The 115,343-nt window shown below is 34.7% G+C and carries 115 protein-coding genes and 3 pseudogenes (2 of these 118 cut by a window edge); 87 read left to right on the plus strand and 31 right to left on the minus strand.

The genetic code is table 11. The features are described 5' to 3' along the window. On the plus strand, window positions 1-573 hold the 3' portion of the coding sequence (locus tag MHB74_RS09870; RefSeq protein WP_061676493.1) for an MFS transporter. The gene continues 657 nt to the left of window position 1, outside the view; the window shows 573 of its 1,230 coding nt (coding positions 658-1,230); the start codon falls outside the window, past its left edge; the stop codon is at window positions 571-573. 53 nt (window positions 574-626) lie between these two features. Here the strand turns inward: MHB74_RS09870 and MHB74_RS09875 are convergent, their stop codons facing one another. Beyond that, entirely contained in the window at window positions 627-1,241 is a 615-nt protein-coding gene (locus MHB74_RS09875) for a LysE/ArgO family amino acid transporter (protein WP_061676492.1), read from the minus strand. A 118-nt stretch (window positions 1,242-1,359) separates the two neighbouring features. Between MHB74_RS09875 and MHB74_RS09880 the strand changes: the two genes are divergently transcribed. Together MHB74_RS09880 and MHB74_RS09885 are read left to right on the plus strand one after the other, a co-directional pair. Then, window positions 1,360-2,802 (plus strand): aminotransferase-like domain-containing protein, encoded by a 1,443-nt coding sequence (locus tag MHB74_RS09880; RefSeq protein ID WP_061676497.1) that lies wholly within the window; start codon window positions 1,360-1,362, stop codon window positions 2,800-2,802. A gap of 12 nt (window positions 2,803-2,814) precedes the next feature. Beyond that, entirely contained in the window at window positions 2,815-2,982 is a 168-nt protein-coding gene (locus tag MHB74_RS09885) for a DUF3933 family protein (protein ID WP_061676491.1), read from the plus strand. Window positions 2,983-3,089: 107 nt separating this feature from the next. Here MHB74_RS09885 and MHB74_RS09890 read toward each other — a convergent pair whose 3' ends face one another. After that, window positions 3,090-4,055: a patatin-like phospholipase family protein gene (locus tag MHB74_RS09890; RefSeq protein WP_061676490.1), complete on the minus strand. Its 966-nt coding sequence runs from the start codon at window positions 4,053-4,055 to the stop codon at window positions 3,090-3,092. 87 nt (window positions 4,056-4,142) lie between these two features. After that, window positions 4,143-4,289 carry a YjcZ family sporulation protein gene (locus MHB74_RS09895; protein WP_000540425.1) on the minus strand — a complete coding sequence of 49 codons (147 nt, stop codon included), beginning with the start codon at window positions 4,287-4,289 and terminating at the stop codon, window positions 4,143-4,145. Window positions 4,290-4,513: 224 nt separating this feature from the next. Between MHB74_RS09895 and MHB74_RS09900 the strand changes: the two genes are divergently transcribed. The 4 genes from MHB74_RS09900 to MHB74_RS09915 all read left to right on the plus strand — a co-directional run bounded on the left by MHB74_RS09900 (window position 4,514) and on the right by MHB74_RS09915 (window position 7,365). Beyond that, complete coding sequence (locus tag MHB74_RS09900) at window positions 4,514-5,266, plus strand: YwqG family protein (RefSeq protein WP_061676489.1); 753 nt, start codon at window positions 4,514-4,516, stop codon at window positions 5,264-5,266. 146 nt (window positions 5,267-5,412) lie between these two features. Further along, a complete protein-coding gene (locus tag MHB74_RS09905; protein ID WP_061676488.1) occupies window positions 5,413-6,573 on the plus strand; it encodes a transglutaminase domain-containing protein in 1,161 nt (386 codons plus the stop codon). 102 nt (window positions 6,574-6,675) lie between these two features. After that, window positions 6,676-6,873, plus strand: a complete 198-nt coding sequence (locus tag MHB74_RS09910) for a DUF4083 domain-containing protein (protein ID WP_061676487.1) — start codon at window positions 6,676-6,678, stop codon at window positions 6,871-6,873. Window positions 6,874-6,903: 30 nt separating this feature from the next. Next, entirely contained in the window at window positions 6,904-7,365 is a 462-nt protein-coding gene (locus MHB74_RS09915) for an NUDIX hydrolase (protein WP_061676486.1), read from the plus strand. A 41-nt stretch (window positions 7,366-7,406) separates the two neighbouring features. Here the strand turns inward: MHB74_RS09915 and nadE are convergent, their stop codons facing one another. Beyond that, window positions 7,407-8,225 (minus strand): ammonia-dependent NAD(+) synthetase, encoded by an 819-nt coding sequence (gene nadE, locus MHB74_RS09920; protein WP_061676485.1) that lies wholly within the window; start codon window positions 8,223-8,225, stop codon window positions 7,407-7,409. A gap of 270 nt (window positions 8,226-8,495) precedes the next feature. On the opposite strand from nadE, the gene MHB74_RS09925 reads away from it, so the two are divergent. The 3 genes from MHB74_RS09925 to MHB74_RS09935 all read left to right on the plus strand — a co-directional run bounded on the left by MHB74_RS09925 (window position 8,496) and on the right by MHB74_RS09935 (window position 11,983). Then, window positions 8,496-10,376, plus strand: coding sequence for an FtsX-like permease family protein (locus MHB74_RS09925; RefSeq protein WP_061676484.1), 1,881 nt, complete (start codon window positions 8,496-8,498; stop codon window positions 10,374-10,376). 115 nt (window positions 10,377-10,491) lie between these two features. Beyond that, a complete protein-coding gene (locus tag MHB74_RS09930; protein WP_000648284.1) occupies window positions 10,492-10,779 on the plus strand; it encodes an AbrB/MazE/SpoVT family DNA-binding domain-containing protein in 288 nt (95 codons plus the stop codon). A 253-nt stretch (window positions 10,780-11,032) separates the two neighbouring features. Further along, window positions 11,033-11,983, plus strand: a complete 951-nt coding sequence (locus tag MHB74_RS09935) for a serine protease (RefSeq protein ID WP_061676483.1) — start codon at window positions 11,033-11,035, stop codon at window positions 11,981-11,983. Window positions 11,984-12,131: 148 nt separating this feature from the next. On the opposite strand, the gene MHB74_RS09940 is transcribed toward MHB74_RS09935, so the two are convergent. From MHB74_RS09940 to MHB74_RS09950, 3 genes are all read right to left on the minus strand, one after another. Next, entirely contained in the window at window positions 12,132-13,235 is a 1,104-nt protein-coding gene (locus tag MHB74_RS09940; protein ID WP_061676482.1) for an ABC transporter ATP-binding protein, read from the minus strand. Between the two features lie 264 nt (window positions 13,236-13,499). Further along, window positions 13,500-14,363 carry a PucR family transcriptional regulator gene (locus tag MHB74_RS09945; protein WP_061676481.1) on the minus strand — a complete coding sequence of 288 codons (864 nt, stop codon included), beginning with the start codon at window positions 14,361-14,363 and terminating at the stop codon, window positions 13,500-13,502. 69 nt (window positions 14,364-14,432) lie between these two features. Further along, complete coding sequence (locus tag MHB74_RS09950; RefSeq protein WP_061676480.1) at window positions 14,433-15,293, minus strand: helix-turn-helix domain-containing protein; 861 nt, start codon at window positions 15,291-15,293, stop codon at window positions 14,433-14,435. Between the two features lie 169 nt (window positions 15,294-15,462). Here MHB74_RS09950 and MHB74_RS09955 point away from each other — a divergent pair, with 169 nt between their 5' ends. From MHB74_RS09955 to MHB74_RS10005, 11 genes are all read left to right on the plus strand, one after another. After that, window positions 15,463-16,806 (plus strand): carbohydrate ABC transporter substrate-binding protein, encoded by a 1,344-nt coding sequence (locus MHB74_RS09955; RefSeq protein WP_061676479.1) that lies wholly within the window; start codon window positions 15,463-15,465, stop codon window positions 16,804-16,806. A gap of 69 nt (window positions 16,807-16,875) precedes the next feature. Beyond that, window positions 16,876-17,766 carry a carbohydrate ABC transporter permease gene (locus MHB74_RS09960; protein ID WP_061676478.1) on the plus strand — a complete coding sequence of 297 codons (891 nt, stop codon included), beginning with the start codon at window positions 16,876-16,878 and terminating at the stop codon, window positions 17,764-17,766. A gap of 14 nt (window positions 17,767-17,780) precedes the next feature. Continuing rightward, a complete protein-coding gene (locus MHB74_RS09965; RefSeq protein WP_081110106.1) occupies window positions 17,781-18,770 on the plus strand; it encodes a carbohydrate ABC transporter permease in 990 nt (329 codons plus the stop codon). 12 nt (window positions 18,771-18,782) lie between these two features. Continuing rightward, on the plus strand, window positions 18,783-20,954 hold the full coding sequence (gene gnpA / locus MHB74_RS09970; protein ID WP_061676477.1) for a 1,3-beta-galactosyl-N-acetylhexosamine phosphorylase: 2,172 nt from the start codon (window positions 18,783-18,785) through the stop codon (window positions 20,952-20,954). After that, entirely contained in the window at window positions 20,944-21,111 is a 168-nt protein-coding gene (locus tag MHB74_RS09975) for a DUF6903 family protein (protein ID WP_168216099.1), read from the plus strand. Before gnpA ends, MHB74_RS09975 begins: the two co-directional genes overlap by 11 nt. Window positions 21,112-21,219: 108 nt before the next feature. Further along, complete coding sequence (locus MHB74_RS09980) at window positions 21,220-22,119, plus strand: ROK family protein (protein WP_061676476.1); 900 nt, start codon at window positions 21,220-21,222, stop codon at window positions 22,117-22,119. A gap of 61 nt (window positions 22,120-22,180) precedes the next feature. Continuing rightward, the gene (locus MHB74_RS09985; RefSeq protein ID WP_061676475.1) at window positions 22,181-23,347 is read left to right on the plus strand and encodes an SIS domain-containing protein; all 1,167 of its coding nucleotides are present in this window, start codon (window positions 22,181-22,183) and stop codon (window positions 23,345-23,347) included. A 20-nt stretch (window positions 23,348-23,367) separates the two neighbouring features. Continuing rightward, entirely contained in the window at window positions 23,368-24,516 is a 1,149-nt protein-coding gene (gene nagA / locus MHB74_RS09990) for an N-acetylglucosamine-6-phosphate deacetylase (protein WP_061676474.1), read from the plus strand. A gap of 26 nt (window positions 24,517-24,542) precedes the next feature. Then, window positions 24,543-25,478, plus strand: a complete 936-nt coding sequence (gene lacC, locus MHB74_RS09995; protein ID WP_061676473.1) for a tagatose-6-phosphate kinase — start codon at window positions 24,543-24,545, stop codon at window positions 25,476-25,478. 15 nt (window positions 25,479-25,493) lie between these two features. After that, on the plus strand, window positions 25,494-26,501 hold the full coding sequence (gene lacD, locus MHB74_RS10000) for a tagatose-bisphosphate aldolase (protein WP_061676472.1): 1,008 nt from the start codon (window positions 25,494-25,496) through the stop codon (window positions 26,499-26,501). A 454-nt stretch (window positions 26,502-26,955) separates the two neighbouring features. Next, window positions 26,956-31,308: an endo-alpha-N-acetylgalactosaminidase family protein gene (locus MHB74_RS10005; RefSeq protein ID WP_061676471.1), complete on the plus strand. Its 4,353-nt coding sequence runs from the start codon at window positions 26,956-26,958 to the stop codon at window positions 31,306-31,308. Window positions 31,309-31,580: 272 nt separating this feature from the next. Here MHB74_RS10005 and MHB74_RS10010 read toward each other — a convergent pair whose 3' ends face one another. After that, a complete protein-coding gene (locus tag MHB74_RS10010) occupies window positions 31,581-35,081 on the minus strand; it encodes an endo-alpha-N-acetylgalactosaminidase family protein (RefSeq protein ID WP_061676470.1) in 3,501 nt (1,166 codons plus the stop codon). A gap of 829 nt (window positions 35,082-35,910) precedes the next feature. Here MHB74_RS10010 and galT point away from each other — a divergent pair. Then, on the plus strand, window positions 35,911-37,401 hold the full coding sequence (gene galT / locus MHB74_RS10015) for a UDP-glucose--hexose-1-phosphate uridylyltransferase (RefSeq protein ID WP_061676469.1): 1,491 nt from the start codon (window positions 35,911-35,913) through the stop codon (window positions 37,399-37,401). Window positions 37,402-37,713: 312 nt separating this feature from the next. Here the strand turns inward: galT and MHB74_RS10020 are convergent, their stop codons facing one another. Further along, window positions 37,714-38,022: an ArsR/SmtB family transcription factor gene (locus MHB74_RS10020; RefSeq protein ID WP_061676468.1), complete on the minus strand. Its 309-nt coding sequence runs from the start codon at window positions 38,020-38,022 to the stop codon at window positions 37,714-37,716. Between the two features lie 108 nt (window positions 38,023-38,130). Here MHB74_RS10020 and MHB74_RS10025 point away from each other — a divergent pair, with 108 nt between their 5' ends. Beyond that, complete coding sequence (locus MHB74_RS10025) at window positions 38,131-39,066, plus strand: aldo/keto reductase (protein WP_061676467.1); 936 nt, start codon at window positions 38,131-38,133, stop codon at window positions 39,064-39,066. 49 nt (window positions 39,067-39,115) lie between these two features. Then, a pseudogene (locus MHB74_RS10030) lies at window positions 39,116-40,291 on the plus strand (MFS transporter). A 294-nt stretch (window positions 40,292-40,585) separates the two neighbouring features. Here MHB74_RS10030 and MHB74_RS10035 read toward each other — a convergent pair. Together MHB74_RS10035 and MHB74_RS10040 are read right to left on the minus strand one after the other, a co-directional pair. Then, entirely contained in the window at window positions 40,586-40,810 is a 225-nt protein-coding gene (locus MHB74_RS10035; RefSeq protein ID WP_061676466.1) for a hypothetical protein, read from the minus strand. An 84-nt stretch (window positions 40,811-40,894) separates the two neighbouring features. Further along, window positions 40,895-41,242: a DUF4257 domain-containing protein gene (locus MHB74_RS10040; RefSeq protein WP_061676465.1), complete on the minus strand. Its 348-nt coding sequence runs from the start codon at window positions 41,240-41,242 to the stop codon at window positions 40,895-40,897. A gap of 196 nt (window positions 41,243-41,438) precedes the next feature. Here MHB74_RS10040 and MHB74_RS10045 point away from each other — a divergent pair, with 196 nt between their 5' ends. From MHB74_RS10045 to MHB74_RS10065, 5 genes are all read left to right on the plus strand, one after another. Continuing rightward, window positions 41,439-41,966 (plus strand): DinB family protein, encoded by a 528-nt coding sequence (locus tag MHB74_RS10045; RefSeq protein ID WP_061676464.1) that lies wholly within the window; start codon window positions 41,439-41,441, stop codon window positions 41,964-41,966. A 181-nt stretch (window positions 41,967-42,147) separates the two neighbouring features. Beyond that, the gene (rsgA, locus tag MHB74_RS10050; protein WP_061676463.1) at window positions 42,148-43,197 is read left to right on the plus strand and encodes a ribosome small subunit-dependent GTPase A; all 1,050 of its coding nucleotides are present in this window, start codon (window positions 42,148-42,150) and stop codon (window positions 43,195-43,197) included. Between the two features lie 204 nt (window positions 43,198-43,401). Beyond that, the gene (locus tag MHB74_RS10055; protein ID WP_061676462.1) at window positions 43,402-45,384 is read left to right on the plus strand and encodes a HAMP domain-containing methyl-accepting chemotaxis protein; all 1,983 of its coding nucleotides are present in this window, start codon (window positions 43,402-43,404) and stop codon (window positions 45,382-45,384) included. Window positions 45,385-45,578: 194 nt separating this feature from the next. After that, a complete protein-coding gene (locus MHB74_RS10060; protein ID WP_061676461.1) occupies window positions 45,579-45,884 on the plus strand; it encodes a hypothetical protein in 306 nt (101 codons plus the stop codon). Window positions 45,885-46,181: 297 nt separating this feature from the next. Further along, window positions 46,182-46,550, plus strand: a complete 369-nt coding sequence (locus tag MHB74_RS10065) for a DUF3979 family protein (protein ID WP_061676460.1) — start codon at window positions 46,182-46,184, stop codon at window positions 46,548-46,550. A 36-nt stretch (window positions 46,551-46,586) separates the two neighbouring features. Here the strand turns inward: MHB74_RS10065 and MHB74_RS10070 are convergent, their stop codons facing one another. After that, a complete protein-coding gene (locus tag MHB74_RS10070) occupies window positions 46,587-47,627 on the minus strand; it encodes a YkvI family membrane protein (protein WP_061676459.1) in 1,041 nt (346 codons plus the stop codon). A gap of 241 nt (window positions 47,628-47,868) precedes the next feature. Between MHB74_RS10070 and MHB74_RS10075 the strand changes: the two genes are divergently transcribed. The 3 genes from MHB74_RS10075 to MHB74_RS10085 all read left to right on the plus strand — a co-directional run bounded on the left by MHB74_RS10075 (window position 47,869) and on the right by MHB74_RS10085 (window position 50,027). After that, complete coding sequence (locus tag MHB74_RS10075; RefSeq protein WP_000105194.1) at window positions 47,869-48,312, plus strand: Dps family protein; 444 nt, start codon at window positions 47,869-47,871, stop codon at window positions 48,310-48,312. A 107-nt stretch (window positions 48,313-48,419) separates the two neighbouring features. Beyond that, window positions 48,420-48,875 carry a DUF3939 domain-containing protein gene (locus MHB74_RS10080; protein ID WP_048543159.1) on the plus strand — a complete coding sequence of 152 codons (456 nt, stop codon included), beginning with the start codon at window positions 48,420-48,422 and terminating at the stop codon, window positions 48,873-48,875. 207 nt (window positions 48,876-49,082) lie between these two features. Beyond that, the gene (locus MHB74_RS10085) at window positions 49,083-50,027 is read left to right on the plus strand and encodes an alpha/beta hydrolase (protein WP_061676458.1); all 945 of its coding nucleotides are present in this window, start codon (window positions 49,083-49,085) and stop codon (window positions 50,025-50,027) included. A gap of 45 nt (window positions 50,028-50,072) precedes the next feature. On the opposite strand, the gene MHB74_RS10090 is transcribed toward MHB74_RS10085, so the two are convergent. Further along, window positions 50,073-51,074 (minus strand): LLM class flavin-dependent oxidoreductase, encoded by a 1,002-nt coding sequence (locus MHB74_RS10090; RefSeq protein ID WP_061676457.1) that lies wholly within the window; start codon window positions 51,072-51,074, stop codon window positions 50,073-50,075. A 105-nt stretch (window positions 51,075-51,179) separates the two neighbouring features. Further along, window positions 51,180-51,371, minus strand: coding sequence for a DUF3896 family protein (locus MHB74_RS10095; protein ID WP_061676456.1), 192 nt, complete (start codon window positions 51,369-51,371; stop codon window positions 51,180-51,182). 240 nt (window positions 51,372-51,611) lie between these two features. Between MHB74_RS10095 and MHB74_RS10100 the strand changes: the two genes are divergently transcribed. Both MHB74_RS10100 and MHB74_RS10105 read left to right on the plus strand, forming a co-directional pair. Further along, window positions 51,612-53,075: a flavin monoamine oxidase family protein gene (locus MHB74_RS10100; RefSeq protein WP_061676455.1), complete on the plus strand. Its 1,464-nt coding sequence runs from the start codon at window positions 51,612-51,614 to the stop codon at window positions 53,073-53,075. Between the two features lie 84 nt (window positions 53,076-53,159). Beyond that, complete coding sequence (locus tag MHB74_RS10105; RefSeq protein WP_061676454.1) at window positions 53,160-53,744, plus strand: GNAT family N-acetyltransferase; 585 nt, start codon at window positions 53,160-53,162, stop codon at window positions 53,742-53,744. A gap of 24 nt (window positions 53,745-53,768) precedes the next feature. Here the strand turns inward: MHB74_RS10105 and MHB74_RS10110 are convergent, their stop codons facing one another. After that, window positions 53,769-54,671 carry an aldo/keto reductase gene (locus MHB74_RS10110; protein ID WP_061676453.1) on the minus strand — a complete coding sequence of 301 codons (903 nt, stop codon included), beginning with the start codon at window positions 54,669-54,671 and terminating at the stop codon, window positions 53,769-53,771. Window positions 54,672-54,836: 165 nt separating this feature from the next. Here MHB74_RS10110 and MHB74_RS10115 point away from each other — a divergent pair, with 165 nt between their 5' ends. After that, window positions 54,837-55,787: a CobW family GTP-binding protein gene (locus tag MHB74_RS10115; RefSeq protein ID WP_000613441.1), complete on the plus strand. Its 951-nt coding sequence runs from the start codon at window positions 54,837-54,839 to the stop codon at window positions 55,785-55,787. Window positions 55,788-55,884: 97 nt separating this feature from the next. Here MHB74_RS10115 and MHB74_RS10120 read toward each other — a convergent pair whose 3' ends face one another. Continuing rightward, window positions 55,885-56,355, minus strand: coding sequence for a GNAT family N-acetyltransferase (locus MHB74_RS10120; protein WP_000172418.1), 471 nt, complete (start codon window positions 56,353-56,355; stop codon window positions 55,885-55,887). A 132-nt stretch (window positions 56,356-56,487) separates the two neighbouring features. Continuing rightward, window positions 56,488-57,438 carry a metal ABC transporter substrate-binding protein gene (locus tag MHB74_RS10125; protein WP_061676452.1) on the minus strand — a complete coding sequence of 317 codons (951 nt, stop codon included), beginning with the start codon at window positions 57,436-57,438 and terminating at the stop codon, window positions 56,488-56,490. A 266-nt stretch (window positions 57,439-57,704) separates the two neighbouring features. Between MHB74_RS10125 and MHB74_RS10130 the strand changes: the two genes are divergently transcribed. The 3 genes and pseudogenes from MHB74_RS10130 (at window position 57,705) to MHB74_RS10140 (ending at window position 59,156) form a co-directional block, all read left to right on the plus strand. After that, window positions 57,705-57,854, plus strand: coding sequence for a hypothetical protein (locus tag MHB74_RS10130; RefSeq protein ID WP_168216100.1), 150 nt, complete (start codon window positions 57,705-57,707; stop codon window positions 57,852-57,854). 115 nt (window positions 57,855-57,969) lie between these two features. After that, the gene (locus tag MHB74_RS10135) at window positions 57,970-58,629 is read left to right on the plus strand and encodes an oxidoreductase (RefSeq protein ID WP_061676451.1); all 660 of its coding nucleotides are present in this window, start codon (window positions 57,970-57,972) and stop codon (window positions 58,627-58,629) included. 65 nt (window positions 58,630-58,694) lie between these two features. Then, a pseudogene (locus MHB74_RS10140) lies at window positions 58,695-59,156 on the plus strand (DinB family protein). A gap of 503 nt (window positions 59,157-59,659) precedes the next feature. Here MHB74_RS10140 and namA read toward each other — a convergent pair. Further along, on the minus strand, window positions 59,660-60,697 hold the full coding sequence (gene namA, locus MHB74_RS10145) for an NADPH dehydrogenase NamA (RefSeq protein ID WP_061676450.1): 1,038 nt from the start codon (window positions 60,695-60,697) through the stop codon (window positions 59,660-59,662). 134 nt (window positions 60,698-60,831) lie between these two features. Here namA and MHB74_RS10150 point away from each other — a divergent pair, with 134 nt between their 5' ends. The 6 genes from MHB74_RS10150 (at window position 60,832) to MHB74_RS10175 (ending at window position 65,701) form a co-directional block, all read left to right on the plus strand. Then, entirely contained in the window at window positions 60,832-61,284 is a 453-nt protein-coding gene (locus MHB74_RS10150) for a methylated-DNA--[protein]-cysteine S-methyltransferase (protein WP_061676449.1), read from the plus strand. A 7-nt stretch (window positions 61,285-61,291) separates the two neighbouring features. Further along, window positions 61,292-62,305: a DUF2628 domain-containing protein gene (locus tag MHB74_RS10155; protein ID WP_081110105.1), complete on the plus strand. Its 1,014-nt coding sequence runs from the start codon at window positions 61,292-61,294 to the stop codon at window positions 62,303-62,305. Between the two features lie 75 nt (window positions 62,306-62,380). Continuing rightward, a complete protein-coding gene (locus tag MHB74_RS10160) occupies window positions 62,381-64,042 on the plus strand; it encodes a peptide ABC transporter substrate-binding protein (RefSeq protein WP_061676447.1) in 1,662 nt (553 codons plus the stop codon). Window positions 64,043-64,100: 58 nt separating this feature from the next. Then, entirely contained in the window at window positions 64,101-64,517 is a 417-nt protein-coding gene (gene fosB / locus MHB74_RS10165; RefSeq protein ID WP_061676446.1) for a FosBx1 family fosfomycin resistance bacillithiol transferase, read from the plus strand. Window positions 64,518-64,530: 13 nt separating this feature from the next. Next, window positions 64,531-65,076, plus strand: a complete 546-nt coding sequence (locus tag MHB74_RS10170; protein ID WP_061676445.1) for a short-chain dehydrogenase — start codon at window positions 64,531-64,533, stop codon at window positions 65,074-65,076. A gap of 13 nt (window positions 65,077-65,089) precedes the next feature. After that, the gene (locus tag MHB74_RS10175) at window positions 65,090-65,701 is read left to right on the plus strand and encodes a phosphoserine phosphatase 1 (protein ID WP_061676444.1); all 612 of its coding nucleotides are present in this window, start codon (window positions 65,090-65,092) and stop codon (window positions 65,699-65,701) included. 44 nt (window positions 65,702-65,745) lie between these two features. Here MHB74_RS10175 and exsB read toward each other — a convergent pair whose 3' ends face one another. Continuing rightward, window positions 65,746-66,279 carry an exosporium protein ExsB gene (gene exsB / locus MHB74_RS10180; RefSeq protein ID WP_061676443.1) on the minus strand — a complete coding sequence of 178 codons (534 nt, stop codon included), beginning with the start codon at window positions 66,277-66,279 and terminating at the stop codon, window positions 65,746-65,748. A gap of 181 nt (window positions 66,280-66,460) precedes the next feature. On the opposite strand from exsB, the gene cotH reads away from it, so the two are divergent. From cotH to MHB74_RS10220, 8 genes are all read left to right on the plus strand, one after another. Then, window positions 66,461-67,537 carry a spore coat protein CotH gene (gene cotH / locus MHB74_RS10185; RefSeq protein ID WP_061676442.1) on the plus strand — a complete coding sequence of 359 codons (1,077 nt, stop codon included), beginning with the start codon at window positions 66,461-66,463 and terminating at the stop codon, window positions 67,535-67,537. 106 nt (window positions 67,538-67,643) lie between these two features. After that, the gene (locus tag MHB74_RS10190; RefSeq protein WP_061676441.1) at window positions 67,644-68,261 is read left to right on the plus strand and encodes an NUDIX hydrolase N-terminal domain-containing protein; all 618 of its coding nucleotides are present in this window, start codon (window positions 67,644-67,646) and stop codon (window positions 68,259-68,261) included. Window positions 68,262-68,365: 104 nt separating this feature from the next. Then, window positions 68,366-68,968 carry a DedA family protein gene (locus tag MHB74_RS10195; protein WP_000881202.1) on the plus strand — a complete coding sequence of 201 codons (603 nt, stop codon included), beginning with the start codon at window positions 68,366-68,368 and terminating at the stop codon, window positions 68,966-68,968. 96 nt (window positions 68,969-69,064) lie between these two features. Continuing rightward, complete coding sequence (locus MHB74_RS10200; RefSeq protein ID WP_061676440.1) at window positions 69,065-70,444, plus strand: putative polysaccharide biosynthesis protein; 1,380 nt, start codon at window positions 69,065-69,067, stop codon at window positions 70,442-70,444. Between the two features lie 184 nt (window positions 70,445-70,628). After that, window positions 70,629-71,570, plus strand: coding sequence for a magnesium transporter CorA family protein (locus MHB74_RS10205; protein WP_061676439.1), 942 nt, complete (start codon window positions 70,629-70,631; stop codon window positions 71,568-71,570). Window positions 71,571-71,768: 198 nt separating this feature from the next. Then, window positions 71,769-72,665, plus strand: coding sequence for a permease (locus tag MHB74_RS10210; RefSeq protein WP_061676438.1), 897 nt, complete (start codon window positions 71,769-71,771; stop codon window positions 72,663-72,665). A gap of 3 nt (window positions 72,666-72,668) precedes the next feature. Then, window positions 72,669-73,550: a TIGR03943 family putative permease subunit gene (locus MHB74_RS10215; protein WP_061676437.1), complete on the plus strand. Its 882-nt coding sequence runs from the start codon at window positions 72,669-72,671 to the stop codon at window positions 73,548-73,550. A 195-nt stretch (window positions 73,551-73,745) separates the two neighbouring features. Beyond that, complete coding sequence (locus MHB74_RS10220) at window positions 73,746-74,252, plus strand: acyl-CoA thioesterase (RefSeq protein WP_000141167.1); 507 nt, start codon at window positions 73,746-73,748, stop codon at window positions 74,250-74,252. A 126-nt stretch (window positions 74,253-74,378) separates the two neighbouring features. Here MHB74_RS10220 and MHB74_RS10225 read toward each other — a convergent pair whose 3' ends face one another. Then, window positions 74,379-74,465, minus strand: coding sequence for a YjcZ family sporulation protein (locus tag MHB74_RS10225; protein WP_071721689.1), 87 nt, complete (start codon window positions 74,463-74,465; stop codon window positions 74,379-74,381). Window positions 74,466-74,625: 160 nt separating this feature from the next. On the opposite strand from MHB74_RS10225, the gene cls reads away from it, so the two are divergent. The 4 genes from cls to MHB74_RS10245 all read left to right on the plus strand — a co-directional run bounded on the left by cls (window position 74,626) and on the right by MHB74_RS10245 (window position 77,390). Then, window positions 74,626-75,810, plus strand: coding sequence for a cardiolipin synthase (gene cls / locus MHB74_RS10230; RefSeq protein ID WP_061676435.1), 1,185 nt, complete (start codon window positions 74,626-74,628; stop codon window positions 75,808-75,810). 31 nt (window positions 75,811-75,841) lie between these two features. After that, the gene (locus tag MHB74_RS10235) at window positions 75,842-76,300 is read left to right on the plus strand and encodes a spore coat protein (RefSeq protein WP_061676434.1); all 459 of its coding nucleotides are present in this window, start codon (window positions 75,842-75,844) and stop codon (window positions 76,298-76,300) included. 186 nt (window positions 76,301-76,486) lie between these two features. Continuing rightward, on the plus strand, window positions 76,487-76,666 hold the full coding sequence (locus MHB74_RS10240) for a hypothetical protein (protein WP_001045960.1): 180 nt from the start codon (window positions 76,487-76,489) through the stop codon (window positions 76,664-76,666). A gap of 103 nt (window positions 76,667-76,769) precedes the next feature. Beyond that, window positions 76,770-77,390 (plus strand): NAD(P)-dependent oxidoreductase, encoded by a 621-nt coding sequence (locus tag MHB74_RS10245; RefSeq protein WP_061676433.1) that lies wholly within the window; start codon window positions 76,770-76,772, stop codon window positions 77,388-77,390. Window positions 77,391-77,414: 24 nt separating this feature from the next. Here the strand turns inward: MHB74_RS10245 and MHB74_RS10250 are convergent, their stop codons facing one another. The 3 genes from MHB74_RS10250 to MHB74_RS10260 form a co-directional block, all read right to left on the minus strand. Next, on the minus strand, window positions 77,415-77,897 hold the full coding sequence (locus MHB74_RS10250; RefSeq protein ID WP_000217326.1) for a DUF456 domain-containing protein: 483 nt from the start codon (window positions 77,895-77,897) through the stop codon (window positions 77,415-77,417). Window position 77,898: 1 nt separating this feature from the next. Further along, on the minus strand, window positions 77,899-79,206 hold the full coding sequence (locus tag MHB74_RS10255) for a hemolysin family protein (RefSeq protein ID WP_061676432.1): 1,308 nt from the start codon (window positions 79,204-79,206) through the stop codon (window positions 77,899-77,901). Window positions 79,207-79,414: 208 nt separating this feature from the next. After that, window positions 79,415-80,284 (minus strand): hypothetical protein, encoded by an 870-nt coding sequence (locus tag MHB74_RS10260; protein WP_061676431.1) that lies wholly within the window; start codon window positions 80,282-80,284, stop codon window positions 79,415-79,417. A 244-nt stretch (window positions 80,285-80,528) separates the two neighbouring features. Between MHB74_RS10260 and cbpA the strand changes: the two genes are divergently transcribed. The 4 genes from cbpA to MHB74_RS10280 all read left to right on the plus strand — a co-directional run bounded on the left by cbpA (window position 80,529) and on the right by MHB74_RS10280 (window position 83,890). Continuing rightward, the gene (cbpA, locus tag MHB74_RS10265; RefSeq protein WP_061676430.1) at window positions 80,529-81,176 is read left to right on the plus strand and encodes a cyclic di-AMP binding protein CbpA; all 648 of its coding nucleotides are present in this window, start codon (window positions 80,529-80,531) and stop codon (window positions 81,174-81,176) included. A 435-nt stretch (window positions 81,177-81,611) separates the two neighbouring features. Beyond that, on the plus strand, window positions 81,612-82,949 hold the full coding sequence (gene brnQ4 / locus MHB74_RS10270; RefSeq protein ID WP_412783811.1) for a branched-chain amino acid transport system II carrier protein BrnQ4: 1,338 nt from the start codon (window positions 81,612-81,614) through the stop codon (window positions 82,947-82,949). Window positions 82,950-83,015: 66 nt separating this feature from the next. Continuing rightward, window positions 83,016-83,345 carry a chaperone CsaA gene (gene csaA, locus MHB74_RS10275; RefSeq protein ID WP_061676428.1) on the plus strand — a complete coding sequence of 110 codons (330 nt, stop codon included), beginning with the start codon at window positions 83,016-83,018 and terminating at the stop codon, window positions 83,343-83,345. Window positions 83,346-83,362: 17 nt separating this feature from the next. Beyond that, window positions 83,363-83,890, plus strand: coding sequence for a DUF1572 domain-containing protein (locus MHB74_RS10280; protein ID WP_061676427.1), 528 nt, complete (start codon window positions 83,363-83,365; stop codon window positions 83,888-83,890). On the opposite strand, the gene MHB74_RS10285 is transcribed toward MHB74_RS10280, so the two are convergent. Then, window positions 83,863-84,168: a permease gene (locus MHB74_RS10285; protein WP_141658030.1), complete on the minus strand. Its 306-nt coding sequence runs from the start codon at window positions 84,166-84,168 to the stop codon at window positions 83,863-83,865. The genes MHB74_RS10280 and MHB74_RS10285 overlap by 28 nt on opposite strands. 4 nt (window positions 84,169-84,172) lie before the next feature. Next, window positions 84,173-84,469 carry a hypothetical protein gene (locus tag MHB74_RS10290; protein WP_061676426.1) on the minus strand — a complete coding sequence of 99 codons (297 nt, stop codon included), beginning with the start codon at window positions 84,467-84,469 and terminating at the stop codon, window positions 84,173-84,175. A gap of 89 nt (window positions 84,470-84,558) precedes the next feature. Between MHB74_RS10290 and spoIIP the strand changes: the two genes are divergently transcribed. The 5 genes from spoIIP to MHB74_RS10315 all read left to right on the plus strand — a co-directional run bounded on the left by spoIIP (window position 84,559) and on the right by MHB74_RS10315 (window position 89,318). Beyond that, entirely contained in the window at window positions 84,559-85,713 is a 1,155-nt protein-coding gene (spoIIP, locus tag MHB74_RS10295; RefSeq protein ID WP_061676425.1) for a stage II sporulation protein SpoIIP, read from the plus strand. 223 nt (window positions 85,714-85,936) lie between these two features. Further along, complete coding sequence (locus tag MHB74_RS10300; protein ID WP_061676424.1) at window positions 85,937-86,434, plus strand: GNAT family N-acetyltransferase; 498 nt, start codon at window positions 85,937-85,939, stop codon at window positions 86,432-86,434. 11 nt (window positions 86,435-86,445) lie between these two features. Then, complete coding sequence (locus tag MHB74_RS10305; RefSeq protein WP_061676423.1) at window positions 86,446-87,183, plus strand: M15 family metallopeptidase; 738 nt, start codon at window positions 86,446-86,448, stop codon at window positions 87,181-87,183. 26 nt (window positions 87,184-87,209) lie between these two features. Continuing rightward, window positions 87,210-87,656 carry an NUDIX hydrolase gene (locus tag MHB74_RS10310; protein ID WP_061676422.1) on the plus strand — a complete coding sequence of 149 codons (447 nt, stop codon included), beginning with the start codon at window positions 87,210-87,212 and terminating at the stop codon, window positions 87,654-87,656. A 186-nt stretch (window positions 87,657-87,842) separates the two neighbouring features. Further along, entirely contained in the window at window positions 87,843-89,318 is a 1,476-nt protein-coding gene (locus MHB74_RS10315) for an amidase family protein (RefSeq protein ID WP_061676421.1), read from the plus strand. 49 nt (window positions 89,319-89,367) lie between these two features. Here MHB74_RS10315 and MHB74_RS10320 read toward each other — a convergent pair whose 3' ends face one another. Then, the gene (locus MHB74_RS10320) at window positions 89,368-90,585 is read right to left on the minus strand and encodes an MFS transporter (protein ID WP_061676420.1); all 1,218 of its coding nucleotides are present in this window, start codon (window positions 90,583-90,585) and stop codon (window positions 89,368-89,370) included. A gap of 274 nt (window positions 90,586-90,859) precedes the next feature. On the opposite strand from MHB74_RS10320, the gene MHB74_RS10325 reads away from it, so the two are divergent. The 6 genes from MHB74_RS10325 (at window position 90,860) to MHB74_RS10350 (ending at window position 95,857) form a co-directional block, all read left to right on the plus strand. Further along, entirely contained in the window at window positions 90,860-91,288 is a 429-nt protein-coding gene (locus MHB74_RS10325; RefSeq protein WP_061676419.1) for an NfeD family protein, read from the plus strand. A 2-nt stretch (window positions 91,289-91,290) separates the two neighbouring features. Further along, window positions 91,291-92,262, plus strand: a complete 972-nt coding sequence (locus tag MHB74_RS10330; RefSeq protein ID WP_000257392.1) for an SPFH domain-containing protein — start codon at window positions 91,291-91,293, stop codon at window positions 92,260-92,262. A gap of 172 nt (window positions 92,263-92,434) precedes the next feature. Continuing rightward, window positions 92,435-93,025, plus strand: a complete 591-nt coding sequence (locus MHB74_RS10335) for a histidine phosphatase family protein (RefSeq protein ID WP_061676418.1) — start codon at window positions 92,435-92,437, stop codon at window positions 93,023-93,025. Between the two features lie 6 nt (window positions 93,026-93,031). Next, window positions 93,032-93,814, plus strand: coding sequence for a Cof-type HAD-IIB family hydrolase (locus MHB74_RS10340; protein ID WP_061676417.1), 783 nt, complete (start codon window positions 93,032-93,034; stop codon window positions 93,812-93,814). A gap of 142 nt (window positions 93,815-93,956) precedes the next feature. Next, the gene (locus tag MHB74_RS10345; RefSeq protein ID WP_061676416.1) at window positions 93,957-94,502 is read left to right on the plus strand and encodes a MarR family winged helix-turn-helix transcriptional regulator; all 546 of its coding nucleotides are present in this window, start codon (window positions 93,957-93,959) and stop codon (window positions 94,500-94,502) included. Between the two features lie 173 nt (window positions 94,503-94,675). Continuing rightward, window positions 94,676-95,857, plus strand: coding sequence for an MFS transporter (locus MHB74_RS10350; RefSeq protein WP_061676496.1), 1,182 nt, complete (start codon window positions 94,676-94,678; stop codon window positions 95,855-95,857). An 8-nt stretch (window positions 95,858-95,865) separates the two neighbouring features. On the opposite strand, the gene MHB74_RS10355 is transcribed toward MHB74_RS10350, so the two are convergent. Continuing rightward, window positions 95,866-96,327, minus strand: a complete 462-nt coding sequence (locus MHB74_RS10355; protein ID WP_061676415.1) for a DinB family protein — start codon at window positions 96,325-96,327, stop codon at window positions 95,866-95,868. A 171-nt stretch (window positions 96,328-96,498) separates the two neighbouring features. On the opposite strand from MHB74_RS10355, the gene alr reads away from it, so the two are divergent. Next, window positions 96,499-97,674, plus strand: a complete 1,176-nt coding sequence (alr, locus tag MHB74_RS10360; RefSeq protein WP_061676495.1) for an alanine racemase — start codon at window positions 96,499-96,501, stop codon at window positions 97,672-97,674. 20 nt (window positions 97,675-97,694) lie between these two features. Here alr and MHB74_RS10365 read toward each other — a convergent pair whose 3' ends face one another. From MHB74_RS10365 to MHB74_RS10375, 3 genes are read right to left on the minus strand one after another with little or no spacing between them, the layout of a single operon-like run. Then, a complete protein-coding gene (locus MHB74_RS10365; RefSeq protein ID WP_061676414.1) occupies window positions 97,695-98,408 on the minus strand; it encodes a class I SAM-dependent methyltransferase in 714 nt (237 codons plus the stop codon). After that, the gene (locus tag MHB74_RS10370; RefSeq protein ID WP_061676494.1) at window positions 98,401-99,288 is read right to left on the minus strand and encodes a GNAT family N-acetyltransferase; all 888 of its coding nucleotides are present in this window, start codon (window positions 99,286-99,288) and stop codon (window positions 98,401-98,403) included. The genes MHB74_RS10365 and MHB74_RS10370 overlap by 8 nt, the downstream gene beginning before the upstream one ends. Before the next feature lie 23 nt (window positions 99,289-99,311). Further along, a complete protein-coding gene (locus tag MHB74_RS10375; RefSeq protein WP_061676413.1) occupies window positions 99,312-100,190 on the minus strand; it encodes a hypothetical protein in 879 nt (292 codons plus the stop codon). A gap of 387 nt (window positions 100,191-100,577) precedes the next feature. On the opposite strand from MHB74_RS10375, the gene MHB74_RS10380 reads away from it, so the two are divergent. Continuing rightward, window positions 100,578-101,786, plus strand: coding sequence for a macrolide family glycosyltransferase (locus MHB74_RS10380; RefSeq protein WP_061676412.1), 1,209 nt, complete (start codon window positions 100,578-100,580; stop codon window positions 101,784-101,786). Window positions 101,787-101,955: 169 nt separating this feature from the next. Next, window positions 101,956-102,801 carry a YitT family protein gene (locus MHB74_RS10385; protein ID WP_061676411.1) on the plus strand — a complete coding sequence of 282 codons (846 nt, stop codon included), beginning with the start codon at window positions 101,956-101,958 and terminating at the stop codon, window positions 102,799-102,801. Window positions 102,802-102,847: 46 nt separating this feature from the next. Here MHB74_RS10385 and pdxR read toward each other — a convergent pair whose 3' ends face one another. After that, entirely contained in the window at window positions 102,848-104,248 is a 1,401-nt protein-coding gene (pdxR, locus tag MHB74_RS10390) for a MocR-like pyridoxine biosynthesis transcription factor PdxR (RefSeq protein ID WP_061676410.1), read from the minus strand. Between the two features lie 130 nt (window positions 104,249-104,378). On the opposite strand from pdxR, the gene MHB74_RS10395 reads away from it, so the two are divergent. The 13 genes and pseudogenes from MHB74_RS10395 to essC form a co-directional block, all read left to right on the plus strand. After that, window positions 104,379-104,801, plus strand: a complete 423-nt coding sequence (locus MHB74_RS10395) for a GNAT family N-acetyltransferase (RefSeq protein ID WP_061676409.1) — start codon at window positions 104,379-104,381, stop codon at window positions 104,799-104,801. A 147-nt stretch (window positions 104,802-104,948) separates the two neighbouring features. Then, window positions 104,949-106,076, plus strand: a complete 1,128-nt coding sequence (locus MHB74_RS10400; RefSeq protein WP_061676408.1) for a metallophosphoesterase — start codon at window positions 104,949-104,951, stop codon at window positions 106,074-106,076. A gap of 166 nt (window positions 106,077-106,242) precedes the next feature. Further along, window positions 106,243-106,809, plus strand: coding sequence for a GNAT family N-acetyltransferase (locus tag MHB74_RS10405; protein ID WP_061676407.1), 567 nt, complete (start codon window positions 106,243-106,245; stop codon window positions 106,807-106,809). Window positions 106,810-106,815: 6 nt separating this feature from the next. Then, window positions 106,816-107,376, plus strand: a complete 561-nt coding sequence (locus MHB74_RS10410) for a 2'-5' RNA ligase family protein (RefSeq protein WP_061676406.1) — start codon at window positions 106,816-106,818, stop codon at window positions 107,374-107,376. Continuing rightward, a complete protein-coding gene (locus MHB74_RS10415) occupies window positions 107,373-107,858 on the plus strand; it encodes a GNAT family N-acetyltransferase (RefSeq protein WP_061676405.1) in 486 nt (161 codons plus the stop codon). The genes MHB74_RS10410 and MHB74_RS10415 overlap by 4 nt, the downstream gene beginning before the upstream one ends. 12 nt (window positions 107,859-107,870) lie before the next feature. After that, window positions 107,871-108,242 carry a cupin domain-containing protein gene (locus MHB74_RS10420; protein ID WP_061676404.1) on the plus strand — a complete coding sequence of 124 codons (372 nt, stop codon included), beginning with the start codon at window positions 107,871-107,873 and terminating at the stop codon, window positions 108,240-108,242. After that, window positions 108,239-108,668 (plus strand): annotated as a pseudogene (locus MHB74_RS10425) (GNAT family N-acetyltransferase). Before MHB74_RS10420 ends, MHB74_RS10425 begins: the two are co-directional and overlap by 4 nt. 379 nt (window positions 108,669-109,047) lie before the next feature. Next, window positions 109,048-109,344: a WXG100 family type VII secretion target gene (locus tag MHB74_RS10430; RefSeq protein ID WP_000918598.1), complete on the plus strand. Its 297-nt coding sequence runs from the start codon at window positions 109,048-109,050 to the stop codon at window positions 109,342-109,344. Window positions 109,345-109,470: 126 nt separating this feature from the next. Continuing rightward, complete coding sequence (gene esaA / locus MHB74_RS10435; protein ID WP_340844036.1) at window positions 109,471-113,217, plus strand: type VII secretion protein EsaA; 3,747 nt, start codon at window positions 109,471-109,473, stop codon at window positions 113,215-113,217. Continuing rightward, window positions 113,189-113,692 (plus strand): type VII secretion protein EssA, encoded by a 504-nt coding sequence (essA, locus tag MHB74_RS10440; protein ID WP_061678626.1) that lies wholly within the window; start codon window positions 113,189-113,191, stop codon window positions 113,690-113,692. Before esaA ends, essA begins: the two co-directional genes overlap by 29 nt. Window positions 113,693-113,696: 4 nt before the next feature. Further along, window positions 113,697-113,948, plus strand: a complete 252-nt coding sequence (locus MHB74_RS10445; protein WP_001007572.1) for an EsaB/YukD family protein — start codon at window positions 113,697-113,699, stop codon at window positions 113,946-113,948. 73 nt (window positions 113,949-114,021) lie between these two features. Continuing rightward, window positions 114,022-115,221, plus strand: a complete 1,200-nt coding sequence (essB, locus tag MHB74_RS10450; protein ID WP_061678625.1) for a type VII secretion protein EssB — start codon at window positions 114,022-114,024, stop codon at window positions 115,219-115,221. Window positions 115,222-115,264: 43 nt separating this feature from the next. Then, a protein-coding gene (gene essC, locus MHB74_RS10455; RefSeq protein WP_061678624.1) for a type VII secretion protein EssC crosses the window boundary here: on the plus strand, window positions 115,265-115,343 show its start. Its footprint extends 4,433 nt past the window's final position; 79 of the gene's 4,512 nt are visible here — the first part of the coding sequence; the start codon lies at window positions 115,265-115,267; the stop codon falls past the right edge of the window.

Raw genomic sequence — 115,343 nt, forward strand, 5'->3', positions numbered from 1 at the left:
ATTTTTGTATTAGGTGCAATTATTATGCTTATTTTATTCGGAATTCTCTTTTATTTGTCGACTATACTGGAATCAAAGTATGACATTCATGGTATATGGAAAGGGTGTGTACTCGCTATCCCGTTACTTGTACTCTCACTTAGTTCATATATGGCCGGTAAAAAAATTGGAGATAATCAAAATGTGATGAAGAAGTGTATTTATATTGGATTTTTAATGGCTTCTGCTTCAGTCATTATTCCTTTATTTATAAAAGGAATCTATTTACTAATTCTTTGTCTCGTTGTTATGGGAATCGGAATTGGTATGGCACTCCCATGTTTAGATGCTTTAATTACACAAGGGATTGAAAAGGAGCAAAGGGGGACAGTTACGTCATTTTATAGTTCCATGCGATTTATCGGTGTAGCAGCTGGACCACCTCTATACTCTTTTTTCATGAAAGGTGCTGACCATGAAGTGTTTTATTTAACCAGTATATTCGCTGGTATTGGTGCTGTTATAGCGATCATTTGGATTAAACCAGCAAAAGATGCAAAGAACGTAAAACCGGAACCGGAACCTACTTCATAATTTGTCAGAGAATTGCACGATGTTTTATAGATCATGCAATTCTCTTTCGTTCATTAAGAATAAATCACTTGTGTTAACATATAAAGTGCGACACCCCATATGATGAGACCCGAAAACTTATTTAATAATACGATTGTCTTTCCAGTTGAGTCTATTCTTTTTAGAAATTTCCCCGCTAAAGCTAAGCATATAAACCAAACCCAAGAAACGATAATAGTTGCCAGTGTGAAAGCCCATTTCTCACTTCCTATGTATTGAATAGAATTTGTTCCAATTACACCGATTGTATCTAAAATTGCATGTGGATTTAATAATGAAACCGATGCAGCGAAAAGGATTTGCTTTTTTAATGGCATGTTGTTTTCTTGTTTTATATCGTTGGAAGGGTTACTTTTCCAAATAACAAAGCCCATATATAGGAGAAAGAAAAATCCAATTATATATAACGTGTTAGTTAGCCAAGAAAAAGTAAGGAGTACAAGGGAGACACCCTGCACTGCAATTAATATGAGTAACGTATCACATATAGAGGCAGTTAATACTACAGGAGCTGCTCTCCAAATGTTTGGTTGGCTCGCACCTTGGTTAAAGACGAAAATATTTTGGACACCTAATGGAATGATAAGACCAAATGCAAGAATGATACCATGAATAATTGCTTCACTCATCATATTACCTCCTATTTAAATTTATTATGATAGTGTATATTGTATAGAAGAAATGAAAATTTGTATCCATCCATATGGTTGGGGAGGTTACCAACCAAAAAGAATATAAGGTGATATGATGGAAAGATTCGTTTGGAAACCGAATATATCTATAGCGACACCTCTGTATAAACAAATAGAAACGTATATAAAAGAAAGAATCGTTAATGGAGAATGGACTGTTGGAACGAAATTACCTTCACAAAGAGATTTAGCACATACATTTGGTGTGAACCGGAGTACAATTGTAATGGCTTTTGATGAGCTAGTGGCAAAGGGATACATTGAAGGGAATGGCAGGAAAGGAACAATTGTTGTAAATAATAATGTGAATACCTTAGCTTACGCCCCGCCACCTAATTGGCAGTCTTACGTAGAAACAGGGCTTCATTATCCGAACCTTCCTGCTATTCAAGAGATTAATCAAGCTGAATTTTATCCGCATGTAATTCGTTTAGGAACAGGTGAGCTCGCGCCAAGTCTTTTACCTGAAAAAAAGATGAAAGATATTATGAATAAGCTTTTAAAGTCGAGCATGATACTTGGGTATGAAGAACCGAAAGGGAATTTCTATTTAAGGAAGAAAATTGCGGACTATTTAAAAGGACATGGTGTATATGTAACTCCTGATTCTATATTAATTGTTTCAGGAGCAATTCAAGCTTTGCAACTTATTTCTATGGGGCTTCTTCCAAAAGGGGCATCTATCTTATTAGAAAAACCATCTTATTTATATTCGCTTAATGTTTTTCAATCAGCAGGAATGCGCTTAATTGGTATACCGATGGATGAGAATGGTTTACATGCATCATATATTACGAAATATAAGAAGCAATTTAATGCATCTATTTTATATACAATCCCGTCTTTTCATAATCCGACGAACTTTAGTATGAATGAAAAGAAACGAATAGAAGTGATGGAAATATGTAACGAAATTGGATTGCCTATTATAGAAGACGCGGTGTATCAAGACTTATGGTTTGATGGGCCTGTTTCAAAACCTTTAAAAGCATATGATAAAAATGGGATTGTACTACATATCGGGAGTATGTCTAAAGTCATTAGTCCAGGATTAAGAATTGGATGGATTGTTGGATCAGAGCCAGTCATTCAAAGATTGGCAGACATAAAGATGCAAACAGATTATGGTTCAAGTTCTATATCCCAACAAATTGCAGCGGAATGGTTTGCAGATGGATCGTATGATGAACATTTACAGTTTGTAAGAACTAAGTTGAAAAAGCGCAGAGATTTTATGATACAAATGTTAGAGAAATATTGTCGTGATATAGCAACTTGGTATGAACCGTCAGGTGGTTTTTACATTTGGTTACATATGAATGTACCCGTTTCGAACCGTAGCTTATTTGACAAAGCATTGAAAGAAAAGATTTTATTAAATTCAGGTACTTTGTATGATAGAAGTGCAAACCAATTTTTGCGTCTATCCTATTCATACGCAACGTTAGAAGAAATTGAAATAGGTATAAAAAAACTTGCACAATTAATGAAAAAGTAAGAGGAGAAAGTAATGAAACAATATGTAATTTGCCAAATTATTAATGGAGAAAAATATTTAGCTGCTTATGCAGAAACGATGCAGGATGCAATTGAAAAAGCAGAATTGTTAGGATTGCGAACAGGAAATCGATACACTGTTATTACTGCGGAGGAAGCGGAAGGGTTAACGTATCCTTAAACAACGTATAATAATTATGTAGGAAGTAAATAAGCCTAGTAATATATGATATTACTAGGCTTATTTTTTTTGAAAGTGTTACGTGTTCTCATATGAAAATAATAGTATTATGAGTCAAGTTGACGGAAATACCGATTTGTTGCTCGGTCCTGATTTCCATTTCTATATGCATCAATATATTGTCTGAAGTTCCAAGATTGTAAAAACTTATTTGCGGCGTTATAACCAGAATTGTAAAGCCACTCTTTTTCTTCCTTTGTTAAATCGAAGTTTGTACTTGTAATGGACCCAGTTGGAATTGTAATTGTTCTTGCTTTTGATTCCTTATCTAAATGACGTAAATCATGGGCTTGCATCATTGTTTTAAATAGCCCTTTAAACATGGAGATAGGCTCGTTATAGTGGGCAGGATCAGCTTGAATCTCATCTTTTACGAAATGAAACCCAAAAGTTGGCCAGCGAGGAGAGGTAGGTGAGTCGAAAATCCAAATAGGATAATTACTTAAAATCCCTCCATCAACCATATAACAAGGTTGTTTCCATTTTGGGGTTCTCCATTTTACCGGTTCAAAGAAGAAGGGGATTGTACTACTCATTCTTACAGCTTTAGCAATAGAGAAGCGATAATTTAAAAATCCGTAGTTTGGCAAATCATCGGGGAAGACAACCATTTTACCATTACTTATATCAGAAGCGATAATTTTAAGCTTATTTAAATCAGGTAAATCAGTAAATAAGTGAACTCCTTTTTTTCGAAGTAATTCTTCAATCCATTCTTCTATAAAAACATTAGAGTAAATACCAAGAGTAGTCCATGCACTTAATCCTTTGCCGATAAACGGGATTCTGTCAATAAAGGTTTTTTTCGTAAATTTATTATAATCAATATCAGTTATAATTGTTTTTAACTCTGAACAAGAATATCCTGCTGCTAGGAGCGCTGCGATAATGGAACCAGCTGATGTTCCAGCTACACGCTCCCATTCATAGCCTTTTTCAGCTAACGCGCAAATTGCCCCTACATGCGCAATTCCGCGTACACCGCCTCCTTCAAAAACACCATCAATTTTCATTAAACATACTTCCTTTCGAATAAAAGATTTAGAAATGGCAAAAAAGCACGTATTGTACGTGCTTTTTTACAATAGTTTTTAAATTTACTAGCAGCCTACAAAGCCGCCCCAACAGCTAGCTCCGATGATGATTAGAAGGATAAATAAAACGATTAATAAAGCGAAACCTCCATAACCACATCCACCACAACTACCGCCGTAACCGTAACCGCCGCAACTATATCCGTAACCCATGTGGAATTCCTCCTTAAAATAAAAATAAAAATGAACGAGGGGAAAATGTACTGGAAGAAATAATGAACTATCGTGTTTGTAGGAACAATGTATACTATGCTTTTTTAAACTTGTTCGCGTATGATGGAAGAGCCCGTTTTTTTGAAGGCTTGTCGTTTTTACAAAGAATGGAGTATAATCTTTGTGCGATGATACAAATAAGTATGTAAATGTAAGGAGAATTTATGAAAAATAAAATTGAAGTATTAATTGATAAATATGGGCTGACACATTTGAAAGAGGAACTTATTCATACTGTATTTCCTTGTGTGAAAGTTGTGCCAAAGCAGGCGGAAACAGTAGCGATAGGTAGTTCGAAAATGGGCGGCGTTCCTGATTTACCAGATTCATTTGAATACCCAGTGCACAAAGGAAATCCATTACAATTTATCGCTCAATTTAATTTAAATGATTTACAAAATGTTGGTATGGATCATAATCTTCCTAAGACGGGGATGTTATATTTCTTTAGCATTGAAAATTACTTTGAAGAAGATGTGAACCCAACTGAAGCGGGACGTGTATTTTATTATGATGTTCCTGTAGAGCAATTACAAAGAGCAGATGGATTCCAAACGAATTATAGCCAGTGTGCAACTACTTTTGAACTGACATATAAATTGCCAGAGCTGTTCATTGAAGATGAGGCTGATTCAGATCGATTCTTACAATTGCTTGAAGAACTAATTCCAGACAACTACGATAACCATCAAATGTTTGGTGAGCCATTCTCTGTACAAGATGAGGTATTGCAAGAGACTGGACAATATATGGACATAAACCCGCAGCAAATGACGCTTTTACTCCAAATTGATTCAGATACTAAAAATTGTAATATGATGTGGGGAGATTTAGGGATGCTTTATTTCTGTATTGGAAATGAAGACTTGAAAAATCGACGTTTTGAAAATACATGTTGTGTATTACAAACTTGTTAATGAAGAAGGTTGTTCTTGTAGAAAGAACAGCCTTTTTACAATGTTAAATATGCATAATCTCATATGACCTATACGAAAAAGTATTGTATACTCTGAAACTATACGATACTTTTTTCGTATAGTTATAGAATGTAAGGAGTGACGAGATGGGAAAGACAAGTAAGTATGTGACAGCTACCCTGCTTTGTTCAACTATAGTAATGGGAGGCTTACACGCGTCAACGGTATCTTATGCAGCTACGAATCCGACTGTAGCGACAACACAATCAGATGCAAAGCTATTAAATGATTTCAGAAAAGAATTAAAAAAACAGGTTGATAATCGAGAAGAAAATATTACAATCACATATAAAACGAAAGATAGAAATGCTAGAAATGTTATGGACCAATTGTATGGCGAGTTTAATAAAATTGTAGATGTAGATGAGTATGTAAAATATAATGTAGCCTCTACTAAATATTCTATTAAAGGGTTACCAGGAAACTATACGTTTACACTGCAAGTGAAATACCGTGAATCAAAAGAGCAAACACAATATGTAAAATCACAGGCAAAAGCAATTATCGGTTCAATTGTAAAACCTGGAATGGACGAGCATGAGAAAGTAAAAGCGATTCATGATTACGTTGTAAAACATGTATCTTATGATACGTCTTATAAAGCGTATACAGCATATGAAGCATTAGCGAATCGTTCTGCCGTTTGCCAAGGATATACGTTATTAACATATGAATTGCTAAAAGAAGCGGGTATTCAAAACCATATTGTAACAGGTACAGGGAATGGACAAGCTCACGCATGGAATATAGTGAACATTGAAAACAAATGGTATCATCTTGATACAACATTCGATGATCCAGTACCGGATAAAGCTGGGCGCGTAACATATTCATATTTTAATATGTCTGATGAGCAATTAAGTAAAGATCACGAATGGGATCGCAGTAAATATCCAGCAGCAACTACAAGTTACTTTGGTGAATTAACAAACAAAATAAAAGCGGGTAGCTCAAAGACTACTGCATATGAACAAATGTTAAAAGAAACAAACTTAAAATACTTATCTGCACAATACGGGGCAGACAATTACAGTGAATTTAAGAAGAAATTACAGCAACAATTCGCTTCTAAGCCAGAGAAGGTAGAAGTACGATATAAGCAATCTATGGATGGAACAATGCAAGATATAAAGAAAGTATTAAATGAAATAAATTGGCCAAAAGGTGCAAAGCGTGTATCTTATCAAGTAGCACCTTATAGTGCGATGACAGATTATTCATTAGCGACAATTACATTTACCTATTAATCAATGAAAAGAGCATCTGTAAAAGGTGCTCTTTTTATTATGTATCACTTCAAAAAACAGAATTGTGTGATAAAATATAAAAAGGAAGGATGTGGAATCTGAATGAATTTGTTCGAAAATAATATTTTTACATTGATATATACTTGTTTAATAATCGGACTTATCGTTTTGTTTTTCCTATCATTTACTTTGTTTGTTAGAAGGTTATTGCAAAACAGCGCTGCAAAAAAACAACATGTAATTCATATGAATAAGAAGCTAGAGCGAATTATTGAATTGCTTGAAAAAGATAAGAAATAATGATAGAAGATGTATGAAAAGGGGAAGATGATGGCTAATTATATAAAAGAATTACGTGAAAAAGTAGGACACGATTGTGTTCTCATAAACTTTGCGGGTGGTTGTGTGTTGAATGAATATGGAGAAGTTTTACTGCAAAAAAGAGGTGATTTTAATGCTTGGGGATTTCCTGGCGGTGCAATGGAAATTGGAGAATCTGCCGCAGAAACTGCGATTCGAGAAATAAAAGAAGAAACAGGCTATGATGTAGAAATAAATGAACTTCTCGGGGTGTATACAAAATATTTTCAAGCGTATCCAAATGGAGACAAAGCCCAGTCCATTTTAATATTCTTTTCATGCTCAATTGCCGGAGGAGAGCAAAAGATAGACGGTGATGAAACGTTGGAATTAAAGTTTTTCCCGCTAAACAAAATGCCACCATTGTTTAATCAACAACATGAGGATTGTTTACAGGACTTACTAGAGAAAAGAATAGGGGTGTATCGTTAACATAAAAAAGAAGCTAAAAATATTAGCTTCTTTTTTATGTTTTATTTCCACCAATCATCAAACATTGATGCTGGAACTTGTCTTTTATGTTCGCTTACTGCGTAACGTTTTTCAATTTTTTCTGCTACGTCAGCTGGAACGGCTTTACCTTCTAAATAATCATCTAGTTGATCATATGTAATACCTAACTCTGTTTCATCAGCTTGACCTGGTTTTTCATCTAATAAATCAGCTGTTGGCATTTTTAAGTAAAGTCGCTCGTCTGCACCTAATTCTTGTAATAGAGCGCGTCCTTGGCGTTTTGTTAATCCTGTTAATGGTAATAGGTCTGCACCACCATCTCCGAATTTTGTAAAGAATCCTGTAACAGCTTCTGCCGCGTGATCAGTTCCAATTACAAGTAATCCTTGTTGACCACCGATTGCGTACTGCGTAACCATACGGATACGTGCTTTTACGTTACCTTTATTGAAATCTGTTAATGATTCACCAAGTAAGTTTTCATATTGATTTGAGAAAGCATCAACTGTTGAAGCAATATCAAATGCAACAGATTGATCAGCTTGAATAAATTGTAATGCTAATTGTGCATCATCTTCGTCCTTTTGCACTTTATAAGGAAGGCGCACGGCAATAAACGTTGCGTTACCACCTTCATTACGAATTTCCTCCACTGCAAGCTGAGCTAAACGTCCAGCTAATGTAGAGTCTTGTCCGCCACTAATGCCAAGTACAAATCCTTTTGCACCTGTTTTTTTTACATAATCTTTTAAGAAATCTACACGTTTACGGATTTCTGCTTTCGGATCAATTACAGGCTGAACATGTAATGCTTTCATAATCTGTTCTTGTAATGTCATTATGATTCCTCCTATTCATATTAAAGCGGTAATTAAGTTTATATGTATATTGGTACATACTTCTATCCTTTATTATTTCGCAAAACTAACGAATATACAATAGGATGCGTGTATGAATATGAATGTAGTCATTATAATGAAACTGTTTCATTTAAGCAATTTTTTTGAAACCTTTCAATAATGTAAGGTTTTTGTCATTTGAATCGATGGAAGCTATTTCCGCACTTTACTAATATAAGAACATAGTTAGCAGAAGGGCGGAGAAGTAATATGAACATTAGAGAACTCGCATACCGGAATGTAACGCGAAATAGACGAACATACTCAGCATATTTTTTAAGTAGTGCATTTGCAATTATGGCCTTTTTTGTGTACTCATTTTTTGCGTTTCATCCGGCATTAAGCGCTGGAGAATTGGGACAGTATGTATTCGTAAGTATGTCTTTTGCACAGTCCATTATTTACTTATTTACGTTTTTCTTTATTTTATATTCGATGGGAATGTTTTTAAAAACGAGAAAGCGTGAATTAGGAATTTTAATGATGTTAGGTATGACGAAATATCAATTAAAGCGTCTTATCTTCTTTGAAAATATTATGATTGGGATAGGGGCAATTATTTTTGGAATACTTGCAGGCATGCTATTTTCCGGAATATTAATATTTGTAGCTTCGATGATATTAAAATTAGATATTACTTTAGCGTATTACATACCAATGAAAGCTATTGTTGTAACGAGTATTATGTTTTTCATATTATTTATGATTATTTCATTATTTAGTGCAGGAATGGTTCGTAAAAATAAAATTATGAAATTGTTTAGAGGATCAGCAGAAGCGAAGCCTGAACCGAAAGCATCTATTATTTCTTCTATATTAGCAGTCATATTGCTTAGTGCGGGATATGCAGGAGCGCTTCTGTCACATGGTGCAATGGTATTTGTCATGATGATTCCTGTTACAACGGTAGTCATTATTGGTACGTATTTGCTGTACAAGCAGTTAAGTGTCTTTATTATTAGACTATGTAAAAAAAGTAAACGTTTCTATTGGACACAGACAAATATTATTACGTTATCAGATTTAGCTTACCGCATGAGAGACAACGCAAGAATGTTCTTTATTGTAACTATTATTTCAACTGTAGCATTTTCAGCAATCGGCACATTAGTTGGTTTCGCATCAATGATGAAAGGAATTATGGAGAGACCAATTGCATTTCAATATCATTCTAAGCAAGGAAATAGTAATGAATCACAGCATTTGAAGATTATTGACGAAGGATTAAAGAAACATAATATATCAGCTTCTAAAACAAACATTTCAACGAAAAAGCCGGAGGAGCAGTCGTTAAGAAGTGCTATTTTCATAAAAGAATCAGATTATGAGAAATATGCGAAGTTAACAGGCGAACCATTTCAAACTATAGCAAATAAAGAAGCTTTATTTTTGGCGGTCGATATACCAGGACCACCGATGAAAGAAAGAAAAGAAATTACGTTACCAAACACGAATGAAGCTTTAAAAGTAAAAAAAGTTAATACTTCTTCGTTAAGTAAAATACTACGAGGTAACGTGTATGTAATCTCTAAAAATCAGTATGATACATTACAAGACGGCTTTAAAGAGGAAAAAGATTATGTGTACAAAACAGAAGGAACGAAAGATGAAATTGAAGTTGGTAAAGAACTTACGCATCAGGTGAAGACTTATGAAGAACATGCCACGTTTAGTGCAGAAGAGTACGAACAAAACCAAAGTTTACAAATCGCAGGACCAATTTTATTTGTAGGCTTCTTCATTGGTATAGTATTTTTCGTATGTGCAGGAAGTTTCCTTTACTTCCGTTTGTTTTCTGATTTGGAGGATGATACTCGTTTGTTTGAAATGATTCGAAAAGTAGGCTTAACGAGCGGGGAATTATCGAAAGTAGTTACAATCAGATTGGCACTTTTATTCTTCGTTCCAATAGGTGTTGCAACATTACATGGGGCAGTAGCGTTAACGGCACTGGGACAGATGTTTGAGTACTCATTATTTAAAGAAAATGCGATTGTATTAAGTATTTTCGTAGGAATCCAAGTTGTATATTTCTTACTGATACGATCTCGTTATTTAAAACAATTGAAAGAGAGATTACGTATTCGTTAATTGTGTTATTTTAACTTGAGTACAAAATTTTCTAAAAAGAGACAAGTATTACCAAAAAGTGATAAAATGGAAAGAGCGAGGTGGAAAAAATAATAGAAAGTAAGGGGGGAGTAATATGAAAGCAACAGGAATTATTCGAAAAGTAGACGAATTAGGACGAATTGTTATTCCTAAAGAGTTAAGAGAAGTATTAGGAATCCAAATCAAATCACCACTTGAAATTTTCGTAGAAGAAGAAAAAATCATTTTACAAAAATATCAACCTTACAATGCTTGTCAAATAACAGGTGATGTTTCAGATCAAAACATATCATTAGCAAATGGAAACATTACTGTTAGTATAGATGGAGCGAAACATTTAATAAAAGAAATAGAAAAGTTTTTAAATAAGAGTGAAGCTTAGTCTTAATTTATTTTATTTTTAAAATTTCATATCATTCTTTAAAAACTATAAAAGGACCATTAAATGGGTCCTTTTATTTTTGTTATTGGTGCCTAAAAATTACGAGATTAATAAAAGAGTAGTATAAAATTAGTAAGCTATATTGAGAAATATTTTTAAGGAAGGAAAATGAAATGAATAAAACGAATGTTACATTTAAACCTTTTCAAAAGTGGTCTGAAATGAAAATAATATATTTTCAGGAGGGATTACGATGAATAGTAGTACAGCGAATAAACAAAAAGGTATACAATTGATTCCTTTTACAGTAGATAAGGTGGTTGAACAAGTAAATGAAATTCCACCAGGTGTACAACTTATTCATGCTCCACAAGTATGGGAGAAGAGTGCGAAAGGAAAAGATATTGTTGTTGCCGTATTAGATACAGGTTGTGATGTGAATCATATAGATTTAAAGGATCGCATTATCGGTGGAAGAAATTTCACGAAAGATTACGAAGGGGATCCGAATATGTACCTTGATAATAACGGACACGGTACTCATGTAGCGGGGACAATTGCAGCGACTGAAAATGGTGTCGGTGTTTTAGGAGTCGCACCGCTTGCTAAAATGCTAGTGTTAAAGGTTTTAGCGGGAGATGGTTCTGGAAGTTATGAGCAAATTATTGAGGCGATTCATTATGCTGTAAATTGGAGAGGACCTAATAAAGAAAGAGTTAGAGTCATTTCAATGTCACTTGGTGGTCCGCAAGACGTTCCAGAATTACATGAAGCAATTCAGAATGCGGTAAAGGAAGATGTTCTCGTCGTATGTGCTGCTGGGAATAATGGAGATTGTAATGATAAAACAGAGGAACTAGACTTCCCAGGTGCGTACGCAGAAGTAATTGAAGTCGGCGCTGTCAACTTAGAACGGAAAATCGCATGTTTTAGTAATTCGAATCAAGAAATTGATCTAGTGGCGCCAGGCGATGAAATATTATCTACGTATCCTGAAGGGAAATATGCAGTATTAAGTGGTACTTCTATGGCGACACCACATGTTGCTGGAGCGCTCGCATTGCTCATTAAGCAGTGTGAGAGGGAATATGGTAGAAAGTTATCAGAGCCAGAAATATATGCACAACTTATTAAAAGAACTGTACCTTTAGGATATGAACGTACATCTGAAGGGAATGGATTACTAGATTTATTAAAAGAATAGCAAATACTAAAAAACATCTCATAAAAATATGAGATGTTTTTTAGTAAGGTTCTGTCACATATACAGAGGAATCTAGTATTTAATTCTACTTCACGAAATGTTTGCCACAACTATATCTGTTTTTTCTGAAGTAGAAGCTATGCATCCATTACATATTACGTATACGTTGTTCGGTAGTGATATCGAAAAAGTGTGCTTTCGCTAAACTAAAAGCTAATGGAAGTGTATCGTTAGCTTTAATCTCTGAACGAGCGTTAATTCGCGCAATAAAGTTTTGATTTGAAAGTTTTCCATGAATCATCGTTTCAGCACCTAATAATTCAGCAACCTCTACTGTAATTTCGACTGTGGATTCAGGCGATGATTGAAGAACGATTGGTTCATCATGAATGTCTTCAGGACGAATACCGAGTATGATTTTTTGTCCATTATACCCTTTTTGCTTTAATGTTTTTAGTTGCCCATCGGGTACTTTGAAGCGAATATTTTCCATGTGAAAATAGTTATCTTGTAATGTCCCAGTAAAGAAATTCATAGCGGGAGAACCAATGAATCCGCCAACAAATATATTTTCAGGTGTATCATATACTTCTTTTGGAGTCCCAACTTGCTGGATGAGCCCATCTTTCATAACGACAAGGCGTGATGCCATTGTCATTGCTTCTGTTTGATCATGTGTCACATATATAGTGGTCGTATTTAAACGACGATGTAGTTTGGAGATTTCTGAACGCATACTGACGCGTAATTTTGCGTCTAAATTCGATAGAGGCTCGTCCATTAAAAATACTTTTGCATCACGGACGATAGCCCTTCCTAGTGCAACCCGTTGGCGTTGTCCACCTGATAATGCCTTCGGTTTTCGTTGTAAGTAATCTTCGAGCCCTAATATTTTCGATGCCTCCGTTACTCGACGATTAATTTCATCTTTTGGAAGTTTGCGTAGTTTCAAGCCAAACGCGATATTGTCATAAACAGTCATATGCGGGTATAGTGCGTAATTTTGAAATACCATCGCAATATTGCGATCTTTTGGAGCGACATTATTCATACGCTCTCCATCAATATAAAACGAACCATCGGAAATGTCTTCTAGACCTGCGATCATGCGTAAAGTTGTTGATTTTCCGCATCCAGAAGGACCGACAAATACGATAAACTCTTTATCTTCAATATGTAAATTAAAGTCAGAAACAGCAGTGGTTTTATTATCGTAAACTTTAAAAATATGATCTAATACTAGTTCGGTCATCATTATTCACTCCTTTTTGTAATTGATTGAATTATAAGATTATTAAAAGCGTAAGTAAATCGGCATTGTGCACAAAAGAATGAGAGGCTATTATGCAAGTTTACAGATTTAAGAAACAAAAAAGCAACTGTAGGATATACTTTCATCTATAGATATGGGATAAAAGTATTACTTTTTAGTGGGAAAATATGTTAAAAGAGTTTCCGATTCATAAAACAATGATGGTATGAGAAAATGAATATTGTAACGTGTTTCATGAGAGTTTCACGAGATATCTAAAGAAAGAAACGCCATATAAACTGCTACTGCACCTTCAAAAGTTTTTATATTAATCCCTGTTTTTTCAATGAATTTATCAATTCGATACTGCAAAGTATTACGATGTAAATATAATTGTTTCGCTGCAAGAGATACATTTAAGTTACATTGGAAGAATACTTTAACGCTATCAATTAGTTCTTTGTCATTCGAAATGTGTGCCAGTAAATGATTCGTGTATTTTTTTCTTTCTTCTTTCGGTAATGAAATCATTAATTGATAAGGGAGCAGTTGTTCAATGTATGTAATTTTTTTTGATAAATAGGGAGAAAGAACAGAAAATAATTTTCGCTCCCATTGATACAGATAAGCAAATTCAGCTGTTTGCGTATAGCGTCTTCCAACAAAGAAGGATAGGGATACAAAAAAATCTGTTTCTAGTGTATCTAAGGCTGTTTGCAATACAGACTCCGTTATGTTTTCTTCTAATATGAGGACGCCAGCTTGCGAAGTTTCCCATATCATTGTAGTAGTAAAAGAAAACATAGACTGTAAAGCATCTTGAAATTCTTCTCTTTCTACTATAGATTGTGTTGTGAAGAAGTGTAAAAAACGAACTGATAGCATAGAGATATTGTTATTTTTGTATAACGCTTCATGCCACGATTTTTCTTTTTCTGTTTTATAAAATGTCTCAGTATGAATGGGTGTTAAGATGGATGAAAGCAATTGATGCTCCTTTTGATGTAATCGGATTTTTCGAATCCCGACTTTGTTTCCTTCAACTAAAAACCAGCTATAATCTTCTGACAACACAGCTTCATTGATTTTTATATCCTCACCATAATATGTTTTTAATTGTTGAATCATAGGAACACTCCCCCTTCAAAAATAATAGTAACAATATTGTAAATAAGTATAGATGCATTGCAATTATCTTTAAATTTTTGCACTAGAATCTTGTATGTTTTTGCTAGAATTGATAGCGTTTCTGTATTGTGAGGGAGATAGATTCGTTTCTCGTTTAAATGATTGTGCAAAGAATGATTGGGAAGAAAACCCGGTAATAGTTGAAATGTTAGAAATTGAATAATTGGTAGTTTCTAACAATATTTTACTTTCTCTAATACGAGTTTGAATTAAGTATTCAATAGGCGAAACGCCGACGAACTTCCTGAAAGAATGGGATAGGTAATATTTGTTTATATGACTAATTCGAGCTAATGTATCCAGGCTAATATTTTCGTGAAAATGCTGCTTAATATAGTTTTTAATAAATTCAATATCTTTATTGATTTTTTGAGTAGATGTTTTTTCTACATTAAAGGATTTTTTTCTCATCATTTTAAGTAGTAATATTTCCAGAATATTTTGTATAATCAAATTATAATCTTCCTGATGGTTTTCCACTTCCTCGACCAATTGCTGAAGGTAGAAGAGAAAGTTTTTTTGATCCTGGCTATAATTATGAATAGTAACTGGACTAGGATTTTCTATGGATGAAAAGGACAGGCCTTGAATACCAAGTGCGATGTATTCGAGTGGGTGATTCGTATCAGACTTTTCCGTGTGCTCGATATTTGGATTGATGATAATCAAATTGTGTTCTTGAACAGGGATTTCTTCTTTATAAAAGATAAAAGTTCCTTTGCCCTTAGTAATATACAATAGCTCTGTAAAATGATGCGCATGAATGGTACTATGCCAATCTTTATCGTATTTTGATTTTGTTATGTAAAGAAGTTTTACTGGAAGATGATTCCGTTGAAACTGTGGAATCTCATATACTTCATTGGACAATTGAATCCCTCCTTCATAGATTTTTTATCTATTTTATAAAGATTTTAGTGGGATATTCAGTAAAAAGCAAGATAACTAAAAAACAGAACAAGATGTTTATTGTGAAAGCGTTATCTATTTTGTATTCTTTAATTATGAAAGGAAGATTAGGAGATGGGGGTAAATAAAGATGAAAAAAAAGTTATTGTTGTCTGGGATGACAGCTTTGTTATCTTTTAGTTTAATAGCTTGCCAAGGTAATACTTCAAAAGTTGATAACTCTAAGGATGGTAAAGGCTCCAGTGAAAAACAAACCCTTCATGTGGCAACACTTGAATCGGCTTATGGTAAAGAGATGTGGAGCAAAGTAATTGACGCATATGAAGCTGCTAATCCAAAAGTTGATGTTAAATTGACAGTGGACAAAAATCTTGAGGATGTCATAGGCTCAAATATGAAAGCAGGAAAGTATCCGGATGTTGTGTTGTTGGCAACTGGGAGAAAACAGGCACTAACAGAAACTTTAATTAAAGATAAAGCATTAGAAGACATTACTGATGTTTTTGATAAAAATGTTTATGGTGAAGATGTTAAAGTCAAAGATAAGTTAGTACCAGGGCTTACTGGTACACCTGCGACTAATCCTTATAATGACGGTAAAATTTATATGGCACCGATGTTCTATAGTCCAACTGGATTATTCTATAATGCTAGCTTATTAAAAGAAAAAGGTTGGGAAGTGCCGAAGACTTGGGATGAGATGTGGGCTTTGGGAGATAAAGCGAAAGCAGAAGGGATTTCATTATTTACTTATCCTACAACAGGCTACTTTGATACATTCTTCTACTCTTTATTACTAGGAGTGGGTGGACCTGAGTTATTTAATAAAGCTATGAAATATACAGATGGTGTTTGGGAAAGTTCTGAAGCAACGAAATCGTTTGAAATTATCGGAAAATTAGGAAAATATACAGAGCCAACTACTGTTGCGAATGCAAATGATAAAGACTACAAAAAAAATCAACAATTGGTTCTCGATAACAAAGCTTTGTTTATGCCAAATGGTACATGGGTAGTTGGTGAAATGAAAGAAGCTCCTCGATCTAAAGGGTTTGAATGGGGCATGATGCCTTTACCAACAATTGATGCTAATAGCGACCGTTATGCATTTACTTTCTTTGAACAAATGTGGATTCCTTCGGCAGCTAAAAATAAACAACTTGCTAAAGATTTCATGACGTTTGTTTACTCGGATAAGGCAGCTGAAATTTTTGCTGAATCGAGTGCGATTCAGCCTATCAAAGGTCTTTCTAATAAACTGACAGGTGAAAATAAATCATTCTATAGTATCTATGATAATGGAGTGAAAGTGGGAATAGGTGGATTTGCTGCAACGAAAGCCGTTGAAGGCGTAAGTATGCCAGATACATTATTTAGAACGATTGACAGTGTTATTTCTGGTGATAAAAAGGTGAAAGATTGGCAAAGCTCTGTTGAAAAAGTGAGTGACCAATTACGGTCTGCATTAAAATAAATTAGTTTTCACTACGTACAATGGTGAACAGCTAGTCTCACCATTGTACCTATTAACTGAGGTGATGGCATGAATAAGACAACAGAAAAAAGAATTTTTATTTTTGTTTGTACTGCACCGGCACTACTACTGTTAGCCATTTTTATGATTGTTCCTACAATTGAGGTATTCAGGATGTCCTTATATAAGTGGGGAGGATTTTCTAATAATAAGGTATTTGTTGGATTAGAAAACTTCAAGATTTTATGGAATGATATGAATTTCTTTCGATCTCTCCAAAACAGTATCGTATTAATTGTTATTGTTACACTTATCACGATGGTGATGGCGATCTTGTTTGCCACTTTGTTAACGAGAGAAAAAATAAAAGGTAAAAGTTTCTTTCAAATTATTTTTTATCTCCCGAATATTTTATCCGTTGTAGTTATCGCGGGAATATTTTCTGCAGTTTATGATCCGACTACAGGATTGTTAAATAATATACTTGCTTTATTTAACCTTGAAAATCTTCAAAAGATGTGGCTTGGCAATCAAAAAATTGCCATATACAGCATTGGCGGGGCACTCATTTGGCAAGCGATTGGTTATTATATGGTCATGTATATGGCGGCAATGGCAAGTATTCCGGAAAGTTTTTATGAAGCATCTGCTTTGGAAGGTGCTGGACGGGTCAGACAATTTTTCAGTATTACGTTACCGTTAATTTGGAATAACATTCGGACGACGTTAACTTTCTTCGTTATTAGTACGATTAATTTAAGTTTTCTACTCGTTCAAGCGATGACTGGTGGGGGACCCGACGGATCGACGGAAGTGTTTTTAAGCTACATGTATAAGCAGGCTTACACGAATTCTTCTTACGGTTACGGTATGGCTATTGGGGTGGTCATTTTCCTATTCTCATTCGCATTATCTGCAATTATAAGCGGTGTCACTAAAAGGGAAGTGTTGGAGTATTAAGGAGGTCCAAAAAGATGGAAACACAAAAACGAATGACAACAGAAACAGCTTATCGAGATCCAAAAATGATGGAAACCGAAAAAGAAATGATTGTAGAAGCAGTTTATAAAGCCCCAAAAAAAGTTAAGCCCCAAAAAGGTATGACTACAGAAGCAATATATCGTTGTTTTATATATGTAGCACTGATTACGTTAGCAATTTCTATTATTATTCCTGTTGCATGGGTTTTCTTAGCCTCAGTGAAGCAAAACTCGGAGTTTTATGGAAGTCCTTGGGCCATGCCGAAAAGTTTCTATTTTCAAAACTTTATCGATGCTTTCCAAAAAGCAAACATGGGTACCTATATGTTGAATTCAGTCATGGTAACCGCGTTGGCTCTGCTCATTTTATTGATTGTGGCCTTACCAGCAGCCTATGTATTGGCAAGGTATACCTTTAGAGGAAGCAAGTTAATAAATACTTTTTTTAAAGCTGGATTATTCATCAATGTGAACTACATTGTTGTTCCAATTTTCTTGATGTTATTGGACGGAGATACCTTTTTACAAGGCCAAATTGGTGATGGATTTCTACTAGATAATTTATTTGTTTTAGCATTGGTATATGCGGCGACGGCATTACCATTTACCATTTACTTGCTGTCTAGTTTTTTTCAATCGCTTCCATCTACATATGAGGAAGCGGCGTTGGTCGATGGTGCAGGATATTTCAAAACAATGATTTCAGTCATGATTCCTATAGCTCGTCCAAGTATTATTGCCGTCATTTTATTTAATTTTCTTGCCTTTTGGAACGAATACATTATTGCCTTAACATTAATCCCAGGACCAAATAAAACGTTACCTGTTGGGTTAATGAACTTGATGGCAGCTCAAAAATCTGCTGCGAACTATGGTCAAATGTATGCAGGCATGGTTCTTGTCATGCTACCAACTTTGATTTTATACATCATTGTTCAAAAAAAATTAACACAAGGAATGACCCTTGGTGGTTTAAAGGATTAGAGGAGGATTTACATGAAAAAGAAAAAAGGCCGTGTTACTTTACCGAGTGAAGAAAATTTTCTTAAGGAAACAAAAGAATTGATGGAACGATGGGGCGCGGATGCGATTCGTGATAGTGATGGAACGAAACTAGACGATGATATTAAACAATTGGATGCGAAAATTTATACGACCTATTTTGTTGCTCGAGCTCACAATGAGTTCGCAGAGAAGCACATGGATGAATGCCAGCAACTGTATTTAATGAGTTTGTTCAATACTGCGCTTACTGACAACCTTGAAATTAATTTTATGAAAGGCTACTTTGAGAAACAATTAAAGCCGGATTACATTCACAGTCCTAAAAAATACTGGGAGGTTATTGACCGGACAACAGGAGAAATTGTTGACGTGAATGATTGGGAAGTAAACGAAGAGAAAAATTGTGTTTTGATTACGAAGGCGATTCCTTGGCATGAATATACAGTTTCATTCCTAGTATATGCAATTTGGGATCCAACTCAAATGTACAATCATATTACAAATAATTGGGGCGATAAGCCACATGATATTCCTTTTGATGTGAGGCAGCCACATTCCAATGAATTTATGAAAACCTATTTAAAACAATGGCTGACAGAAAATCCAGATACAGATGTGGTCAGATTTACAACGTTTTTCTATCATTTTACCCTTGTATTTAATAATCTTGGCAAAGAGAAATTTGTTGATTGGTTCGGATATGGTGCTAGTGTTTCAGTTGCTGCATTGGATGCTTTTCAAAAAGAAAAGGGTTATCGTTTAAGACCAGAGGACATTGTTGATCAAGGTTATTATAATACTTCGTTTCGAATTCCAACTACCGCATTTTTAGATTATATAGATTTTGTTCATAAGTTTGTTGCTGAAGAAGCAAAGAAACTTGTGGATATTGTCCATGAAAGTGGAAAAGAAGCAATGATGTTCCTTGGTGATAACTGGATTGGTACAGAACCATATGGAAAATACTTCGAAAATATCGGATTGGACGCAGTTGTAGGCAGTGTGGGCGGCGGAGCCACACTACGTATGATTGCAGATATACCACATGTTCGTTACACAGAAGGGCGTTTCTTACCTTATTTCTTCCCAGACACTTTTTACGAAGGTAACAACCCGACGATTGAAGCGAATGAAAACTGGTTAACGGCACGCAGAGCGTTATTACGGAACCCCGTTGATCGTATCGGCTATGGCGGTTATTTAAGTCTAGCTTATCAATTCCCGGAATTTATCTCCTATATTGAAAAAGTTACCGAGGAATTTCGTGAAATTCATGACACGATTAAAGGTGTTCAACCATACAGCGGTCTTAAAGTTGCAATTTTGAATTCTTGGGGCAAATTGAGAACTTGGCAAACACATATGGTTGCTCACGCTCTATGGTATAAACAAATTTATTCTTATTTAGGTGTTTTGGAATCTTTGAGCGGGGCTGCTGTGGAAGTTTCATTCATTAGTTTTGATGATGTCATTAACGAGGGGATACCTGAGGATATTGACGTTATCATTAATGCCGGCGATGTAGGCACAGCTTTTTCAGGAGGGGCTAATTGGATTAATGAAAAGTTAGTCACTACCATTAGGGCCTGGATGTATAACGGTGGAGGTTTCATAGGGATTGGCGAACCGACAGCCTATCAGCATGAAGGACATTATTTTCAATTGGCGAACGTCTTAGGGGTTGACAAAGAATTAGGATTTAGCTTATCAACAGATAAATATTTTATTAATCCTGTCGAAAATCACTTTATTTCTGCTGACAGCACCCAATTTGATTTTGGAGAAGGAATGAAAAACATTTATGCGTTATCAGATAAAACCGAAATAATCGAATATTCAAATGGAGAAGTTCATCTTTCAAGTCATCCGTTTGGAGAAGGGAGAGCTGTCTATATAGCAGGGCTGCCATACAGCGAAGAAAATACACGTCTGCTAATGCGTGCGTTATACTATGCTGCTAATAAAGAAGGAGAATTTCAAAAGTATCATGCGAGCAACATTTATTGTGAAGTCCATGCATATCCATCTATTCAAAAAATGGCGATTGTTAACAACTCGATGATCGAACAAAAGACAGTTGTATACGACGGACAAGGAAACAGAAAAGAAGTGACATTGGCACCTAGTGAAATCAGATGGGAGGACGTTTTAAATGAAGGGTAATATTTTATTCATTATTAAAATTGTTGTGTTTATCGTATGCCTGTCTTTAATTATCATCTATCAAAAGACAGCTGGTAAATTCGAATTAGGTATGATGTTGATTGGATTAGCTGGTCTCTTAGGGCTACTTTATGACTACAATCGGAAATACGTATAAATCAACCAGGGCAAGTGAATTAATCAAGGAATCGCACATATATGTTCAACGATAACAATTATAGAAAATTACTCAATACTTCAAATACAAACCTAGGGGTGCGGACAAATGAAAAAGGCAGTCGGCATTGATATTGGGGGAACGAAGATTGCAGCGGGAGTCATTTCGGACACAGGTGAACTGCTTGAACGAGCGGAAATAAAAAGTGATCCTTCAGACCGAGAAAAAATGTTTGGTAAAGTTGTAGAAGCTGTGGAGCAAGTTCTCAGAAAATCATCGATTTCCATCGCGGATATCGAGGGAATTGGTGTTGGGGTGCCGGGAAAAGTGGATTTCGAGAAGGGAATTGCCGTTTTTCAAAACAATTTACCTTGGAGGCAGTTTCCTATTTTGGTCCGTTTGCAAGAGCAATTCGGTATTCAGCGGATCACGATTGACAATGATGTCTATATGGCGGCTTATGCCGAATGGAGAGCAGCGCATGTAAAAGAGGATGAAACCTTTGTCTACGTGACTATAAGTACGGGAATATCTTGTTCTATCATTCATAAAGGCTCATTTTTTAGGGGGGCAGGATTTGCTGGAGAACTGGGTTTGATTCCTGTCCTCTCGAGAGGGGGCAATGAACGATTAGAAAAAATTGCTGCTGGGCCAGGGATTCAGAGAATAGCCGAAAGGGACTTACAGGTAGATACGATTTCAACAAAGGATGTTTTTGCTAGTTATATAAATGGGGTACCAGAATATCAGTCCATCATCAATGAGGTAACTGATTATTTAGCTCAAGGTCTTTATAAGATTTCATGTTTATTAGATCCGCATAAAATGGTTTTTGGTGGCAGTGTCATTGTGAAAAATCCATTTCTACTGGAGTTGATTAAAGAGAAGCTGAAAAGGTATCAGCTTCCAGAGCAACAACATCTTTTGGAGCAGATGAGCATCAGTACATTGGCGCAAAATAATGGAGTTACTGGTGCAGGCTTACGAGTATTTGAAGGTATGCAATGAGGTGGCGCCGGTCTTCTTTTATAGAGAGAATGATGGCAAATAGGTAGAGGAGTGGACGAATATGTTTACATTAAGTCAAGAAAACTTAGCTTCGTTAGGTGCATCGATAACAACAGCGGAAATAAGAAGGCAGCCTGATTTATGGGCTGAAACCTTTGCTTTGTATATGGAGAAAAGCGAGGGAATAGAAGAGTTTTTGAAAAAAATAGTAACGAAACACAACCGGGTTCGAGTTGTTTTTACAGGCGCTGGAACGTCTGCCTATGTCGGTGATACAGTCACCCCTTATTTAATAGAAAAAGCCGATGAACAACAGTGGGAAGTACTTAGCATTCCGACAACAACGTTAGTTTCAAATCCTTACCAATTTTTCAAAAAGGATTTTCCGACTTTACTCGTTTCATTTGCTAGAAGCGGAAACAGTCCGGAAAGTGTTGCTGCTGTACAATTAGCTGAGCAAATAGTAACGGATTTGTATCAAATAACGATTACTTGTGCGAAAGACGGTAAATTAGCCAAACGGGCCGTGAATAATGAAAAGAATTTATTGCTATTGATGCCTGAAAAATCAAATGATCAAGGATTTGCAATGACAGGAAGTTATACTTGCATGGCGTTAACGGCATTACTCGTTTTTGATTCTATATCGACAGAAGAAAAATCGAAGATAGTGAAAAAAATCCATCAAATGGGTCAAAGTGTCATTCAAAGAGAAGGTGACATTCAAAAGATAGTAGATTTTGATTTTGACCGAATTATTTACTTGGGCTCTGGTAGTTTAGAAGGCTTAGCGAAAGAATCACAATTAAAAATATTAGAACTGACAGCTGGGAAAATTGTTACCGTATTTGATTCACCACTCGGATTCCGACACGGTCCAAAATCATTTGTAAACGAAAAATCATTGGTTTTCGTGTTTGTTTCTAACCATCCGTATACACGTCAATATGATTTAGATATGTTGAAAGAAATGCAGCAGGATGACATTGCCAGTTACATTTGTGCCATCGAGGTTGAGGGAGAAACTAAGTATGCTGGGAACAGATTTGTATTCGGCAGCGAGGCTCAGTCTGTACCAGATGCCTACTTAGCGTTACCTTTTGTCATGATTGGGCAAACAGTCTCACTGTTAGCTTCCGTGAAAGTAGGCAATACACCTGATACACCTTCACCGACAGGAACAGTGAACCGTGTCGTTAAAGGTGTTACCATCTACGAATATGAGTAACTAGGATAGGAGAAACATATATGTCTATTTTTATCTTTGCAGATAAGTTTTTTCTTGAGGAGATGGTTACGGGGCCTGGATTTTTAGAGATAAAAGACGGAAAATTCGGTGTTTTTTCAGAGGCTAGGCCAGAGGATACGGCAGAAATTATTGAGTATAGAGGACATTGGATCGCTCCTGGCTTAGTAGACACACATATTCATGGATTTAGAAATCACGACATTATGGACAATAGTTTTGGGGGGCTGAACCAAATTTCGGTAGGACTCCTTTCTTGCGGCGTTACATCCTTTTTACCGACAACTTTAACATCCTCAATAGAATCGTTAAATAACGTCGTTGAAATGATTGGTGCCAACTACACAAAAGTGCAAGGTGCAAAAATTAAAGGAATCTTTTTAGAAGGACCATTTTTTACTGAAAAGCATAAAGGAGCACAAAACACGAAATATTTTTGTGACCCATCAGTTGAAATGCTGAAAGTTTGGCAGGAATTATCAAATAATGCAATTAAAAAAATCGCGATTGCACCTGAAAGGAAAGGGGTAGCGGAATTTATTGAATATGCTGTAGGAGAAGGGATTGCAGTGGCGTTAGCTCACAGTGACGCAACGTATGAAGAAGCAAAGCAAGCGGTTGAAAAAGGAGCTTCCATTTTTATTCATACTTTCAATGGAATGAGTCCATTGCATCATCGTGAGCCAGGGATGGTCGGAGCAGCCATGAATCTAAAAGATGTTTTTGCCGAAATCATATGTGATGGACATCATGTTCATCCTGTTGCCGCAAATGTTTTAATGAATATCCGCAGCAGAGAAAAGGTTGTTATGGTATCTGATTGTATGATGGCCGGAGGTATGCCTGAAGGAATGTATCAGCTGGGAGAATTTCCTGTGAAAGTAAAAGATAGGATGGCTCGTTTGGAAAACGGAAGTTTAGCAGGGAGCATTTTGCAATTAAAAGATGCTGTCAAAAATGTCGTCGAGTGGGGAATTGCTTCACCTGAGGAAGCGATTTACATGGCGAGTACGGCACCAGCTAAAAGTATGCAGCTCGATGGCGAATGCGGGAAGATTGCCGAGGGATATGATGCTGACTTTATTGTGATGACACCAGAGATGGATGTAACTGCTACTTATCTTGACGGTGTATGCCGTTTTCAAGATTAAACAAATTTCTGAAAGAGGGATTACCAATGATACTATCTGTCACCATGAATCCATCGGTCGATATTTCCTATCCGATTCATGAATTAAAGTTAGATGTTGTTAACCGTGTAGAAGCGGTTCATAAAACTGCTGGTGGAAAAGGCTTGAATGTTGCGCGAGTAATCGCTCAAATGGAAGAAGGTGTCTTAGCGACAGGTGTGCTTGGTGGTACGATTGGGGAATTCATTATTCAAGAATTAAATAAAGTCAATATTTCAAATGACTTTTTGAAAATCAAAAAAGAATCAAGAAATTGTATTGCCATTCTTCATGAAGGGATGCAAACAGAGATTTTAGAATCTGGGCCAACATTATCCAAAGAAGAAGGGGCTCGTTTTTTAGAAAAATTTGAATTTCAACTTGCAACAGCTTCACTTGTGACAATTTCGGGTAGCTTACCGAAAGGGTTACCGACTAACTATTATTATCAAATGTTAGAAATCTGTCATAAAAATGGAATTCCAATAATTATGGATTCGTCAGGGGAATCTTTGAAACAAGCGATGGTGCATAAAGAAAAACCATTTGCCATCAAACCAAATACAGCGGAATTATCTCAGCTGTTGGGCATTGGCGTGGAAGCGGGAATCATAGATCTAAAGCAAGTATTAAACCATGAACTATTTACTGGGATTGAGTGGATTATCGTGTCAATGGGTAGTGAAGGTGCATTTGTTAAGCACGGCGAGGACTATTACAGAGTTACGATCCCGAAAATAGAAGTGGTCAATCCTGTAGGGTCTGGTGATGCAACAGTTGCAGGATTAGCTGTGGCACTACATCAAAACCAAACGGTCGAGACTGTTCTTAAAACAGCGATGACTACAGGAATGTTAAATACGATGGAAGCTGGAACGGGTTATATTAATATGAATAAGTTTAAACATTACTTTGATCTCGTTAAAGTTGAAAAAATAGATTGAAAGAGGAGAATGTTGATGTTAGAACTAACCAAAAATAAATTGGAAGCTCTAAAACGTTTATCTGCTGAAAAGGGCATAATTGGAGCATTGGCTATTGATCAACGTGGTTCATTGAAAAAAATGATTGCGTCTGGCGGTGCAAGTCATGTTGGAGATGAAGGCATTATCCGTTTCAAAGAATTAGTTTCTGAGGAATTAACACCATTTGCTACAGCGATTCTTTTGGACCCTGAATACGGTCTGCCGGCGGCTAAGGTCCGCGATAAAGAATCGGGCTTAATCGTAGCGTATGAAAAAACTGGATACGATGCATCAGAAGTAGGCCGATTGCCGGATTTATTACCAGAATGGTCAGTGAAACGATTAAAAGAAGCAGGTGCAGATGCTATTAAATTTTTACTCTACTATGATGTCAATGAAGATGAAAAAATTAATAACTATAAACATGTCTATATGGAACGTATCGGATCTGAGTGTGCAGCTGAAGACATACCATTTTTCTTAGAGATTGTTACGTATGATGCTGACAGTGATGATGTGAAAAGTAACGCATACGCAAAAATAAAACCGTATAAAGTGATTGAGGCGATGAAGGAGTTCTCGAAACCGCAATATAAAGTAGATGTATTAAAAGTAGAAGTTCCAGTAGATATGAACTATGTAGAAGGATATACAGAAGGTGAATTTGTTTATAGTAAAGAAAAAGCAGCTTCCTATTTCAAAGAACAAAGTGAAGCAACTAAGCTGCCATTTATTTTCCTTAGTGCAGGAGTAAGCGCAAAATTATTTCAAGAAACATTAAAATTTGCTAAAGACTCTGGATCTACCTTTAACGGAGTGTTATGTGGTCGGGCAACTTGGAAAGACGGTGTTATGCCGTTTGCTATAGGTGGTGAGCAAGCAGGGCGTAATTGGTTAAAAGATATTGGTAGAAGGAATACTGAAGAACTGAATCTCGTATTGAGAGAGACAGCTAACTCATGGTTTACTAAAGTAAAAATAGCAGCTGAACTTCAAAGTTAGTATAATATCTTTTCTTCTGTTTTTATATGGAATGAAGAAAAATGAGCAGACATTCGTCTGCTCATTTTTTTAGTTGCGTCCAGTATGACCACAAATTCTAGAGTAAGAGATCGGAACAGTTAAGGGAGCAGTAATCATGACTAAAGGGAGAGAGAAGAACCGTTACATATAAATAAATCGAATAATATTAATTATCGTATAAAATCTAATCGATTGAACGTAGTAAAATTCAGTAAAAAACATACTTAAAAAGGTAACAACATCCTTATTTTGTAAGCGTTTTAAAAAGACAATATAACTAAAAAAAGAAACAATATCTTTATTGAGTGGGCACATGAAAAAAACTATTCTAAACATAAGTGAAAGCGGTACCTTTCAGGTTTTAGTATGTTTTAAAAAAGAATGTGCAGGTATTGTTTTTAACTAAAATTTAAATTTAAAAGGGGGAGAAGAATTGGAGAGTAAGCATTTCAAGAGAGCTTTTAATACCCTTCTTGCACTTGTGCTAATTGTGCCGACATTTTTAGTTAGCATGATTGTACCATTACATGCAGGGGCAAATGTGTCTAATCCGTGGGTCACAATTTCATCAGGAGGAAACGAAATCAATGCAATAATAGAACAAAATGGGAAGTCCTATGTAAGGCTTGGAGCAGGTGCCGGAAACGATAACGGGGCTAAAGCTGCAATTTTTCAAGAACAAAATAAAATCGCTAAAGAATCGGGAACGATGGCGTATACCTTTACTCCAGAAACCAGTGGAGAAGATACTAGATTTGGTTTCTATCCTCATTATATTGACAATAATAACTTCGTTTTTGTAGGCTACGACTCACTTGGATGGTTCTATGAATACAAATATCAAGGAAAAGGTGATTGGTTAAAAACGAGACCGAATGTTGCACTTCCAGAGGCTGGGACCTTACATTCCATAAAAATCGATTATAATGCAACCACTATGAACATTACATTAGATGGAAAAGATTTATTTGGACCGGTTACTTTACCTAATGATGTAAATAACCTCCTTACAGGTAAGGAAGCAGTTAAACTCGGTGCTTTTGGAGATAAAAAAAGTCAAGTTCTCATCGAATTAGGAGCTGCATCTGGTGATGGAGGCACGGATCCAGGAGATGGAAAACTTGTCGACATTACGGATAATAAATTAGAAGAAGGCGACTTGAAAATTATCTCAGGAGACGGAAAAGTTACTTATAATGCAGACGGTTCAGCAACTTTCGGTGTTACATCTACCCAAAAGAATCGAATTGTCTATAACCAAATGAAATCGATTAAAAATGGTGTTTTTGAAGCTGATGTAACTACTAATACTGATAAGATGAATCGCTTTGGATTAATCTATCGTGTTCAAAATGCATCTGCATACACATATGTGGGAACAGGGGATACGAACGACCAGTATTTTGGTGAAACATTTGGTCCTATCAACAATTGGACGTCGATGACTTCAAATGTGCCGTTACAAGCAAAACAAACATACCATTTACGTTTAGTATTCATGGACGATGTTGCAACGTTATACATTGATGGTAAAAAGGTAGATTCATGGACATTAACAGGTGGTGTAGATCAGGCGGGGGGACTTGGATTTGAAAAAAGCCGAGGTGCTGCCGATATTACGATTTCTAATATCAAAATCAAGGAATATAGTGCACCAAAGCCTCCAGATACTCCATCAGTAGAAGATACATTAAAGTCAAAGTATATGGATGTTACTATTGACCAAGTATTCCCGCGGGTTGTGAAATACAAAGTTGGCGATAAAGTAATGAATGGACAAGAATCACCTGTTTACGGATTGAAAGTAAATGGTGCACTATACTATCCTAAAGTAAGCTTTGAAAAGCTAAGCGATAGTGAAGCGCTATATACATTAAAAGTTGTGGATGAAATGAAAAACCTTGATGCTGTATTTAAAGTATCTTTGAAAGTAAATGATAATAAAGTTATTTATAGTTTCGATGAAATTAAAAATAATGGCAGTGCAAAAATTGAAACAGTTGAGTTTGCTGATATGAACGTTATCTCAGTAAATTCGGTGCAAAAAGGTGCAAAAGCTAAATTAACGAATATTAGTACTGATGTGAGGAAATCAGGAGATGTGGATGTAAGCGTAGATTCTTCAATGGGGGAAATAGGTACATCTACTAAAAATTATACTGCATTTTTATCAACTGACGAATTGAGTGCGGGTGTATGGTCTAGTTCAGAAGTGGATGGCTATAAAAACTTAGTTGCAAATCGATATGTAAATAAAAATGGTGCTAAGGCAATGGGGATAGGTTCTAGTGCACTCTATTACCAAAGAGATTTTATGCCAGATCCACAAAAAAATAAACCAACTATTAAAATAGCTATCGCTAAAGATTTGAATACTGATAATAAGACAGATTGGCAGGATGCAGCGATTGCATACCGTGATATTATGCAAGACATTAAAGGATATCAAGATGTAAACAATAATGTTGGAATGCGTATTGCAATGAATTTCGGATCACAAGCACAACAACCATTCTTAAAAACAGCAGATAATATTAAAAAGGTTGCTCTTGCTACAGATGAATTGGGGCAGGCTGTTTTATTAAAAGGATATGCAAACGAAGGACATGACAGTGGTCATCCGGATTACGGTAATGTAGGTGAGCGCATGGGTGGCGTTAAAGATTTGGATACGCTTATTAAAGAGGGGCATAAGTATAACACCCAATTTGGTGTCCATATCAATGCGCAAGAAGTTTATCCTGAAGCGAAAGCTTTCAACAATGATTTTATTGATCGTCCAAATTCTTTAGGATGGGGATGGCTAGATCAATCTTATACAATTAATAAATTAAAAGATTTGTATACTGGAGCACGTGCGAAAAGACTAGATGAATTGAAAACTGCTGTTCCAAATCTTGACTTTATTTATTTAGATGTATGGTATCAAAATCAATGGGAATCAAATAGAATAGCAGATCAATTTAAAGATAGGGGCTGGAGACTAACAACGGAATTTGGTGGTTCTATGGCCAATAATTCAACGTGGCAACACTGGGCTACCGATAAAAACTATGGTGGACCGGAAAGTAAAGGGATCAACTCAGAAGTACTACGCTTTATTAGCAATCACCAAAGAGATTCTTGGGTGTTGAATTGGCCTGAAGTAGGAGGAACTGCTGATCATCCGTTACTTGGTGGATTTGAATTAGCTGGTTTCGAAGGATGGCAATCTGATAAGAATTTTGATAATTTTATTCGCATGACATTTGATACGAATCTACCTACTAAATTCTTACAAAAATATTATGTAACGAATTGGACAGCTGTAGAAGGGGATAAAAGCAAGACGAACTTAGAAAAGGAAATAAAATTGAAAGACCCAAGTAATGGAGATGTTGTCGATGTAACTAGAAAAGACAATTCTAGGGAACGTGTTATTACACTGAATGGAAACGTTGTACTTGATGGACATACTTATTTAATTCCCTGGGTGAAACAAGATTTTAAAAATCCAACTTCTAATTCTGAAAAACTATATCACTGGAATTTGGAAGGTGGTACAACAACTTGGACACTTCCAGATGAATATAAAGATGCATCTAGTGTATATGTATACAAACTGACAGATCGTGGTAGAGCAGATATGAAAGAAGTCAAGGTCGTAAATAATAAGGTGACTTTGAAAGCTGATGCGGCAACTCCTTATGTTGTTGTACCAAAAAGAGATAAAGGTTTGGAAATTATTGACTATGATTGGAGCAAGGGTGCTCATATATATGACGCGGGATTCAATACAGGAAAAGTAAGTGCATATACAACTATTGAGGGAGATAACAAAGCTATAAGCGCCGTTAGAACGAATCAAACTGGAAGCAACCGCAATGTAAGTAGTGGAGATTACTACTTGAATATTGATAGTCCGTCAAAAGATACAACTGTTTCACGTGTCCTAACTGGTTTGGAACCAGGTAAAGATTATGTAGCAGAGGTGTATGTTGAAAATAATAGTGATGTAAAGGCCGGAATTACAGTAACAGGTGGGAAAGAAGACGTTAATAATTACACGCTTCGCAGCCTGCAAAAGAACTATGTTAAGGCAGATTCACATGCTTCAAATGATGGATACAATAGCAAAATGCAAATCATGCAAGTAAGCTTTACAGCTGAAACGAATAAAGCTAAATTAACTCTCAGCCGTGATGCTGGAAAAGGAAACACAAAATTTGATGATATTCGGATTGTTCAAAAATCCTTAAAAAATTATGTTTCACCAACGGAATTTAAACAAGATTTTGAATCGGTAGTACAAGGTATTTACCCATTCGTTATCGGTAACACAGAAGGAGTAGAAGACAACAGAATTCATCTGTCTGAACTGCATGCTCCATATACGCAAAAAGGATGGGCAGGTAAAAAACTAGTCGATGATGTATTAGGTGGGAATTGGTCCGTTAAAGTGAACACTGGAAATAAAGGTTTGCTGTACCGTACGATTCCTCAAAATTATCGTTTCGAACCAGGCGTAACTTATAAAGTATCATTTGATTACCAAACAACAGCAAATGCATTCCGTTTTATTTCAGGGGATCAAGAAATTGATGTTCGAGACATTGTGAGTGCAAAGGGATTGAGTGTGAATAATACTCTTGCTGCATCTACTGATACAAAAACGGCAGAGTTTACTGTGACAGGCTCTGAGAATGGTCAAACTTATGTTGGAATTTTCAGTGATGGAACGAATTTAAACGGTGATACTGGAGCAGGTACGTTTATTTTAGATAATTTACGTATTGAAAAAAGGTGACTACAGGGGGGAGACACAGAGATAAAAATCTCGAATTAAGATAAAGGGAGTTTTATAGCTCGTGTAATATCGAGAATGAAAAGAGGTTGACCGAAAGATAGCTGAGTAGCTATATGGGTTAACCTCTTTTTGATATAAGTATGTTATCACAACCAAATTACGGACAGGAACGATTCTCTTATGTTTATAAAGTATAAAAAAAGAAGTTGTCTCTAAAAGATCATTTTTAAGGACCTTTTGAGACAACTTCATTCAATATAAAGTAACTGATTCTATTTATTTGACACTACTTCAATAACTAGATTATCAAGCATAATATCTTTGTAACCGTTAAAGTTAGCTTGTGATCCTTTCACACCGTTAGTATTAGCTGCTTTATTAGTGGAATAAATGCCAAACCAGCTTTGCCCCGATTTATCTCCTGTTAAAGTAAAGGAATATGTGCCAGCTTTTGCATTCTTATCACTGCTTGCGGTTGATTTTAATTCCTCCTTAGTTAATACTCCTTTTTCTTCAAATGGAGCATTACCTGTCACCACTGCATACGTTCCATCACTACCTGCCTCATAATCAAAAGTAATTTTATACGTTACTCCTGGTTTAAATGTGAAGTTTTGAGGTATAGTTTGGTATACAAGAGCGTCACCTTCCGTTAATCCATTCGTTTTAAGTGACCATTTACCTGCGATAACATCACTTACTATTTTTTGGTTCCAACCTCTTTGTGTATATGGTGCATGTAATTCAGACAGGTGTGTTCTATTATCTTCTACGCCTTCAATATTACCAATTACAAACGGATAGATGCCTTGTACAACATTTTCAAAGTCTTGTACAAATTTATTATTGCTTACTTGGTTTTCGGCATTACTTTCCACGATGCGAATATCATCAAAGTAACTTGCACCAGTTCCACCATCTCTAGATAAATCAATAGTTACATCTGATGTTTTTTTACCAGTTTCAAAAAACACATACATATTTTGAAAGTAACTTGTTCCATCCACAGTTGAAGTCATTTGACCATCAGCTTTTGCTTGCTCGGAACCTAGTGTATTATGTGCGTATGCTCTTACATAGTTTTTAGCGATAGATTTACCAGTACTATTTGTATACTCTTTGTCGTTAGAAGTAATCGTTATGCTTGCTTGTGCTTCACTTCGGTTGTCTATACCCACATATGCAGCATACTTTGTATTAGGTTTTAGGTCTGTTAATTTTTGAGTAACATTTACTTTCTTTTTATTATTGGAGATTGTTAGCATATTATTATTACCTTCACTCTTCGTAATCTTAACTGCTTTTGAGTCTCCTTTGATTTTCCAATCTTTTAGGGAATTGCTGTTAAATCCAGCATCTATAAGATGCATTCCTTCACTCCATTTAACATCGTTATTGGATTTTGGCCCTTTATAAATTACATATGCAGTAGATTTTTTTGCATCTAATGTGATTTTTCCATTTTCAATTTTAACATTTTTCATATTCTCTTTACCTAATTCTGTTAACTCATACACTTTAACGGTACCTTGCCAACCAGTTGGAACGGTCCACGTTGTTTTTCCACCGTTTGTGTTCCAGTGATATAATTTTTTATTCTCTGCTGATAATTTTTTGCCGTTTTGATCCCAAGACCATGGAAATAAATACTTTTCGTCACCAGGTTTACCTTCAAATATTTGTTTACCATTTAATGTCATAGTTCTTGTTCGATAGCCATCTTTATCATTTGCAAAATCATTTGATTTTCTTTCAATTGTAAGTGTGTTTTCACTAGATTCGTCCTTTAATACGGACTTCATACCTGGTACCCAGTTGTAAGTTTGTTGTTTATCATCTGTCATTTCAACTGCTTTACCATTTTCCCACTGTGTTACTTTATAATGTTGAATGAATTTGGTTGGAATATTCACCGCAAATAAGTTATCAATATACGCTTTGTAGTCACTTCTACCTTGCCAACCTTCAAAGTCTTTCATACTGTATCCACCTAGTAATGGAGCATCTGCGTCGCCTCCATACTTAGGATAGTTACCAATCCATGCATCTTTTTGATGGTTTTTAATGAAACGAGTGATGGTACTATTAATACCTTTTAGGGTATATCCACCATAAGTTAAATCGGCTGCCCAGTGTTGGAATGTGGAATCATACTCGTTCGCATATCCCCACTCACTGCCTAAGCGCCAACCTAAACTGTTTATTTCTTTACTTAATTGACGGCTCGGCCATGTACTATTATCACCTGACTGTCCATTACCCCAAACGTCTACATAAATAAAATCTAAATCATTCTTTTTGCCACCAAGAGCATCATATAAATCTTTGAATCGTTGTGCCCTGCCATTTCTTAAATCATAATCAGCATTAATGTTTATTCCTTGATCAATCCAGTTCCAACCATACTTATAAGTTCCATCTGGATTTTTTAATAAACGCTCTTCTTGGAAATATTTTGACTCTGGATATGTTTCACTTGCATTCACATGAACACCAAAAGTTGCCCCATATTCTTTACCCTTTGTTAGCAATGTTTTCATGTCCTTTGCACCGCCAATTCGAGTTCCAATGTCAGCATAATTTAAATGACCAGAATCATGACCTTCACTACCATAACCTTTCAGTAGAATAGATTGTCCTAGTCCATCAGTATTTAAATGAAACTTTTTCACTCCGTCTAAAGCCATTAAGAAAGGATTTTGGGCCTGACTGCCAAAGTTCATGTTAACACGGTAACCAACTAAGTCTGGAACTTTTTCTGACCCTAGAGGTTCGTTCATAATTTTCCTATAAGCAATTGCTCCGTCTTGCCAGTTTATCTTTTTATCATCATTAGCGTCAGCAGTAATGATAACTTTCACAGACGGCATTTCATCTACCTTATTAACTGTCCCATCCGTTAGCTCTAGAGTGCCATCTTCTTTACGATGTTCTTCTGACTTTTGATACGTCCAGAATGTACTACTTAGACCAATTGTTTTTTTTCCGGCACTATTAGTCGTAGCATTTGCCGTAATTCTTTGAGCATCAGTCTTTGCAGCATAAGAATCTGGAGCCAATTTTTTTACTAAACTATTCTCCGTATTAGACCATATACTTGCACTTAATTCATCAGTAGAAAGAAAAGCATACATATATCCTTTTTGCTCTTCATCTTTCGTAATTAAATTTTCGTCAACCTTAATCTGTCTGTCACCGTTAATACGAGTATTTGTTGACATCTGTACGCCATCTAGCACTGCATCTTTTTGACTGTTATTTACAGAAATTAAATTATGATTTGGGATTTCAATAGTTTTTACGATTTTGTTGTCGACGATCTTTGTAACATTGAATTCTAATATATTCTCTTTAACAACCATTTCAGCAGTAATAACCGCAGAGATATTGTTATGAGTGTCTATCACTGTCATCTCATATACAACTTTATCTGATGAAACTTTTGCTTTTACTTTTGGTTTTACTGCTACGTCATTAATAAGGAGTGTATCTAATGCTTCAGTCTGTCCGTAAAAAGTCTTTCCTGCTCCAGTTCCAGATTTTAAATCGTATTGAATGACTCTTGGAAAATTTACATCAACGAGAACGTTCATTTGATTAGATGAAATAACCGCATTTGGGCTTTGAGAAATGATTTGATTTTCAGCTTGTTTAGTATCCGTGTTTTCCTCAGCTTGGATTAGGGAACCGTTTGTAAAACAAATAGAACCTACGACACAACCCGATACAAGTGTTGCAATTGTCCTCCTGAACTTCTTTTTTGATTTTTTCATATGTACCCCCTCGTTTTCATTTTGGTACTTTTGATATTGATAGTTTTTCACAGGTATAGATCACTTTATGACCTTTTAAACTTAATATTTTGATAGAATGTGAAGCTTGTATAGTAGTTGAGAATCTATTAAAACTAGAAGCAGTTTCGAGTATCTATCTGTACCCATAGATTACTTTTTGTGAAACGCTTACACAAGAGAGATATTGCTCTGTTTTTTAGAAATATTGTTTTTTGTAATGTTGAAAATAAGATAAATAAAATAACCCTGGCTTATAAAGCTAGGATTATTTTATTTGAGAAGCTCATTAAAATTTAAACGGCGGCGATACCGGAGCAGATGCGTTTATTATTGAAGAGCTAGCTTCAGGAGAGGGACAAAGAGATAAAAATCAGGGTTTAAGATAAAGGTAGTTTTATCCCGATTTAATGGGCAGTAAGACCCCCACTGATTAAAGTTTCACTTTATAGTTTGCGTATTATTGTGATTAAAAGGTCTATCTCGGTGGAGATAGGCCTCATTGTGTTCATTAAATCGTTCTTCAAAAATGTACCTTTTTATGTTTTTAGTGAGACGTTAAAAGTGAAAAGCAAGATGTCTAAAAAATACGACAAGATGTTGATTGTAGAAGTGTTTTTACGTACGTATAATGTAACAAAATAGCTTATTAAACGGGCGATTCAAGTATGTTAATAGCTTCTTCGGAAAAAGCAAAATGTATATTAGAATGGTGGTTATCCTATACATCTGTTCATAAAATTATAAAAGGTACATAGAACTGGCATCGTAACAACATAAACCGCTAAAAGGTTAGAGGAGGTATATACGGATGATATATCAAGCTATCCAGCAGTTAATTGATCGGGCTATTGAAGTTCAATTGATTGAACAAGGAGATGAAATATATACAAGGAATAAAATTCTTTCTTTACTTCGTTTAGATGACTTTGTAGTGGAAGCGTCAGCGCCCGCACCCGCAAAGAAAGCAATTGCGGAGTTATTGGAAGAGTTAATTGAATATGCTTGTACGCATAAAGTCATTGAGGCAATAATGGACGAGAAGGAGATTTTAGCAAGTGCAATTATGGATGTTTTTATGTCCAAACCGTCGGTTATCAATTCTCTATTTTATGAAAAATACGAACAAAATCCGAAGGCTGCAACAAATTACTTCTATGAATTAAGTAAAAACAGCAACTATATTCAAATGAAGCAAATTGCCAAAAATATAAATTATAAAGTACATACGGAATATGGACCCATTGATATTACAATTAATTTATCAAAACCGGAAAAAGACCCGAAACAAATTGCTAGAGAGAGAGTATTGGAAAGTACAAATTATCCAAAATGTTTACTCTGTATTGAGAATGAAGGATATAGAGGCCGAATTGGACATCCAGCACGCTCGAATCATCGTATCATTCGTATGAATCTTATAGATGAAAGCTGGTTTCTACAGTATTCACCGTATATTTACTTCAATGAACACTGCATTGTATTGTCTTCAGAACACCGTGATATGAAAATTGACCGTCAAACATTTTTACGTTTGTTAAAATTTGTAGAAAGATTCCCGCATTATTTCCTTGGTTCGAATGCAGATTTGCCAATTGTAGGAGGATCTATTCTAACACATGACCACTATCAAGGTGGTAGTTATGAATTTGCTATGGCAAATGCATCAAATGACTTCATTTTTGAACTCACTAACTTTCCAGAAATGCAATGTTCTATTATTAAATGGCCTATGTCAGTTATTCGCTTAAGAAGTAACGACATAGAACAAATAGTAAATGCAGGGGAGTACATATTAGAGAGGTGGAAGGGATATAGTGATCCATCCGTTAATATATTTGCATTTACGTATGATGTTCCACATCATACGATTACGCCGATTGCCCGCTATCGGAATAATATGTACGAATTGGACCTTGTTTTGCGAAATAATCGTACAAGTGAAGAACATCCGCTAGGTATTTTTCACCCTCATGCGGAAATACAACATATTAAAAAAGAAAATATCGGTCTAATTGAAGTAATGGGGTTAGCTGTACTACCTGCGCGTTTAAAAACAGAACTTCAGGAAGTAGAAAAATTCTTACTTAATATTCCAAGTGATATTCCAACGCCTCATATACGATGGGCAAAACAATTAAAAATCAAATATGACAATCGGATACATGAACAAAATGTACAGGAGATTATAAGAGAAGAAGTGGGGAGGAAGTTTATACAGGCGCTTGAAGATGCTGGTGTTTTTAAACGAGATAACGAAGGGATATCGGCGTTTAAACGTTTTATTCAGACCTTAAATTAGGAAATGAACTTAGTAGTTATAATAATTACCAAATGACCTAATTATATGATAAGGGAGGTAATAATATGGGGAAGTGTGAGCATAAGCAACTACAGGAATTGAAACAGATAGGTGGCCCTATATTAATGATGTGTATAAAATGTAATCAAATAATTAAAGTGTCCAAGGGATCAAGTACAAAAATAAAGTAAAAAAGAATGAAGCGTATATATTTCTAGTGTGTGAAGAACAAAATTCAAACTGAGTAAAATTTCACTTTATAAAAAGAATAGAAAAAATAAAGAAACATCCCATATTCATATGAGATGTTTTTTAGTATGGTTCTGTCGCATGTAATACGACGTCTAATAAACCGGGAAATCTAGCATGTAAGTCATCTTCACGAATTGAAATGAAGCGCTGTGTTCCTTCAAGGCGTGTATACATAACACCGGATTCACGTAAAACCTTGAAATGGTGAGATAAAGTTGATTTTGCAATTGGAATGTTTAACGCGCCACAAGATTGTTCATTTTTCTCTAGTAGCATAGTTACAATTTGTAAACGAATTTGATCGCTAAGTGCGTATAAGACAGAAGAGAATTGAATTTCTTCGCGATTTGGATGATAGAGAGTACGCATTTTTTCACCTACTTGTATAAGTTAATATAGTTTGCACTATAACATATAAAGTGGTATATTTCTATTGTTCGAATATATTCGAATAATAGAAATATAGGGGGAGAAAAAATGAAGCATACAAAATTACAAAAGGCAGGACTACATATTTCAAAGTTGGGGTTAGGAACAAACGCTGTAGGGGGGCATAATTTATATGCTGATGTGAATGAGGAAGAAGGAAAACGATTAATAGAAGAAGCTATCCAGCAAGGGATTACATTTTTTGATACAGCGGATTCATACGGTTTCGGTAGATCAGAGGAATTGGTAGGAGAAGTATTGAAAGGAAAACGCCATGAAGTTGTACTTGCTACAAAAGGTGGAATACAGCCGTTATTAAATGGAGAGGTTTATATTAATAATGAACGAAGCTATTTAAGAAATGCTGTGGAAAATAGCTTAAGAAGATTACAAACTGATTATATTGATTTATATTATTTACATTTTACAAATCCAGAAACAAGTTACATAGATTCAATTGGAGAGCTTACTCGTCTAAAAGAAGAAGGAAAAATTCGTTCAATTGGAATATCCAACGTAAACGTAGAGCAATTAAAAGAAGCGAATCAGCACGGACAAATAGATGTTGTACAATCACCGTATAATATGTTGGATCGTACTGCTGGGGAAGAACTTTTGCCATATTGTATAGAATCAGGTATTTCATTTATTCCATACGGGCCTCTTGCCTTTGGGATACTAGGCGGAAAATATACAGAAGATTTTAAATTGAGCGAAGGAGATTGGCGTCAAAGTGTAAATCTATTTGAAGAAAATACATATAAGAGTAACTTTAAAAAAGTTGAAAAGTTAAAAGGCTTAGCTAAAGAAGTGAATCTTGAAGTATCGCATTTAGCTTTAGCGTGGCTATTAAACCAAAAAGGAATTGATACTGTTATTCCTGGTGGGAAACGAGCGGAGCAAATAAGAGAAAGTGTAAGAGCGGTGGAAGTATCATTGAATGAGAAGGTTATGAAAGAGATTGAATCTATTTTAGAAGCTTAGTTGAGAAGAGGGATACTTCCCTCTTTTTATATAAAAGGAGAGGGTTTAAATGAAAAGAGTACTAGCTGTATTCTTTATGATCATGTTTATGATAGGTACAGATACTTTCTTAATTTCACCACTTTTACCGACATTACAAAAGGTGTATCATGTTTCAACTGAGCTATCAGGATGGATGGTGAGTTCATATGCTTTAGGATACGCTGGATTTGCACTTATTGCTGGTCCTATATCAGATGGCTTAAACAGAAAAAAAGTAATGGTAATAGGAATGAGTTTTTTTGCGTTAAGTACGTTTTTATGTGGAATGGCACCGAGTTTTCTATGGATGCTAGCATTTAGATTTTTAGCAGGTGTAAGTGCAGCCTTTGTATCTCCACAAGTGTGGGCATCTATTCCGCTTCTTATAGAGAAATAGCAAATTGTAAAGGCAATTGGAATTGCAACAGCAGGGTTATCAATCTCTCAAATTTTAGGGCTGCCAGTTGGGGCGTATTTGGCAATGATACACTATACAACACCATTTTTCATTATTGGTCTATTATCAGCACTACTTGTCATTCTTATCTATGTAGTATTACCAGAAATACAACCGGTTCATATAGGTGGAAGTAAAACAAACATCTTAAAGCGTTATAAACAATTACTTACTGATTCAAAGGTTTCACTTTCTTATTTTGCATATTTTGTTTTTCAAACTGGTAATTTTGCAGCATTTTCATTCTTTGGCGTATGGCTTTCCATTCAATTTGGTTTACAAGTTCATGAAATAGGAACAGCTATGCTCGTATTAGGATTAGGAAATTTAACAGGGAATATTTTTGGTCCTAGAATCGTAAATAAAATTGGTTATAACCTTTCTTTTTATGGTGGAATTGTATTTACAGCAGTGCTATATGTATTACTTCCTCATGTAAAGAACATTATATTGGTGGAGTTATTGTTTTTTGTTTTGTTTTTTGTGACAGGAATTTTATTTGTATTAATGATGAGACACTTACAAAACATGTCTAGTGTAGCAAGAGGGACAGGAGCCGCGCTTGCAAATGCTTCTATGTATATTGGTCAAATGATTGGAGCGGCAATAGCAGGAATGTTATTTGCAGCATCTCACAATTTTATACTTATAGGTAGCTTTACTGCGTTACTATATGTAGTAGCTTTACTTCTGTTTAGAAGAAGTGAAAAGCTTATTGAGAATAGTGAAACGGGAATTGCATCATAAAGCTTGTATAAATATTTCGCAAATCAGAATTAATAAGAGTGTGAATACATGAATGTGCTTTTTATTACAGTGGTTACTTAAAGTATAGAAATAATAGAAGAAATGTATTGTAACAAAGTTATGAGGAATCCAAAAATAAAAAATCCCTATAAAGATAGGGATTTATATATCGGCATATAGTTCCTTGGAAAAGGATATACTTAGTTTAGCATATCGGACTACTTATATTTGTGAAATAGATGTGAAAGTAATGTGAAAAATAGCGTAATAAAAAGCACTGTTTTAGCTAATGAACTAAAACAGTGCTTTTTTCTTTGATTGAACAGTTGCTGCATTTTCATCATGTATGCCTGCATCTTTAATAATTCGTTGTTTAGCTATATTTAATAGATGATTTACTGCTTCACCAAAATAGTTAGCTTCGTTTTTTGTGCGGGCTTCTCGTAAACATTTATAGTTTTCTAGCAGTTCCTCTTTTTCAGTGTTTGTTAAGAAATCTTCTATTTTCTTTTTTGTCATACGAAACACCCTTTCTTCTGACAAACGACGCAATAGAAAATATTTATTGTTTATTATAGCAATAATTTTTAAAGAAAGTATACACTAACGTCGTAATAATTTGTCAATTTCTTGAATCTTCTCATCAGCTTTCCCAATCTGTGTATTTTTAGCTTGCTCACCACCAAGCGCTTGGTGCAGTAAGAAAGTCTGACCAGAAATAGCAGTCACAATGGATACTTTTATAATTTCTTTTATTAAGGTGACATCGAATAAAACGAGTCCAAGAAGTGCAGCTAGACTACCAGTGAGAATATCAGTCAAAAAACCAAAGTGAAAAAAAGTTTTCAAACGGCGTGGAAGCAATAACTTGCCTTGGTTATTGATAAGATGGGAAACGAAACCAGTAATGCCACCAACAAGAACAGCAGTTAGCCATTGATACATTTCCATCGAATCCACTCCTTTTAGTGAATAAGATTCGATTCTTTTATATTGATTCCTTTTAATATTTCATAGAAGCATATTGAGAAAGTTTGTTTGGGTTTATTATGTATTCAATTTAATTATAACAGAAAAATCTGATATATTTCAGTCTATTATATGAAGCGGTTATTCCTTAATATGAATGTAGAAAGGGGTGCGTGAGATGAATATAGATTATCGAATAAGAAGTGTGGATGGTTATACAAAAAATATAGGGGAATTAGTAAGCATGCTGGAGCATACGAGGGCTGTAACATTACAGGAAATAAAAGATCTATCAGTTGAGCAATTAGATTTAATTATGCCGAGTGGAGGAAATTCCATTGGAGCGTTATTAAAACATATAGCAGCTATAGAAAAAGCTCATCAACTTATTTCATTTCAAGAGCGCGACTTTACAAAAGAAGAATTAGAAATATGGGAAGACGCACTGTATTTAGGGGAAGCAGGGAGAACAATCCGTGGTCATGACATACAGTATTATGTACAACTTCTGCAAAGTGTTCGAGAAGAATCATTGAAGTATTTGATTGAACAAGATGATGAATGGCTTATGTCAGAAAGAAAGTGGCCTAACGATGTAGCGTATAACCAGCACTATCTATGGTTTCATGTGCTAGAAGATGAGATTAATCACCGTGGGCAAATTAGAATGATGAAAAATAAATTGTTTGAAAATTACGTTAAATAGAGTAGCTTTTTAAATAAATATTCCATATAATGAGAGTAATTAAAATGAGAACGGGGTGATGTATTATGGTGAAAATAACTTATATGAATAATAAACCAAATACAAAGGTGGATGGAAAGGGCGAGACTGTATAAGTTAGCGCACGATCCTTCCGCTTAGTTAAACTAGGGAGGATATCAATTTGAATAAAAATATTTTAGAATCATTCGGCTGGGATTCTTTTTTTGAGGAACAAGCTGTAGAGAACTTTGAAGTAGGACGTATTTTACTTGAGCATAAGCATATATATCGAATTATTTGTAATGATGGTGAATATATGGCAGAGCTGTCTGGAAAGTTTCGACATGAAGCAGTAACGAAGGGAGATTATCCAGCGGTTGGTGATTGGGTGTATATAAAGAAAATAGAGAATGAAAAGAAAGCAATTATTCATCGTATTTTTCCGAGAAGAAGTTCTTTTTCTAGACAAGAGGCTGGTACTCGAATGGAAGAACAAGTAATAGCAGCAAATGTAGATTATCTATTTTTAGTGAATGCACTTAATCATGATTTCAACGTAAGAAGAATGGAACGTTATTTACTATTAGCGTATGAAAGTGGTGCAATGCCTGTTATTGTTTTAACAAAGAGTAGCTTATGTGAAGATGTGGAACAGAAAATTGTAGAAACGGAAGCCGTGGCAATGGGTGTTCCGATCTTCATCGTTGATAGTTTAGAACATACTGGCATTGATTCGTTGCAGCAATTTGTTTCTTCAGGAAAAACAATTGCTCTAGTCGGATCATCCGGGGTTGGAAAATCGACTTTGCTAAATGCTCTTATAGGAATTGAAGTAGCAAAAACGGGAGATATTCGTGAGGAAGATAGTAAAGGAAGGCATACGACAACTCATCGTGAATTGTTCCGATTACCGAGTGGTAGTTTAGTTATTGATACTCCGGGTATGAGGGAACTGCAGCTTTGGGAAGGTAGCGATGCAATTCAAACAACATTTTCTGATATTGAAGAATTAGCAAAAACGTGCCGTTTTAGGGACTGTAAGCATGAAAATGAGCCAGGATGCGCAGTGCATCATGCAATTGATAACGGAATTATTACGATAAATCGTTTGCAAAGCTATAAAAAATTACAAAAAGAACTGGCGTATTTTATGAGAAAACAAGATGCTGTTCTTGCAAGAGCAGAGCGTGATAAGTGGAAGAAGATTTCTAAGCAGCATAAAAAAATGTAAAAAACCAAAGGGTGGTTCCCTTTGGTTTTTTGCTTTTGTAAATTTTATAATAATATTATTCATATATATGGACAAAGAGAAATTAATTGTTTAAACTTTACAAAGTATTCATCATAATAGGTTATGAAAATAATAATTCGGGAATGGGAAATATTTATAATTCACTAGATTTAACTTTTGAAATTGAAAAGCAGGAGGTTTGTAATGGGTAGACTATTAAATTGGTTTCGTGATATGAAAGTAGCAAAAAAACTACTAATTTCATTTTTTGTCATTTTAATTGCGGCTGTCTCTATTATCGGAGGCATGTCTTATCAAACGGCTAAAAAGAATTTTGAATCACAAATTACGAGCAGTGCTCACGACAATATAAAAATATTAGATAATTTAATCAATCAAATGATTGATGCAAAATTTAATGATGTGAATAATTTTGCACGGGTGATTCAAGGTAATATGTATCAAGGGGATAATCAAGATGAATCAAGAAAGATGTTATCTCAATATATCAATTTAAATAAAGATGTTGAACAAGTATACGTTGCTGGGAATGATAAGAAATTTGTGCAAGAACCAAATATACAAATGGCAGCAGACTATGATCCAACAGAACGTTCTTGGTATAAAGATGCAGTCGCAAAACAAGGTGGTATTGTAATTACTGAGCCGTATAAGGCGCAAGGAAATGGACATATTGTCGTAACGATTGCAAAACAAGCAGAAGATAAAAACGGTGTTGTAGCGATAGATTTAAGTTTAGATAATTTATTAAAAACAACAAAGTTAATCAATATTGGTAAAAAAGGGTATGCTTTCATCTTAGATGGAAAACAAAAAATAATTGCACATCCTCAAGAAAAATCAGGAGAAAAAGCAGCTGATTCTTGGGCGAAGAAAATTTATGAAGATAATCATGGCGCTTTTTCATATACGTATGACGGTAGCGAAAAGCAAATGGTATTTGCTACAAATGTAAAAACAGGTTGGAAAATCGGTGGGACGATGTACTCAAATGAAGTAATTGAAGCTGCTCAACCTGTATTTTATAATATGTTAATTGTTATGTTCATTTCATTAGTTATAGGCGGAGCACTTATTTATTTTGTGACACTTTCTATAACGAAGCCATTAAAAAGATTAGTTACTACTTCTAAAGAAATAAGTGAGGGAGATTTAACGCAAACAATCGAAATTCATTCTAATGATGAAATCGGCCAACTTGCAAAAGGATTCAATGAGATGACAGATGCATTGCGAACGTTAATTGGAAGAATTAATACTTCGGCTGGACATGTTGCAGCAGCATCAGAAGAGCTAACGGCAAGTGTAAGACAAGCAAGTGAAGCGACTGAGCAAATTACAATGGCCATGGATGAAATATCGAGCGGGGCAACGACGCAAACGACAAGTGTGGAAAATGGTGCAATGTTACTATTTGATGTAACAGAAGGAATTCAGCATGTAGCAAATAGTTCATCATCAATTAATACAGCTTCTGCTCATACTCGTGAAAAAGCAGAAGATGGCGGAAAACTAGTAGGGAAAACAGTAAATCAAATGCAGTCTATTGCAGAATCTGTTTCGCAATCAGATGAAGTTATACAGTTATTAAATAATAAATCAAAACAAATTGGTGACATACTAGAAGTAATTCAAAATATTGCAGATCAAACAAATCTTCTAGCTTTAAATGCGGCAATTGAAGCTGCAAGAGCAGGAGAGCATGGAAGAGGATTTGCAATCGTTGCAGATGAAGTACGTAAATTGGCAGAGAAGTCTAGCGTATCTTCTAGTGAAATTAGTAAATTAATATGTGAAATACAAGATGACATGAGTAAGACGGTAAAATCTATGGGTCATGTAAATGAAGAAGTTCAATCTGGACTTGTTATTGCGAATGAAACGAAGCAAAACTTTACTGAGATTTTACAATCTACAAATGAAATTGCAGATCAAATTAAAACGATGGTCGAAACGGCTAATGGGATGTCAAAAGGTGCAAATGAAGTATCTATTTCAGTAGGTCAAATTGCAATGACAGCACAGAATAATGCGACGAGTACTCAAAACGTTGCAGCATCAGCAGAAGAACAACTAGCGTCCATTGAGGAGATTAGTTCGGCGGCTGGTACATTATCTCAAATGGCTGAAGAGTTACAAGGGCTAATTGAAAGGTTTAAAGTTTAACAGAGGACAGACTATCTCAAAATAGCAGTATGCTATTGGAGTAGTCTGTTTTTATTATGTAATAAGGAATGAGATAAAGAGTATCTTTATAATATTTAAAGGTATATTTTGTGTTAAATTTGTCGAAAAATAGAGGTATTTCTTAATTTTGTGTATAATTATAATCATATAGAATGCAAATAAAGGAGATTACTATGGGAGTTTATTGGGGTACCAAAAGACATTCTTGGCTTAGTTATGTCTCATTTTGGTTAAGTATTTCATTTTTTATTGTTTTTCTAATTGAAGTGTTTATTTTAAAAACACTTTCGAATAGTTCGGTGCAAATGGTTAAATATTTTTATTTTATACTTGTACCAGTAAATATCTTTCTTAGCTTAAAGTTACTCTTTAAGAAGAATGAAAAGAAAGCATTACCTATTTTTAGTTTCATCGTATCATTATTATTTACAATTTTAATACTAGTATTAGCGTTAGCGGCTACTGGGAAATTCTTTTAAGGAGAGTGTTATAAGTCACTCTTCTTTTTTTGTTGTTACAAGGAAATAATAAGTGGAGGATGGACAAAGAAAGCATTTCATTAAGTTTGATATGATTTCAATACTTTAGAAGAATAGTAAAAAATGAAATAAGAGACGATTCATATAATATTGAAGAGAATCAGGTGTTTTACATACAGTTATGAAGCAAATGAATACGGTAAGAACGGCGATATATGGTACAATACATATGGATAGTGATAGAGATAAAGGGTATATAAAATACTCATCGTTTTTTAGTAAGAGAGGGGTTATCTTATGCTATACGAGGATTTGATGACATTATTTCAAGCTGCTCCGAAAGAAGAAGGTAGAGGCGGCTGGAAATATATAATCCAGGAACGAAATGATAAATATGAAATTGTTGATGAAATGTTGAAAAATCAAATGAGTGTTGAATTGTATTTTAATGAATATGATGAGGTGAAAATCACTTTATATAAAGATGGAATGCCTATTTCTACTATGCAAAGAATTGCGATTTCAAAAGTGGAATTAGACGAAGAGGAAGAAGGGATTCAATTCGTTTTAGAACGTATGCCTAGTCGGATGATTCGCTTGCAATTAAAGCCATATTTAGCACTCGAAATGGGGCCATACTGGGAAGTGTGTGATGATTGTGAATGAACATAAAAGAAGCATCCAATAACATGGATGCTTCTTTTATGTTTTTTGAAGTTGTTTAAAAGCAATAATTGGGAGTAAAATGATGCTGACCCATCCAATTATAGGATATAGAATGTGGAGTAATTCACTGTAACCAATATAACTAAAACAATAACTAATTAGTAAAATAAAGAAAATAATATTGTTACTTTTCCAACCAGTGATGGATTGCATTTGTTTTGTCATTCCGAACACATTGCCAACTAAAGTTGTGAACACTTCACCGAAAATGATAAGAACAAAGAAAAAGTGAAAAGTTGCATTGAATTTTCTTATGACTTCAGCCATTGGGATATTATATTGATAAAATTGATCGACTGATAAGATAGCTAAATGGCTACATAATAAAATTAAAGATAGTCCTGCACCACCTAAAATACCGCCCCATAAAATGGCCTTTCGATCTTTTACTTCACTGGCTAACGGGACGAGAACGCTTTGGGCGAGCGAAAGATTTAAGGCGACATATGTAATAGGGCTAGTAATCCACTTCATATTCCAGCTTTCTGCAGGAATAGTGCTACTAAGAGGAGTTGTACCGTGAAAAAAAGTTGTAATAGCAAGTCCGATAATAAAAATCATCATAATAGGTACGACAAGTGTATTAACTTCAAAAACCCCTTGTAATCCGCGACTACCTATAATGAGACAGGCGATCACTGTAATGAAAATACCGAGTTGTCTTGGTAAACGAAGTTGCTCTTCAAATACCGCTCCAGCTCCTGATAACATTACGCTAGTTACACCAAATAATACGAGTAATAATAGTGTATTTACAACATTTCCAACTACATCTCCAAATAAATATTTGTTAAATTCTTGCGCTGAAAATGCACCGATTTGTGATGAAAGTAACATCATCTTTGTGCCAAGCCAAATAAAAAAAAATCCACTTACACATATACCAATTGTTCCATAAAATCCGTTCACTGTAAAAAATTCAACAATTTCTCGTCCAGTAGCAAATCCAGCTCCAACGACTGTTCCAATATAAGTAGCAGCGACTTTCTTTGCTACTTGCCATTGTTGATTGTCCATGTTATCCCTCTTTCTACTACGATGAGCTTGATTTACTATTATGCATATGTATGAGCTTGGACAATTAGACGTATGAAGTGTTTGAAAGCATACATGAATTAAAAGATATTAGGGAAGTATTAAAGGTGTTAAAACTTTGTTACATATGAGCCAATCTTTCGAAAGGAAAGGAAATGTATGGTAACATGTAACTAGGTTATTAAAAGATAAACATTATGAAATGATAAGAGGAGTGGATTGTATGAGTACGAAAACAAATGTTGTTGAAGTATTAAACAAGCAGGTAGCAAACTGGAATGTGTTATATGTGAAATTACATAATTATCACTGGTATGTGACAGGACCACACTTCTTTACATTACATGAGAAATTTGAAGAGTTTTACAATGAAGCTGGAACAAATATTGATGAATTAGCAGAACGTATTTTAGCTTTGGAAGGTAAACCGCTAGCGACAATGAAAGAATATCTTGCAACATCTAGTGTGAATGAAGGGACAAGCAAGGAATCTGCAGAAGAAATGGTGCAAACATTAGTGAATGATTACTCTGCACTTATTCAAGAATTAAAAGAAGGTATGGAAGTTGCTGGTGAAGCTGGCGATGAAACATCAGCGGACATGTTGTTAGCGATTCATACAACATTAGAACAACATGTATGGATGTTAAGTGCGTTCTTAAAATAAATATAAGTATATAAAGAAAAAAGTCATTGAAAAATTCTTTCAATGACTTTTTTTGTAATTTTTCAGTTTTCTTTTATGCTATAATATAGTAAAAAGGAGGCGATGCGATGTTTCGCTTTTTCAGAACTGGAAAAGAAGAGCGTGAAATAACGAAAGATGAATTAGAACAAGCGATGGCTAAGTTTCTAGAAAAGAATGCTAATATCGTTTATACAGTATTAGTAAATGATGATTATACAGTAAATTATGATTTGTTAAAGCCGTATTTACTTGCATTTCCAACAAATAGTTTTCTTATTACGAAGGAAACACTTGAAGTATTTGAACATACAGAAGAAAATCTAAACCTAGTTAAAGAAATTGATATCGTACAAAAAGCAGTAGATCAATACGTAACAGAAAAAGAAATGTTTCCAATTGTTGAAGGTAGTGAAGATCGCCTAATATGCGGGATGAAATTAGGACCGTATTTAAATCGTATATTAAAAAGAGATTTATATATTTCAGAAAAACATTATTTAGTTTCAAGTAAACCAGACAGAAAAAAACAAAAGAGTGGATAGAGGTATGGAAAACAACAATAAATATATTGTTGTCTTTTTTTGTTTGTTAAAATATTGATTTTTCAGTCTATTTAATTTTATAATAAACTTATTCGACGAAGAAGTGTAATGATTAAGTATTGTTTGTGTGAGTTATATACAGTGATTACAGAATGGTACAAAGGTTTGAAAGATAAATAGGATAAAAGGTTACGGGGGAATTGGGGTATGAAAAATAATACGACTTACATTCAATTATTAAATGAAACGTTACATCGTTACGCAAATAAAGGGAGTTTGGAAGCGTACACTTATATAATGGAGCATGCGAAAGGCATAGTGGGAAATGAGGCGCAAATATATAATTTCAAATATGCACTAGCGGGTGCAGCAGGACTTGAAGAAGAAGCGATGCATGTAATGAAGGAAGCCATTATAGAAAAGGGTTTTTGGTATGGAAATGAATATTTAATGACCGACGACGATTTAAAACCACTACATAAATTTGAAGAGTTTCATAAAATGGTTCAATTATGTAAAGAAAGAGAAGGATTAGCAAAGAAAACAGAACGAGCAGACGTGAAATGTATTGAAGGTAAGAAAAAAGAAAAACTATTTATTGCAATGCACGGAGATCAAGAAAATATAGGAATAGTAGAACCATATTGGAAATCTGTTTTGGATCAAGATTATACGTTGGCTTTACCACAATCTTCGCAAATTCAGTTTTCAGATGGATTTGTTTGGGATGATATACATAGAGGGAAAGAGGAATTAAAAGAGCATTACGTTACGGTTACAGAAAATCATACAGTAGAAAATGTAATAATTGGTGGTTTTTCTGCTGGCGCAAGAGTAGCTTTGAATACGATTTTACAAAAAGATATAGAGGTAGATGGTTTTATTTTCGTAGCGCCGTGGCTTCCAGAGATTGAAGAATGGAATGAGTTGTTGGAAGTGCTACAAGATAAAAATATAAAGGGGTATATAGTGTGCGGGGATCAAGATGAAGATTGTTTCGAATGTACGCAGCAATTTGTACGATTATTAAGAGATAAGAATATAGAACATAAGTATAAAGTTGTGCCTAATTTAAACCATGATTATCCTGAGGATTTTGAAGAGCTATTAAAAGAAGCTATTGCATATATAAACAACAAAAGTAATAAGTAGTAAGAAAGGGAGATGCATCATATTTGATGTATCTCCCTTTTATCATTATAAATGAAAAGCATTTGCTAGTAAGCGATAAGAATTCAATTTATCTTCAAATCGATGAGTAATTGTAACAATCATAAATTCGTCAGTATTGTACGCTTTGCTTAAGTTTACGATTTGTTCTTTCACAGAAGATGGATCACCGACGATCATACGTTGACGATTTTCTTTTATACGGAATAGATCATAAGCGCTGTATGAATAGTTTTGTGCAGTTTCGATAGAAGGAGTACCAGTTGTACGCTTTCCTTGTTCTAGTAATAAGATTGATAAATCTAAACTAGAAGCAATTTTTTCCGCCTCTTCATTCGTTTCTCCGCAAATAACAAAAATAGATACGATTGATTTTGGTTTGTCTCCTAAATAGGAAGGTTGGAATTGTTCCTGATAAGCCTTCATTACTTCAGGGCCACCGTATCCGTTAATAAACTGTGCGAATGCAAAAGAAGCACCTTGTTTTGCAGCAATCATAGCACTCTCTCCGCTAGAACCGAGCAACCACATCTCAGGAGATGTTGGAATCACAGGGGTAGCCTTTAAATTTGCATAATGATGGTTTTCTGGTACTTGATCATGTAAGTACATTGCAACATCTGCAATTTGTTCTGGATATTGATCCAGTGAGACCATTTTTCCTTCTTGTAGTGCGCGAGTTGCAATTGGCATACCACCAGGTGCTCTGCCGACACCAAGGTCAATACGATTTGGATAAAGAGCTTCTAAAACGCGGAAATTCTCGGCAACTTTATACGGGCTATAGTGCGGTAACATAACACCACCTGAACCAACTCTCATACGATCTGTTTTTGCTGCAATATGAGAAATAAGTATTTCAGGACTTGAACCAGCAAGGCTGACGGAATTATGATGCTCAGATACCCAAAAGCGTGTGAATCCTAGTTTTTCAACTTCTTGTGCAAGTGTAACTGTATGAGAAAAAGCCTGGGCTGCTGTACTACCATCTGAAATAGGTGATTGGTCTAATACACTTAATTTGATCATAGAATATACCTCTCAATCTTAATGTACATCCTATTATATATTTACTTACGAAAAATGCGTAATAAAATGCTCAAAATAAAAAGTGGATACATCCTATATTTACTACTAACGAGAAAAGCCCCGTTCATAATGATTCATTTCGACTAATTCTAAAATATATTCATAGTTATCAATCTCAAGATTTAATTGTTCACGCTCTTTTTTAGATAGATGCTTACTACTAAGTTTATTGCATAGTTGTTGTTTCTTTCCTTCTAAATACTTCTTTGTATCGTGGTAGTCGTAAGTTCGCTTCATTTTCAACCACTCCTTTTTTGCAGTTGCTATATTATACGAAGCGTGAAGATATGTGAGAGCTATCTCTTATGTACTTTTAGTGAATATTCCACTTGCTATGTTGTTATGTTTATAGGAATTTATGAATAAAATGCACTAAACCACTAATGCCCATAAAAGCCCGATTGGTTCAACTAATAATCAGTAGGGGAAGAGCCCCCACTGATTATAGTTTCACTTTATGAAGTAAGGGGTGGAATTGTGCAGAAAGATATAATGTATAACACTGAGATGGATGAAGTGTTGAAAGTTATAAATAAAGGATTAAATAAGACGACGCGCCCGAAGCAAATTATTGTAGTAGGCGCAGGTATGGCTGGATTAGTTTCGGGATCTTTATTAAAAGCTGCAGGACATGAAGTAAAGATTTTTGAAGCAAACAACCGGGTAGGTGGCCGTATAGAGACGGTTAGAATGGAAGATACCGGATTATATTTGGATGTAGGGGCAATGAGAATTCCATATTCGCACACATTAACGATGGCGTATATAAGAAAATTTAGGCTACAGGTAAGCCCTTTTATTAATAGGAATGAGACGGATATTATTTATGTAAATGGCCGGAAAACGACATTAAAACAATATGAAAAAGACCCAAGTATATTAAAGTATCCTGTGGAAATGAATGAAGTCGGGAAAACGTCTGAGGAGCTATTATTGTTAGCGGTACAGCCAATTATAAATTTTATAAAAAAGAACCCAGAGAAAAATTGGGATATTGTAGTAAAGGATTTTGGGAGATACTCTACAGGTCAATTTTTAAAGTATCATCCTTATCAATATAATACTTACTTTTCGCCAGTAACAATTGAGATGATCGGTGTTTTATTAGATTTAGAAGGTTTTTTGGAAAGGTCATTTGTAGAGACGTTACGTTTTTTATATATTATGCAAGAGGAGAGTGGATTTTGTGAAATTGTAGGCGGGAATGATAGATTACCAAAGTCCTTTTTACCACAATTAGAAGAAAATATTATTTATAATCAAAAATTAATGAAGCTACATCAGCATGATAACGGTGTGACAGCTTTTTATCGAAACGAGGAAACCTTTGAATATAGTAGTATTACAGGGGATTTAGTTATTATTACAATTCCATTTTCGACAATGCGCTTTGTGGAAGTAGATCCATTTGATTCTATATCTCATGAAAAATGGAAAGCAATTCGTGAATTGCATTATATGCCGGCAACAAAAATAGGAATTCAATTTAAAAGTCGATTTTGGGAAGAACAAGGACAATTAGGTGGCAGGATTATAACGGATTTGCCAATTCGTTATGCCTATTATCCAAGTCACGGAATTGGAGAGAAAGGACCTGCTATGATGTTAGGCAGCTATACATGGTCTTATGATGCGTTGTTATGGGATGGATTATCAAAGGGAGACCGTATTTATTACGCATTACACAACTTGGCAACGATATTAGGTGGTCAAGTATATGATGAATTCATGTCTGGAATATCAAAAAGTTGGACATTGGATCCATATGCACTTGGAGGATTTGCGCTATTCCAGGCAGGTCAAGAATCCGAACTACAACCAGCAATTATAAAACCAGAGGGGAGATTATACTTTGCAGGTGATCATACAACGTTATATCACGGATGGATACAAGGTGCAATTGAATCGGGCGTCCGTGTTGCGGTAGAGGTGAATGATTAAAATGTATAAAATTCAGAAATTTCTTTACTGTATAGTTTGAGATGGATATTATTATATATAAAAGAATTAAAAGGAGTGTTGAAAGTGAATCCGTTATTATTCGATTTTCCTTCTGAATTTTATACTGAAAGGCTATTTATTCGAATGCCGAAACCAGGTGACGGTAAAGCTGTATACGATGCAATTGGAGCTTCTATGCAAGAATTAAAACCATGGATGGTTTTTGCACAAAAGGAGCAAACAGAGGAAGAAGTAGAAGTGAGTATTAGAAAATCGCATATTCAATTTTTGCAGCGTGAGGATTTAAGATTACTAGTTTTTTCGAAAGAAACAGGTGAATTTATTGCATCCGCTGGATTACATCGTATTAATTGGGATATACCTCAATTTGAAATTGGGTATTGGATTGATTCAAGGTTTAGTGGAAAAGGCTATATGATAGAGGCTGCAAAGGGGATAACGGATTATGCTTTTTCTGAGCTAAAAGCAAATCGCGTAGAAATTCGATGTGATTCTTTAAATAAGAAGAGTAGGGCTATACCTGAGAAATTAGGCTTTAAGTTAGAGGGTACATTGGAAAGTGCGAGTGTAGCGGTAGATGGAAATGGATTAAGGGATATGTGTGTATTTGCCATGACTAGAAATACATATGAAAAAGAAGAGCTGTAAAGAAACAGCTCTTCTTTTTGTGTATTATGGTACAGGATGTCCATTAGAGCTTTCGAAAATTGTAAACCATTGTTGACGATCTAAATTGACTTTTGTAGAAAGGGCGGCTGTTTTAACACGATCTAATTTACCAGATCCAACGATTGGCATCATATTAGCTGGATGAGCAAGTAGCCATGCATACATAACTGTATCGATGCTAGTAACACCTAGTTCAGTAGCAACCTTCTGTAAAGTTTCACGTACACGTACGGCACGTTCTGATTGACCAGTAAAGATTTCTCCACCAGCAAGAGGCGACCAAATCATAGGATTGATTCGTTTTTCTTGGCATAAATCAATTGTTCCTTTTTCGAAATGCTCAAGATGCATCGCAGATACTTCAATTTGATTTGTAAGGAGCGGGAAATCTAAATAGGAACTTAACATATTAAATTGTGAAGGTAAAAAGTTAGATACACCGAAGTGGCGGACTTTGCCTTCTTGTTTTAAACGCGAGAACGCTTCTGCTACTTCATTTGGATCCATAAATGAATCAGGGCGATGAATGAGCAATACATCAATATAATCTGTATGTAAGTTTTGTAATGAGTCTTCCGCGCTTTTTATTATATGTTTAGCACTCGTATTGTAGTGAGCAACATATCGCTCTGGAAATTTCGGTGATGGGGGAGCGATTCCACATTTTGTGACAATTTGCATGTCTTCGCGTAAGGAAGGCTTGAGTTGTAATGCTTCGCCAAATAATCCTTCACACGTATAGCCACCATAAATATCAGCGTGATCGAAAGTAGTAATTCCCATCTCCATACAAGCTTCAATGAAAGAAAGTAACTCTTGCTTTGTCATATTCCATTCTGCTAAACGCCAAAAACCTTGAATAATACGAGAAAATTCTAGTGTTTCGGCCATTTGAACTCGTTCCATTATAAGTACCCCCTTGAGGAATAAATAATTTTTTGAAAAGGCTTTCTTACTATGTATTATTATATAGTTACAGTGTCGTACATACAATAAATATGTTTTGCTACAAAAACGATTTTCTCTGTATGCTATAATGTAGAAACATATAGCTATAAGGAGATGTAATGGATGATTCCAGTAACAATATTAACGGGTTTTCTAGGGTCAGGGAAAACGACATTATTAAATCGCATTTTATCAGAGAATCACGGTCAGAAATTAGCAGTGATTGTAAATGAAATAGGGCAAATTGGTATTGATAATCAGTTGATTATGAATGTCGAAGAAGAGATTATGGAAATGACGAATGGGTGTTTATGTTGTACTGTACGTGAAGATTTACTCGTCGCTTTAAAACAATTACTGGACGTAAAAGCAGAAGGGAAAATGGATTTTGATGGATTAGTAATTGAAACGACTGGTCTTGCAAATCCAGGTCCGATTATTCAAACATTCTTTTTAGATCCTGTTATTCAATCCGCATACCAAATTAACGGTGTTGTAACAGTAGTAGATAGTTATCATATACATAAACATTTTGAAAAAGGACTAGAAGCAAAGGAACAAATTGCATTTGCTGATGTCGTTTTAGTAAATAAATTAGATTTAGTGGATGAAAGTGAAAAGGAAAATCTCTTGCAGGAACTGCAAGGTATAAATCCAACTGCAAAGTTAATCGAGGCGACTAACTGTGATGTGGATATTCAATCGTTACTACAAATTCAGACGTTTAAAACGAAAGATACGTTACAAATTTATCCTCATACAGAGCATAATCATCTAGAAGGTGTAAAGTCGTTTGTACTACGTGAAGAACGTCCGTTAGATTTACAAAAACTAAATGAATGGATGTCAGCTGTCGTTCAAGAACTAGGTGAATATTTATATCGCTACAAAGGAATTTTATCGATTGATGGAGTAGATAAACGGATCGTTTTCCAAGGTGTGCATACACTGTTTGCTGCATCATACGATAGAGAGTGGCAAGAGGGCGAAGAACGAGTAAGTGAAGTCGTGTTTATCGGAAAAGATATTAACAAAGAATGGTTCCAAGAACATTTCGAGGAGTGTGTGAAATAAGTCTGCTTATATTGCAGGCTTATTTTTTATGCTTAACTAAGTACTTTGTGGAAAAATGCTAGATTGCAAAAAATGAAGGATAATAAAAAGCCTGTTTTCACAGGCTTGTATGTTCATCTAATAGTAACTCCATTACAACACCTACAACTGGGCCTTCGTCATCAATATCGCCATTTAAGCGGAAGCCAAATGACTCGTATAATCCCATTGCGAGTTTGTTGTCTGGATGTAAACTTAAATAAATTATTTTACATTCAAATTTATCTTGTAAGAATTGAATGAGTATGCGAAGGAAACGTTTTGCATATCCTTTTCCTTGATATTGCTCGTCAATCATAAAGCGATCTAACCATACGCTTTTACGTTTTTCCCAATACCATCCGTACATTGCATATCCTACAAGTGTTTCTCCATCATATAAACCTACTGACGTTCCGTTTCCTTCAAATAATGATTCTGCTAGAGAAAACGCATTGCTTTCAATAAATTGCTGCTGGTCTTTTGCGACGTTTAAAGCAGCTACCGAACGCCAATTTTTTTCTGTTACTTCACAAATGTGAAGAGTCATAATTCCAACTCACCTTCTAAATTAATATAGCATAAAAGCTAATATGGATAATTTTACTTGTTATTTTGGTCAAGTCAAGTAAAGACAAAAAAAGAAGCTGAATGACATATTCAGCTTCTTTTAAAAAATTGATTAGTTAGTAGCTTCTTTCAATGTGTTTACGTTTTCTTCCATTAAAGTGAAGTAATCTTTATTGTTCTTCGCATCATCTTCAGAAATAGTAGCAAGATGATTTAAGCGTAAAATTTTTGTACCCGTTTCTTTTTGAATGACAGATGCTACTTTTGGAGTAGAGAAAGTTTCAAATAAAATATATTGTAGATTATGTTCTTTTACTGTTTTTGTAATGTCAGCAAGCTGTTTTTGAGATGGTTCATCAGAAGCTGAAATCCCCGCGATAGCAATTTGTTTTAGGCCATAGCGTTGTTCCCAGTAACCATAAGCCGCATGAGAAACTAAAATATCTTTCGTTTTTGCATTCGCAACAGCTGCTTTAAATTGATCATCTAGATCAGTAAATTTTGTTTGAAGTGCTGCGAAGTTTTTTTCGAACTCTTGCTTATGGTCAGGTTGTAAGTCTACAAGTGCATTTTTAATTTTTTCTGCCTGTTTCATTGCTAAAGTAGGATCTAACCAAATGTGCGGGTCTTTATCGTGATGATGTTCATCCTCTTTATGGCCGTCTCCGTGATCATGATGCTCTTCTTCTGTAGAAGTACGCAGTTCAATACCTTTTGATGCATTTACAATTTTAACATTTTCTTTTTGCAATGCTTTTTCCATTTTTTCAGCAAATGGTTCTAATTCAGCACCGTTATAAACGAATAAATCGGCTTTTGCAACTTGTACGGTTTGTTTTTGACTTGGTTCGAATGTATGAGAATCTGCACCAGGCGGGTAAATCGCTTCAACAGTTACATAGTCGCCACCAATTTTTTTTGCGAAATCAGCAAGAGGAAAAATAGTTGTATAAACAGTTAGTTTTCCATCTTTCTTGGCCTTACCTTCTTTTTTATTTGAGCAGCCAGTAAAAATTAAAGTGAAAATAAGTAAGAATGAAAATATAGTCAATCTTTTAGGCATGAAGTTCTCCTCTTTTCTTTTTTACGGATATATTTTCCCCAATTATAGAAGAAAAATATCATTTTAATACAAAACGGAATAATTACGTTTTAGTTTGCGAACTTAGTATAATACATCTTTTATAAAGTTGCAATAAATAATAATCATTCCGATTTGATTTTGTTATAAAGTTGTCAAATATAGAGGTGTTATTTTTGCGAATACATGCATATGTGACAACGCTGTGTTCATATATATGAAAGGAGGGTGTAGAGGGGGATGAGTGTTTGGGTTACTTAATGGAAGCTATTTTATTGATATTAGCGGTAGTATTCCCATTAGCCTTAGTCTTAATTTTTTTAAGAAGATTAATAAGTAATTTAGGAGATGCATCAACAGTCACAAAATTACGAGAGAACGATGAGAAAAAAGAGTGAGTAAAGCACTATGCGTACGCATAGTGCTTTACTTGTGGTAAAATGAGAGAAGGAAACTCCTAAAAGTTGTATTTTACTGAAGGAGAGAAAAGTAAAATAAGAGGTATATGCATATATGAATAAGCGAACAGCGTTAGTACTTGGTGCAAGTGGTTTAGTTGGACAAGAGATAACGCGTCTATTACTTGAATCAGATTACTACGATTCGGTTACTATTTTTGTAAGAGAACCAATACAATGGCAACATGAAAAGTTACAGCAAAAGCAAGTAGATTTTTCAATGTTAGAGGAATATAAAGAGTTTTTTGCTGTAGATGATGTATTTAGTTGTCTAGGAACAACGATCAAAAAAGCAAAAACAAAGGCAAATTTCAAAAAGGTAGATTATGAATATACGTTAAGAGCTGCTTGTTTAGCTGAAAAACAAGGGGTGCAAAATTTCTTAGTTGTGTCCTCGATGGGAGCAAATCCTAAATCATTTTTCTTTTATTCGCAAGTTAAAGGGAAAATGGAAGAGGAATTACAAAAACTAGTTATTGGTGGTATTCACATTTTTAGGCCGTCATTATTAGTAGGAAATCGACAAGAATTTCGTTTTGGAGAACGAATGGCTGAAAAGTTATCTCGTATGATTCCATTTATATTTAAAGGGGCTTTCAAAAAGTATAAACCAATTTCAGCGAAAGATGTGGCGAAAGGGATGTATATCACTGCATTGCGAGAAGAAACGGGTATCTATTTTTATAACTCAAATGAAATTACAACGATAGAATAACAAACGAGAAGAATGATATGTACTAGTCCATACTTTTTGAGGGTTTGCAAAAGGAGGATATACGGATGAGTAAAAAAGAAATGTTGCAAAATGGAATTCAGCAAGTTTTTTACGAAGAAGCATGGTATCCACCTATATCAGACGCGTTAAAGGATCTTACCGCTGCACAAGCGTGTTGGCAACCAGAAGGATGGGCTAGTAATACAATTTGGGAAAATGTAAACCATTTACTTACTTTTAAAGAACGCCTGCTTGCCCGCTTACACGAAGATGAAACATTTGTCCAAGGAGGATGTAATGATGAAGATGCTTGGCAACAAACAGTGTTGCGAACAATTCAAGTGCATGATGCTTTACAATCTGTATTAGTATCCCTTCAAGAAGCAGAACTAGATCGACTTACCCCTTCTCTTCCGATTTAGCAACAATATCAGAACATTCTTTTGCACGACGCTTATCATACAGGACAAATTGTACAAATTCGTAAGCTTCAAGGTTCATGGCCAGCGCATCGTTCCTATTTATAAACGAAACAAACGAATTTAAAACAGTATACTATTATAATAAAAAACAATTTCCTACTTAATTTGAGAAATTGTTTTTTTGTTACTTCAGTTGTGATCCGTATTATTGAATGTGGATTGTAACCTTGTCGCATATTTAGAGTGTGACTATGCTTGTTTTGTTCGTTAAATTTAATTGGTTTTATATAACGTTAATTAAGTGTATAGCTGCATGTAGTGAGAATAAGGAGATAAAAAATAGGCGTATCAAGCAAAATGTTGATACACCTTAAAATGATATTATAAAATAACATACATTGTCTTGTAGTATACTTTTAATTTCTCTGTAAGTAGTCGTACATAATATTCTCGGTTTTATCCCGCTTTAATGGGTAGTAAGACCCCTACCTCAAAATTCAGCGAAAGCAAAGAAGTTAGGTGGGGGCGGGCTGCCCATAAAAGTCCGATTGGTGAGGGCTAATAATTAGTGGGGGATGAAGAAAACCCCCACTGATTAAAGTTTCACTTTATTTATTCGTTTGGATTTTCCCTGGTGCTCGCTTGTATTGGTATGGTTCTTGTAACTCAAAGCCAAGTTCATTGGCGGCTATTCTTGGGAAGTAAGGATTACGAAGTAACTCACGTCCGATAAAAATTAAATCTGCTTCGTTATTATTTAAAATTTGTTCTGCTTGTGCCCCGGTCGTAATTAATCCAACAGCACCAGTTGCAATGTTAGCATGCTCTTTAATATGTTTCGCATATTGTACTTGATACCCGGGATATACATCGATGTGTGCCGGTACAACAGCCCCAGAACTACAGTCGATTACATCTACCCCTTGTTCTTTCATCCATTTTGTATACTGAACGTAATCTTGAACTGTTAACCCATCAGGATGATAGTCATTTGCTGAAATACGAACGAATAACGGTCCGTTCCAAACTTCATTTATTGAGTCAATAATTTCACGTAAGAAACGATAGCGATTTTCAGGTGAGCCCCCATATTCATCAGTCCGCTTATTAGAAAGTGGAGAAAGAAATTCATTAATAAGATAACCGTGAGCACCATGTATTTCAATAACGTCAAATCCAGCTTGTTTTGATCGTATTGTAGCTTGCTGAAAAGCGAATATAGTATTTTTTATTTGCTGTGTATTCATTTCTACTGGTATTTTCATTGTTTCATTAAACGGAATTGCTGATGGAGCGAGAGCATCCGTTTCTAATTCTGCTTTTCTTCCGGCATGAGCGAGTTGAATGGCAGCTTTTGCACCGTTATCATGTATAAAAGTTGTCGTTTTATGTAAGCCTTCAATTAGGCTATCATCCCATATACCTAAGTCTTTGTTAGAGATTCTTCCTTCCGGTAACACGGCTGTCGCTTCAATCATAACTAAACCAACTTGACCGGCAGCTCTCGTTCCGTAATGAACGAGATGGAAATTAGTTACTTGGCCATCCTCGTTTTCTGATGAATACATGCACATAGGTGACATAACGATACGGTTTTTTAATGTAACGTCCTTAATTGTATAAGGTGAAAAAATTTCGGAATTCATCCAATAGCCTCCTAGATTGAATTTTCTTACATTGTATCATTCTCTTTTTTGTTTTCCCTAATAAAACGCTTATACGAAAAATTTTGTCTATTCGTGTTACAATAATTAATATGAATTGAATTGGAGGATGACATATGTATCAGGCTTATTATGAAAGTGAATTAGGTTTGCTGGAAATTACAGCGAATGATAAAGGAATTACGTCTGTTATATTTGTTGATGAGAGACAAGAAGAACATAAAAATGAAACGATAGATCAATGTATAAATGAGCTAGATGAATATTTTAAGGGGAAAAGAAAAGAGTTCACAGTCCCGTTGTCTGCTGAGGGAACATCATTTCAAAAAAATGTATGGGATTCGCTCTATACTATTCCTTATGGCGTAAGTGCTTCATATTTAGATATTGCAGAGAAGGTTGGAAATACGAAAGCGGTACGAGCAATAGGAGGAGCGAATAGTCGTAATCCAATTTCAATTATCGTTCCGTGTCATCGTGTAATAGGAAAGAGCGGGAAGCTTGTTGGGTATGCTGGTGGTTTATGGAGGAAAGAGTGGTTATTAAAACACGAAGGTATTTTGAAATGACGTATGGATGAGAAGAGGGATTGTTTTGAAGTGTATAAATTGTGGGCAACTTTGCAAGGGAAATCAGTTGAATTGTGAAAGTTGCCAGCGGACCTTGCATAATGAACAAGGTGAAGGAAGTTCGCTAATAGACAAGGAATTAGAAGTATATGTAGGGAGACAATATCCGCATTACAAAAGGAAATGGGAGCTTGAGGAAAAGCGGATTGCTAGATGGAGCTGGAATGGTTGGGCAGCTATTTTTAATGTAGGTTGGCTTGGATATCGTAAGTATTATGTACCTGCAGCTTTATTGATATTGTTATTATTAGCATGCGATGCATTTTCTTATTATATGGGTTTCAACGTAGCACTGCCGATCATTAATATGGTGCCTCTTACATTTTTATTGCTCATTTTTATTTTATTTGGAATGGCGATTTTTGCGAATGGATTATATTATCAATTTGCAGAAAGGCGTATATATCGAATAAAAGCACGAGAAATTCAAGATGAATCGGTTGAGAAGTATCTCATTCGTGATAGTGGTGGAACAAGTAAAATGGGAGCGACAATTGTTACGATTTTAGCAGTTGCTAGTATCTTCTTCAGCCATTTCTTTTTCCCGACTGATCGAGATATTATCCAAAAGGTTCGTGCAGGCTCACTATATGAATATCCGTTCTTTTCCATTGGTGAATCGTTTGAAAATTATTTTAGAAATCCAGGTTGGGTATATTACCGTGGCACTGAAGGATTAGAATTGGTAGAGTTCAAAGGAGAAAGTCCTGATATGCCAAGGAAAAAGGTGAAGATCCAATTTGTTGTTGATTATAAATTGGGCGAGATTGAGCCGTACTCCTTGACGATTAATGGAGAATCAAAAAATGAGGAAGACTTTTTGAAGATAATGGAAGAAATATTTAAAGTTCAAAATCCATTTGACATAGAGGATGGATTACAAGTAAAAAGAATAGAAAAAGAAGCGGATAGAAGGGCATTCTATCCGCTTCTTTATTTACTGTACAAAAATAATATTTGAAATAATCTGAATCTTTTGTATAATGGTATGTATTATACTACTTTCATTTATACATATAGATTGGGGGAAGGAAGAATGAAGAGAAAGGTAACAACGATTGCTGCAGTTGCATTATCGACAAGTGTATTAGTTGCAGGTTGCGGAAATGGGGAGAAAGCATCTACAACGAAGAAAGAAGCAGGTAAAGGAGCAGCAGATAAGCAAGTATTAAACTTATTAGAAGCAGCAGAAATTCCTTCAATGGATACGTCAAAATCAACAGACTCTGTATCATTCCGTGCCTTTGTTAATGCAATGGAAGGTTTATATCGTTTAGATAAGGATAATAAACCAACTCCGGGTATGGCAAAAGATGTGAAGATTAGTGAAGATAAAACGACATATACATTTGAATTACGAGATGCAAAGTGGTCTAATGGCGATCCAGTTCGAGCGCAAGATTTTGTATTTGCATGGCAACGCGCATTAGATAAAGCAACGGCAGCTGAGTATGCATTTATTTTATTTGATGTGAAAAATGCACAGAAAGTAAATAAGGGAGAATTACCGTTAGATCAATTAGGAGTAAAAGCAAAAGATGATAAAACGTTAGTAGTAGAATTAGAACAACCAGCACCATATTTCCTTGAGCTTACTTCATTCCCAACATTTTTCCCTTTAAATGAAAAATATGTGAAAGAACAAGGGGATAAATATGCATTAGAAGCAGATAAACTATTATATAATGGACCATTTACGATGAGTGAATGGAAACATGAACGAAGCTATCAGCTAAAGAAAAACCCTAATTATTGGGATAAAGATACTGTGAAGTTAGAAGAAATTAATGTGAATATTGTGAAGGAAACGAGCACAGGAGTAAATTTATATGATAGTGATCAAGCAGATCGAGTTATTTTAAGTTCTGAATTCGTTGATAAATATAAAAAGAATAAGCCAGATGAATTTAAAACGAAGTTAGATCCACGTATGTATTTCTTACGTTTTAACCAAAAAAATGCAACGTTTAAAAACCAAAAAGTTCGTGAAGCGATTGATCTAGCATACGATAAAAAAGGAATTGCCAATGTTATTTTAAATGACGGATCATTACCAGCATATTTCTTAGTACCTGAGAAATTTACGACAGGACCAGATGGAAAAGATTTCCGTACTGTAAATAAAAATTTCCGTGATAGCAAAGATAATGCAGAAAAAGCAAAAAAATTATGGGAAGAAGCGAAGAAAGAGCTTGGCCAAGATACAATTACAGTAGAATTTCTAAATGATGATAACGGTAGCCGTAAAAAAGTGGGCGACTTTATTAAAGAAGAGTTAGAGAAAAATTTACCTGGTATTAAAGTGAATTTGAAACAACAACCATATAAGCAGAAGCTAGAGTTAGAAAAGAAATTTGAATATGAATTCTCATTATCTGCATGGAGTCCAGACTATCCGGATCCAATGACTTATATTGACATGTTTGTTACTGGAAGTTCATTTAATGAAATGGATTATTCTAATCCGAAGTATGATGATTTAGTAGCGAAATCAAAAGGAGAGCTACTAAAAGATGATAAAGCACGCTGGAGTGCCCTTGCAGAAGCTGAAAAAATCTTAATTGGTCAAGATGCTGCTATTTCTCCTGCGTACCAACAAAGTACGGCATATTTAGAAAAACCATACGTGAAAGGTATTGCGAATCATACGTTTGGTGGGGACTTCAGTTATAAATGGGCATATATTACAAAGAAATAGTATAATAAAAGATGAGTGAATTTTCGCTCATCTTTTATTTGTATAGGAGGAATTAGAGTTGTTAAAAGGAATCAATCATCTTTGTTTTTCAGTATCTAATTTAAAAGATTCTATTACATTTTATGAAAAAGTATTGGAAGGGGAATTATTAGTTAAAGGGAGAAAACTCGCATATTTCAATATATGCGGGGTATGGGTAGCGCTTAATGAAGAAACACATATTCCGAGAAATGAGATTCATGAATCTTATACGCATATTGCGTTTTCAGTTGAACAGAAAGACTTTGAACGCCTACTGCAGCGATTAGAAGAAAACGATGTTCATATTTTACAAGGAAGAGAACGAGATGTAAGGGATTGTGAGTCTATATATTTTGTTGATCCTGACGGCCACAAATTTGAGTTTCATTCAGGGACATTGCAAGACCGACTTAATTATTATAGGGAAGAAAAACCTCATATGACATTTTACTAAGGGAGGAAAAAGGTTGCATGCGCTAGTAATTGGCGGGACAGGAATGCTAAAGGGAGTCTCTATGTGGCTTTGTGAGAAAGGATTTCATGTTTCTATTATTGGACGAGATGAAGTTAAATTAGAAAATGTTAAGCGAGAGAGTGCTGCGCCAGAAAGGATCACATGTCTATCATTAGATTATCATAATAATGACGATGTAAAGCTAGCTATTAAAAGTACAATTGAGAGGAATGGTCCAATAACAGTAGTTGTCGCATGGATACACGCAAGTGCGAAGGATACGTTATCACTCATTTGTAGAGAATTAGAGTTGTGGCCTGAAACATACAACGTTTTTCATATTTTTGGTAGTAAAGCGTCGCGTATGCCCGCACAAAAAATAGGAGGTACGCGGTGTAGCTACCATAGAATAATATTAGGTTTTATATTAGAAGATTCATACGGGAGATGGCTTACCCATGAAGAAATATCGGATGGGGTAATAAAAGGAATTGAGAGTAAGTGTGATGAATGGATTGTAGGACGAGTAGAACCATGGGAATTGCGGCCAACATGGTAAGGGGGAATGAGAAATGAAGACAACTGTATATGTAACAAGGCACGGTGAAACAGAATGGAATGTAGCGAAGCGAATGCAAGGGCGGAAAAATTCTGCTTTAACTGAGAATGGTATGCTACAAGCTAAGCAATTAGGAGATCGAATGAAAGATTTATCTATCGATGCGATTTATAGTAGTCCGAGTGAAAGAACGCTACATACTGCAGAGTTAATAAAGGGCGAACGTGATATACCGATAATCGCGGATGAGCATTTCTATGAAATTAACATGGGTGAATGGGAAGGACAGACAGTCGACAATATAGAAAGGCAATACCCAGACGAAATACAATTGTTTTGGTATGAGCCACATCTTTTTCAGTCAACATCAGGAGAAAATTTTGAGTCTGTTTATAAAAGGGTAATTGAGGGGATACAGCTTCTTCTAGAAAAGCATAAAGGAGAAAGTATATTAATTGTTTCCCATGCGGCAGCGGCAAAACTACTTGTAGGACATTTTGCAGGTATTGAAATAGAAAATGTTTGGAATGATCCATTTATGCATAGTGCTAGTCTAAGTATAATAGAATTTGAAGAAGGTAAAGGTGAAGTGAAGCAATTTGCAGATATAAGTCATTTTCAGTAAACGTAAAAAAGGCCGCAAGACGGCCTTTTTTGTAGGCATAAAAACTAGCAATTACGTTTTTTATACCAGAAGTGATCGAATTTCTTGTTTTTGCAAGATGGGAATTTATGACCACCATCGTGACAGTCCTTACGATGATCACATGAATCGTCGCAAGAGTGACCATGTCCGTTCGGGAAGAATTCACATTTTTTACAGAAACATCGTTTCGTCCAGAAAAATTTCTTTTCAAAGCGTATGCACTTTGTAACGAATGTACAATGCTTTCTGCGAGTACGTTTTGTAACTAAAACGCATTCTTTTCTACGTGTTACTTTCGTAACGAACGTCCATTTTTGAACGCGAACACGAGTACATTTCGTAACAAATGTCCATTTTTTAACGTGGGTACATTTTGTAACGAACGTACAATGTTTTACGCGAGTACATCTTGTTCTTGGGCATTTACAATCTTCGCTACAATCTATTTTTGTCGTGCAATCATCATCGCACTCAAATGTGCTTGGATCTTGGTGTAAGAAATCCTCCATCCCCGCACTTTTGATTTCCTCAACAGCTTTTCTAATATCACGTTTCATAGAAATCCTCCTTATCATGTATTCAAGTGAAAAGGTATTCTTTTTCCTTAACATGATATGAGATATGACGTCTTTCTGAACAGGACAAGAGTGTAATTTTATATAAATAGATGATAGCGGATGTATGGACAAGACAAGGCGCATACATTGAATGAAGAGAACTGAGAAGGGATGTGAAAATATGCTACCTTCATATGATTTTTTTATTCATCCAATGAACCTAGTGGAATTGAAAAAAGAAATTTGGTCAGACAGTCCAGTGCCAGCAAAATTAACTTATGGAAAAAAGAAGTATGACATTGATATCGTATACCGAGGGGCTCATATTCGTGAATTTGAGAAAAAGTCTTATCATGTTATGTTTTATAAACCAAAAAAGTTTCAAGGTGCGAAAGAGTTTCATTTAAATTCTGAGTTTATGGATCCGTCTCTCATACGAAATAAATTATCTTTAGATTTTTTTCATGATATTGGTGTACTTTCACCAAAATCACAACATGTATTTATAAAAATTAATGGTCAAATTCAAGGTGTATATTTACAGTTAGAATCAGTTGATGAAAACTTTTTGAAAAATAGAGGATTACCAAATGGTTCTATTTATTATGCGATAGATGATGATGCGAACTTTTCTTTAATGAGTGAGAGAGATAAAGATGTTAAGACAGAGCTTTTTGCGGGATATGAATTTAAATGCTCGAATGAAAATAGCGAAGAACAGCTGAGTGAATTTGTATTTCAAGCGAATACTTTGAAGAGGGAAGCTTATGAAAAAGAAATTGGAAAGTTTTTGCATGTAGATAAATATTTAAGATGGTTAGCTGGCGTCATTTTTACGCAAAACTTTGATGGTTTTGTTCATAACTATGCGCTATATCATAATGATGAAACAAATTTATTTGAAGTGATACCGTGGGATTATGATGCGACTTGGGGGCGTGATGTACAAGGAAGGCCGCTAAATCATGAGTATATTCGTATTCAAGGCTATAACACGTTAAGTGCAAGATTGTTAGATATACCTGTTTTTAGAAAACAATACCGAAGTATTTTGGAAGAAATATTAGAAGAACAATTTACCGTTTCATTTATGATGCCGAAAGTTGAAGGGTTGTGTGAATCGATTCGTCCATATTTACTTCAAGATCCATATATGAAAGACAAATTAGAAACATTTGATCAAGAAACTGATATGATTTATGAATATATAAATAAGCGAAGAAAGTATATACATGACCACCTACATGAATTGGATTAATTTTGAAAGAGATTGGAACATTATCAATCTCTTTTTTTGTATAATAAAGATGTATCAGTAGAACGAACTTAATATGCAATTAAAAGAGGATGGGAGATGTGGAAACATGACGGTAAAGTGGATTGATTGGGTAAAACAAATACAAGCTATAGCCCAAGCGGGTTTAACGTATTCTAAAGATGTGTATGATATAGAGCGTTTCCAACAATTACGGGATATTTCCATTTCGATGATGTCACATTACACAAAGACAGATTGGGAAGTTGTAGAGAAGTTATTTGCAAATGAGACAGGTTATCAAACACCAAAAGTTGATATAAGAGCAGTCGTTTTTCAAAATGAAAAGTTATTATTTGTGAAAGAAAAAAGTGATGGGAAATGGGCATTGCCAGGTGGATGGGCTGATATCGGTTATACGCCAACAGAAGTAGCAGCGAAAGAAGTTATAGAGGAGACGGGTTATAAAGTAGATGATTTTAAACTACTCGCTATATTTGATAAAGAAAAACATCAACCATCGCCTTCAGCAACACACGTATATAAAATTTTTATTGGTTGTAAGATTATTGGTGGCGAAAAGAAAACGAGTATTGAAACAGATGATGTGGAGTTCTTTGGCGAAAATGAATTGCCTAATTTATCGATTGCTAGAAATACCGAAGAGCAAATTAAAGAAATGTTTGCCTGCATGAAAGAATCTCAGAAAGAAATATTAATAGATTAATCATGCGTATGCCAATCAAATTGTTGGAATGAAGATATTGGCAGAATGCAACCTTTATGTAATAATGGGATGGTATGTGAAGAAAAAAGGAGATAGAAAATAAAATGTTAGCAAGCATAATAGATCAGTTATTGCAATTTTTTGCAAGCTTAGGTTACTTTGGAGTAGCGCTAGCTTTAATGATTGAAATTATCCCGAGTGAAATTGTACTATCGTATGCGGGCTTTTTAGTTGCAGATGGTAAAATTAGCTTTGTCGGTGCAGTCATTGCTGGAACAATCGGTGGTACGTTAGCTCAAATATTTTTATATTGGCTTGGATACTATGGAGGACGTCCAGTTGTAGAGAAATACGGGAAATATCTACTTATTAATAAACATCATTTAGACATAGCGGAAGGTTGGTTTAAGCGTTACGGAGCAGGAGTAATCTTTTCTGCGCGCTTTATCCCAGTCGTACGTCACGCAATCTCTATTCCGGCAGGATTAGCTAAAATGCCGTTAAAATTATTTACACTGTATACTGTAGTTGCGATTATTCCATGGTCAATACTATTTATATACTTAGGTGAAAAGCTTGGTGGAAATTGGAGACACATTAAAGAGTATGCATCTGATTACACACATTACATAATTATAGGAGCTGTTCTCTTTGTTGCTTTATACTTCGGTTTAAAGTATTTCAAAAAGAAAAAAGCAGCGCGTTAAAGTCAATGATTTTTCATTGGCTTTTTTATTTGTTCTGGTTCTAAAAAAAAGGAGTTGTCCATAATGTGTAATAATAAAGCGTAGCGGAGGAATGTGATGAAAGGGTCACCGTTTATACGTGGAACGATATTTTTAACGATGGCAACGATGATATCTAAAATGTTAGGGTTTATATATGTTATACCATTTACAGCAATGGTTGGTACGAGTGGGTACGTTTTATACACGTATGCATATCGTCCATATACGATTATGCTTAGCATTGCGACGATGGGACTACCGCTTGCAGTTTCGAAAATGGTATCAAAATATGATCAACTGAATGATTATCATACGGTTAAGAGAGTGCTAAAGAGCGGTATCTTTTTTATGTTGATAATGGGAGTAATCTCATGTTTAACCCTATATATATTAGCTCCACATTTAGCTAAACTTGTAATCGATGGAAATGATCAAACAGGGAATAGTGTAGCGGCGGTCACAACTAATATTCAAATTGTAAGCTTTGCGTTAATACTTGTACCGGTAATGAGTTTATTAAGGGGATTCTTTCAAGGGTTCCAATCGATGGGGCCTTCTGCTTTAAGTGTAGTGGTAGAACAATTTTTTCGAGTCTTAACCATTTTGATAGGAAGTTTTGTCGTTTTATATATTTTAAAAGCTTCTATCTCTCTAGCTGTTGGTATTTCAACGTTCGGTGCCTTTATGGGAGCGATAGGTGGATTAACGGTTTTAAGTGCGTATTACATTAGAAGGAGAAAGCACTTAAAGAAAAAAGAAATGGCAAGTATTCCGCAAACAACGAAATCTTTTTTCTCGCTTTATAAGGAGCTCTTTACATATTCAATCCCGTTTGTTGTCGTTGGTTTAGCAATCCCGTTGTATCAGACGATTGACACATTTACAATTAATAAACTACTTATACAAATAGGCTATATGCAAGGCGAAGCAGAGAAGATTAATGCAATAATTGGTCTTGTTCAGATGGTTGTACTTATCCCAGTTTCCGTTGCGACTGCTTTTAGTATGTCTCTCGTACCTGAGATGACAAAAGCCTATACAGCAGGAAATGTGAAGTTACTGTACAAACATTTTACGAGGACGAATGTATTAGTAGTAGGTATTACGGTACCAGCAGCAATTGGAATGATGTTGCTAGCAAAACCAGTATATACGCTTTTATTTGGTGCCGGCAATGACCCGGAGATGGGAAGAGTGATTTTACAGTATTATGCTCCTGCCTGTATACTATTTTCGCTATTTACAGTAACAGCTGCGATGTTACAAGGAATTAATCAACAACAGAAAACAGTGCTAGGATTAGTGATTGGCATTATTGTGAAAATAGTTTTAAATATTGTATTGCTTCCGTATTTCGATTATGTAAGTTTTATTATTTCAACATACGCTGGTTATACGATTTCAGTTGGCTTTAACTTGTGGATGCTTTCTAAATATGTTATAAAGGCAACATAAGCTTTTTAAGGCAGAGAGCACTCTGTCTTTTTCTTTGTTTATAATATTTTTCTTATAAAAACGTTTTCAAAATAATTTTTCTATTGAAATTTAAACGTATGTTTCATATGCTGAGAATGGCGGTTCAAAAACTGTTCTGTAAGAGAGGTAGATTCCTACATGTAAAAAGAATCGGGGTGATAGTATGTTAAATATTTATTTAACAGACCGAAACGGAAAACTACAAGAGGTTGAGGAAATGCAAAAGGGTTGCTGGATTAATGTACTTCATCCAACGGAAGAAGAAATTCAATATCTAGTACAAACTTTAAATGTAGACTTAGATTTCATTAAAGACCCTTTAGATGACGAAGAACGCTCTCGTATTGAAAAGGAAGATAGTAATACTTTAATAATCGTGGATATTCCAACAGTTAGACATGATGAAGAAGGAAATTCGATTTATGACACGATTCCTATAGGTATGATTGTCATGCCAGATTGCTTTGTGACAATTTGTTTAGAAGAAAATCCAATTTTTGAACGTTTTATTAATCAACGTATTAAAGAATTTTATACGTTTAAAAAGACACGCTTTGCACTTCAGCTCTTATATACGATTTCTACTTATTATTTAAGATACTTAAAGCAAATTAACAGAAAAACAATCGATTTAGAGCATCAATTAAATAAGTCGATGAAAAATAAAGAGATTTTCACATTGCTAGGCCTTGAAAAAAGTTTAGTTTACTTTACAACATCATTAAAGGCGAATAAAATTGTTATTCAAAAATTAATGCGTAACAGTACATTTTTAAAAATGTATGAAGACGATCAAGATTTATTAGAAGATGTATTAATTGAAAATAAACAGGCTATTGAAATGGCGGAAATATATAGTCACATTTTAAGTGGAATGATGAATACTTTTAGCTCCGTTATATCAAATAATTTAAATAGTGTTATGAAACTGTTAACGTCTATTACAATCATTTTATCATTACCAACGATGGTTTCTAGTTTCTTTGGAATGAACGTAAAGGTTCCATTTGAAGGGGAAGCACATGGTTTTGTAATTGTACTCATAATATGTGTAACACTATCTTTCACATTAGCATTTGTTTTTTGGAAGAAACGTTACTTTTAATGAGAAGAAAGCTGCTCTAGCATAGTTGTATAACTGCGCTAGAGCAGCTTTTTTGCTATGGAATCCAAAGTTTTGAATAGAATATAATTTGTAAAATGTAATGTATATGAAAGAGGTGAATTCCGTATAAGTCTTGTCCAATTCATAAAATGGGGTTAAAATTACATATTGTTAATGAAAAGTTGGAGGAAATACATCATGGAATTGTTTCAATTACCGAAAGCATTCCTGCAAATGAATACAATCTTTATCTCCATATTAATCGAGGCACTTCCTTTTGTGCTCATTGGTGTATTTATTTCAGGATTCATTCAAATGTTTGTGACAGAGGATATGGTAGCAAAATGGATGCCGAAAAACCGTTTTCTGTCTGTTTTAATGGCTACTTTTTTAGGTATGATGTTTCCGGGCTGTGAATGTGGAATTGTTCCGATCGTAAGACGATTAATCGGAAAAGGGGTTCCGCCATATGCCGGGATTGCATTTATGTTGACTGGGCCAATTATTAATCCGGTAGTATTATTTGCAACATATGTTGCTTTTGGAAGTAGTATGCACATGGTATGGTATCGTTCTATTGTAGCGATTATCGTAGCAATTATCGTTGGAATTATATTATCATTTAAGTTTAAAGAACATCAATTAAGAGATGATCACTTCCCAGAAGTGAATCATAAGCGTCCATTACGTAAAAAAATGTGGGATGTATGTACGCATGCTGTTGAGGAATTTTTCTCGATGGGAAAATATTTAGTATTAGGTGCCTTAATTGCAGCTGCAGTTCAAACGTTCGTACAAACTTCAACACTGCTTGCTATAGGACAAGGGCCGTTTTCTTCACCAGCTGTTATGATGGGACTTGCTTACATTTTATCACTTTGTTCAGAAGCGGATGCATTTATTGCTTCGTCATTCCAAAGTACATTTTCAACAGCATCACTTGTCGCGTTCCTCGTATACGGACCGATGGTGGATATTAAAAATATGTTTATGATGCTTGCAACATTTAAAACGAAATTTGTAATTGTCGTTACAGTTACAGTTACACTTGTTGTTTATGCAAGCTCACTACTCATTTATGCGATGGGGTGGTAGGTTATGTTTCGAGCATATATATTATTAGGTTTTACAATCTTAATCGCGCAGCTTCATATTTCAGGTAATATTACGAAGTATATCAATATGAAGTATGCCTATTTATCAAAAACAGCAGCTATTATTTTAGGTTTTTTAACGGTCGTTCAAATTATTATCGTTTTCCAAAAAGAACATCAAAAAGAAAAAGAAAGAGAAAAAGAACAGCACAATTGTGGTTGCGATCATAGCCATTGCGGACATGATCATTCAAAAGATGAGAATACATGGTGGAAAAAAGCATTTTCGTACACATTGTTTTGTTTTCCGATAGTCTCAGGATTGTTTTTCCCAATTGCAACGTTAGATTCAGATATTGTTAAGGCGAAAGGGTTTCATTTTCCTGTTGCGCAAGCAGAAAGTAAAGATCCATTTATGACAAGGCAATTTCTAAGACCTGACACGAGCATTTATTACGGGAAAGAAGGATACCGTGGTGTAATGGAAAAAGGGAAAAAAGAGTTCGTTACGAAAGATAGTATTACTTTAAAAGATGAAGATTTCCTAAAAGGGATGGAAACAATTTATAATTATCCTGGCGAGTTTACTGGGAAAAAATTATCTTTTAAAGGGTTTGTTTTCAAAGATGATTCTTCTAAAAAAGAACAATATTTCTTATTCCGTTTCGGTATTATACATTGTGTAGCGGATTCTGGTGTATATGGTATGTTAGTGAAAAAACCAGAAGGAGTAGAATGGAACAATGATGATTGGATTCAAGTTGAAGGAGAAATAGCAACGGAATTTTATCAGCCATTCCATGCGAACATTCCGGTTTTAGAAGTAACGAAATGGAATAAAGTTGAACAGCCGAAAGAACAATATGTATTTAGAGGAGCCGATTGATCACATCGGTTCTTTTTTGTGGACTAAGAGTTCTGAATGTTGTTAATATTAAACGTGTAGTGATAGTAAGTTCATACTGTTCTAATGTTAATGGGAAATGGAACTCTTACCGAATTTCTTTGCTCCAGCCGAATTTTGTGGTGGGTAGTTCACTGCCTGCAAATAGTGGATTAAATAATCAAAGAGGTGATAACAATGACTGAAGTAAAGGGAAAAACAGCTAATGAATCCAGAGTGTTTAAAACGAGCCGAGTATTTCCAACAGATTTAAATGATCATAATACGCTATTTGGTGGGAAAATATTAGCCGAGATGGATATGGTTGCTTCTATCTCAGCAACGAGGCATGCAAGAAAAGAATGTGTCACAGCATCTATGGATTGGGTAGATTTCTTACATCCTGTTCGCTCTTCAGATTGTGTTAGTTATGAATCTTTTGTAATTTGGACGGGTAGAACTTCTATGGAAGTATTTGTGAAGGTAGTAGCAGAAGATCTAATTTCAGGTGAGAAACGTATAGCAGCAACATCATTTGTTACATTCGTTGCACTTAGTAAGGAGAATAACCCGGTTCCAGTTCCTCGAGTAATCCCTGAAACAGAAGAAGAGAAAGAATTACATCGCATTGCTGTGTTGCGTGCAGAACAACGCCATATACGTAAGGCAGAGAGTAAGAAAGTAGCTACATTACTAACTTTTTGAATTGAATATGTAGTCGTTAAAGGTATTATAACGGACTGATATGTTTTTCATATGAAAAGCGGACACCTAAAAATAGGTGTCCGCTTTTATAGTTTTTTCATCCACATATCATACGAAGATAACTACTTAGCAGAAGCAAGCAGCACCGACGATGATCAAGAGGATAAATAATACGACTAATAGCGCGAATCCATTACCTTGTGCGAAGCCCATTGTTATTTCCTCCTTTTATTTTAAGATACAACATACAATATGCAAATGAGCTATCGTTTGATATGGACATATATCATGGAATGACATATTTTCTTGAATGATAATGTATTAAAAAAGGGAAGATATAGAAATAACAGTAAGTGGAGAAAGGAAAATATCCATGAAACACTTTTTCGCTGTACTCCTTTTTTTAGTAGGTGTATTCATTTGGATGAACATCGATGTGGAAATGGGGAAAAAAATGGCTAGTGAATATGAATTAGGACAAGTTCGATTAGGTGACTTTCAACTATATACGAACGGCGAAGAGTTATATAAGAATTTATTTGAGGATATACGTAATGCAGAAAAGTACATATATATCCATTTTTATATTGTAGGTAAAGATGAAATAAGCCAAGAATTTTTGCAGTTGCTCGAGAAAAAGGCATCGAGCGGAGTAGAAGTAAAATTGTCAGTCGATCGAATAGGTGGATATAAGCTGAAGAAAAAGATAATTCGTCAATTAAAAAGAAACGGTGTCCAGTTTACGTTTAGTAAAAAGCTTAAACTGAAACATGTATTCTATTCATTGCATCAACGGAATCATAGACGTATTGTTACGATAGATGGGAAGATATCATACGTCGGCGGTTTTAATATTGGAAAGGAGTACCTTGGACAAAATCCAAAATTTGGTCCGTGGCGTGATTATCATGTACGAGTCAATGGGAATGGTGCTACCGATATGGAAAGAAAATTTGCTGCTGACTGGAAAGAAGATACAGGAGAAATAATGCCTGTACATGAAAGTTCACCTGCAATAGGGGGTGTGAATTATCAATATTTATTTTCAGATGGAAAAGGTTTATGGGAGAAATATGGAGGGCTTTTAAAACAGGCTAAAAAGTCTTTAATTATTGCTACGCCATATTTTGTACCAAGTAAAGAAATGATAAATGAGTTAAAAGATGCATTACATCGCGGTGTCAATGTGAAAATTCTCGTACCATTTAAAAGTGATGCGGTATTGTTAAAACAAGCGGCTTATCCATATTTGAAAGATATGAACGATGCTGGAGCAGAAATTTATCAATATCGAAATGGTTTTTTTCACGGGAAAGTAACGATCATTGATGGAGAAATTGTCGATATAGGTACAGCGAACTTTGATAATAGAAGTTTTTATTTAAATTGTGAATCTAATTGTCTCATATATGATAAAAAAGTTGTTGCTGACGTATGGAACCGATTAAAAGTAGATTTTCATAAATCAAAAAAATTTTCGAAAGAAGATTTTGAGAAAATTAGTAAATGGGATTGGTTTTTAGCAAGAATAGCAAATGTTATAGCATCATATTTATAGTGTATATACAAAAGAGAAGGGAGGTACTTTCATGGATTGTATGAAAGAATTAATGAGGTATAGTTATATGCTTATAAATAAGGTTGGGGAGTATACAGGAAAGGTAAGAGACGAAGAATTAAAGGAGCTATTACAGCAGCATTTACCTTATATGTTGCAAGCATATAATGAACAAGTGAATTTTCAAGAAGGAGAGAATGTACAGCATATAACTTGTGAACCAATTCCATTTCATTTTCATGAAATGGAAAAGGAAACTGATAGTAAATATACAGGGGATGTCCATATTGCAACTTGTTATATTTCGCATTTAAAACGGTTATCACTAAAGTTCGCTCAAGTGTCAGTTGAAGTTGCGAATCCGGAATTCCGCTCTTTTTTAGAAAATTGCTTCCTGAAAATGAACCGTTATGCCTATAGTGTATGGCAATATGTTGTGAAGAAAGAGTATAAGATTAAACATGTATATGAAAATGAAAAGTTTGCATAAGAAACTAAGACGGAAAGATAGGCGCCTTAGTTTTTTACTTTTCATGGAGAAAAAAGAATAGGAGTCTATATGTATTATCGGAAAATTTACAAAAGTTTACCGTTTATTTACTATTTTTCAATCTTTCCTTTAAAAATAGAGAGTAATATGGGGTTGTACATATTCTATCTAAAGGAGGAAACGCAAATGAACAAATGGGTTAAATCATTAACTGCTATGGCACTTGCAAGTTCTTTATTAATGGTAGGTTGTAGTAAAGGTGAGGACAAGAAGAAAGAAGACGATACAACAACACAACAAGAGGACAAAAAGGATAAAGAAACAAGTGGAACTGAGAAGTCTACGGATTCTAAAGAAAAGAAATAAAATAATAATAATAGAGCTTCCTCCTAAATATGAGGAAGCTTTTTTGTTGTAAATTGAGTGAGATTATTGAAAAATAGAGAAAGAATGAAAAGGGGGAAAACAAATGAAAGTATGTATATTGGGAGCAACTGGGCGAGTAGGTTCAAACATAATAAAATTAGCATTAAAGGATTCAGCTGAAGTGACTGCATTAGCGCGTGATGTAAATAGAATGGAAATACATCATGAAAGGTTACGAGTCATAGAAGGTAATGTATGGAATGAAAATGATATAAAGAAAGCGATAGAAGGAAGCGATATAGTAATTAGTGCACTTGGTACGGATCAAAATGGGACATTAGCGAAGAGTATGCCACAAATTATAAAGCAAATGAAAGAAGAAGGAGTTCATAAAATCATTACAATAGGAACAGCTGGTATTTTACAAGCGAGAACAAATTTAAATTTATATCGTTTTCAATCAACTGAATCAAAAAGGAAAACGACAACAGCAGCAGAAGATCATTTAGCTGCATATAAGATACTTAGTCGTAGTAATTTATGTTGGACGGTCGTTTGTCCGACGCATTTAATAGACGGTGATGTGACAGGGGTATATCGAACTGAAAAAGATGTATTACCAGAAGGTGGAGCGAAAATAACAGTTGGTGATACAGCGCAATTTACGTGGAATCTATGTAGTGAAAACAAATATGAGAATAGTCGAGTCGGAATTTCCTATTAAAAAACCATCCCGAAATTGGGATGGTTAAAAGATGATATAACATACAAATATGATAATCATAATGATTTGGAGAATGGCTTTCGCTACTGTACTGCTTAAAAAACCAACTACAGTAGCAACTCCTACTAGAAAGGCGTCTTTTGGCGCTTTTTTATGCATGAGTTCTGTAATAAATACCGATAAGAACGGTATGATAATTAAACCGAATGGTGGGAAGAAGAAAGAGCCGACAATGATAGAAATCATACCGACACGTTCGCCCCATTTAGAACTCCCATATTTCTTTAGGAAATATCCATTTGCGATAAAATCAGCAACGAAAATGAAAAGTGTGAAAATGACTTGAATAATCCAAAAGGAAGTTGTTAGTTCTCCGCCATTTATACCAAAATGGTAAATGAAATATCCAGCCCATACAGCAAGGATGCCTGGAATGATAGGGTAAATAAAGGCGAGAAATGAAACAATGAAACAGGCAATGATACAGATTGTTAATAATACTGTCACTTTATAACTCCTTCTTCGTGTCTAATTTATGTACCGCAATTTTTTTCACTTGATGTCCATCAAGTTCTAGTGCTTTAAATTGAAAACCGGCAAATTCAATGAAATACCCAGCCTCAATATTTAAGTCCACTGCTTGAGAGAGGAACCAGCCTCCAATTGTATCTAAATCGCTATCATCAATATGTAGGCCAAACATATCATTTACTTCAGAAATGAGCACCTTCCCGTCTAAAACAGTAAGCTTCGGCGTACGTTTTTCAATCATAGGTGATTCATCTGCATCAAATTCATCTTGAATTTCTCCAATGATTTCTTCAAGAATATCTTCCATTGTTAAAAGTCCAGCAGTACCACCATATTCATCCATAACGATTGCCATCTGAACACGATTCTTTTGTAGATGTACGAGTGTTTTGCGAATTGGAACAGTTTCAAATACAGTTAGTACTGGATGTATGTAAGATTCAAGTGGCTTATGAATGCCTTTCGTTTGATCGTGAAATACTTCTTTCGTATTGATCATACCGATAATATCATCTTTATCTTTTTCGATGATCGGATAGCGTGTAAACTTTTCAGTTGCGACGATATTCATATTTTCTTCTAACGTATTTTCAGTAGATAAGCAAATCATTTCTGTACGAGGGACCATAATTTCTTTTGCAACTCGGTCGTCAAATTCAAAAATATTATTCACATATTTATATTCGGTTTGGTTTATTTCACCGCTTTTGAAACTTTCACCTAAAATAAGGCGTAGTTCCTCTTCAGAATGCGCAAGTTCATTTTCTTTCGCAGGCTCTAATCCGAGTAGTTTTGTGAAAAAGATAGCTGCACTATTAAGTAACCAAATGAATGGATACATAATTTTATCAAATAAAATAAGTGGTCGTGCAAACTTAAGTGTGATTGCTTCTGCTTTTTGAATGGCGAAAGACTTTGGAACTAATTCACCTAATACAACATGGAAAAATGTAATAAAACTAAAAGCGATAATAAAGGATAAAGTATTCGCCATTGTTCCAGTAATATTAATCTTTTCAAAGAGCGGTCGTAGTAAATGTTCCACAGTTGGTTCACCAAGCCAACCAAGCCCTAAAGAAGTAATCGTAATCCCGAGCTGACAAGCTGATAAATAAACATCTAAATTAGATAGGACACTTCTTGCAGCTAAAGCTTGTTTATTGCCTTCATTTGCAAGCTGGTCAATTCGACTTTTTCGTACTTTTACAACAGCGAATTCTGATGCAACGAAAAAGCCTGAAATAAGGATAAGTATAAAGATGAGAAAAATATTTAATATGTCCAAGTGTGTTCTCTATTCCGTAGTTTGGAATAAAGATGTCACCTCCTGCAATTATGTTATACTTTTATAATAAATCCAAACGAAAAGAATAGTCAAAGAAAAAGGGTAAATATTGGTATGTTTCTGCAATAGTTTTTGAATTTGCTGTTATTTTGTCCGCTATACAAAAGGAATAACCCTCCACTTTCAGATTCTAGAGGGTTATTTCAAATTAAGGTTTTGGAATACTTCTCGTTAAAGCGTATGATTGTTGTTTAACATGATTTGTCGTCCATAGTGTTTGAAGGAAAGAGAGTATGCAATACGGGATATACAAAAGCAGTAAGCTAATTGTGACAATTACAGGTGCATTTCCGCCGAATTGAACGATAAATTGTAATAGTCCGCTTGCATGAAAAACGCATTCCATAAAAACGAATGAAAGAATAATGGAACCTAGAATAGATTTATGGTTCGAAGTAAGCGCCAAAAACAATGTATCTACAAGGAAAGAAGATTGTTTTATTTCATATTCATTTCTGTTACTTAAGAAAGGGACCCACTTTTTTATTGCTTGCATAACGATAATCATGGAAGCACTACAAACGATGATGAAAGATGAGTAGTAGGGAAGTTTTATAAATTTTGCGATGTATAGGAGTAGAAATAAGACTGAGCATTGTAATAATACGGTACAAAAAGAGTACGGTATCCATCTTAATAAAGAAGTGAACTTCTTAACCGAATGAGGTGCTTTAAAAAATAAATGACCGATCCCTAAACTGATGAAGAATCCGATCGCAAGAGTAAAGGTAAAACGAACAATCGATACAAAATATATTTCCCATATGTAAGGGAATAACGGTGTTGAATGATTCGAAGTATGAACCATCTGATTTGCTGAGAAAAAGATAGATTCGTGCATCCAATCAATCTTTGGAATTGTCATAGAAGAAAGTTGTGCGAAGTTATGAAAAATACTTATAAACCCAGTTATGTATGAGTATTTATGTGTAATGAATAAAGCAGGAATAGGACTAATGATAAAAATAATGAGAACACCGACGATAAATTTACATATATGTGAGCGCAATAAAGACATGTAATCACCTACTCTTAGAATATTCAGAAAATTCTTATTCTTATTTTAGCTTTTTTCTGTGTAAGTTACAATATATTTTTCTTAAAGAAGTTTAGTATTGTAGGGGATATAAGTGAATGAAACGTGAATAAATTATGACAAGAAAATGAATAATTTTCAGAAAAGTAAAATAAATTATTTATTTTTTTCTGAAAATATAATATAGTTATGGCACAGAAAGTATTTTAACATAAGGAGGCTGTTTATGAGGATTAAAGGGAATTATGTGCCGAAAAGGGAAGTTCTATTTTGCTCAAGTTCAATTACAATAGGGGAAGCGCTGAAGCATTTAAATAAAACTGGCTATCGGTGTGTACCAGTTTTAGATGAAAAAAAAGAGAAATATTTAGGGAATATATATAAAGTAGATATTTTAGAATATAAAGGTTCGCTGGAGGAGAGTGTAGTACAATTATTAAACGATAAAGAAGGATATGTCAGAGAAGATTCTTCGTTCTTTAAAGTATTTTTTACAATAAAAAAATTACCTTATTTATCAGTGGTTGATGAAAAAGGAGTTTTCCTTGGAATTTTAACACATAAAAAAGTTTTTGAGTTGTTAGAAGATGCTTGGGGCGTTCATTCTAGTAAATATTCTGTCATGATTGGAACACAAGATTATAATGGGGCCATTCAAAAATTATCGACAGTATTAAAAAAATATACAGGTATCCAAAGTTTAATGACTTTTGATAATGATGCCTTATTAGTTCGTAGAATTATGTTTACATTAGGAGAAGAGTTTAACGACGGTGAATTAGAGACGTTATTGACAGATTTAGAAGATCACGGATTTAGAGTTGTGTATGTGGAAGAGATGAAAAATCCACGTGAAGTTGAAACGATAGAGTAACATGCAAAAGCCATCTAATTATGTTGGATGGCTTTTGCTATGTTACGTGCATAAAGTTATTTGAAAATAATGATAGGATAAAAGGTGGGATTGTAACAATATTTGTGTAAAAGAATAAAAAATGTAGATAATTTTGATTTTCAAAAAAATCAATTTGAAAATATGTTTTTATTTTTCAACTAAATATGTTACTATATGTGTGATAAAAACAAAGAGGTCTGACAACTATACTCCACGCAATACCACTCTAATGAGTTAAATATTCAAAAAAATCAAAATTAATAGTTAGAGTAAGAATAAGGGGAATGGAGAAATTATGGAGAAAGACACTGCTTTGTAAGGGGCATATTTTATCATCTTGAGCAGAGAGGAGGATGCATAGCATATTGTGAAAATAGAGATAAACAATGAAAAAGTGCTATGCAAATGAAAAGTATGAAGGGACGTTTAAGGCCAGGTGATACGATAGCAATTGGTTTAATGTTATTTGCACTATTTTTAGGAGCAGGAAATTTAATTTTCCCACCAGTTTTAGGGCAACAAGCTGGAGAGAATGTTTGGATTGCTACAATTGGATTCCTTGTAACGGGAGTCGGATTACCCCTATTAGCTGTAACAGCTGTCGCGTTTGTAGAGGGGGACTTGAAAGCGCTATCTTCTAGAGTTCACCCTATATTTGCGTTTATTTTCCCATTGATTAGTTATTTAGCGATTGGACCATTTTTCGCGATTCCGCGTACGGGAGCCGTTTCATTTGAAATGGGTATGAAGCCATTTTTATCAGAGGCAATGGTTTCAGAATGGTACATGCTGTTTCTATTCACAATAGTTTTCTTCGGAATAACGTGGTATCTATCATTAAATCCATCTAAATTAGTGGATTGGTTCGGAAAATTTCTTACACCATTGTTAGTATTGATTGTCGCTGTTATTGTCGGAAAGGCAATTATTGATCCGATTGGAGAGCCAGCTGCGCCGCTAGCGGCATATCAAGAAAATGCTTTCTTTGGTGGATTTATACAAGGATATTTAACGATGGATGCAATCAGTGCTCTTGTATTTGGAATTGTCGTTGTACAAGTTATCCGCTCTAAAGGGATAAAAGAGAGTAGTGAAGTTGCAAAAATAACAGTAGTATCAGGTATTATTGCCGTACTTGGTTTAACTTTAATCTATTTATCACTTGCTTATCTTGGTTCAACAAGTACATCACTTGGTGTATCAGAGAATGGTGGGCTTATTTTAACGAATGTTGTAAATGAGTTATATGGAACAAGTGGTAAAGTTTTATTAGGACTTGTTATTATACTTGCTTGTTTAACAACTTCTGTTGGATTAACATCAGCTTGTGCGGGCTTCTTTACAAACTTATTCCCAAAACTTTCGCATAAAACGATTGTAACAATGGTATGTGTGTTTAGTTTAATTGTATCTAACCTAGGTTTAACACAATTAATCGCAGTTACTTTACCAGTGTTAATGATCATTTATCCAGTTGCAATTGTATTAATTGTACTTTCTTACTTCCATAAATGGATTGGGAAGCGTAATACCATTTATATTGGAGCTATTTTTGGAGCATTGTTAATTAGCTTCTTTGATGGTTTAGAAAGTGCGAACATTAAAATTGACGCGATTTCTAACGTACTACAAATGTTACCATTATATAAAGAAGGAATAGGGTGGTTAATCCCATCATGTATTGGCGGGATTCTCGGTTTCTTCTTCTATAAATCAAATGAATCAAGTGAACTACAAAAGAAAGGTGCTTAGGCGCCTTTCTTTTTTTAAAGGTGATTTTTACATTTTGTCTAAGTAATAAATGGGAGGAATGATAAAATGGCCAATTTTGAAGATTTTTTAACTTTGGATGTAAGAATTGGAACTGTAACACATGCTGAGGAATTTAAAGAAGCGAGAGTTCCAGCCATTAAGCTGAAAATTGATTTTGGAGAGCTTGGAGTTAAGCAGTCAAGTGCTCAAATTACGAAGAGATATACCCCAGAAGATTTAATCGGTCAGCAAATCGCTGCTGTTGTAAATTTTCCGCCAAAACGTGTAGCTGGATTTAAATCAGAAGTACTTGTTTTAGGAGGAGTACCTGAAGCTGGTGATGTCGTATTACTGCAGCCGAATATGGAATTACCAAATGGAACGAAAATTAGTTAGTGTAAAGGCGGGGGAACATGGATATTGGACGAGAATATTTACAATGTACCATTTCAAATTTTAAAGCAACAAAGAAACAAGGAGAGAGGGTACTTTCGCAATTATCGTATGAACAGATTGAATGGTCTTCTCATGAAGAAACAAATAGCATAGCAATCATAATTAAGCATCTGCACGGTAATATGCGTTCTAGATGGACGGATTTTTTAACGTCTGATGGTGAAAAAATAGATCGTAACCGAGATGCTGAATTTGAAGATGGCTATCATTCTAAGGAAGAGGTTCTTACAGCATGGAATGAAGGATGGGAATATGTTTTTAAAACGATGAATGTCCTAACGCCGGAACATTTATTACAGACGGTATATATTCGCGGTGAAGCACAGACTGTTATGCAAGCAATTGAAAGACAAATTTCTCATTATGCTTTGCATATTGGACAGATTATTTACATCGGTAAAATGTTAAAAGAAAATGAGTGGGAATGTTTAAGTATTCCGAGAGGACAGTCTGCACTTTATGTAGAGAAAAAACGTTCCACATAATAATAGGAAAGAAACCGATATAAAATGGGGAATAAGAAAATAGCCCAAATAATAGAGTGTTCTGTAATCATAAGAATGCTGCCAACAATAAGTCCATATATAATAAGAAAGAAATTAAAAAGTGTATTCACAGGGATGAATCGTGAGATGAACACTTGCTGTCGTTTAAAGCAATCACTGTGAAATAAATAAAAGCGGAAGTACGATGTGGCAGTAATAAGATCTTTCTTTCGCGCAATTCTTTTTTTGCATATATGACAGATGAATGGTGGTCGCATTTCATTACGCTCCATGTTTCATATTTATAATCATGTAAGACAAAAGTAAGTATAAAGTGTATATCCCTATATATGCTCCTGATATAAGAAAAAATGGATTTAGTAAAATACCATGAATGCTTGTCATAAAAACTAAATCTTGTATTAAAACATCGTATATATTAATAGAAATACTTGTACCGAGTACATAAAGTGCTAAGTACGCTGAAATATGTAGAGCAACACGGATTGTAGGATGCTTAGCAAGCCAGTAAAAAATAAATGATAGTACAATGGGTAATGTTCCTATTAGTAGCTTCAATTCATTTCACCTCATAAACAATATAGCCGGAATTTAGACGGTCTATTCTCTAGAGCTTGTACATAACTTGGAATAGAGAGGGTGATAGTATGAATCGAGGCTTTTTTTATGTGAAATTCACAAGTGTACGTAAGTTAGTTTTATTTATTATTGCTACAGTACTTGCGACTTTTTTTCTTATTAGTATGATGGTAACTTCTATGAAAGAGACAAAGTCAACGTATTTATATAATTGGTTAAATGAGCTATCGATGAATGGTTACATGTACGTTCTTGGGAAAGAGAATCATTATTTTACACAGGAGTATCGAAATTTAAATCAAGATTTTTCGATTTCTTCTTTTCTCTTTTCGATGGCTACGAATATTCGCTTTAACGATGTTCGCAGTTTTGTCGGTAAAGAGCTACCTGGTTTTGGAAAGTACGATACAGAAATTGTAATTGCGGGTGAAGGGACAAATTATTCTAACTTACCGATAGAGTCGAGCGTTCCACTTGAAGAAGTAGTAAAAGAACGGACTGGTGAAGCTGGACAGGCTCAAAAGCCAGATACGAACAAAGAGAAAAAGCAACCGGCTCAAACGACAGGAAAAAGACAAGTTGCGTTTATTTATCATTCGCATAGTTGGGAATCTTATTTGCCGTTACTTAATTTAGCAAACGATCCAAATCCGAATAAAGCGACCAGTTCTGTTACGAACATATCAATAGTGGGCGATCGATTTCGTGAGCAATTAGTAAGCGAAGGGATCGGAGCTACTAACGACAAGACAGATATCGGCCAAAAGTTGATTAGTAAAGGGTTAAATAGTAATAGTTCTTACAAAATGTCACGGGAAATTGTACAAGAAGCAATGACTGGCAATAAAGAACTACAGTACTTTTTCGACTTACACCGTGATAGTGCTCGGAAGAATGTTACGACAAAAACCATTGGCGATAAATCATATGCGAAGCTTGCATTTGTAGTAGGGAAAGGAAACAAAAACTATGAAAAAAACTTGCAATTAGCAACGGCTTTACATGAGGCGATTAGCAAGAAGTATCCAGGTGTAAGTCGTGGTGTCATTCAAAAAGGATTCCAAACAGGAAATGGTGTCTACAATCAAGACTTATCAGGGCAAGCGATATTAATTGAAGTTGGTGGTGTAGATAATACAGAGGAAGAACTAAATCGATCGATTGATGCCCTTGCTAAAGCGTTTGGTGAATATTTCTGGCAGGCAGAAAAGGTGAATGGATAAAGTGAAACATAAATAAGTGGAAGAATTTGAAAAAACGTGAGTGTAATACTTACGTTTTTTTGTCATGATGAGACGTCACAGAATAGACATAATTTGTCGTTGTTATAGTAATATCGAAATTTGTCAAATTATACTGGGAGATTTACAAAGGGATTTTCAGGAAAGTAGAGAAAATCTTTTTACAAGGAAAACTTTTTATTATGAAACTGATAGGGTGATAGAAGTGATTAGGGAGATCAAAATAGAAGATGCAGCACTATTTTTGCAATTAAGTAGGCAACTGGATGAAGAAACGAAATTTATGCTATATGAACCAGGAGAAAGAAAATTTACAGCCGAGCAACAAGAACAGATGATTCATCGCTTTATAGAAAATAAGTATGCTACGATATTGGTAGCAGTTGAAGATGAGAGAATTGTAGGGTTTATTTTAGTGAATGGAAATCATATTCAAAGAAAAAGACATGTAGCAAGTATTGTAATTGGTATTTTGCAAGAGTATAGCGGGCGAGGTATTGGGACGAGATTGTTTAAAGAGGCTGAGAAGTGGGCAAGATTACATGATGTATGGCGTTTAGAATTAACGGTAATGGCCCACAATACAAGAGCTCAGACACTATATACAAAAGCTGGATTCGAGAAAGAAGGTGTCAAAAGAGCTGCTCTTATTATCGATGGAGAGAACATCGATGAGTATGAAATGGCCAAATTATTAAAATAAGAGGTCGTTATATGAAAAAAAGATGGACACTACTTGGTATCGTAGCGATGATACTCATTGTTGGAGTAGCAGGAATCAATTATAAAATGTATAAGGATAAGCAGGCGCGTGAGGTAAATGTAAATAACATATTTCCGAAAGCGAAAGAAACGATTGCGAATATGGATGGTGATATTGCGGTCATTAGTAATCCGAATTCGATGCTTGTGCTTGTAAATAAAAGTAGGCGTTTGCCAGATGGGTATAGACCGCCAGATTTAGTTATTCCGAAAGTGCGCTACTCAAGTGAAGGTGATCAAGAAAAGAAAAAAATGAGGAAAGAAGCAGCAGGGGCGCTTGAGGAAATGTTTCAGCAAGCTGATAAGGAGGGCGTTTTTCTTTTTGCGGTTTCTGGATTTAGATCTTTTGATCGACAAAAAGCATTAAATACGATGTATAAAAAACAAGATGGAGAAGCAAAAACAGCGATGTCTAGCGCAGTTCCTGGAACGAGTGAACATCAAACTGGTCTAGCTATGGATATTACATCTCAATCTGCTAAGTTTCAATTAGAGACGATTTTTGGCGAAACGAAAGAAGGGCAGTGGCTTTCTGAAAATGCCCATAAATTTGGTTTTGTCATTCGATATACAAAAGAGAAAGAATCGCTTACAGGTTATCGATATGAACCATGGCATGTGAGGTATGTGGGAAATCCACAAGCTACATATTTATATGAAAATCAACTGACACTTGAAGAAGTAACGTAGTGAACAATTGAGGGGAGAGAAGGATTATGACGGTGTTATATAAGAAAAAAGTACACGCATATGTAACAAGAGAAAAAGAAGGAGTTATGCAACTGCTTGTTTTTAAACATCGTGATATACCTGAAGCTGGTATACAAATACCAGGGGGAACAGTTGACGAAGGGGAAACGTTAGAAGCAGCACTTTTACGTGAAGTACAAGAAGAATCTGGATTACGTCATTTATGCATAGAAAGATTCCTAGCCGATTACATCATACTTGTGAAAGACAAAAAAGAATATCAAAAGCGCCATTTCTTCCATGTAACGTTACTAACAGATGTAAAAGATGATTGGGAACATATTGTAAGTGCTGGTGAGGAAGATGAAGGTTTAGTATTTTGCTACGAATGGATTGATATTGCAAAATGCCCTGAATTAGCCGGAAAACAAGGTGAGTTTTTACATTTGCTAGATGAGGTATATGTAAAGTAGTAAAAGAGTCTGAAGCGGAAGTTTATTCGTTTCAGACTTTTTTTATTTTTCAGGAAATAAAAGGTTTTTACATCGGTAAGTTGAATTCCTTTAAAGGGATTGTATTTGTATATACGAGGAGCGGAGAAAATGAACAAGTAATAAATACATGATATCAATAAAAGGATTTATAGAAGGAGAATGACGATGGAGATTCAGTTCAATGCACGATTACAAAAAGAATTAACAATTCATGATATACAAGTAGCGATGGAAGCTGGGCAATTAACTTCAAAAGAATTAGTTATGTATTACCTTCATAGAATCGCAAGATATGATCAAGATGGACCAAAAATTAATTCTATTTTAGAAATCAACCCGGATGCAATCTTTATTGCAGAAGCGTTAGATTATGAAAGAAAGATAAAAGGTGTAAGAGGTCCATTACATGGTATACCTGTGTTACTTAAGGACAATATTGAAACGAATGATTCCATGCATACAAGTGCAGGTACGATTGCCTTGGAACAAAATATTAGTAGTGAAGATGCATTTCTTGTGACGAAACTGCGAGAAGCAGGAGCGGTCATAATAGGAAAAACAAATATGACAGAATTAGCAAATGCAATGTCATTTGACATGTGGGCTGGATATAGTGCAAGAGGTGGACAAACAATAAACCCTTACGGTACAGGTGAGGATGATATGTTTGTTGGTGGCTCAAGTACAGGATCTGCGATAGCAGTTGCTGCTAACTTTACTGTAGTATCTGTTGGAACGGAAACAGATGCTTCTATATTAAGTCCAGCGGTTCAAAACTCTGTAGTTGGTATTAAACCGACTGTCGGTTTAATTAGTCGTAGAGGTATTATTCCGTTTACGTATTCGCAAGATACAGCCGGTCCGTTTGCTAGAACAGTAACAGATGCCGCTATTTTGCTAGGGAGTTTAACTGGGGTAGATGAGAAGGATGTAGCTACTTATAAAAGTGAAGGTATAGCAGAGCGTGATTATACAAAGTATCTTGATGTTAATGGCTTACATGGAGCAAAGATTGGTGTATTTAGCAATGCACCGAAAAATTATTATGAAACTGGAGAGTACGATGAACAATTGTTTAAGGAAACAATTGAGGTGTTGCGTAGTGAGGGAGCAACAGTAATAGAAAATATTGATATTCCTTCTTTTCATAGAGAATGGAGCTGGGGAGTTCCGCTTTATGAACTAAAGCATAGTTTAGATAACTATCTTTCTAAATTACCTTCTACTATTCCAGTGCATTCTATTTCGGAGTTAATGGCGTTTAATGAAAACATAGCTGAAAAAGCTTTAAAATATGGACAAACTAAGTTAGAAGGAAGAAAAGATTTTCCCAATACGTTAAGGAATCCTGAATATATAAACGCAAGATTAGAAGATATATATTTTTCGCAAGAACAAGGTATTGACTTTACACTGGAAAAATATAATCTCGATGCAATTTTATTCCCTTCCTATATCGGCTCCACTATATGTGCGAAAGCGGGTTATCCGTCTATAGCAATACCGGCAGGATATATGGATAACGGGAGACCGTTTGGAATTACTCTTGCAAGCACGGCTTTTTCTGAGGGGACCTTGATTAAACTAGCATACGCTTTTGAACAAGCGACAAAACATAGAAAAATTCCGAGTTTGTCATAAATAGAATATACAAAAAGGACAGGAGTTCCTGTCCTTTTTGCTTTATTGATTACATTGAAATATCTTTCTGATCTGTCTTATGATATTTTAATAGGCTGAAAGATAAACAAGCAGAGCATAAAATAAGAAAAGCAGCGATGATATAAATCGTACGAACACCAAATAAATCGGTAATAATTCCAACGCTAAGCATAGAAAGACCAGAAGCTGTAGAGAGGAGTGCACCATGAGCTGTATACATTTTTGATAGTAAAGTAGGGGCGACACTGGATTGTAGCACTGTCGTTTGAGAAATATCTCTAATTTGATAACATGGACCCATTAGAACGCATAGAAAAAGCGCAATAAACCCGCTACTTGTCATACCATATAAAAATGTAAGAATACTAAACATAAGAGAGCCTATCGCCATGGAACGTATTAAATTGTTTTGAATGTATGTACTCATCTTCCACGCTAATATCCCGCCAATTAACGTCCCTACATAATAACTTGTATTAATATACCCCCACCATTCTTCCCCTTTATGAAGGACAGTCGTTACATAAGCCATCGTAATAGCACCGATCCATATCGTCCCTGCGAAAGTTTCAATTAAGTCCATACATGTAACGATCCGGAGAGACGGGTTCTGAAATAAGAGTTTCCACCCTTCCAATAAAGCAGTGCCTTTTGAAGAAGAAGGCTCTATTACTCGTTCATTATGTATGGAACATAATGAAACGTGTAGTGCAACACATCCAAAAATCATCAATATGTTATTAATCATAAGTGTAGAAGTGGCGCCGATTAGAATAACAATAACACTTGTAAATGAAAAAGCAGCGGCCTGCGCAATTTGTGTGGAAAAGGAAAAAATACTATTTACTTTTACTAATTTTTCTTTTTGTGTAAGGCGAGGCAGGATACTGTATAATAATGGTGCGCTCCAGCCGCTACATAATGAAATGAAAAAAATGAAAATGAATAGTGCTACAACGTTTGTGGACAGGGCTGGGAATAATATCATTAATAAAAATAATAGAGCAGTTTTTGTCCATTGTAGTGTAAAAAGTAATGAATGAGATGGAAAACGATTCATTATAAGTGGTGCAGATGTATTTGCTATAAGATTAGTTATGACTTGGAGTAATGGAAACAGAGCAGTTAATGTTGCTGATTTAGTTGTGATATACATATGGGTTGTAATAATCATGATGTATACGATGTCAGCGAGAGTAATGCATATTTTTGATCCTAAATAGTAAGTTAATGAACGATTTTGCAAATAAATACACCCCTTTCTTTTAAAAAAAATTCACTAGCCAGAATAATTATAATTTGGAAATTAAATTTTCGAAAGAATTTAATTTTTTGTCACTTTTTGAAAGGGATTTTCATGTATAATGAAGAATATATTAATATAGTATTTTAATAATACTCATTATAACAGTGAATATGTACAATAGCTTGTAGTAAGCGCCCATGTATAAGAAAGGGCGGATAAACCATTCTTTTTTTCATATACATATAGAAAATGAGAAAGAAAGTGAGGGTTGTATATGGCTGCTTGGGTAATTTGGTTTATAATAGCGGGTATTTTATTTATTGCAGAAATGTTGTCGATTACGTTTTATATGCTTTGGCTTGGAATTGGAGCTGTTGTCGGAGGTCTAATTGCTTTGTTTGCTCCTGATGCGCTACTGTTACAAGTTATTGCTGGCGCGATTGTAAGTTTAACATTGACTTTCTTTACGAAAAGAATTTCAAAAAACTTTCGAGAAGCAAAAGGTTTTACTGATACAGTAGATATGTTAGTCGGTAAAAAAGGGATTGTTATGCAAGCGATTACAAGTGAAGCGAATGGTATTGTGAAGGTGGATGGAGATACTTGGACAGCTATTGCAGATGATCCAATTGATGCTGGAGAAAAAGTTATTGTTATAAAGAGGAATAGTACTATATTACAAGTGAAAAAGGAGAGTGAATAAATATGGCAGTAGCATTAACATTAACCATTATTTTCGCACTAATTGTTGTTACATTTATCGCATTAACAATTAAAATTATTCCACAGCAAAAAGTTGGAGTCGTTGAAAGATTTGGTAAGTTTCAGCGTATTATGCAGCCGGGATTAAATTTATTAATACCAATTGTAGACCGCGTTCGTGTATATCATGACTTACGTATTCAACAAACGAATGTACCACCGCAGAAGGTAATTACGAAAGATAATGTACAAGTAGAAATTGATACAATCATTTTCTATCAAATTGTGGAACCAGAACTTGCGACATATGGTATTTCGAACTATGAATATGGTGTTCGTAACATTACTTCTGCAACGATGCGCCAAATTATTGGTAAAATGGAACTGGATGAAACGTTATCTGGTCGTGAAAAAATTTCAACAGAAATTCGCTTAGCACTTGATGAAGCAACAGAAAAATGGGGCGTTCGTATTGAACGTGTTGAAGTTGTTGATATTAATCCGCCGAAAGATGTGCAAGCATCAATGGAAAAACAAATGAAAGCAGAACGTAATAAACGTGCGATCATATTAGAAGCGGAAGCTGCAAAACAAGATAAAGTCCTTCGTGCTGAAGGGGAAAAGCAAAGTAAAATATTAATGGCTGAAGGGGATAAAGAAGCACGTATTCGAGAAGCTGAAGGTATAAAAGAAGCGAAGGAACTAGAAGCGCAAGGGGAAGCAAGAGCGATTGAAGAAATTGCAAAAGCAGAACAAAATCGAATTGAATTACTTCGTGCAGCAGATTTAGATGAACGCGTACTTGCTTATAAATCATTTGAATCATTGATTGAGGTTGCAAAAGGACCAGCAAATAAAGTCTTTATTCCGTCTAATGCAATTGAGACACTTGGTACTCTTGGGGCGATTGGAGAAATCTTTAAAGAAAAACAAGCGAAGAAATTGCCTTCTTCAGATACACCAAAAGAACAATAAGAGTGAAAAAGAGAAGTGGGATGCCATTTCTCTTTTTATTTTTTATCATTGGATTAATTTATTGAGTACATTTTTCATTCTTAGATGAATGGGGATTACTTTATTATTTTGAAAAATTTCAATAATATGTTAAAATTTAATCTTGATTTTAAGGAGAGAAGGGGAAATAAGAATGCAAATACTACTAATAAGACACGGTGAATCCGAAGCAGATATTTTACATGTACATGAAGGACGAGCTGACTTTGAATTGACAGAAAAAGGAAGATGGCAAGTGCAAAGGCTTGTACGGAAGGTGAAAGAGGATTTCCCGCCAGATTTCATTTGGGCAAGTACATTAAAACGTGCTCGCGAAACGGGTGAAACATTAGCAGAAGGAATTGGATGCTCAATTCAACTAGAAGAGGAATTAATGGAGTTCAATAATGGGGTACAAGCAGGTCTTTCATTTGAAGAAGCAAAGAAATATCCAGAGCCAAAGTTTCTTCATGATCGTTTTGAAAACGGGGAGTCATTTATTGAATTTAGAATGAGAATAGAAGGAATCTTTTCTAAAATCGTGACAGAGAATACTTATGAACGGATAGCAATTGTTGCACACGGTGGTGTAATAAATAGTATATTACGTGCATTTTTCAAAATGCCAATCTCAATGGATTATTACTTTAAAATGGGAGATACGGGAATCAGTTTAATTGAAATTGATGGGGAACAAAAAACGGTACATTTCATTAATGATACGAATCATTTGGACGGGATATAAAGACCCATGTACAAAGTAGTGTTCTTTGATGTTGACGGTACGCTTTTAAGTGAGATTGATAGAAGTATGTACGAAAGCACAAAAGAAGCGATACAAAGTTTAATAGATAAAGGAATTCACGTAGTTGTTACAACAGGGAGACCATATAGCTTATGTTCGCAATTTAAGGAACTAGGCATAAATACGTTTATTTCTGCAAATGGTGCACATATTAAGTGTGGAGAAACAATTCTACATAAATCAGTACTTTCTAGTGAAATCGTTCATGATATCTCGGAGTTTGCTGAATTACATGGTCACGGTATTTCTTATTTTACCGAGGATTTTGCAATGAACGGAATAGCCTCGGATAATGAGCGTGTAATGCAAGCGCTTAGCGAGACGTTGAATTTAGAGAAATATCCTGAAAAAAGCAGGGATTTGTCAGAAGAGGTCTATTGTTTATGTCTGTATGCAGATGAAATAGAATCTCAAAAATTTATTGAAAAATACCCAATGCTTACATTTGACCGTTTTCATGGTTATGTAATAAACGTATTGGAAGATAATAAAGTATCGAAGCTAACTGCAATTCAAAAGGTATTAGGTCACTTAAACATTTGTAAATCAGAAGCGATTGCATTTGGCGACGGTGGAAATGATATTGAGATGTTGCAGTATGTAGGATTAGGTATCGCGATGGGGAATGGCGGAGAAGAGTTAAAAACAAGAGCTGATTTCGTTACAAAGAAGGCGAGTGAAGGTGGTATTTCCTTTGCCTTAAAGGAGTTTCGTCTTATTGAAAAATAATAGCTAGTCAGTTTGAAAAATCCTGTTTTAATTACAGGATTTTTTTGTCTAACAATATTCTTGCAATAAAAGGAAAAAAATGAGTATAATGAAAAGTAGTTAGGTAAGCTAATTAAATAAAGAGAAAGGAGACTGAAGATGGATGAATTCAAGAAATGATTCTCTTCCTTTAGGGATTGGACCGTATGCAGAGTTAATAAAAAAGACGGCATCAGCGGATACGGATCCAATCGCAGCAAAACTTGGTTTGTTAATGTTATGGACGTCTGATAATGTTCTAGATGCTGTTGACGTAGATTTAGCTCCGCTTGGTATATCGGAAAGTAAATTAGATTTTTTACTGTTGTTTATTTTGCGTGAAATGGAATCAAATGGGGAAGAAGTGAACATGAGTCCTTCGGATATTGCGAGTCGATTAGGAATAACACGTGCTTCTGTCACTGGTCTATTAGATTGGATGGAGAAACGAGAGTTAATCGTAAGATTCCATCATTCTAAAGATCGAAGAAGATTAAAAGTGAAAATTACTCCAAAAGGAAAAGAATTAGTTACGCACTCTTTACCAACTTTTTGGTTATCTTGCGCTTCGTTAGTTGACGATTTTAATCAAGAAGAGCGTCAAGTTTTAGAAAGGTTATTAAATAAAATGCAAGTAAATATGCAGGTGAAATTAGGAGAAGGTAGGTAAATAAGTTGATTATGAGGATCAACTTATTTATTTGAGAATATAATTAGCTTACCTTATTATATGTTTAACTAATTTCATGATCTGTCATGTTTTTTACGATGTAATTAAAATAAGTAAGCGTGCTTTAGAGGTTTTAAATTGATAAAAAATTGTAATAAGGGAGAAATATTATGATGGAAATAGGAAAGGAAATAAATAGTGAAAAGAATTATACAATAATGACCGTTGTATTATGTTGGTCGGGTATGGTAGTGATGTCTAGCTTATATGTAACAATCCCTTTAATTGCACTATTTTCAGAACTTTTTAATGTTTCACTAGCACAAGCTGCAGCTACAGGCAGTATATTTTCTGTTGGCTTTGCTATTGGTTGCTTGTTATTTGGGGCAATCTCTGATAAATATGGGCGGAAAAAAGTGATCTTCATTGGATTACTTGCTCTGTCGATTATTTCGTTTTCCTTAGGGTTTGTGGATAGTATATTGTGGCTTGTTATTTTTAGGGGCTTACAGGGTATTGCAGCAGCTACATTTTCTCCGGTAGCGTTAGCTTACGTTGTAGAAATGTTTCCAGTAGAAAAAAAGGTTACAACAATAGGATTTGTTAGTACGGGTTTTTTAGTAGCTGGAATTGTAGGGCAGGTAATAAGTACGGTTGTTAGTCAACATTTTGGATGGCATATGGTGTTCTTTCTTCTTAGCATTGTCTATATGATTACTGCTGTATGGATTCAGTATTCTCTTCCGAAAGGGGAGATATCTCAATCTTATACTGATATTTTGGGACCGATTAAACAGATAGGTAAAGTCTTTACACATAAAAGCTTATTATTGAGCTATATGATTTCGTTTGTTTTATTAATGGCTTTTGTTAATATGTATACTGTTTTAGGGAATTATTTGAGCTCTCCTACTTATAATTTAACTGCAGAACAAATCCTTTATTTTCGCTTAGCGGGGCTAATTGGTATGCTGCTGTCACCACTTACAGGTCGTTTAACAAAGAGGTTCGAAGTAAGGAAGGTTCTGCAAGGTGGATTGCTAGTCGCTATTTTTAGTCTAAGCGCAATGGGCTTTGTTTCGTATTTGCCTCTTCTTGTCATAATGAGTGTCTGTTTTGTAATAGGTATTGCTATATCCGTACCGTCTTTAGTCGCTCTTGTCGGCCAATTGGGAGGGAAAGCAAGGGGAATAGCAGTTTCAATTTATACCTTTATTTTATTTTTAGGCACTAGTATAGGACCCATCATTTCTATTTATCTTATGAAAATAGGAAGTTATGCCCAAACATTTATTTTATTAGGAATGATACTTTTTATTGGTTTTATAGCTTCTCTATTTATAAATAATGAATGAGTGAAAAATCATTCAAATAAAGGAATGTGAGGATCTTTCGTATGCTCACACAATAAAATATGAATTTGCCCACGATGATGATAAAAGTGTGCAACAATTTCAAGCAACCATTCAAAGCGTGAATAAGAAATCCCCCAATAAGCAGTCTTCATTTCCGCTAATTGTTCATTGGAATAGGATAAAAAAGTTTTAGAAAGTAAATCGTAGCCCTGTATCATCGTTTGTTGTATTTGCGTAATTGTTTCGGGTGTTTGTTCTTTATAGAAAGTATGTAGTTGTTTTTCCGTAATCCCATTTAAAATGAGTAGATCTGCATGGCAAATAAGAGAAAGATGTGCACACATTTCAAATACTGATCGCTTCGAGTGAATGGGGCGTATTTTTAAAGTGTCTTCATTATATTGGTTAAGCATTTGAATAGAAGTATCAACAGCAACTTTAAGTTGATGCAAGGCAGATTCTACAAACATTGTAATTCTCCTCATCTCCGTATATAATAGTTTCTTAAGGGTATTATATCATACTCAAAATTCCGAAAATTCTAGTAGTTTGACTAGCATATTGAAAAGTATTATATTGTAAAAGGTCATATGAAACGTGAAATAGAATGGAATGCAATTATTGAGTTAGGAGTTAGACCAATGAGTTTGAAATATGGAAGAGATACAATTATTGAAGTTGACTTAAATGCAGTAAAACATAATGTAAAAGAATTTAAAAAACGAGTGAATGATGAAAATATTGCAATGATGGCTGCTGTAAAAGCAAATGGGTATGGCCACGGGGCAGTTGAAGTTGCGAAAGCTGCTATTGAAGCAGGAATAAATCAGCTTGCAGTTGCATTTGTAGATGAAGCGATAGAGTTAAGAGAAGCAGGAATTAACGTGCCGATTTTAATTTTAGGTTATACATCAGTAGCAGCTGCTGAAGAGGCAATTCAATATGACGTTATGATGACTGTTTATAGAAGTGAAGATTTACATGGTATAAATGAAATCGCAAACCGTCTTCAAAAGAAAGCGCAAATTCAGGTGAAAATTGATACAGGAATGAGTCGTATCGGTTTACAAGAAGAAGAGGTTAAACCATTTTTAGAAGAATTAAACCGTATGGAGTATGTAGAGGTAGTAGGAATGTTTACACATTACTCTACGGCAGATGAAATTGATAAATCATATACGAATATGCAAACAAGTTTATTTGAGAAAGCTGTCAATGCAGCAAAAGAATTAGGAATTCATATTCCATATATTCATAGTTCAAATAGTGCAGGTTCAATGGAACTAAGTAATACATTTCAAAATATGGTTCGTGTAGGTATTGGAATTTATGGAATGTACCCTTCAAAAGAGGTAGATCATTCAGTTGTTTCTTTACAGCCTGCGTTGTCGTTAAAATCAAAAATAGCTCATATTAAACATGCGAAGAAGAATCGCGGTGTAAGTTATGGGAATACGTATGTAACGACGGGTGAAGAATGGATTGCAACTGTACCGATTGGCTATGCTGATGGCTATAATCGTCAGTTATCTAATAAAGGGCATGCATTAATAAATGGAGTTCGAGTACCTGTTATTGGCCGTGTTTGTATGGATCAGCTCATGTTAGACGTTTCAAAAGCAATGCCAGTACAGGTTGGGGATGAAGTAGTATTCTACGGTAAACAAGGCGAAGAAAACATTGCAGTAGAAGAAATCGCAGATATGTTAGGTACCATTAACTATGAAGTTACATGTATGCTAGACAGAAGAATCCCGCGAGTGTATAAAGAAAATAATGAAACGGCTGCTGTCGTAAATATACTAAGAAAAAACTGAATCGTTATGATTCAGTTTTTTTATTTTTGACAAATGAAAAATGCTCTATTTGTACCGTGTATTTGAATGTTCTTAAAACCTACAGATTCCAACGAAGAAATTATTTCTTCATTGGAATAACAAGCTTCCTCAAAAGAAAAGTCACTTCTTGTCCAAGCATTATCTAGATCATGTTTAAATAGTATAAAGTTCATTATTGCTTTTTTATTTTCGTTATCATAGGTAGAGTCAATCGTACATACATATTCTTCCGCTGAAATATGAAATGAAGCAATCCAATTTTCAAGAAAACCTTTCTCCATATTCATATCAAATACGAATGTACCTTCGCTATGTAATACGGAGTAAACATTACGAAAAACATTTTTTAATTCATCTAATTTTAAAATATGGTTTAAGCTATCACCGGTAGAGATAACATAGTGAAATTGTTCATTTATATTGAAATAACGAGCATCATCGACGATAAAGGTTGCGTCTGGCGCGTTTTGACGTGCGTATTCAATCATTTGAGCAGAACCATCTATACCAGTTACTACAAAAGTATTATCAATTAATTTCTTAGTAAGGTGACCAGTCCCGCAGCAAAGATCTAAAATATGAGAATGAGGTGGTGCATATTGTAAAACGAGTTTTTCCAAAAGTAGATAGGAGTGTTCAGCATAATGCCCCCAATGTTTATTATAAATGGATGCGAAAATATCATAATCAGAATAAATTAGTTTTTTAGACATATGTATTCACATCAAGATTCATTACATTATAATAATCATGCTTCGTTTTTATTTCAAAACCACATTGTGTATATAGTTTTAAAGCATTGTTATTTTTCGTTTCGACGTCTAATTCAATTGTTGATATTCCTTCTGAAATAAGGGTATGTACCATATAACTAAGAATATCTTTTCCGTATCCTTTACCTTGATAAGAAGGATGAACGGCGAAGCCTGATAGTGTAGTAGATTGCTCATGCTCAGAAACTGTAATCGTTCCTATCACTTTGTCGTCGATAAGAGCACTGTAAACTTGATGAGAAGGTGAACTCATCATTTTTTGTAACCATGTAGCGGTATTTTCTACTGAATCTCCAAAAGCTTTACTGGAAAGTTCAATAAGATCAAGAAGTGATTCTGAAGATGCAAGAGTAAGCTGTATAGTATGCTTTGTTGTTTTTGGCCCTTCTTTTGTTTTGAACGCCATACTATATTCACTATATAAATAAGGTAACTTCAAACGTTTTGCAAATTCTTTCCCAGAAATAGAATCTCCATTCATAATAAGAAGAGCTTCATTTGCCTCTCTTGTTCGTATTTCTTTCATTGCGGTTTGTAGAAGAGTAGTGCCTATATGTTGTTTCCTATAGTTCGGATGAACAAACCCTAGTAACTCCAGTTTTGTCGGTCTTTCAAAGTCATACATACTTAATACACCAATTAATTGAGTATTATCATAAAATAGGAAATCATATATCTCTTCATTGTTACGAGCAGTTAAAAAGTTTACATGTAAATCTGAAGAGTAATTAATTTGATCGTGTTGCCCACAAATATGAGCTAAATCTTTCATTTGCTGAATTTCGTTTGCTGTTAAAGATTTCTTTCGTTCAATATTCATTTCATAATCCCTCGCATTCATATTTAAAAATAGGATGGATGACTTAGCCATTTTTTTAACTCCACACTGCCCTGAACAGATAATAACCGGTACAAATATCGATAGGGAGGTCTACATTCTGTAAGATCAGGAATGGGCATGATGGTTTCGTAACCTAGTTTAAAAGCATGAGCTTCTTTTTCTGTAAACGCATATTCTAAGCCGATAAAATCAAACTCCCTTGGAGCAACTGCGTAGGCTTCTGTATCTACTAAACCTGTAATAGTTGTACCATCTGATAAAAACTGAGTAGGGTCCATATCAATTAAAACGAGCGTTGATTTCTTTGGTGCTGGTAAGGAAGAAAGTTGTGATTCAAAAGTAGGAAATGCATTTTGTATGTGTTCATTATCGGAATAAAACATATTCACAAGCTCTTTACTCACATTTAAAATGTGTGATTGGAATTCATCTAGTGTAATTTGGAAGGACCCTGACACATTTCCTATGTAATCGGCTTTGAATGTATGTATTTCTGCAAGCCCTTTTCCTAGACTGAATAAAATAGAATCTGGTTGCCCGATAAAAGATTGAACTGTGTTACCTACTAACTTTTCGGCTACAACGAATTCACGCCCATTTAAAATATGTTTTTCTAATATTGCTGGGATAGGAAGGTTAGTATGTTCTTGCAGCAATGTATGCACAGCATCTAAATGATGTACGTTCCTTGGATCAATTCCAAATAGGTTTTTACATCCCCACCAAAAATCATTATTTGGTTCTTCATTGATTTTAGAAGAACGAACGATAACTTCTGCACCTTCTGTTCGGACGAGAAACACATCGCTTGCATGGTCTTCATAACCTGGGTGTAAAGTTTGAACAGATAAAATAGGTAAAGTGAATAGCTGTTGTAGCATAAAGACGCTCCTTTTTTTCTGTAAATTCTATAAATTCATTATATAACAGAATATGTACTAAGAGGATAATGATGTGGAAAACATAGAACTTAAATAAATTTATGGTGAGAAATAAGTATGGAAATTTTATTTTTCTAGTTTTGTATGAATTATCAAAATAATATTCTGTTGATAAATCTATAAAAATACTTTAATGTAAATCTCATATTTTTCAGTAAATGAAGAGTTAAGCGTGCTTTTATGAGAGTTATAATGTAGGTTATGAAAAATATTTCTCAATAATAAAATGAAGAGAAAAATATGAATAAGTAGAATAGATTCCTTTATAATAGTATTAAATTAATTAACATAATTAATTATTAATAATATTAGATAGGAGAGAATATGATGGCAAATGTACTCGTAATAAATTTCCCTGGAGAAGGTCATATAAATCCGACTTTAGCTATTGTAAGTGAGTTAATTCGGCGAGGAGAGACAGTTGTTTCGTATTGTATTGAAGATTATAGAAAGAAGATTGAAGCAACAGGTGCAGAATTCCGAGTGTTTGAGAATTTCCTCTCTCAAATTAATATTATGGAGCGAGTAAATGAAGGCGGGAGTCCTTTGACGATGCTATCTCATATGATTGAAGCATCAGAGCGTATTGTTACTCAAATTGTAGAAGAAACAAAAGGGGAAAAGTACGATTACATGATATACGATAATCATTTTCCGGTAGGACGTATTATAGCCAATGCTTTAAAATTACCTAGCGTTTCTTCTTGTACAACGTTTGCTTTTAATCAATATATTACTTTTAACGATGAACATGAATCAAGAAAAGTAGATGAAACGAATCCATTGTATCAATCTTGTTTAGCGGGAATAGAAAAATGGAATAAACAGTATGGAATGAAATGTAATAGTATGTATGATATTATGAATCATCCTGGTGATATTACTATTGTATATACTTCAAAGGAATATCAACCACGTTCAGATGTATTCGATGAATCGTATAAGTTTGTCGGCCCATCCATTGCTATGCGTAAAGAAGTAGGCAGTTTTCCTATGGAAGATTTAAAAGATAAAAAATTAATTTTCATTTCTATGGGAACAGTTTTTAATGAACAACCTGAGCTATATGAAAAATGTTTTGAAGCGTTTAAAGATGCAGAAGCGACAGTTATATTGGTTGTTGGTAAGAAGATAAATATAAGTCAATTTGAAAACATTCCGAATAACTTTAAATTGTTTAATTATGTGCCGCAATTAGAAGTGTTACAGTATGCTGATGTATTCGTGACACACGGTGGCATGAATAGTTCGAGTGAAGCATTATATTACGGTGTTCCGTTAGTTGTAATTCCGGTAACAGGAGATCAGCCTTTAGTTGCGAAACGAGTGAATGAAGTAGGGGCTGGAATAAGGCTTAATCGTAAAGAATTAACTTCTGAATTGTTACGTGAAGCTGTAGAGAAAGTCGCGAATGATGTAAGGTTTAAGGAAAATAGTCGTAAAGTTGGAGAGTCACTTCGAAATGCTGGTGGATATAATAGGGCAGTTGATGAAATATTAAAAATGAAAATGAATTCATACTCAAAACTTAAATAAATGTTTGGAGCACACTTACTGTAATATGTAAGTGTGTTTTTGTAAAAAAATTACATAAAAAATCACTGTAAAGGTGAAACTTTTGTGTATATAAACTCATATCTTTGAATTAGTAGTAAAATTACGTTAAAATAATACTAAGAAAATATATAAGTTTTGGGGGTAATGAATGAAAAGGTTATTTGAATACATATTATTAACAATTGGCTCAATTATTGTAGCGGGTTCATTAGAGCTTATTTTAGCACCTAATGGATTAGTAGATGGCGGGGTAACGGCCATTGCTATCATGGCAAATAAAGTTGCTGGATTACCGCTGTACGGAGTGTTTTTAGGACTTAATATTCCTATCCTGCTATTTACCGCAAAAGTAATGGGGAAGAAGTTCTTCATCCGTACATCTTATGCAAATGTAGTTACAACACTCGGATTAATTTATTTGAAACCGTTTCCTGCGATTACAACCTCTGAACTATTAATTGTACTTTATGGCGGAGTATTGTTTGGAATTGGTGTTGGGATCGTTGTTAAAATGGGTGGAGCAATAGACGGATCAGAAATGTTAGCAGTTTGGATGAACAAACACTTTAAAGTACCGATTAGTACATTTTTACTTGCGGTAAATGCAGTTATTTTCACATTTGTAGCGATTTTATTTTCAATCGAACAAGCGATGTTCTCATTAGCAATTTTCTATATTGTTACGAAGATGATTGATTTCATATTAGATGGTATCAATCAAGGGAAAAGCGTTATGATTATTTCTGGTAAAAATAAAGAAATCGGCGATCTACTTATGAAAGAATTGCAATTATCTGTTACGTATCTACATGGAGAAGGTGGTTTTTTAGGAGAAGAAAAGAGAATCATTTATTGTATTACAAACCGTTTCATTTATCCGAAAATGAAAGATCTCGTTCTCTCTGTAGATCCAACTGCTATCATTGAAGCTTCTTATTCAACAGAAACAACTGGTGTCAAACGACCGGGAAGAACAGCGAGATCAGAAAAATAGTGAATGAAAATAGCTCCACGTAAGTATAACTTGCGTGGAGCTATTCTTATTTAAGGAACCAGGCCTTTTTCAGTAATTGGACAACAGTTTCGATACGATTCTCTGGAATACTGCCAAAACCGAGTAATACATACGATTCCTCTCTTTTATTATGAACAGAATCGTATGTGGAGAGAGGGTATAACTTAATACGTTCTTTTGCGGCCGCATGAATAAGTTCTTGTTCATTCATCCCGTTATGAACGTGAAGTACGATATGCAGTCCGGATTGTTCACCAAGTACATGAACGCTATTACCCATTTCGTTTGTAATAGATTTAATTAAAGAAGTATGTTTTCTTTTATATAACGTGCGACTTCGGTTAATATGACGTTCCCAATCACCATTTTGAATAAAGGTGGCAAAGGTAAGTTGTTGCAGCGTAGAAACCGTTTGTTTAAACATACCACCAAGTTCTTGATAAGCTCCTAATAGATGAGGGGGTAAAACGATATATCCCATTCGTAAAGAAGGTAAAAAAGATTTTGAGAAAGTTCCCATATAAATAACGCGTTCATTTGAATCTAGCCCTTGTAAAGAAGGAATAGGTTTTCCTATATAGCGGAATTCCCCGTCGTAATCATCTTCAATAATATAGCCCTTACAATCATTCGCCCATTTTAATAACTCGAGTCTTCTAGATAACGGCATAATGATTCCAAGTGGAAATTGGTGAGATGGAGTGACGTATGCTACATTGGAACCCGATTCACGTAAAGCGGAAATATGAATCCCTTTATCATCTAAAGGGATAGGGTGAACGGGAAGACCAGAACTTTGAATCATAGCAGGAATACGGTGAAAACCAGGATTTTCGATTCCGTATTCTTTTTTTTGACCAAGCAGTTGAAGTAGTAGCCAAAGAAGAGGTTGCGTACCTGCCCCAATAATAATTTGATTAGGTGAAGAATGTACCCCGCGAGCATGATATAAATATTTTGAAATATGTTCTCGTAGAACGAGCTCACCTTGTGGATCTTCTTTAGCAAATAATTCATTTTCATACTGAAATAAAGTTTCTTGTATTGCTCTTTTCCAGTTTGTTATCGGAAAAGCTTTTTGATCAATAAGCCCTTGGCTACAATCAAAATCATATTGTTCGTTTTCTTTATTGTTAGCACTGTTTGACGCGATTTGCTGTTTATTTTGAATGACATCGATATCAACTTCTGCAACAAAAATCCCGCGTTTCGGTTTGCTTTCTACATACCCTTCAGCTAGTAATTGTTGATAAGCAGATTCAACTGTAATACGGCTCACATTAAGTTGCATAGCTAAATTTCTGTGAGAAGGAAGGCGTGTACCGGCACATAGTGATCCACGAGAGATTTCTCGTTTCAAATATTCGTAAATCTGTATGTAAATGGGTGTTTTACTTTGCGATTGTAATAGGATAGTAAGATCCATTCGTTGACGCTCCTCTTTATACTGGCCTTATAAAAAAGAATAGAACTGTCACTTAAGTTAAGGGCAGTTGTTTTCTATAATGATGATATAACATTTAGAAAATTTTATAAATAGTAAGGAGAGATTCATAATGAATATTAGAGCGGTAGTAACAGAGGCAGACTTACATGATGTATTCCCAGTATTACAGCAATTACGAACGAAGCTTTCAAGAGAAGAAGCGAGTTCTTTATTTCAAAAAATGAAAGAAGAAAACTATAAACTATTTTCGCTACGTAATGAAGAGGGTGAAGTTGTGAGTCTAGCCGGTGTAGCAATTTGTACGAATTTTTATAATGAGAAACATGTTTTCGTATATGACCTTGTAACCGCGGAAGCTCACAGATCAAAAGGATATGGTAAAGTTCTGCTGTCCTATGTAGAAAAATGGGGGAAAGAAAAAGGGTGCAGTTCTATCGTTCTAACATCCGCGTTTCCAAGAATGGATGCACATCGTTTTTACGAAAGAGAGGGCTATGATAAGGTAAGTTATTCTTTTTATAAAGAGTTATAATACTAAGTAGGTTCCGTGTGCGAAAATATATGGAGCCTATTTTCTTTTCCAGATTTGAGCTAGGAACAGGTTTAGTAATATAATTTGTCGAATATTAGAAATTAACAAGGGAATATTGAATTTAGAGAATGTTAGGAGCGTTTATACTTGGAAAAAATAAAGAAATTGTCTATACCAAATGATGTAAGAGTCATCATTATTTCTGATATTCATGGAGAATTAGATCTTTTTAAGGAACTACTACATAAAGTTAATTTTCAAGATGAGGATTATTTAATTATTAATGGCGATCTTTGTGAGAAAGGAAGAGACAGCATCGGCGTTGTAAACTATGTGATGGATCTTGTAGTTAGTAAGCCAAACGTGTATGTAATTGAAGGTAATTGTGAAGTTGTAGTAGAAGCGCTTGTAAATGAAAACCCTGCGCTAATACATTATTTATGTACGCGAAAGAATACAATTTTTAATGAGTGGCTAGGTCAATTGAACGTTTCCATTAATGAAGAAAGTGATATTTGTGAACTGAAAAACATATTGATGGGCCATTTTTCAAAAGAAATAAAATGGCTAACAGAATTGCCAACTGCTATTGAAACAGAAGATTATATCTTTGTACATGCTGGCCTTGAAGATAGAGAAGATTGGTATGAAACGGAACGAAAAAATGCGATAGCAATACCGGAGTTTTTCAATAAATCACATAGCGCAAATAAGTATGTAGTTGTCGGCCATTGGCCTGTTGTAAACTATTCTGATGAAGCACCATCTAATAATCCAGTTATTGATAGCAAGAAAAAGATTATTGCGATTGACGGTGGAAATGCGATTAAAGAAGCAGGACAATTAAACGCATTTATCATTCAGAGGACAAGAGCAGGCGATACGTTTTCTTATACATATGTAGACTATTTTCCAGTGTTTGAAGTGATAGCAGATTTTAATGCAAACTCAGAAATGCAGGGCGGGGTGACATATCCGTATTATTACATAGAGCCTATGGAGAAGATGAAAGATTATACGGTATGTAAGCAAAGAGAAACGAATAAATTACTCTCTGTGAAAAATGAATATATTAGGCAACTTGATTCAGGTGAATACACAGTGAAAACTGATATTTCTTGTGCACAAATAAGCGTAAGAAAAGGGGACATTGTTTCTCTCATTGATAACAGATGTTCAGGATATGATTTAATTAAAAGAGATGGAGTAGAAGGCTGGATAGAGAAAGGTATTCTGCTTGAGATGAAAAAGAAGCAAAGTAAAATATTGAGCTGAAATAGGAGGGATGTAACCTCCTATTTTTTATTAACTAAGTAACGGTTACATATCTTGATTGATACCTAATAACAAAATTATACAATACAATAAACGATATTTGTTTTGATTTTTCTGAAAAATATTATAATTATATATGAAATAAAGAGAGATGTAGGAGGAAATTATGCAAAACGTAATAGTAAAAGGGGATAAAGTTACAATTCGTACAATTGAAGAATCAGATATAAAAACATTATGGGATCTTGTATTTAAAGAAGAAAATCCAGAATGGAAAAAATGGGATGCGCCATATTTCCCGTTCTCAATGCAAGAATACCCGTCTTATAAAGAGAGGATGCAAACGCGTTTAAAAGAAGAACCTCTATCCAATTTAATTATAGAACATAACGGTCAAATTATTGGGACAGTCGGGTTTTATTGGGAGTATAAACCGACGCGTTGGTTGGAGATGGGGCTTGTTATTTATAATCCAAATTACTGGAATGGTGGCTACGGTACAGAAACGTTAACGTTATATCGAGATTTACTATTTGAAAAGATGGAAATTGGCAGGGTAGGAATCACGACTTGGTCTGGTAATGAACGAATGATGAAAGTAGCCGAGAAAATAGGGATGACTTTAGAAGGTAGAATGCGCAAATGCCGTTATTATAATGGAACATACTATGATTCTATTCGAATGGGTATGATTCGTGAAGAATGGGAAGCGCTATATGTAACGAAGGGGTGAGGAAGTATGTACGTTATTATTGCTACATTTGATCGTGTGTTTACTAATAAAATTATAGAATTGCAAAATGAAATAATAAATATCATTGGCACAAATCAATTAGCAGGAGTAGAACCTCATATTACATTAGCTGATTACAATGAGTTAGATGTTCATTTATATAAGGAGCGATTAGAGGGATTTGTAGCTGTTCAAGAGAATATGGCTGAGGTAACTTTTCCTTCTGTTGGAACTTTTCCTACTAACGGGACGGTCTTTCTAGCACCGACCATTACAGATGAATTGTTAAAATTTCATCATTTTTATCATGATTATTTTAAAGCTTTTCATGATAATTTAAATTCATATTATGTACCAGGAAAATGGGTTCCGCATTGTACAATTGCAAATAAGTTACATGCAAATCAGTTTTTAAGTGTAATGGAATATATATATGAAAAAGTTGATTATGCAACAGCTTCAATTGAAAAAATAAAATTAATTAAGGTGAATTATGAAAATGGTTCTGCCATTTCTTCTAGTATATTAGCAGAATATAATTTTAAGAGAATGGAGACAACGAGATGACATATGTAATTAGAGAAATGAAGCAAGAAGATATTCATGCTGTACAATCAGTAGCGAAAATAGCTTGGCATGATACATACGAAGACATTATTCCGAGAAAGATTCAAGACAGTTTCTTAGACGAGGCTTATTCTGATGAAAAAATGAAATATCGTCTTGAAAATACACATTTATTCGTTGCGGAAGAAGAGGGAGAAGTAATTGGCTTTGCGAATTTTTCACCTGTTAGATTGCAAAACGAAGCAGAATTAGGTGCGATTTATTTGTTACCAGATCAGCAAGGGAAAGGGATCGGAAGTGCCTTATTACAAAAAGGGTTAACGGCATTAAAAGGAATTCGGAAATTATATATTCATGTAGAAGCAGCGAATGAAAAAGGAAAACGTTTTTATGAAGCGAAAGGTTTTGCGCAATTAGAGGAATTTGAAGAAGATTTTGAAGGACATATGATGCAGACAGTAAGGATGGTTTTATACGTATAAGGAGGGCTAGAAATGAAGATATTTGATTTTAGTGAAAAAATAGGAAAACACATATCCGCATTTCAATCTGATTTCATAATGTCGAAAATATTAACCCATAAAGGAAATATACATATCGGTGCTATGCATTTACAAGAGAATGGAATAATTGGATATCATGAAGCAGTTGTATCACAACTGCTTCTTATTGTGGACGGAGAAGGATATGTATGCGGAGAAGATAAAGAAAAAGTGAAGGTGGAAGCGGGACAAGCTGTATTTTGGGAGAAGGGTGAATTTCATGAGACGAGTACGGAAAAGGGATTGATGGGAATTGTAATTGAGTCGGAGGAACTTGAACGAGCAATATTAATGCCTATTAAAGAAGAGAGTTGTGATAAATGATAGAAAAGGCAAATCGGGAAGAAACGGATGAAATAATACAATATGCAGCTCAATCGCTTTTTGAAGGCACGAGGGGGAATTGTCAGTTAAGTAGAGAGAAAGCAATTGAAATTACAAGGCCGATTGTAGAAAAGGGAGCATATTATATAGTTGTTAAAGAAGAAAACAATGTAATGGGATGGATATTAATAGGGGGAAATACGGACTATTTTTCTCATGAAAAACTAGGGTTTATATACGAATTGTATGTTTTTCCAGAGTACCGGGGGGAAAGGGTTGTCAAGAAAGTTAATGGGGGCTGGTATTAAGGAATTACAAAAGAATTATTCGGAAATTCGTTTGAATGTATTTGCTGGAAATTTTGCGAAAGAGATGTATGAAGAATTTGGTTTTGTTGAAAGACAGGTAATTATGACTTTGAAGTGAGAAAAATATTGCAAGTGGGAGAAGAGAATATGTTGCGTATCTTCAAACGGTGTATCCGGCATAACAAATAGAATCAACTTACATAAATGAAATAGGACAAAATAATGATTAGTGAACACTATATTGCTGGAATTAAAAATTGATAAGTTCTTAAAGATACATAAAATAAAAGGTTTTCTTTAATTTTATAGTTGATTTATAGAGTATGTTTAAAAACACTAAATTAGTATTGTATAATATAGTGTTATTATAGTAAAAGAGAAATTTTGGAAAAATATCATTTTTTTATTTAGAAATTTTTAAATTATTGATATAATCAATTTGTAGAATTGATTTTGGGTTAATTTTACTATTTTTAAATTTTAAGGGGGATTTATTTATGGCAGGACAAATTCGCATGTCACCAGAGGAGCTTAAATCGAAAGCGACTCGATATGGACAAGGTGCAAATCAAATTGAGGACATTTTACGTCAACTACAAAACTTACAAAATGAATTAAGAGGAGAATGGGAAGGTCGTGCTTTCGAAGGTTTTGATCAACAGTTCAATCAATTAAAGCCAAAAGTACAAAACTTCGCAGAGTTATTACAAGAAATTAATATGCAACTTAATAAAACTGCAGAAGCTGTTGCAAGACATGACGAAGATCTTTCTCGTAATTTCGGTCTACAATAAGACAGATAAAAAGAACTATATAATTTAGCCATGCAACCATACGTTGTATGGCTAAATTACTTTAAAATTAGAGTAAGATACGAAGTCTTTAACTTAAAAGACTCGCAGTCGCAGGAGTGATAGGTAGTGAAAAAGTTCAAGTGGAGCATCTTGTTGTTTATTATTTTAGCTCTTGTGTTATCAACAGGGGTCTCCTATTTAGCGTTAAATCAAAATGTTAAGAAAGCAAATGAAAATACTACGCAAAAAATGACAGTTGCATTGGTAAATGAAGATCAAGGTACTGTATTTGAAGGTAATAAAATAGCGTTTGGAGATCAATTTGTTAAAAATGTAAATAAAAATACGAAACAAGAATGGTACGTAGTAAGTCGTGGTGTAGCAGAAAGTGGTTTGAAAAATAATAATTACAATATGATGATTGTAATACCTAACGATTTTTCTAGAAAGGCTGTTGCAATTGATTCAGAACTTCCAGAGAAATTAACATTAAATTACAAAGTAAATGCAACTGGGAATAAAGATTTGAAAGCCGAGGCAGAAAATACAGCTTCTGCTATTTTAGAAGATTTTAATAAGCAAATCATTGACGTTTATTTTGCAAGTGTTATCGGTAAGTTGCAAGGTGCACAAGATAATATAGGTAAAATAATTGAAAAAGGGACCAATCAAACGACTATGTATAAAAAAGATGTACATAGCCCGTTGGCAAATTATACAAACCAATTTAAAACAGTACAAGATTACACTGGTATTTCTGTTAATAGTTTTAAAGGATTCCAAGATGTTTTAAAAGGATTTGGACAAGCATTAGATGAAGGGAATAAATCTAATAATACGTATTTAGAAGGATTTAATAACTTTCAAAAAATACAAACGGATAATAATCTGTTAGCGAATAATTTTACAAATCAATTTAATCAGTATATGAGTGATATGAATTCAGGCGATGTTTTAAAGCAGTTAAGCGCATTAGAATCTGCGAATAAAATTATCGCAAATCAGTTTACGCTTTCAGAGAAAGATCCTAATATTTTAGCTGATGCTTCAACAATTCAAAAGTATTTAACAGATGTAAAAAAACAAGTGTCAGAATATGATACAGAACTTGCAGGGAAGTTAGAAAGTGACATTCAATCGACGATCCTTAAACGATTACAAAAGTCTATTTCAAATGATGGACAACATGAAGTAGTTATAAATTCGTTAATGAAACAACCAGATATTCGAATCAAGAAACAAATTGAAGATTTAATTAAGAAGTTGCCTAGTTTAAACATGGAAGAAATCGTACAAAGTGATTTGCCTGATGTAACGAAATTACAATTGAAAAATGTAATCCAATTTACGAATAAATATAATAAAGAAAATAATTTATATTATGACCCTGAAAATAATATATCTTTAGGAAATGCAATTAAAGAAGTTAAGGCGAATCTTTCTAAGTATGGAATTATATTCAATGATACAGCGAAAGTAATTGGAATGGAATCTCCACAAACTTTGACTGTAAGTATTCCTAGTGGCTTTGAGCTATATGGAAGTACAGATTCGCTGTTAATTGATGGTGTGGACCGTACAAGCGAATTCTTGCAAAACGGAACAGTTGCAATATCCGCACGTAATGATGGAGATTTAAGAATTAGCCTACGTGTGAAACTGATAGATCCAAACAGTAAAATCGATGTTTTCTCTCCTGTAACGTGGGAATGGAAACTGGACGGAAAAAATGAAAAAGAAACTATTACTGGAAAAGAAGAAACTAAAAAAGAAGAACCAAATAAAGAGAATGAAGGAACAAAAACAGATAACAGCAAGGTAGAAAATGTAGTAAATAAAACGCAGTATGGAATAATGCCGCTAGTAAACACTGTTAAAAAGCCTATCATTCAAAAGACAGAACAGAGTAATAATAACACCGAAGGAACTCCAGGAGGCGAAACGGGAACAGATAACGGAGGAAACCCAGGAGGCGGAACGGGGACAGATAACGGAGGAAACCCAGGAGGCGGAACGGGAACAGATAACGGAGGAAACCCAGGAGGCGGAACGGGGACAGATAACGGAGGAAACCCAGGAGGCGGAACGGGAACAGATAACGGAGGAAACCCAGGAGGCGGAACGGGAACAGATAACGGAGGAAACCCAGGAGGCGGAACGGGGACAGATAACGGAGGAAACCCAGGAGGCGGAACGGGAACAGATAACGGAGGAAACCCAGGAGGCGGAACGGGAACAGATAACGGAGGAAACCCAGGAGGCGAAACGGGAACAGATAACGGAGGAAACCCAGGAGGCGAAACGGGAACAGATAACGGAGGAAACCCAGGAGGCGGAACAGGGACAGATAACGGAGGAAACCAAAATCAAGGTGGTGGCTCAAAAGTTATCGAACGTACAAATAATCATGTTGTACATCAAAAAACTGAGACGTTAACAGATAGTACATCTAATGTATTAATTAAAGAAGCGGTGGAGACCGTTCAAAGTTATCAAGGTTTAATGAGTCTTTATCAAGTGTATTATGGGATTGATTTAAGAACGAATGATGTGGGGTCTAAGCTTGAAGAGGGAAGTTTAGATGCGATTGCTACGGATCATTCATTGTACTATATGTTAAATAAGCAAAGTGTAATAGATTTAATTTCAAATCTTGTTTCAGCTAGTATTACGAGTGAAGTAAAGCAAGATATGACAGGTTTAAAACAAAAAATAGACTCTTACCAGCAGCTCATTACTAGTGCAGATCAAAATTCAATGCTATTAGCAGAGAAGTTAAATGAAACGATGCAACAAGCAACTAGTATGAATCAAAATTTAGGAGAATATGTAAAAGGTCTAGCGAAATGGCGTGAGAGTAGCTTAAAGTTAGTGGAAGAGCAACAAGTATTAACGACTAATAATGCAGGTGAACAAACAGCTGTACTATCGTTAGACTCTGGTATTAAATCTTTAACGATGCAAACTCAGTCATTAGTAGAAAGTTCGAAGCATAGTTTAACGACATCAGATGATGTGTATAAAACATTTGACCAAATTAATGGACAAGCAAAAGAAATTCAAGAAAGCGGAACGACAATTGTTTCGAAAGCAGATTCTTTATTAAATGATTTTACGAAGAAAATGGAAGACGATAAAGCATTCTCGAAAAACTTCACGAAAATTTTAGCGAATAGTCGTATTGGAGATCGTCAAAATGAGATGCTATATGAGTTTTTATCTAGTCCAGTTCAGAAACAAAATGATGGGGTAATTGTAGCTGGTAATGCTTTTACACCATACTTAATCGTATTAACTTGTTTCATTGTTGCGTTATTTACAGCATATGCAATTGCGAATCAAGAAAAGAAACGAACACAATCAGATCATTTTGAAGAGAGATTCTCTTTAATTGATATGAATGTACCAACTACAGTAGTAGCATTTGGAATATCGATTGTGGAAGGAATCAGTATAGGAGTCATTTCAGGCCGTCTTTTAAAGTTCGGTCAGGATCAAAGTTTACTATGGATTGCGTTTATCACAATCATTATGATGGCGTTCGTATTAGTTTCAACATACTTACTACGACAAATAAAAATGGTAGGGATGTTTATCTTATTAGTATTTTTAAGTATGTATCTATTTTTAACTGAAGCAGTTGGAAGTAAAGTAGATCAAATGTCTTCTGTAGGTAAATTGCGTCAATTTTCACCGCTTCAATATATAGAAGGTTTTCTAAATGATTTTATTAGCGGTAAAGATACAGGAAAAGTTATTTTTATCGTATTGTTTGTAATTGCCATTATAGGATTAGTTAGTAATCTATTTGTATGGCACAAGAAATGGGAGGAAAAAGAAGTAAATGATCAAACAATGGAGCATAGTGGTTAAGTTATCATTTATTTGTTTCCTTTTACTGTTTGTCGCGCTACCGATTAGGAGCGCGGCGGACAGTTATCTTGGTGATGATGGAAAGATACAGTTTAAAGTAGACCGTTTTGAAGATAAAGACCAAGAAAAAAATAAAAAGGAACATAAGGAAACAGAATTAGATAAAGCATCAATTGAGTTATTTAATAAAGATATAGAAGAAGAAATTCAAAAAAAGAAAAAGAAAGAACAAAAAGAGATGGAATCCTTAAGAGATTCTCTTTTTATAAAACAAAAAGAAAATAATCGTGTTAAAGATACGAAAAATAGTTTGTTTAGCAGTGAATACATTGTAAGAAAAAGCGCTGATGAAGTAGCAAGTAATCAAACAATGAATGAAAAGCCAATCAGCACAACAATAATTATATTGTTAGGCGGAAGCGTTTTACTTATTTGTATAGGCATTTATACGGTTCTTCGAAAAAGTTGGAGGTAAAGTAATGGCAATACAAACGCATATTAATGTGACGGTAGATTTTAGTAAATGGAATGGAAATACATATGATTTGCGTATTCCGAATCATCAATCTATTAAATATTTATTGAAAAATTTATTAGATACGCTAAAGATCGATAATCATGAAGGTTCACATTTTGTAATGAAGGTGAAAAATAAGTCAATTGTTTTAACAGATAATGATCGTTTAATTGATCACCAAATAACAGACGGAGATATTTTACAAGTTTTATAAAGAATATTTCTTACTTGTAGTTTTTTAAAAATAAGTAATTACTGGTTATAAAGAAAAGGAGAAGAGGATAAACATGACGGAAAAAACAATTCAAATTGATGGAATGAACTATCAATTTCACATAGAAAAAGAAAATTGGAAATTGGAGATGACCAAATCTCAAACGCGTATAAAAGACTTCCGTCAATTCGATATAATTACGGGCGCATCATCTGACTTTGTACCATTAACGATAGAAGAAATGGATGATATGTTTACGTTTCTATTTCAAGTGGACAAAAAGTTATATAAGTGGGACGACCTTGGCCGTTTTGGAAGAAATGAGAAATTGAGACTGCTTCGAAATGTTGCGCAATTTCGTAAATATTTAAATAAACGAATTACGTTCTTTTTACATCCAGACAATATAGTTTTTAATGCGAATTTAATGCCAAGTATTATACATAGAGGAATTCGAGATATTGTTCCACCAACCCCGTTGTTAGAAGAGCAATTTTTAACGCAATACAAGTGTCTAATTATTGCTTTATTCTCCGAAAAGCACAATTTTGATGATTTATATGCTGGGTTACTAAAAGATGCAAAAGAAACAACATTTGAACAGACAGTTGCTCAAATGGAAAGCTTAGATGCATTACTGCAATTTCTTGATGACAGCTTTGAGAAGGAACAAACAAAAACAGAAAAAAATATGCAGTTAGTACCTAAAAAGAGCTATAAATCGTTTAAATACTTAGCTTTTTCCTTCATAGCGGCGACAGTTATTTTAGCTGCTCCTTTAATATATTTCACTTTTATAAAATTTCCTTATCAAAATAAATTGTTAGAAGCAAATGCGAGTTTCATAGCAACTGATTATGACAAAGTAATTACGCAATTAAATGAAGAGGAATTTGAATCATTACCGATTGCATCTAAATATGAGTTAGCATTTGCATACATTACAGCTGAAAAACTAGGTGAAGACCAAAAGAAATCAATTATGAAAAATATTAGTTTGAAAAGTGATGAAAAGTATTTGTTGTATTGGATGTATAACGGAAAAGGTAATTTTGATCAATCATTAGATTTAGCTAAAACTCTTGATGATCCTCAGCTTATTATGTACGGCCTTGTTAAACAAATTGAATCGCTGAAAAATAATCCGGATTTATCAGGCGAAGAGCGTGATCAAAAGTTAAAAACATATGAACAACAATTAGATGAATACCAAAAGAAATATGGCAAATCATCAAACGATAAAGACTCGTCGAACACAGAGAAAAAAGAGTAAGCAAGCACTTGATGAGACAGTTGAAAAGGAGCAGTGAACACGGATGGAGCAACTATTAGTATTGACTTATGGAGACAAAATATATAAGTGCACATTACATCCAAATGAGCAATCAATAGTGT

The sequence above is a fragment of the Bacillus sp. FSL K6-0069 genome, assembly GCF_038007785.1.
GTDB classification, from domain to species: Bacteria; Bacillota; Bacilli; order Bacillales; family Bacillaceae_G; genus Bacillus_A; species Bacillus_A mobilis.

Bases quoted from the DNA above. Each gene is read 5' to 3' on its own strand.
- MHB74_RS10370 (WP_061676494.1), bottom strand. From the start codon at position 99,288: ATGAATATTGAACGAAAGAAATCTTTAACAGCAAACGAAATTCAGCAA.
- MHB74_RS10355 (WP_061676415.1), bottom strand. From the start codon at position 96,327: ATGTTTGTAGAATCTGCCTTGCATCAACTTAAAGTTGCTGTTGATACT.
- MHB74_RS10215 (WP_061676437.1), top strand. From the start codon at position 72,669: ATGTTTCGAGCATATATATTATTAGGTTTTACAATCTTAATCGCGCAG.
- MHB74_RS10210 (WP_061676438.1), top strand. From the start codon at position 71,769: ATGGAATTGTTTCAATTACCGAAAGCATTCCTGCAAATGAATACAATC.
- MHB74_RS09885 (WP_061676491.1), top strand. From the start codon at position 2,815: ATGAAACAATATGTAATTTGCCAAATTATTAATGGAGAAAAATATTTA.
- MHB74_RS10155 (WP_081110105.1), top strand. From the start codon at position 61,292: ATGAGAAGAGGGATTGTTTTGAAGTGTATAAATTGTGGGCAACTTTGC.
- MHB74_RS09955 (WP_061676479.1), top strand. From the start codon at position 15,463: ATGAAAAAAAAGTTATTGTTGTCTGGGATGACAGCTTTGTTATCTTTT.
- MHB74_RS10380 (WP_061676412.1), top strand. From the start codon at position 100,578: ATGGCAAATGTACTCGTAATAAATTTCCCTGGAGAAGGTCATATAAAT.
- lacC (WP_061676473.1), top strand. From the start codon at position 24,543: ATGATACTATCTGTCACCATGAATCCATCGGTCGATATTTCCTATCCG.
- nadE (WP_061676485.1), bottom strand. From the start codon at position 8,225: ATGACATTACAAGAACAGATTATGAAAGCATTACATGTTCAGCCTGTA.
- MHB74_RS10420 (WP_061676404.1), top strand. From the start codon at position 107,871: ATGAAGATATTTGATTTTAGTGAAAAAATAGGAAAACACATATCCGCA.
- MHB74_RS10405 (WP_061676407.1), top strand. From the start codon at position 106,243: ATGCAAAACGTAATAGTAAAAGGGGATAAAGTTACAATTCGTACAATT.
- MHB74_RS10150 (WP_061676449.1), top strand. From the start codon at position 60,832: ATGTATCAGGCTTATTATGAAAGTGAATTAGGTTTGCTGGAAATTACA.
- MHB74_RS10395 (WP_061676409.1), top strand. From the start codon at position 104,379: ATGAATATTAGAGCGGTAGTAACAGAGGCAGACTTACATGATGTATTC.
- MHB74_RS10365 (WP_061676414.1), bottom strand. From the start codon at position 98,408: ATGTCTAAAAAACTAATTTATTCTGATTATGATATTTTCGCATCCATT.
- MHB74_RS09915 (WP_061676486.1), top strand. From the start codon at position 6,904: ATGGCTAATTATATAAAAGAATTACGTGAAAAAGTAGGACACGATTGT.
- MHB74_RS10020 (WP_061676468.1), bottom strand. From the start codon at position 38,022: ATGCGTACTCTCTATCATCCAAATCGCGAAGAAATTCAATTCTCTTCT.
- MHB74_RS10260 (WP_061676431.1), bottom strand. From the start codon at position 80,284: ATGTCTTTATTGCGCTCACATATATGTAAATTTATCGTCGGTGTTCTC.
- essA (WP_061678626.1), top strand. From the start codon at position 113,189: ATGATCAAACAATGGAGCATAGTGGTTAAGTTATCATTTATTTGTTTC.
- MHB74_RS10285 (WP_141658030.1), bottom strand. From the start codon at position 84,168: ATGCGACCACCATTCATCTGTCATATATGCAAAAAAAGAATTGCGCGA.
- MHB74_RS09935 (WP_061676483.1), top strand. From the start codon at position 11,033: ATGAATAGTAGTACAGCGAATAAACAAAAAGGTATACAATTGATTCCT.
- MHB74_RS10080 (WP_048543159.1), top strand. From the start codon at position 48,420: ATGTTTCGCTTTTTCAGAACTGGAAAAGAAGAGCGTGAAATAACGAAA.
- cls (WP_061676435.1), top strand. From the start codon at position 74,626: ATGAAACACTTTTTCGCTGTACTCCTTTTTTTAGTAGGTGTATTCATT.
- MHB74_RS10035 (WP_061676466.1), bottom strand. From the start codon at position 40,810: ATGACAAAAAAGAAAATAGAAGATTTCTTAACAAACACTGAAAAAGAG.
- MHB74_RS09910 (WP_061676487.1), top strand. From the start codon at position 6,676: ATGAATTTGTTCGAAAATAATATTTTTACATTGATATATACTTGTTTA.
- MHB74_RS09875 (WP_061676492.1), bottom strand. From the start codon at position 1,241: ATGAGTGAAGCAATTATTCATGGTATCATTCTTGCATTTGGTCTTATC.
- MHB74_RS10350 (WP_061676496.1), top strand. From the start codon at position 94,676: ATGGAAATAGGAAAGGAAATAAATAGTGAAAAGAATTATACAATAATG.
- MHB74_RS10075 (WP_000105194.1), top strand. From the start codon at position 47,869: ATGAGTACGAAAACAAATGTTGTTGAAGTATTAAACAAGCAGGTAGCA.
- MHB74_RS09905 (WP_061676488.1), top strand. From the start codon at position 5,413: ATGGGAAAGACAAGTAAGTATGTGACAGCTACCCTGCTTTGTTCAACT.
- MHB74_RS10190 (WP_061676441.1), top strand. From the start codon at position 67,644: ATGACGGTAAAGTGGATTGATTGGGTAAAACAAATACAAGCTATAGCC.
- MHB74_RS10070 (WP_061676459.1), bottom strand. From the start codon at position 47,627: ATGGACAATCAACAATGGCAAGTAGCAAAGAAAGTCGCTGCTACTTAT.
- MHB74_RS10055 (WP_061676462.1), top strand. From the start codon at position 43,402: ATGGGTAGACTATTAAATTGGTTTCGTGATATGAAAGTAGCAAAAAAA.
- MHB74_RS10135 (WP_061676451.1), top strand. From the start codon at position 57,970: ATGAATAAGCGAACAGCGTTAGTACTTGGTGCAAGTGGTTTAGTTGGA.
- MHB74_RS10340 (WP_061676417.1), top strand. From the start codon at position 93,032: ATGTACAAAGTAGTGTTCTTTGATGTTGACGGTACGCTTTTAAGTGAG.
- MHB74_RS10235 (WP_061676434.1), top strand. From the start codon at position 75,842: ATGGATTGTATGAAAGAATTAATGAGGTATAGTTATATGCTTATAAAT.
- MHB74_RS09900 (WP_061676489.1), top strand. From the start codon at position 4,514: ATGAAAAATAAAATTGAAGTATTAATTGATAAATATGGGCTGACACAT.
- MHB74_RS10430 (WP_000918598.1), top strand. From the start codon at position 109,048: ATGGCAGGACAAATTCGCATGTCACCAGAGGAGCTTAAATCGAAAGCG.
- MHB74_RS10245 (WP_061676433.1), top strand. From the start codon at position 76,770: ATGAAAGTATGTATATTGGGAGCAACTGGGCGAGTAGGTTCAAACATA.
- MHB74_RS10240 (WP_001045960.1), top strand. From the start codon at position 76,487: ATGAACAAATGGGTTAAATCATTAACTGCTATGGCACTTGCAAGTTCT.
- alr (WP_061676495.1), top strand. From the start codon at position 96,499: ATGAGTTTGAAATATGGAAGAGATACAATTATTGAAGTTGACTTAAAT.
- MHB74_RS10045 (WP_061676464.1), top strand. From the start codon at position 41,439: ATGAATATAGATTATCGAATAAGAAGTGTGGATGGTTATACAAAAAAT.
- MHB74_RS10445 (WP_001007572.1), top strand. From the start codon at position 113,697: ATGGCAATACAAACGCATATTAATGTGACGGTAGATTTTAGTAAATGG.
- gnpA (WP_061676477.1), top strand. From the start codon at position 18,783: ATGAAAAAGAAAAAAGGCCGTGTTACTTTACCGAGTGAAGAAAATTTT.
- MHB74_RS09980 (WP_061676476.1), top strand. From the start codon at position 21,220: ATGAAAAAGGCAGTCGGCATTGATATTGGGGGAACGAAGATTGCAGCG.
- brnQ4 (WP_412783811.1), top strand. From the start codon at position 81,612: ATGAAGGGACGTTTAAGGCCAGGTGATACGATAGCAATTGGTTTAATG.
- MHB74_RS10025 (WP_061676467.1), top strand. From the start codon at position 38,131: ATGAAGCATACAAAATTACAAAAGGCAGGACTACATATTTCAAAGTTG.
- MHB74_RS10375 (WP_061676413.1), bottom strand. From the start codon at position 100,190: ATGCTACAACAGCTATTCACTTTACCTATTTTATCTGTTCAAACTTTA.
- cotH (WP_061676442.1), top strand. From the start codon at position 66,461: ATGCTACCTTCATATGATTTTTTTATTCATCCAATGAACCTAGTGGAA.
- MHB74_RS10225 (WP_071721689.1), bottom strand. From the start codon at position 74,465: ATGGGCTTCGCACAAGGTAATGGATTCGCGCTATTAGTCGTATTATTT.
- MHB74_RS10325 (WP_061676419.1), top strand. From the start codon at position 90,860: ATGGCTGCTTGGGTAATTTGGTTTATAATAGCGGGTATTTTATTTATT.
- MHB74_RS09925 (WP_061676484.1), top strand. From the start codon at position 8,496: ATGAACATTAGAGAACTCGCATACCGGAATGTAACGCGAAATAGACGA.
- MHB74_RS10310 (WP_061676422.1), top strand. From the start codon at position 87,210: ATGACGGTGTTATATAAGAAAAAAGTACACGCATATGTAACAAGAGAA.
- MHB74_RS09930 (WP_000648284.1), top strand. From the start codon at position 10,492: ATGAAAGCAACAGGAATTATTCGAAAAGTAGACGAATTAGGACGAATT.
- MHB74_RS10220 (WP_000141167.1), top strand. From the start codon at position 73,746: ATGACTGAAGTAAAGGGAAAAACAGCTAATGAATCCAGAGTGTTTAAA.
- MHB74_RS10060 (WP_061676461.1), top strand. From the start codon at position 45,579: ATGGGAGTTTATTGGGGTACCAAAAGACATTCTTGGCTTAGTTATGTC.
- MHB74_RS10095 (WP_061676456.1), bottom strand. From the start codon at position 51,371: ATGAAGCGAACTTACGACTACCACGATACAAAGAAGTATTTAGAAGGA.
- exsB (WP_061676443.1), bottom strand. From the start codon at position 66,279: ATGAAACGTGATATTAGAAAAGCTGTTGAGGAAATCAAAAGTGCGGGG.
- MHB74_RS10175 (WP_061676444.1), top strand. From the start codon at position 65,090: ATGAAGACAACTGTATATGTAACAAGGCACGGTGAAACAGAATGGAAT.
- MHB74_RS09890 (WP_061676490.1), bottom strand. From the start codon at position 4,055: ATGAAAATTGATGGTGTTTTTGAAGGAGGCGGTGTACGCGGAATTGCG.
- MHB74_RS10305 (WP_061676423.1), top strand. From the start codon at position 86,446: ATGAAAAAAAGATGGACACTACTTGGTATCGTAGCGATGATACTCATT.
- MHB74_RS09940 (WP_061676482.1), bottom strand. From the start codon at position 13,235: ATGACCGAACTAGTATTAGATCATATTTTTAAAGTTTACGATAATAAA.
- MHB74_RS10205 (WP_061676439.1), top strand. From the start codon at position 70,629: ATGTTAAATATTTATTTAACAGACCGAAACGGAAAACTACAAGAGGTT.
- MHB74_RS10330 (WP_000257392.1), top strand. From the start codon at position 91,291: ATGGCAGTAGCATTAACATTAACCATTATTTTCGCACTAATTGTTGTT.
- namA (WP_061676450.1), bottom strand. From the start codon at position 60,697: ATGAATTCCGAAATTTTTTCACCTTATACAATTAAGGACGTTACATTA.
- spoIIP (WP_061676425.1), top strand. From the start codon at position 84,559: ATGAATCGAGGCTTTTTTTATGTGAAATTCACAAGTGTACGTAAGTTA.
- MHB74_RS10200 (WP_061676440.1), top strand. From the start codon at position 69,065: ATGAAAGGGTCACCGTTTATACGTGGAACGATATTTTTAACGATGGCA.
- MHB74_RS10085 (WP_061676458.1), top strand. From the start codon at position 49,083: ATGAAAAATAATACGACTTACATTCAATTATTAAATGAAACGTTACAT.
- csaA (WP_061676428.1), top strand. From the start codon at position 83,016: ATGGCCAATTTTGAAGATTTTTTAACTTTGGATGTAAGAATTGGAACT.
- MHB74_RS10090 (WP_061676457.1), bottom strand. From the start codon at position 51,074: ATGATCAAATTAAGTGTATTAGACCAATCACCTATTTCAGATGGTAGT.
- MHB74_RS10335 (WP_061676418.1), top strand. From the start codon at position 92,435: ATGCAAATACTACTAATAAGACACGGTGAATCCGAAGCAGATATTTTA.
- MHB74_RS09965 (WP_081110106.1), top strand. From the start codon at position 17,781: ATGGAAACACAAAAACGAATGACAACAGAAACAGCTTATCGAGATCCA.
- MHB74_RS10345 (WP_061676416.1), top strand. From the start codon at position 93,957: ATGAATTCAAGAAATGATTCTCTTCCTTTAGGGATTGGACCGTATGCA.
- MHB74_RS09895 (WP_000540425.1), bottom strand. From the start codon at position 4,289: ATGGGTTACGGATATAGTTGCGGCGGTTACGGTTACGGCGGTAGTTGT.
- MHB74_RS10065 (WP_061676460.1), top strand. From the start codon at position 46,182: ATGCTATACGAGGATTTGATGACATTATTTCAAGCTGCTCCGAAAGAA.
- essB (WP_061678625.1), top strand. From the start codon at position 114,022: ATGACGGAAAAAACAATTCAAATTGATGGAATGAACTATCAATTTCAC.
- MHB74_RS10385 (WP_061676411.1), top strand. From the start codon at position 101,956: ATGAAAAGGTTATTTGAATACATATTATTAACAATTGGCTCAATTATT.
- MHB74_RS10410 (WP_061676406.1), top strand. From the start codon at position 106,816: ATGTACGTTATTATTGCTACATTTGATCGTGTGTTTACTAATAAAATT.
- MHB74_RS10315 (WP_061676421.1), top strand. From the start codon at position 87,843: ATGGAGATTCAGTTCAATGCACGATTACAAAAAGAATTAACAATTCAT.
- MHB74_RS10280 (WP_061676427.1), top strand. From the start codon at position 83,363: ATGGATATTGGACGAGAATATTTACAATGTACCATTTCAAATTTTAAA.
- MHB74_RS10115 (WP_000613441.1), top strand. From the start codon at position 54,837: ATGATTCCAGTAACAATATTAACGGGTTTTCTAGGGTCAGGGAAAACG.
- MHB74_RS10040 (WP_061676465.1), bottom strand. From the start codon at position 41,242: ATGGAAATGTATCAATGGCTAACTGCTGTTCTTGTTGGTGGCATTACT.
- MHB74_RS10110 (WP_061676453.1), bottom strand. From the start codon at position 54,671: ATGGAACGAGTTCAAATGGCCGAAACACTAGAATTTTCTCGTATTATT.
- galT (WP_061676469.1), top strand. From the start codon at position 35,911: ATGATATATCAAGCTATCCAGCAGTTAATTGATCGGGCTATTGAAGTT.
- lacD (WP_061676472.1), top strand. From the start codon at position 25,494: ATGTTAGAACTAACCAAAAATAAATTGGAAGCTCTAAAACGTTTATCT.
- MHB74_RS10125 (WP_061676452.1), bottom strand. From the start codon at position 57,438: ATGCCTAAAAGATTGACTATATTTTCATTCTTACTTATTTTCACTTTA.
- MHB74_RS10160 (WP_061676447.1), top strand. From the start codon at position 62,381: ATGAAGAGAAAGGTAACAACGATTGCTGCAGTTGCATTATCGACAAGT.
- cbpA (WP_061676430.1), top strand. From the start codon at position 80,529: ATGAGGATTAAAGGGAATTATGTGCCGAAAAGGGAAGTTCTATTTTGC.
- MHB74_RS09880 (WP_061676497.1), top strand. From the start codon at position 1,360: ATGGAAAGATTCGTTTGGAAACCGAATATATCTATAGCGACACCTCTG.
- MHB74_RS10415 (WP_061676405.1), top strand. From the start codon at position 107,373: ATGACATATGTAATTAGAGAAATGAAGCAAGAAGATATTCATGCTGTA.
- MHB74_RS09975 (WP_168216099.1), top strand. From the start codon at position 20,944: ATGAAGGGTAATATTTTATTCATTATTAAAATTGTTGTGTTTATCGTA.
- pdxR (WP_061676410.1), bottom strand. From the start codon at position 104,248: ATGGATCTTACTATCCTATTACAATCGCAAAGTAAAACACCCATTTAC.
- MHB74_RS09985 (WP_061676475.1), top strand. From the start codon at position 22,181: ATGTTTACATTAAGTCAAGAAAACTTAGCTTCGTTAGGTGCATCGATA.
- MHB74_RS10010 (WP_061676470.1), bottom strand. From the start codon at position 35,081: ATGAAAAAATCAAAAAAGAAGTTCAGGAGGACAATTGCAACACTTGTA.
- MHB74_RS10195 (WP_000881202.1), top strand. From the start codon at position 68,366: ATGTTAGCAAGCATAATAGATCAGTTATTGCAATTTTTTGCAAGCTTA.
- nagA (WP_061676474.1), top strand. From the start codon at position 23,368: ATGTCTATTTTTATCTTTGCAGATAAGTTTTTTCTTGAGGAGATGGTT.
- MHB74_RS09945 (WP_061676481.1), bottom strand. From the start codon at position 14,363: ATGATTCAACAATTAAAAACATATTATGGTGAGGATATAAAAATCAAT.
- MHB74_RS10120 (WP_000172418.1), bottom strand. From the start codon at position 56,355: ATGACTCTTCACATTTGTGAAGTAACAGAAAAAAATTGGCGTTCGGTA.
- MHB74_RS09960 (WP_061676478.1), top strand. From the start codon at position 16,876: ATGAATAAGACAACAGAAAAAAGAATTTTTATTTTTGTTTGTACTGCA.